The organism is Rehaibacterium terrae, from assembly GCF_014202935.1.
In the GTDB taxonomy this organism is placed as follows: Bacteria; Pseudomonadota; Gammaproteobacteria; order Xanthomonadales; family Xanthomonadaceae; genus Rehaibacterium; species Rehaibacterium terrae.
In genome coordinates this window covers 1-114,117 of the sequence record NZ_JACHHX010000003.1, presented here as the reverse complement: position 1 = coordinate 114,117, position 114,117 = coordinate 1, and the positions used below count along the sequence as shown (strand labels likewise).

Genomic DNA, 114,117 nt, shown 5'->3' with positions numbered 1-114,117 from the left:
CGAATCGCACATCAACCCGTTTTTCCTGAGCATGCTCGGCTCGATCACCCGCGCCTGCGCCCGCCACGGCTACGACCTGCTGGTGAGCTTCCAGCAGTTCTCCGACGACTGGCATGCCGACTACGAAGACAGCCGCAAGGCCGACGGCCTGATCCTGCTCGGCTACGGCGACTACATGCCCTACTGCAGCAAGCTGGAGAAGCTGGTCGCGCAGGGCACGCACTTCGTGCGCTGGGGACCGGTGCTGCCGGACCAGCCCGGCATCTCGATTGGCTGCGACAACCACGATGGCGGCAAGGCGATGGGCGCGCACCTGGTCGCCCAGGGCCGCCGCCGCATCGCCTTCCTCGGCACCATCACGCCGGACTGCCCGGAATTCCTCGCCCGCTACCGCGGCCACGCCGAGGCGCTGGCCGCCGCCGGCCTGTCCGCCCCGGCGGCGCTGCAGGTCGACGCCATCAGTACCGAGGAAGCCGGCTACGCCGCCGCCTGCACGCTGCTGGCGCGGCGGCAGCCGTTCGACGCCATCTTCGCCGCCAGCGACCTGATCGCGATGGGCGCCATGCAGGCACTGGCCGACCACGGCCTGCGCGTGCCGGAGGACGTGGCGGTGACCGGCTTCGACGACATCCCGATGGCGCGCTTCGCGCAGCCGCCGCTGACCACCGTGCTGCAGGACACCCAGCGCGCCGGCGAACTGCTGGTCGAGACGCTGCTCCGGCTGATCCGCAACGAGCCTGCCGAGAGCCGGCTGCTCCCGGCGCGACTGGTCATCCGCCGCTCGTGCGGCGCAGGCGGTTCGCCATCAGCTCGGCAAGGCGCGCGCGCAGCGTCGGCTCGCTCACCGGCGCATCCAGGAAAAACACCTCGACGCCGTGCGCCGGCACGGTCGCCGTCAGCGCCTCGCCCGCGGACACGTTGACGGTTTCGCCGCCGAAGGCGGCGCGCCACTCGCCCGCCTGCAGGTAGTCGCGCACCGCGAACTCCGCCGCCTCGTCGCCCTTGTTGAGCAGCACCAGCGCGATCTGGTGGACGCCCTCGTGCTGGAACACGCGGTAGAACGCGGCGCGGTGCCCGGCCAGCTCGACATTGAGCTGCAGGCCCTTCTGCAGTGCCGGCGACTGCGCGCGCAGCGTGGCGATGCGCTTGAGGTGTTCGCGGATCGGATGGCCGACGGCGGCGTCGATGCGTGCCTGGCCGAAGTAGTTGCGGTTGCCGGCGTGCTCGCCGCGGCCGCGCATGAAACCGACCTCCGAACCGTAATAGACGACCGGGATGCCGCGCGCGGTAAACAGCCAGTTGTGCGCGTCGATGAAGCCCTCGTCGCTGGCGTTCATGCGCGGCGTGTCGTGGTTGTCGTAGAAGGTCGCCAGCTCGTAGGGGTTGTGATAGGGGCCGTGCTCCAGATGCAGGGCCTCGGCCACGCGCGCGTAGTCGCTGTCCGGCTGCTCGAAGATTTCGGCCAGCGCGCCCTTGAGCGGAAAGTCGAGCACGCTGATGCCGCCGTTCTCCGGCCAGGTGTAGCTGGCGATGGCGTCGGCGTCGTAGTCCCAGGCCTCGCCGAACATGAACAGCCCCGGATGCTCGGCGCGGACACGCTCGGCGAATTCCTTCCAGAACGCGTGCGGCACGTGCTTGAGCGTGTCCAGCCGCAACGCGTCCACGCCCTGCGCGATCCAGAACAGATGGGCGTCGATCAGGTACTCGCGCACCTGCGGATTGTCGTGGTCGAAGTCGGCCAGTTCGGCGACGTCGGGCTCGGTGCGGAAGAAGCGGTGCAGCGGGTTGTTGACGGGGTCGAGCCGGCTCGGGTGCAGGTTCTGGTGATCGGCCAGCAGCTCGCCGTCGCGGCCATAGAGCTTGCCGAACTCCGGCTGCGGCTCCGGCATGCTGAAGGCCGGCGAGCCGTGGTTGACCACGGCGTCGAGCACGGTCTTGAGCCCATGCGCGCGCAGCGCGGCGGTGAAGCCGGCGAAGTCCAGACCCGGGCTGGGCAGGTGCTCGTCGAGCCTGTAGAAGTTCACGCCCCAGTAGCCGTGGTAGCCGGTCTTGCCCTGGTCGGTCCAGGCGCTGCCCCAGCTGGCCGGCCTGCCGCCACTGAACGCGGCGTCGGGGTTGTCGACCACCGGCGTGATCCATACCGCAGTGAAGCCCATGTCGCGGATGTAGCCGGCGTTGTCGACGATGCCCTTGAAGTCGCCGCCGAGGTAGCCGATGTTCGCCGACTCGCCGTCGGGGCCGGGAATCGGCCGGTCGAAGGTCGGGAACGCGCCGCCCTGGTCGCGCTGGTCGTTGTCCGGGTCGCCGTTGACGAAACGGTCGGTGACGACGAAGTACACCGCCTCGCTCGCGAACGGCTCCAGTGTGCCGTAGAACGACTCCGGCGCTTGCGGTGCCGCCCCCTGCCTGCAAGCGGCCAGCAGCAGTGTTGCGAGCAGTGCCGCGGTCTTGCGCATCGGCACCCTCACTTGGCCACGGCCGCCAGCGGCACCACGTCCACGCCTGGCTCGCGCACCCGCAGCACGCACAACCCGGCCACGAACAGACTCGCGCCGCCGATCGCCAGCGCGTAGATCGGCTCGTTGCCGAACAAGGTCTTGAGCAGGAAACCCAGCACCGCCGCCGCCAGCAGCTGCGGAATCACGATGAAGAAATTGAAGATGCCCATGTACACGCCCATCTTCTCGGTCGGCAGGTTGTCCGACAGCAGGGCGTAGGGAATCGACAGGATCGAGGCCCAGGCGAAGCCCACCCCGACCATCGACAGCAGCAGCCACTGCGGGTCGCGGATGAACAGGAACGACAGCAGGCCGGCGCCACCCAGCCAGACGTTGACCAGGTGGCTCAGGCGCAGGCCGAGGCGGCGGGTCATCCAGGCGATGACGAGGGCCGCCAGCGCGGCGAAGCCGTTGTAGGCGCCGAACAACACGCCGACCCAGTTGGCGCCCTCGTTGTAGGCGGCCGACGCGGTATCGGTGGTGCCGTAGTGCACCTGGGTCACCGCCGCGGTGGTGTAGATCCACATCGCGAACAGCGCGAACCAGGAGAAGAACTGCACGACCGCGAGCCGGCGCATCGCATCGGGCATCGCGTGCAGGTCCGCCATGATCGTGCTGAACATGCCCCCCTGGCCGCCGCGGCTGAGCCACAGCAGGGCGAGGCCGTAGACGGTCAGGCCGGCGGCCAGGATGTACAGCTGCGGGTCGAGCCCGAAACCGGCGATCGCCGCCAGGCCGGCGCCACCGGCGCCGAGCCAGAGCAGGCCGTTGCGGCGCGTCGCGGCGAGGTCGAGCGGGGCATGCTCGACCGGCCGTGCGTCGTCGAAGGCGGCCAGCGCCTCGGGCGGATACTCGCGCGTGCTCAGCACGGTCCAGCCGACCGCGAGGAACAGCACGACGCCACCGCAATAGAACGCGTACTTGACCGTGTCGGGAATCACCCCGGGCTCGGCGACGTTGCTCACGCCGAAGTGTGCGAACAGCCACGGCAGCATGCTCGCCGCCACCGCGCCGGTGCCGATGAAGAAGCTCTGCATCGCATAGCCGGTCGGGCGCTGCTTCGGCGGCAGCTGGTCGGCGACGAAGGCGCGGAACGGCTCCATCGAGACGTTGATCGAAGCATCCATGATCCACAGCAGGCCGGCGGCGACCCAGAGCGTCGGCGAGTTCGGCATGAACAGCAGCGCCAGTGAGGTGCACAGTGCGCCGTAGAGGAAGTACGGCCGGCGGCGACCGAGCCGGGTCCAGGTACGGTCCGACCAGTAGCCGACGATCGGCTGCACGATCAGGCCGGTCAGCGGCGCGGCGATCCACAACAGCGGAATCGTGTCGATCTCCGCACCCAGCGTCTGGAAGATGCGGCTGACGTTGGCGTTCTGCAGGGCAAAACCGACCTGGATGCCCAGGAAGCCGAAGCACATGTTCCAGATCTGCCAGAACGACAGTGCGGGTTTGACGTTCATCGATCCCTCCCAGGACCCCGATGCGGTGGCGGTCGCGTCCGGCATCGCCCGGCAGGCGGACGCGCGGCGCGTTTTTTTCTTGGGTGTGCGCCGGATGGTAGGTGGCCCCATCCGGCGCGGACAGCCGCTGCATACGTATTCAGACGCACAGGACGCCATCCCGCGCCCGCCACCTGCCATCGTCGCACCGATCCGCCGCCGAGTCCGCCCATGAGCACGATCGAAACCCTGCTGATCGCGATGACCCTGATCCTGGCGCTGCCCTACGCCATCTGGCGACTCGGCCGGACCGACTACTGGGCGCCGCTGGTGGTGGTGCAGATCCTCACCGGCATTGCGCTCGGACCGGGCGTGCTCGGCGCGGTCTTTCCCGGTTACCACGCCTTCGTCTTCAACCCCGAGGTGATCCTCGCCCTCGACGGCATCGCCGCCTGGGCGGTGATGCTGTTCGTCTGGCTGGCCGGGCTCGAACTGGACCTGCGCGAAGCCTGGACCGAGCGCCGCGAGAGCGCGATCACCGCCGGCCTGGCGCTGGGCGCACCGCTGCTGGCCGGCGCCGGCGCGGCGCTGGTGCTGCTCGCCCACGACCCCGGCTGGATGGGCGCCGCCGCCGCGCCGTGGCAATTCGTCGCCGGCATCGGCATGGCCTGCGCGGTGACCGCGCTGCCGATCCTGATCCTGCTGATGGAGAAGCTGGACATCCTGCGCCGCCCGCTCGGCCAGCGCGTGCTGCGCTACGCCAGCCTCGACGACATCGCCATCTGGGCCGTGCTGGCGCTGATCCTGCTCGACTTCGAGCGGCTCGGCCGGCAGGCCGGCTTCTTGGTCGGTTTCGCGGCAGCCACGTGGCTGGTGCGGCGCGCACTGCCGCGCCTGCCCGAAGCCGACCGCTGGTTCGTCGGCGTGATCTGGCTGGCCGCCTGCGGCTTCGCCAGCGACTGGGCCGGGCTGCACTACATGGTCGGCGCCTTCCTCGCCGGCGCGGTGCTCGACGGCCGCTGGTTCGGCCGCGACCGGCTCGACCTGCTGCGCCACCACCTGCTGCTGATCGCGATGCCGGTGTTCTTCCTCTCCACCGGCCTGCGCACCGAATGGTCGCTGGGCGGGCCGGCGATCTTCGCCGCGGCGGCGCTGCTGCTGGCGGCCTGCGTCGGCGGCAAGCTCGCCGGCGTGCACCTGGCCGGCCGGCTGCTCGGCTGGCGTCGCGGCGAGGCCGCGCTGATCGGCTGGCTGCTGCAGACCAAGGCGCTGATCATGATCGTGTTCGCCAACATCCTGCTCGACCGCGGCGTAATCGGCGGCCAGACCTTCACCGCCCTGCTGCTGATGGCGGTAGCCAGCACGATGCTGGCGATCCCGATGGCAGCGCCGCGGCTGGCCCGATTGTCCGGCGTGCCCACCGGCGCGCACACGGCGCCGGCGACCGCCGAGCGGTAACGCCCCCGGCCCCTCGAAGCGGACGGAAGCGATGCCGTGCAGCGTGCGCTTTGCGCACGACTGCTGTGGCGGTGTCCCACCCGTGAGGATGGCGCACACCCTGCGCCGGCCGACGGCTGCGACTTCAAGCCCTCCCCTTCAAGGGGAGGGAGAAGAGCGCGCCTCCGCTGTCGCCCACGCCTGCCGTGTAGCCTGCGCTCTGCGCACGACGGCCGCGGCGGTGTCCCGCTCGCGCCGCTGGCGCGCCGCCGCCCACGGACGAAAAAAAACCCGCCGGCGTCGCCGCCGGCGGGTGGTTCCACTTCCCGACTTGGTGCTCAGAACTTGTAGTTCACGCCCACCAGCAGGGTGCGCCCGTACTCGACGAACTTGCGCGGCCGGTCCACCACGCCCGGATCGCGGAAGAACTCGCGGTACTCCTCGTTGGTGAGGTTGTTCACCTGCAGCAGCACGGTCATGCCCGTGAGCGCGCTGCCCTCGGCGAAGCTGTAGCCGATCTGGAAATCGACGATCGCCTCGCCGCGGATGAACTGCGTCTCGCGGTCGGCGCCGAAACCCTGGATCTCGCCGCGGAAGTCCGAGCGCGCGCGCCGGCTGACGCGGGTGGAGAAGCCGCCGCGCTCGTAATAGGCGGTGACGTTGCTCACGTAGCGCGACAGGCCCGGCAGGGTTTGGGTGGTGCCCGGCCCGTTCGGCTGGATCGAGCTGCGGGTGTCGGAGTAGTTGGCGATCAGGCCGAAGCCCTGCAGCGGCGCGACCCACTCGCCGATCGGCAGCGAAGCGGCGAACTCCCAACCGTTGATGCTGCCGCCCTCGCCGTTCACCTGCTGGCGGAACTCGCCGATCGTCGAGGCCGGCCGGTTCGGTCCGGTGAACGCCGACAGGTCGAAGATGCTGAAGTCGAACTGCGTGTTGACCGCCTCGTAGATGTAGGTCTTGAGGTCCTTGTGGAACACGGCGGCGCTGACGTAGCCGGTGTAGCCGAAATACTTCTCGTACGACAGGTCGAAGCTGTCCGACTGCCACGGCCGCAGGCGCGCGTTGCCACCGCTGCCGCTCCAGATGCCCTTGGTGGTGTCGATGCCGTAGTCGGCGAACATGCGCATGTGGTCCATGCGCGGCCGGGCGAGCTGGCGGGCGGCGCCGAAGCGGATGAACTGGTCGTGCGGCAGCGTGAAGGCCAGGTTCAGGCTGGGCAGGACGTTGCTGTATTTGTCGCCGTCGTGGGTGACCGTGGTGCGGCTGCCATCGCCGCCGATCACCCCCAAGCCGGTCGACTCCTGGTCGACATCGACGTACTGCAGGCCGAAGTTGCCGCGCACCGGCACCGAGCCGATCGCGGTGTCGATGTTGAACTGCACGTACGGCGTGACGATCTCCTCTTCCACCGTCCAGTTCTTGGCCGCGCAGTCGCGGCACAGATTGGGCCGGAAATTGTGGAAGCGGGCGACCACCGCGCGGGTGTCGTAAGCGATGATGTTGGTGTTGGCGAAGGCCGCACGGGTCGGACGGCCCAGCAGCTCGGGCGGGATCGCCACGAAGTCGGCATCCTTGAGATCGAGGAAGAACTCGTCCGACTCGCGGCTCTTCTCGCGATTGGAATAGTGCACACCGGCCTCGATGCCGCTCAGGTGGCCGTCCACGAAGCTGCGCTCGACCGCCAGCCGCGCCGAACGCAGCTTGTCGTCGATGTTCGGGTACTTCACATAGCCGTCCTGGCCCCAGCCGCCCGGATCGGTCAGGCCGATCCGCGCCGGGTCGCCGTAGTCGAAGCCGAACTGGTACCGCGCCGGTCCGTTGCGCGGGTCGAGCGTGAACTGCGCGTTGTCCCCGGTCGGCGCACCGGCGTAGACCTCCAGGATCTCCTGGTTGCGGTCGGCGCGTGACAGGCTGAAGTCGGCGATGCCGCGCCAGTCGTCGTTGAACTTGAACTGGTTGTTGAAGCCGATCGCGAACAGCTTGTCGTCGAACTCGCTGAGGTCGGTGCGCACCACCGGCCGCACGCCGGCCCAGCTGCCGCCGACCACGATGCCGTTCTCGACCTGCGGATTGCTCAGCGTCGCGCCCGACCAGCCCAGGCCGAACTCCAGCCAGCGCGTGGTTTCAGCACGCTCGAACTTGGAGTAGTAGACGTCGATCGCGCCGCGGTAGACGTCGTTGGGCTCGAACTCGAGCACCGCCATCACGCCGGTGCGCACGTTGTCGACCGAGCCGGCCTTGATCTTGTTGCCGCCCAGCACCAGCGCCTCGCTGCCGTTGATGGTGGCGGTCGGGAAGCCCCAGGCCTCCCATTCCCTGAACTGGCCCGGCGAATCCAGCCGGGCGATGCCGATGGCCAGGCCGACCCGGCCGTCGGCGAAGCCGTTGTCGATGTAGGTGGCGGACAGGCGGTTGCCGCGGTCGCCGAAGCCGTCGTTGAGCTCGCCCAGGGAGTTCTGTTCCAGCCGCGCGTTCACCGAGAAGCGCGGGCCGACGTAGCTCAACGGGCGCACCGTGCGCAGATCGACGGTGCCGGAGATGCCCTGCGCGGGCAGGGTGGCGTCGGGCGTCTTGTAGACGAGCACGCCGGAGATCAGCTCGGACGGATACTGGTCGAACTCGACGCCGCGGTTGTCGCCGGCGCTGACCTGCTCGCGGCCGTTGAGCAGGGTGGTGGAGAAGTCGCCCGCCAGGCCGCGGATGTTGATGGTGGAGGCGCGGCCGGCGACGCGCTGCGCGGTCAGGCCGGGCAGGCGCGAGATCGAGTCGGCGATGCTGATGTCGGGCAGCTTGCCGATGTCCTCGGCCGAGATCGCCTCGACGATCGAGTTCGACTCCTGCTTGATCAGCACCGCCTTCTCGATGCTGCGCATGAAGCCGGTGACCTCGTACGAGTCGAGCTTGACTGCTTCGCCCTCGCCCTGCTTGCGCCGCTTCGCCGCCTCGTCGGCCGCGGTTTCGTCGGCCGCCGGCTGCGTGTCGTCCTGCGCCTGGACGCCGGCCGCCATGGTCAGCAAGGCCGACGCCAACGCCATGCTCAGCATGTTGCGCTTGAGCTTCACTGTTTCCCCTCCCCACTTCGTGTTGTCTAAGGCGGGCTCGGATCGGCCCGGCACGCCGGAAACCGAACGGTCCACCGGACGCAGGCGATGGTAGCCGTGGCGCTTTCGGCATGGCGGAGACTGCATACGTATTCAGCCGGACGCCGCTCACCCCGGCGCACGCCGCGCCCGCATTCGCGGCTTTAATGGGACGCATTGCTGCTTCCGATCCGCGCGGCCGACGCCCGCCGTCGCGCCGGCACCGACCGAGGCGATCCCGGCATGCGCCATCCGACTACCGGCCTCCCCGCGCCGCGCCCGCTCCACGCCCTGTTGCTCGCCCCCTGCCTGGCGTGGGTCGCGGGCGCATCGGCCACGCCGATGCTCCACGTCCCCTCGCCCGACTGGCGCGACCAGATCGTCTACTTCGCGCTGATCGACCGCTTCGACGACGGCGACCCGTCCAACAACGACCAGGGCGCCGGCGAATACGACCCCGCCGACCACCGCAAGTACAGCGGCGGCGACCTGCGCGGCCTCGCCCGCCGCATCGACTACCTCCGCGGCCTCGGCGCGACCGCGCTGTGGATCACCCCGCCGGTCGCCAACCAGTGGTGGGACGGCGCCCTGGGCTACGGCGGCTATCACGGCTACTGGGCCGAGCACTTCATGAAGGTCGACGCCCACTACGGCACGCTCGACGACTACCGCGCGCTGTCGCATGCGCTGCACGCGTCCGGCATGTACCTGATCCAGGACGTGGTGGTGAACCACACCGGCAATTTCTTCAGCTACCGAGACGGCTGGGAGCGCGCCGACCCCGCCCGCCACTACGCGCCCAATCCCGACGCGCGCCCGGTGCCGGCGCCGACGCAATGGCCGTTCTCGCTGAGCGACGCGCGCGACCCTGCGCACCGCGCCGCCGGCGTCTACCACTGGACGCCGCCGATCGCCGACTTCGCCGATCGCGAGCAGGAGCTGACCTTCGCGCTCGCCGACCTCGACGACCTCGCCACCGGCAACCCGCTGGTGCGCCGCGCGCTGCGCGAAAGCTACGGCCACTGGATCCGCGAAGTCGGCGTCGACGCCTTCCGCGTCGATACCGCGTACCACGTCGAGCCGGACTTCTTCCACGACTTCATGCATGCCGGCGACGCCGAGCATCCGGGCATGCTGGAAGTCGCGCGGCAGACCGGGCGCACCGGCTTCATCGCCTTCGGCGAAGGCTTCGGCGTCGACCGCGCCTACGACGACGCCAACGCGCGCAAGCTGGAAACCTACGTGCGTGACGCCGACGGTCGGCCGCTGCTGTCGTCGATGATCAACTTCCCGCTCTACGGCAGCGCACTCGACGTGTTCGCGCGCGGCCGCCCGCCCGCCGAACTGGCCCACCGCATCGACAGCATGATGCGCGTGCACGCCGACCCGCACCGCATGCCGAGCTTCATCGACAACCACGACGTCGACCGCTTCCTCGCCGGCGGCAGCGAGGCCGGGCTGAAGCAGGGCCTGCTGATGCTGATGACCCTGCCCGGCATCCCGACGATCTACTACGGCACCGAGCAGGGCTTCACCGAACCGCGCCGTGCCATGTTCGCCGGCGGCCACGCCTCCGGCGGCCGCGACCATTTCGACACCGACGCGCCGCTGTATCGTTACCTGCAGCGCGCCACCGCCCTGCGCCGCGCGCACCGCGTGTTTTCGCGCGGCACGCCGACCGTGCTCGCCGCCAGTGCCGCCGCCGCGGGCGCGCTCGCCTGGCGCATGGACCACGCCGGCGACACCGCACTGGTCGTCTTCAACAGCGCCGACACCGACACCCTGCTCGCCAACCTCGCCACCGGCCTGCCCGCCGGCACCCGGCTTGCGCCGCTGTTCGCCATCGACGGCGAGGCCGCGCCGCTCATCGTCGGCGCCGACGGCCGCCTGACGCTGCGCCTGCCGCCGCGTGCGGGCCTGGTCTGGCGCGTCGACGGCCGTGGCGAAATCCCGCCGCCGTCCACCGCCCGGCTCACGCTCGATCCAATCCCGCCATTCCAGCCAAAGCCCCTCTCCCCCCGGGAGAGGGGTTGGGGTGAGGGCACGGCGAAGCGACGCACACCCCCGACCGCATCGACCGAACCGCCCCCGCCGGCCTCGCCCGGCATCCGCGCACGAGCACCGTCTGCCCACGCCACGCCGGACGACAGCGACGCCACGCCCATCATCGCCACCGACCTCACCGTCACCGGCACCGCGACCGGCCTCGACCGCTTCCACCTCGTCGTCGACGGCGACCTCGCCAACGCGCAAACCGTACGCCCCGACCGCCACGGCCGCTGGCAGGCGACCATCGCCACCGCAAGCATGATCGACCCGGCGATCGAACACAGCCTCGTCGCCTGGTCCGGGCAGCCGGCGGCCGTCTCCGCCATCCGCCGCTTCCGCGTGCAGCGCGAATGGACCGTCGTCGCCGACATCGAAGACCCGGCCGGCGACGACAGCGGCCCGCGCGGCGACTACCGCTACCCCACCGACCCGAGCTGGGGCGACGCGCGCCAGCTCGACCTGCGCGGCGCACTCGCGGCCACCTCCGGCGGCTCGCTGCGGCTCGACCTGCGCATGCATCGCCTCACCGCCAGCTGGAACCCGCCGCACGGCTTCGACCACGTCGCCTTCACCGTCTTCATCGAACTGCCCGACCGCGACGGCGGCGCCACCGTCATGCCGCTGCAGAACGCCGAGCTGCCCGCCGGCATGCGCTGGCACTACCGCCTGCGCGTCGGCGGCTGGAGCAACGCCCTGTTCGCCGCCGAAGGCGCCAGCGCCGAACACGAAGGCAGCCCCGTCGCCGTCGGCGCCCGCATCGACATCGACCGCGACGCCGACACCCTGCGCCTCACCCTCCCCGCCGCCGCCCTCGGCCACCCGCCCACGCTCGCCGGCGCGCGCATCCACATCACCACCTGGGACTACGACGGCCGCTACCGCCCCCTGCACGACGAACCCGGCCCGCACGCCTTCGGCGGCGGCGACGGCAACCGCGACCCGCTGGTGATGGACGACCTGCAGCTCGTCATTCCCCGCGAATAGACACATCGCCCGAATGAAGGCCGGCCGGAATCCGGGGCGCGCAACGGCCGCACTCCCGGATTCCGCCGCGCATCATCCGGGCCACCTCGGCCCCGCAGGGAAAGCATGCCGGCGCACCCGCCCGCCCCCGCCAACGAAGCGCAATACGCCCGCGCAGACCCGATTGCCGACCCATCCGGCGCGTTGTAGGGTGCCATCAGCGCCTCGCCGACAGGGGAAACCGATGGCAATCCCAAGCCTCAGGATTACGCGTCATGATCGGCAGCATGTCGCTGACCGGGGCAGGAAATTTCCTGCGCGCGGGCGTGAGGGCACGGCGTTGCACGTCAGTGCTACACGTCACTTTGACGTCGAAAACTAGTTAGCGCTCAAGGGCAAGATCATGGCAGACGTCAGGTTCAACCGCTGGCAAGGCCTCGCAATCACGCAGCTATCGGTTGCTGTCACTCTCGTATCTGGCCTTTCCGTTGCTGGCTTGGGTGCGGGCCTGGCGTTGTTGCAGAGGCCCGAGTTCGCTATTGCCGGCTTCTTCCGGTGGGCTTTCGCTGCGTCTCTACTGCTTCTCGTTGTTGCAGCCTTCTGCAGTTGCGCCACTGTGCTCAGCAGACTCATCGACTTTCGGCTTACTGCCCGCAAAGTGCGGGGCAAGCCTCCGCTCAAGCTGTTTGGCTGTAATCCGGATCCTTTCAGTGCTTGCACTTGGCGCTTGTTCTGGACAAGCTGCGTTTGCTTCTTCATTGGCGCATCACTGCTCGTCGTGTCGGTAGGCTCTGCTTATGCACATCTGCTTGCTTAGCGGGCTGAGCGCTAACAATTCATTCAAGCCGACGCCGCTTCGCGGCGCGGCTTAATTCAGGCGTTGGGCGCCACCCAATCGAGACTCCGCGCGATGAAAAACTTTCTCCCAACACCTGAGCAGGCCAAGAGGCTCATCATCATCGGTGGTGTCTTTCTCTTGGCTTCGATGGTCCTACGCGAGAGCCTTTCGGAGATCGCGGCTGGTGTCGGCGTCGTACTTCTTCTGCTCGGCGTGCTGTGCAATGGCTTCGCGGAGCTGCTTGGCGTGTCGCGCAAGACCGAGGGCAGCGGCGATGATCAGGCGCCTAACAGTTCATGTATGGACTCCTCCCGCAAGTAGCGGTCGCGAGCACCTGACGCAGGCAAACCGGATCGGTTGCAGTCGTGTATCCGACCCTGGGGTGGGCGCGCTGGCCCGGGTGATCATGAAATCCGCCGAAGCAGAGCCCGTCGTTCAAGCGGCCGCGGTCGGCCGGAAGCGTCATCGGCTTGATTGCTTCGGGGACCGTCATGTTTGCCATGCGTCGCGTGCTGCGTTGCGACGCGGTGCGGTGTCAAGGCGCGGATGGCGGAAGGGATGCGATGGCTGATGTGATTGGCGTCGAAGGCGACGCGGTGGTGTTCGGCGGCCACCTTGGCGGGGACAGCCGATTCATTCGGCGTCGGGTTGGCGGATGGCGACCACTGCCGCCTCGCCGTGCCAGTCGAAGCTCGCCCGCAGTTCGCGGCGTCGGGCGTCGTAGCGCAGGTCGGCATCGGCCAGCGGCCGGCCGTCGAGCTGCACGCGCTGCGGCGCCTGCGCCCAGCCGTGCACCACCAGCGTGATGCGGCGCGTGTCGGGGCGGCCGGGGTAGTGGCCGCCTTCGCGGCGCAGGCGCACGGTGAGGGTTTGTGCGCCATGCTCGGCGGCGAAGTGCAGCAGTTCGTGGGCGTCGCTGTCGTGGGCGCCGAAGCTGTGGCCGTCGTCTTCGTACATCCGGCCTTCGGCGGCCGGGGTGCCGGCATCGGCCCAGTAGTGCAGTTCGAGCCGGTCGCTGCGGTAGTCGCGGGTGGTGGCGACCGGTTCGATCATCGGCACGAAGGCGCCGGCGCGGACCAGCACCGGGATCGCTTCGCGCCGCACCGGCAGCCGCTGCCGTCGGCCACCCTCGTAGCGGCAGCCGCCGTGGAAGTCGAACCACACGCCGCGCGGCAGTTCGACATCGAGCACGCTCACGCGCGGGCGGACCACGGGGAAGACCAGGAAGGCGTCGCCCCACAGGTAGCCGTCGTGGCGATCGATCAGGGCGGGGTCGGATTCGTCCTCGAAGAACAGCGGGCGCATCGGCGGCAGGCCGGTGCGGGCGTGCTGCCAGGCCAGGGTGTAGTGGTAGGGCAGCAGGCGGTAGCGCAGGCGCACGGCCTCGCGGGCGAGGGCGCGGGTGCGGCGGTCGTGGAAGACCGGCTCGGGCGCGATGTGCTCCTGGGCGTGCGGGCGGAACACCGGCTGGAACACGCCGTACTGCAGCCAGCGCAGGTACAGATCGCGGTCGAAGCGCTCGCCGCCGGCGAAGCCGCCGAGGTCGGAATGGATCCAGCCGAAGCCGAACAGGCCCATCTGCAGCGCCAGTTCGACCTGTGCGCCCAGGCCATCCCAGCTGCGCTCGACGTCGCCGGTCCACGGCACCATGCCGTAGCGCTGCGAGCCGGGCGCGCCGGCGCGCATCATCACGAACGGGCGGCGCGCGGGGAAGTCGGCGCGCATGCCTTCGTAGACCAGCCGCGCCCATTCGTGGCCGTAGGCGTTGTGTACTTCGTCGGCGCTGCCGATGGCGTGGAGGGTGTCGTGCGGATGCACTTCGGGTTCGCCGAGGTCGCCCCACCAGCCAGCGACGCCCTGCGCGGTCAGCCCGCGGTAGATGGCCCAGAACCAGTCGGCGGCGCGGCGATCGAACACGTCGATCAGGCCGGTGTGGCCGAAGTAGAAGTCGAAGGTTTTCGGTTTGCCGGCGAGATCGCGCGCGAGCACGCCGGCCTGCACGGCCTCGTCCCAGCGGGTGGAGGTGGTGAGGACGAAAGGCTCGGTGACCAGGATGGTCTGCACACCGTCGGCGGCGAAGTCGCGCAGCATGCCTTCGGGGTCCGGAAACGCTTCGCGGTCCCAGTCGAGCTTGCCCATGTGGCCCTGGATGTCGGGGCCGAACCAGTACAGGTCGAGCACCAGCGCGTCGAGCGGGATGTCGTGCGCGCGGAACAGGCGCACGACCTCGCGCGCCTGCGCCTCGGAGCGGTAGCCGAAGCGCGAGGCGTAGTTGCCGAGCGTCCAGCGTGCCGGCAGCGGTGGGCGGCCGGTGACGGCGACGTAGTTCTCGATGATCCGCGGATAACTGTCGCCGGCGACGACGAGGTAGCCGGTGCGGCCGGCGACCGCCTCGAACTGCAGCACGTCGGGCTCGGTCTTGCCGAGGTCGATGTGGCCGCGCGCGCTGTTGTCGAACAGCAGCAGGTATTTGCGGCTGGACAGCACCGCCGGCAGGCTGAAGTACATCTGTTCGGAGCGGCTGCCGTAACCGTAGTGGGGCCGGTTGTAGAGCGGCAGGCGGTGGCCGCGGCGGTCCATGCCGAGCACGCGCTGGCCGGCGCCGAGCAGCTTCTCGTCGGGCGCGAGCCGGAAGCGGAAGCCGCGCAGCGTCTCGTGGTGGAACAGGCCGGCCTCCTCGGCCAGCAGCGGCGTGTCGCCGCGCAGGTATTCGATGCGCAACGGGCGTTTGTGGACGACGGCGCGCAGGCGGCCGCTGTCGTAGACCAGCCGGTCGTCGCGCACGTCGAGCGTCGCCGGCACCGGCGCGGTGTCGATCAGGCTGAACGAGGGCAGCTGTTTGCGGCCTTCGGGCCGGTAGTGCGCCTCGATCGCCTCGGCGCCGCGGAAGCTCAGGCGCAGCGCGCCGTCGCTGGTTTCGATGTGCAGGCTGTCGTCGCGCAGGGCGTGGGCGACGTAATCGGCCGCCCACGCGGGTGCGGCGAGGACGAGGGTGAACGGAAGCAGCAGGCGGAGCCGTAACCTCATGGGGCGATCTCGATCAGCTGGGCGGCGTGCGGCGGCAGCCGCAGCGACAGCCGCGCCCGGCCGTCCTCGACCACGAGCGCGCTGTCGAGTGGCGCGCCGAGCAGGTCGTGGACGGCATGGCGGCCGTCGCCGAGCCGCCAGGCGGCGACGAGGGCGGGCGGCAGGGCGAGGTCGATGGCGTAGTCGCGCCCGGCCGAGAAATTGGCGACGGCGATCAAGCGCCGCTCGCCCTGCCAGCGCGCGAAGGCGAACAGGCGGCCGTCGTAGCCGGGCGTGTGGGCGCGGTTGTACGCGTGCAGGTCGGCGTAGTCGCCGCGCAGCGCAGGGTGTTCGGCCGACAGTCGCAACAGCCGCGCGTAGAACGCGCGCAGCCCACGCTCGGCCTCGCTCAGCGCGCCGCCGTCGAAGCGGCCGCCGTTCATCCAGCGCTGGTGCGCGGGCACGCCCCAGTAGTCGAAGATCGTGGTGCGGCTGGCCTTGCCGAAACCGGCGTCACCCGCGCCGGGCTCACCGACCTCCTGGCCGAAGTACAGCAGCGTCGCCGAGCGGCCGAGCGCCACGGTCACCAGCATCGCCGGACGCCCCATCCGCGCGTCGCCGGCGAACTCGGGGCTGGCGATGCGCTGCTCGTCGTGGTTTTCGAGGAAGCGCAGCAGCCGCGTGTCGATGTCGGCCAGCGCGTCGCGGATCGGCGGCAGGCTGTCGGTCTCGGCCTTGCCCTGCATCACCGCCTTGAGACCGTCGTAAAGATCGACCTTGTCGTAGAGGTGGTCCATCAGGCCGAGCCGCAGGTAATTTCGGTACTCAGCCGGGTTGTAGATCTCGGCAAGCAGGAAGGCGTCGGGACGGCGCTGCTTGATGTGGCTGTTGAGGTAGCTCCAGAACTCCACCGGCACCATCTCGGCCATGTCGTAGCGGAAGCCGTCGACGCCCTGGTCGAGCCAGTGGTCGACGATCTGCCGGAATTTGACCCAGCTGCCGGGCACGTCGCGGCCCTGCCAGAAGGCGTGATGGGCAGCAGCGTCCCGCTCGGCGTAGTCGGGCGGCAGGCGGTCGAAGTCGTGGCTGCCGTCGGGGCGGACGCCGAAATTGATCTTGACCGTCTCGTACCAGTCGTCGAAGTCCGGGCGGTGGCTGCGCGCGCCATTGCCGGTCCACCTGGCCGGATTCTCGTCGAACTTTCCGTCCGCCAGCGGGTGCGGCTCGCCGCCGAGCGGCAGGTAGCCCTCGGGCCAGACGGGGACTTCGAACGGCGTGCCGACGACGTAGTAGAAGTCGTTGTCGCGCGCGTACTCGACCGTGGTGTCGTCGTCCTCGCCGAAGTCGCGCACAGCCGCGGGCCGGGTCGTGGAGCGGTAGCCGCGGGCGACGTGGTTGGGGACGATGTCGACGATCACGCGCATGCCGTGCGCATGGGTGCGGGCGACCAGTGCGCGGAACTCCTCCAGCCGGCGCGCCGGATCGACGGCAAGATCGGGATTGACGCTGTAGTAGTCCTTGACCGCGTAGGGCGAGCCGGCCCGGCCCTTGACCACGTCGGGATCGTCGTCGGCGATGCCATATGCCGTGTAGTCGCGCACCAGCGCGTGGTGCGGCACGCCGGTGTACCAGAGGTGGGTGACGCCGAGTTCATGGATGCCGGCGAGCGCCGTGTCGGTGAAGTCGGCGAACTTGCCGACGCCGTTCTCCTCGATCGTGCCCCAGGGCGTGTTGGTGGTGTTGGTGTTGCCGAACAGGCGGGTCATGACCTGGTAGACCACCGGCCGCCCGCCGGTCCCTGGGGCGGCCTCGGGCACGGTCTCGGGCGCTGGCCCGCCGCGGCCGCAGGCGGCCAGCGCGACGGCCAGCAGCATCGGCAGCCATGGCCGGCGGGGCGGGGTGGCGCTCGAAACGGGAATACGGGGTGAACTCATGGCAGCGTCCTCGTCGGGCCTCCGCGGCGCGATGCCGGGACAGGCGTCGTGCGGCCAGGCCGTGCAGGCGGCGCGGCGCGGCGGATTGGTCCATGCACCCACGCCGTGGCTCACGCCGGCACCCGCTGTCCGGCCGGCTCGGCCGCGCAATGCCGGGCGATGAAGTCGGCATGCGTCGGCATCACCCCGGCGGCGTTCTCCAGCACGCGGCGCACGCCTTCGACCATGCGCTCGCACTCCTCGTCTGACAGCAGCTCGACCATCGGGTGCCAGGCCGCCGGCAGGATGCCCTGGCCGACCATCACCTGCAGCCAGCTGACCTCGGTGAACAGTTCCTCGCGCTCGCGAAGGATGCGGCCGCCGCTGCGGAACAGCTCGATCTTGTCGGCCAGCGTCTCGGGGATCTGCATCCCGCGGCAACGGCGCCAGAACTCGGAGTCGTCGCGCTCGGTGGCCTTGTAGTGCAGCACCAGGAAGTCGCGGCTGCGCTCGAACTCGAACCGGGTGAGGCGGTTGTAGGCATCGATGTCGGCCGGCGCGAAGCGACGGTCCGGGAAGAACTGCACCAGCTTGGCGATGCTCGACTGGATGAAGTGGATGCTGGTCGACTCCAACGGCTCCAGGAAGCCGCTGGACAGGCCGATGGCGACGCAGTTGCGGTGCCAGAACCGGCGCCGCATGCCGGTGACGAAACGCAGCGGGCGCGGGTCGGCCAACGCTTCGCCGTCGAGGTTGGCGAGCAGGACGGACGCGGCCTCGTCGTCGCCGATGTGGTCACTGCAGTAGACGTAGCCGTTGCCGATCCGGTGCTGCAGCGGGATCCGCCACTGCCAGCCGGCGGCGCGCGCGGTCGAGCGCGTGTAAGGCGTGAGCTCGCCGCCGGAGGCACAGGGCACGGCGAGCGCACGGTTGCAGGGCAGCCAGCGGCTCCAGTCCTCGTAGCCGGTCTTGAGCGCCTGCTCGATCAGCAGGCCGCGGAAGCCCGAGCAGTCGATGAACAGCTCGCCCTCGATGCGCGTGCCGTCGTCCATCGTCACCGCTTCGATGAAGCCGTCCTCGGCGCGCAGCGCCACGTCGACCACCCTGCCCTCGCACCGCCGCACGCCGCGCGCCTCGGCATGGCCGCGCAGGTAGCGCGCGTACAGTCCGGCGTCGAAGTGGAAGGCGTGGAAGACGTTCGACAGCGGCGAGTCCGACACGTCGGCGCCGCGCATGAACCTGCCGCGTCGCGCGGCGACGGCATTGAAGGTGTAGTCGTCGAGCGGGCCGGCATGGCCCCGACGATGCAGCTTGAGCCAGTAGTGGTGGAACGGCACCAGCCCGAGGTCGCGTCCGCCGACGCCGCCGAAGGCGTGCATGTAGCGATGCCCCGGGCGCAGCCAGTCGACGAACTCGATGCCGAGCTTGAAGGTGCCCTGGGTCCGGCGGACGAACTCGTTCTCATCGAGGCCGAGCATGGCGTTGTACAGGCGGATCTGCGGAATCGTCGCCTCGCCGACGCCGACCGTGCCGATCTCGTCGGATTCGATCAGCACGATCTCCAACTGCCGTTCGAACAGCCGCGAGAGCGCCGCCGCGGTCATCCAGCCGGCAGTGCCGCCGCCAACGATGACGGTTTTCCGGATGCGTCGATCGTCCATCACTCTTCTCCGTTGGAGCCCGCCGCCTGCCCTTGCGCCCGAACCGGCGCGAGCGGGCCAACGCTACCCCGCTCTCGACCGTCCGGCAGTCATGAATACGTATGCATCCCCACAGCAGGCTCGCGGCGCAAATGCCGACGCTAAGCTGCGCGGCGTGACGGGTGCGACCGCAGCCATGCGCCGCCCGCAGAAACGGAACCGAGAGAAGGCGACATGAGCGAAAACCCGTGGTGGCGCGGCGCCGTCACCTACCAGATCTACCCGCGCAGCTTTCTCGACAGCGACGGCGACGGCGTCGGCGACCTGCCTGGCATCGAGCGCAAGCTGGACTACGTCGCCAGTCTGGGCGTGGACGCGATCTGGATCTCGCCGTTCTTCAAGTCGCCGATGGCCGACTTCGGCTACGACATCGCCGACTACCGCGCGGTCGATCCGCTGTTCGGCACGCTCGACGACTTCGACCGCGTGCTGGCCAAAGCGCACGCGCTCGGGCTGAAGGTGATGATCGACCAGGTACTCAGCCACACCTCGGTCGAGCACGACTGGTTCAAGGAAAGCCGCGAGAGCCGCGACAACCCCAAGGCCGACTGGTACGTGTGGGCCGACGCGAAGGACGACGGCAGCCCGCCCAACAACTGGCTGTCGATCTTCGGCGGCGTGGCCTGGCAGTGGGAGCCGCGCCGCGGCCAGTACTACCTGCACAACTTCCTCGCCTCGCAGCCGGACCTGAACTTCCACAATCCGCAGGTGCGCGCGGCGGTGCTCGACTGCGTGAAGTTCTGGCTCGACCGCGGCGTGGACGGACTGCGGCTGGACGCGATCAATTTCTGCTTCCACGACCGCCTGCTGCGCGACAACCCGCCCAAGCCCAAGGACAAGCGCATCGGACGCGGCTTCAGCCCGGACAACCCCTACGCCTTCCAGTACCACTGGTACAACAACACCCGGCCGGAGAACCTCGCCTTCCTGGAAGAGCTGCGCGCCCTGCTCGACCGCTACCCGGACGTGGCCGCGCTCGGCGAGATCTCCTCGGAGGATTCGCTGGCGACCATGGCCGAGTACACCTCGGGTCGGCGCCTGCACATGGGCTACAGCTTCGAGCTGCTCACCGACGACTTCTCCGTCGCGCACATCCGCCGCACGGTGGAACGACTGGAGGCCCAGGTCAGCGAGGGCTGGCCGTGCTGGTCGATCTCCAACCACGACGTCAAACGCGTGGTCAGCCGCTGGGGCGGCGCGCGGCCGCCGGCATCACTGGCCAACCAGCTCACCGCGCTGGTGTGCTCGCTGCGCGGTTCGGTCTGCGTGTACCAGGGCGAGGAGCTGGGGCTGACCGAGGCCGAGCTTCCCTTCGAAGCCCTGCGCGATCCCTACGGCATCGCCTTCTGGCCGAACTTCAAGGGCCGCGACGGCTGCCGCACGCCGATGCCGTGGGACGACAGCGAGCAGGGCGGTTTCACCGCGGGCACGCCGTGGCTGCCGCTGCCGCCGGAGCACCGCGCGCTGGCGGTGTCGCGACAGGAGGCCGATCCGCAGTCCACGCTCAACGGCTTCCGCGCCTTCCTGCGCTGGCGCCACGGCCAGCCGGCGCTGCGCTGGGGCGCGATCGGCTTCGTCGACACCGCCGAGCCGGTGCTGGCCTTCGTGCGCGAGCACGACGGCCAACGGCTGCTGGCCGCGTTCAACCTGTCAGCCGCGCCGGTGGAAGCGCGCATCGCCGGGCTCGGCAACGCCCGCGCGCTGGCCGTGCCCGGCCTGATCAACGGCCGCCTCGACGGCGATACCGCGCAGCTACCCGGTTGCGGCGTGCTGTTTGCGGCGATCTGACCGGCGCCGGGAACGGAAACGACGAAGGCCCTGCGGGGGGCCTTCGTCGTTCACGGCATCGGCCTGCGGCGCCGGATCAGGCCACGAACAGCGCGCGCATCTTCTTCAGCGCGTTGGCCTCGATCTGGCGGATGCGCTCGGCGGAAACGCCGTACTCCTCGGCCAGTTCCTGCAGGGTGGCCTTGTGGCCGTCATCCAGCCAGCGGCGGCGGATGATGTCGCGCGAGCGCGCGTCCAGCTCGGCCAGGCCGTCGCGCAGCAGTTCGAGCTGGTGCTCCTCCTCGCTGTCGCGCTCGTAGGCCAGCGACGGGTCGGCGCTGTGGTCTTCGAGGTAGGCGACCGGCGCCGGCGGGGCGTCGTCGCTCTCGTCCACCGGCGCGTCGAAGCCGATGTCGCGGCCGGACAGGCGCGACTCCATCTCCAGTACCTCGCGCTCGGAGACGTTGAGGTCGCGCGCCACCGCGCTCACTTCCTCGGCGTTCATCCAGCCCAGCCGGGTCTTGGCGCGGCGCAGGTTGAAGAACAGCTTGCGCTGGGCCTTGGTGGTGGCGATCTTGACGATGCGCCAGTTGCGCAGGATGAACTCGTGCATCTCGGCGCGGATCCAGTGCACCGCGAAGGACACCAGGCGCACGCCCTGGTCGGGGTCGAAGCGCTTGACGGCCTTCATCAGGCCGATGTTGCCCTCCTGGATCAGGTCGCCCATGCCCAGGCCGTAGCCCTGGTAGCCACGGGCGACGTGCACCACGAAGCGCAGGTGCGACAGCACAAGCTGCTTGGCGGCGTCGAGATCCTCCTCGTCGCGGTAGCGGCGGGCGAGCCGCTGCTCTTCCTCCGCGCTGAGCACGGGGATGCGGTTGACGGCGCTGATGTACGCGTCCAGCGAACCCAGCGCGCTGGGAATCGGCAGGTTGTTGGCCACCAGGGCCGTGTTCAGTACGGTCTCGGTCATGGTTCCGGAGTCTAGCACTCACCCCTGACGAGTGCTAAAGGCTTGGGCGGGCCGGTGTTTTCCATTTAAGGGACAGTCACCCGGGACGGTCACCTGGCCCTCGCCGGCGGGGTCCGGCGGACTGCGGCTTAGACCGGGCCGGCGTGCCCGGGTTCCCGCCAGACCTTTGTGGGCGCGGCCTGCGCGGCCAGCCGCTGCTCCACCTCGGCCCGCGGCGGCAGGCGCCAGTCGATCGGCGCCTGTCCACGCCCGGCCAGGTAACGGTTGGCGGCGGAGAAGTGGCCGCAGCCGAAGAAGCCGCGGTGGGCCGACAGCGGCGAGGGGTGGGGGGCGCGCAGCACGCAGTGGCGGCGGGCGTCGATGACCCGGCCCTTGGCCTGGGCGTAGCTGCCCCAGAGCATGAACACCAGCCCCTCGCGCTCACGACCCAGGGTCTCGACGATGTGGTCGGTGAAGCCCTCCCAGCCCAGGCCCTGGTGGGCGCCGGCGCGGCCTTCCTCGACCGTCAGCACGGCATTGAGCAGCAGCACGCCCTGCTCGGCCCATGACAGCAAGCAGCCGTGATCGGCCGGCTTCACGCCGACATCGGCTTCGATCTCCTTGAAAATGTTGACCAGCGACGGCGGCAGGGGCACCCCCGGCGGGACCGAGAAGCACAGCCCGTGCGCCTGCCCCGGCCCGTGGTAGGGGTCCTGGCCGAGGATCACCACCTTCACCCGCTCGAACGGGGTGGCATCCAGCGCGGCGAAGATGCGCGGGCCGGGCGGATAGATGCGCTTGCCGCGCGCCTTCTCCGCGCGCAGGAACTCGGCCAGCGCCTGCATGTCCGGGCGAAGCAGCCAGTCGCCGACCCGCGCCTTCCAGGAAGGCTCCAGCCGGATCCGGTCGTCGTTCATGCCTTGGCTCCCCCGCGACGGAAAAGCGCAAGGGTACGCAAACTTCCCCCGCCGGCGCGCAGCGGGCACCCGCTCAGCCGCCGGCGCCGGTCCCGACCCGCTCCCGCATCAGCCGGCCGACCCGCAGCTGGAACAGCAGCTTGGTGACCAGCAGGCGTTCCTCGATCGGCTTCTGCACCAGGTCGTTGGCGCCCAGCCGCAGCAGCTCGCTCTGGTTGGCGGGGTTGGCGTCGCCGGTCATCACCAGCACTGGCAGCTGGCCCTTGGCGTAGCCGTAGTCGTCGCGGATCTTCAGCAGCAGGTCCTTGCCGCTGAGGTCGCCCTTCAGGTAGATGTCGGTCAGCACCACGTCCGGACCGGGCACCCGTCCGGCCGCGCGCGCCGCCTCCAGGTGGGCCACCGCATCCTCCACGCAGGTGGCGAGGACGACACGCAGGCCGTGCTTCTCCAGCATCCGGCAGGTGGCGGCGGCGACCACCCGGCTGTCCTCGACGTAGAGCACCTCGCCGCCCGGCTCGGCCTCCGGCCGCACGTAGCCGCGGATGAAGGTGGCCAGCGCCTCGTAGCCGAGCGACTTGTCGAAGTAGTCGGTGACGTCGTCGCTGAAGCGGCGTTCGACCAGCCGCTGCTGCACGTCGCCGGAGACCACGATGATCGGAATGTAGGCCTGCGGGCTGTGCTCGCGGATGTGCCGGGCGAGGTCCAGGCCGTCCATGTCGGGCAGGCGCAGGGCGGTGATGACCAGATCGACCGCGTCGGCCTGGTCCAGCGCCGCCTTAGCTTCGGCCGCGCTGGCGCAGCCGACGAAGTGCAGCCCGGGCAACTCCTTGCGCAGTACCTGCTCGACCAGCCGGCGCACCAGCCTGGAACCGTCGACCACCATCACCCGCGGGGCGTGGGCGTCGTGGGAACCGGAAGCGGCGGCGGTCATCGCAGGGCCCATCAAAGCTCGGTCGGTCGGGTGGCGCGCAGATGGTGGCCGGTGGCGACCCAGGCGCCAAGCCAGCCCAGCGCCGTGGCGCCGGCCAGCACCTGCAGTCCGCCCAGCCAGCCAGGCCCCTGCAGGCTGAAGGTACTGCCATAGCTCGCCACCAACTGTGACAGGGGTGGCTGTAAGGCAAACCCGACGATCGCCAGCGTCAGCAGCGCCAGCAGGCCGGCCGCCAGGCCGTAGCAGGCGCCGAGATAGAGGAATGGCCGGCGCACGAAGCCATCGGTGGCGCCGAGCAGCTGCAGCACGCCGATTTCCTCGCTGCGCGACTGGATGTCCAGCCGCACCGTGTTGCCGACCACCAGCAGCGCGCCGAGGCCGAGCAGCACCGCGATCACCCAGACCACGCGCTCGCCGAAGCCGAGCCAGGCGTCGAGCCGCTCGCGCCAGAGCGCATCGTGCTGGACGATCTCGGCCTCGGGCAGCGCGCGCAGCGCGTCGGCCAGGGCGTTGCCGCCGTTGGCCGGATCGACCACCAGCACCGGCGGCAGCGGGTTGTGCTCGAGCACGTCGAGCGCGCCGGCCAGGTCGGCCATCTCGCGGAACTCGGCCAGCCCTTCCTCGGGCGTACGCACGCGCACCGCGGCCACGTCGGGGCGCCCACGCAGCTCGACAGCCAGCGCCTCGGCCCGCGCCAGCGTCACCCCGGGCTTGAGGAACACGCCGATCTCGCGCGACTCGCGCGCGCTGCCGGTGAAGCGCTCCAGATTCTGCATCGCCAGCAGCAGGCCGAGCGGCAGGGCGATAGCGATCGCCATCACCCCGACCGTGAGCAGGGTCGCCCACGGCCGCGCGACGATGCGGCCGATGCTGGACACCAGCCCGAACAGGTGCAGGTTGCCCCAGGCGCGCACGGCGCTGCCGAACCCACCCGGGCGGATGCGCTCGGCGGCGACACGCTTGTCGGCCTTCCGCTGGTTCGTCGGGGTCGCGTTCATGCCGCCAGATCCTCCGGGGCGATGTCGTCGACCAGGCGTCCGTGGTCGAGCACCAGCACGCGCCGGCGCATGCGCTTGACCAGATGCAGGTCGTGGCTGGCCACCAGCACGCTGGTGCCCTGGGCCGGCAGCGAGGCGAACAGCTGCATGATCTCGGCGGCCAGCTGCGGATCGAGATTGCCGGTGGGCTCGTCGGCCACCAGCAGCAGCGGCTGCGACACCACCGCGCGGGCGATGCCCACCCGTTGCTGCTCGCCCGAGCTGAGCTCGATCGGCCGGGCGCGCTCGCGGTCGGCGAGGCCGACCTTCTCCAGCACCACCCGCACCCGCTTGCCGATCTCGGCGCGCGGCGTGCCGGCGATCACCAACGGCAGGGCGACGTTCTCGAACACGCTGCGGTCCATCAACAGGCGGTGGTCCTGGAACACCACGCCGACCTTGCGGCGATGCAGCGGTACGCGCCGTCCGCGCACCTTGGCGAGGTTGCGCTCCTCCACCAGCACCGCGCCACGGCTGGGCCGCTCGCTGAGATGGATCAGCCGCAGCAGCGTGCTCTTGCCGGCGCCCGAGTGGCCGGTGACGAACAGCATCTCGCCGGGCTCGACCGCGAAGCTCACGTCGGTGAGCGCCTCATGGCCGCCGGGGTAGCGTTTGCTGACGTTGTCGAAGCGGAGGATGGGCATGGGCGCGGTGAGCGGTGAGCGGTGAGCGGTGAGCGGTGAGCGGTGAGCGGTGAGCGGTGAGCGGTGAGCGGTGAGCGGTGAGCGGTGAGCGGGGGGAGCGTTACGGAGTCGCCGATACGATGCAAGCCGTTTCCGGTCTCACGCGGATTCTCGCTGGCCACACGGACCCGATGGCCGTCAGACATCGAACCGGCTCCCGGCTCCCGGTTACCGGCTCCCGATGCCCGGCTTCTCATCGAATCAACTGGTTCATCTGGAAGATCGGCAAGAGTATCGCCAGCACGATGAACAGCACGAGCCCGCCGACGAACAGGATCACCGCCGGGCCGAGCGCGGCCATCGCCACCCCGAGCACGGTGTCCAGTTCGCGTTCGAGTTGGTCGGCGGCTTCATCCAGCATGGCGTCGAGCCGCCCGGCGCGCTCGCCGCTGGCGATCAGCCGCAGCGCCAGCGGCGGGAAATGCCCCGACTGCGCCAACGCCCGCGACAGCGGCGCGCCCTCGCGCACGCGCGCGGCGACGCCGTCGAGCGCCGCGCGCAGCACGCGGTTGCGCACCGTCGCCGCGGCCAGCGTCAGCGCGTCGAGCAGCGGCACCGCGCTGCCACCGAGCAAGGCCAGCGTGCGGGCGAAGCGCGCCGTCTCCAGCGCCGCCAGCAGCCGGCCGATGCCGGGCAGGCGCAGCCACAGCGCATCGCGGCGCGCGGCGAACGCCGGTCGCCGCCACAACACGGCCAGCGCCGCACCGAGCGCGATGGACAGCGGCAACAACCAGACGGCATGCGCGCGCAGCCCGTCGCTGAGCAGCAACAGCAGCCGCGTCGCCCACGGCAGCGCCTGGCCGCTGCGGGCGAACACGCCGGTGACTTCCGGCACCACGTACAGCAGCAGGCCGGTCACCACCAGCAGCGACACCGCCAGCAGCAGCGCCGGGTAGGTCAACGCGCCGATCAGCTTGCGCCGCAGTGCATCGCGCGACTCCAAGTGCGCGGCCAGCCGCAGCAGCACCGTGTCGAGCCGCCCGCTCCGCTCGCCGGCGGCGACAGTGGCGCGGTAGAGCGCATCGAAACTGCCCGGGAACTCGCCCAGCGCCTGTGCCAGCGATGCGCCTTCCATCACCCGCGCGCGCAGCGACAGCGCCACCGCGCGGGTGCGCCCCTCGGCGCCTTCGGCGACTGCGGCCAAGGCCTCGTCCAGCGGCAGACCGGCACGCACCAGGGTGGCGAGCTGGCGCGTGAACAGCACCCGCGCGCTCATCGCGAGCCGGGCGCGCTCGGCCGCCGCACCCTCGACCTCGTCCACCGCCAGTGGCGTCAGACCGCGCTCGCGCAGCGCCGCCCGTGCGGCGCGTGCGGTGTCGGCCTGCAGCACACCCTTCTCGGTGCGGCCGGCGGTGTCGAGAGCCTGGTATTCGAAGGCGGGCATGGGCAGAGTGTACGGAGTGTCGCGCGACCGGGGGCACGGGCGGGTGACCTGCCTCCACTTGGGGAGGGCCTGAACAAGTCCATCCCGGACATGGCAGCCCACGCTGCGTCCGGCGCATGTCCGGACGCGGCTACGACGAATCAGGCACTTGCGTGCTTGATTCGTGAGCCGGCCATCCCTGGCCGGCGGAGCCTCTGAATCGATCAGGGGTTCCTCAGCCGTACCACGTGAAGCCGTAAAGCCCGGCACCCCCAGAGGAAGGACACGTAGGCGGGCGTGGTGCCGGCGGATGCGGCCGGCGTCGGCAAGGACCCGTGCGGCACTGCCTGCCGCTCGACGACCGGGGCTGGCGGTGCCCGGACCGACAGGATCGGACATGGAGCGAACACGGCGAGCTGGCCCGGGTGCCCGGTTGAACGCGAGCCGTGCGCCCGTACGGCCGCGTCGCCCGCGGGCGCGGCGCGACCGCTACAATCGACCCTCTTGCGCTGCCCGACGCGCCGACTCCCCAGCTTCTCCACCGCCATGCCCGAAAAAGACCTCAAGCAAGCCGCGCTCGACTACCACCGTCAGCATCCGCCCGGGAAGATCAAGGTCACCCCGACCAAGGCGCTGGTGACCCAGCGCGACCTGGCGCTGGCCTATTCGCCGGGCGTGGCGGCGGCCTGCGAGGCGATCGTCGAGGATCCGAACCAGGCCAGCACGGTCACCGCGCGCGGCAACCTGGTGGCGGTGATCTCCAACGGCACCGCGGTGCTGGGCCTGGGCAACATCGGCCCGCTGGCGTCCAAGCCGGTGATGGAAGGCAAGGGCGTGCTGTTCCAGAAGTTCGCCGGCATCGACGTGTTCGACATCGAGGTGCAGGAGAACGACCCCGACAAGCTGGTCGACATCATCGCCGCGCTGGAGCCGACCTTCGGCGGCATCAACCTGGAAGACATCAAGGCGCCGGAGTGCTTCATCGTCGAGCGCAAGCTGCGCGAGCGGATGAAGATCCCGGTGTTCCACGACGACCAGCACGGCACCGCGATCATCGTCGGCGCCGCCGTGCTCAACGCGCTGGAGGTGGCCGGCAAGCGGATCGACCAGGTCCGGCTCGCCACCTCCGGCGCCGGCGCGGCCGGCATCGCCTGCCTGGACATGCTGGTGGCGCTCGGTATGAGGCCGGAGAACATCCTCGCGGTGGACCGCGACGGCGTGCTGCACACCGGTCGCACTGACTTGGACGAAGCCAAGCGGCGCTACGCGCGCGACACCGACTGCCGCACCCTGGCCGACATCGTGCGCGGCGCCGACGTGTTCCTGGGCCTGTCGGCCGGCGGCATCCTCACGCCGGAGATGGTCAAGACGATGGCCGAGCGGCCGATCATCCTGGCGCTGGCCAACCCCACGCCGGAGATCCTGCCCGAGGTCGCCAGGGCCGCGCGGCCGGACTGCATCGTCGCCACCGGCCGTTCGGACTACCCGAACCAGGTCAACAACGCGCTGTGCTTCCCGTACATCTTCCGCGGCGCGCTCGACGTCGGCGCCACCACCATCAACGAGGCGATGAAGCTGGCCTGCGTCAAGGCCATCGCCGCGCTGGCGCGGATGGAAGTCTCCGACCTTGGCTCGGCCTATGCCGGTGAGACGCCGAGCTTCGGCCCCGACTACCTGATCCCGCGTCCGTTCGATCCGCGCCTGCTGACCGTGCTGGCCCCGGCGGTGGCCAAGGCGGCGATGGAGTCGGGCGTCGCCACCCGGCCGATCGCCGACCTCGACGCCTACCGCGAAAAGCTCAGCGGCTTCATCTGGCGCTCCGGCCTGCTGATGAAGCCGGTGTTCGACCGCGCCCGCAGCGACCGCAAGCGCGTGGTCTACGCCGAAGGCGAGGAAGAAACCGTGCTGCGCGCCGTGCAGACGGTGGTCGACGAAGGTCTGGCCTTCCCGATCCTGATCGGCCGCCCGGCGGTGATCGAGGCGCGCATCCAGCGCCTGGGCCTGCGCATCCGCCCCGGCGTCGACTTCGAGCTGACCAACATCGACGACGATCCGCGCTTCAACGACTACTGGCAGCTCTACCACCAGATCATGGCGCGCAAGGGCATCTCGCCGGCTGCGGCCAAGGCGGTGGTGCGCTCGCGCGACACCGTGATCGCCGCGCTGATGGTCCGGCGCGGTGAGGCCGACGCCATGCTCTGCGGGCTGGTCGGGCGCTATCAGCGCAAGCTCAAGTACGTGCGCGACGTGCTCGGCCTGGAGCACGGCGTGAAGTCGCCGTCGGCGATGTCGGCCGTGCTCAACGACAAGGGCGTGATCTTCTTCACCGACACCCACGTGCAGACCGACCCGGATGCCGAACAGATCGCCGAGAGCGCGCTGCAGGCGGCGTTCCGGCTCAAACTGTTCGGCATCCAGCCGAAGGTGGCGCTGGTCAGCTACGCCAACTTCGGCAGCCACGACAGCCGCAGCACCGAGAAGCTGCGCGAGGCGCTGGCGATCATCCGCCGGCGCGCGCCGAAGCTGGAGGTCGAGGGCGAGATGCAGGTCGACGCCGCGCTCAGCGAGGAAGTCCGCCAGCGCGTCTTTCCCGGGGCCGAGCTCAGCGGCCGCGCCAACCTGCTGGTGATGCCCAACCTCGACGCCGCCAACATCGCCTACAACCTGCTGCGGGTGATGACCGATGCCGTGGGTCTGGGCCCGATCCTGATGGGTCTGGCCAGGCCCGCCCACGTGCTGACCCCGTCGGCCACCGTGCGCCGCGTGGTCAACATGACCGCCATCGCCGCCGTCGACGCGCAGATCCGGGCCGAGCGCGGGGTGTGATATCGCCGGCCGCGGCTGGCGTCGCCCGTGTCTCCTACAGGCTCAGCACGAGGTCGTCGGCGCCGACGCGGTCCAGGCGGATGCGGTTGGCAAACAGCGAGAACGCGAGCATGCCGGCCAAGCCCTGCGCGCGCTGCACCCACGGCGGCACGTACAGCGGTTCGGCGAGCGTGCCTTCGTCGAACAGCGGCTCGAAGGCGAGCACATCCTGCAGGGTCATCTTGCCGGCGAACAGCAGGCGGGTGAGGCGGATGCGGCGGTGCTTGAGCGTCCAGCGGAAGAAGGTGTGCACGCCGATCAGGCCGGTGAGGTAGACACTGTCCTTGGTGAAGGCGGCCTTGCCGGTCAGCGGCACGCCGCGGTAGATGCGCTGCGCCGAGGCGAAGCTGTCCGAGGGCGTCTGCCCCTCGTCGAGGAAGAAGCGGAACACCTGCATGAAGTCGGCGCCGCGCAGCGCCATGTCGATGGCGAGGATGCGCAGGCTGATGCGCTTCATGCGCTCGATGTCGATGGCGCCGGTGATCAGCTCGGCGAAGGTGGCCAGCCCTTCCTGGGTGGCGGTGATGCGCGGCGAGGTGCGCGCCAGCGACTTGAGCACCGGCTGCTCGCGGCCGTTGAGCGCGGTCAGCGAATGCACGAAGGCCTCGTGTTCGAGCAGCTGGTGGCGGTCGTAGTCGCTGAAGGCGTGGCCGCCGCGCAGGCGGATGCGGGTGGGGCCGGCGGCGGCCTTGGCGATCAGCTCGGGATCCAGCTCGACGCTGAGCTTGTGATGGACGAAGAAGCGGTCCAGCTCGGCCTGCAGTTCGTCGCGCAGCGTTGCCGCCGGGATATGGAAATCGGATTCGTCCGGATGCAGGTCCTGGTCGAGCTCGTCGGCCAGGGCGATGAAGTGGCGGGCGGCGTCGAGGTTGGTCGCCTCGCCGCCGGGCAGCACGTCGCCGGGGCGGCCGTAGAGCTGCACGCTGTGGTCGGTGACGCTGGCGCTGCCGGCGCATTCCAGCAGGCGCGTGGCGGTCGCCCAGCTCTCGGCGGTGCGCTGCAGGTACTGGCCGAGCGGGTGGTCGGGGTCGGCGGCGAGGCGGATGGCGTCGAGCTCGGCGCGCACTTCGCCGAAATCGAGCGCCGGGTATTCGATCAGCGGCAGTTTGGCCTGGCCGCGCCGCCAGCCGTCGAGGAACTCCTCCTGCACGTGCGCCGGCCAGCTCACCGTCTGCAGCAGGCGGATGCCGCGCACCGCCTCGACCAGGCGCGCGTCGAGCGCGGCGTGGTGGGCGACGGCGTCGTTCATCGGCGCATGCGCCTCCTGCCGCGTCTGCGTGGCCTGGCTGTGTTCATCGGCGGCCGTACTTTTCCTTCAGACGCTTGTCGAGTGCCTTGCCCATCACTTTCGCCTCGGCCTTGTCGGCCAGGCGTGCGGCGAGCTGACCGGCGGCAGCGGCGAGTTCGTCGCGCAGCTTGAGGTAATTGGCGTAGTGATCCGCGTCGAGCGTGCCGGCCTCGAGTGCGGCGCGCACGGCGCAGCCGGGTTCGCGCCGGTGGCCGCAGTCGTTGAAACGGCAACTGGCGGCCAGCGCCTCGATGTCGGCGAAGGCGCCTGCGTCCAGCCGCTCCTCGCCGGTGAGCTTGAGTTCGCGCATGCCCGGGGTGTCGATCAGGCAGCCGCCCTGCGGCAGCGGGATCAGCGCACGCCAGGTGGTGGTGTGGCGGCCGCGCGAGTCGCGCGCGCGCACCTCGCCGGTCTTCATCTTCTCGACGCCGAGCAGGGTGTTGGTGAGCGTGGACTTGCCGGCACCGGAGCTGCCGACCAGTACCACGCTGCGGCCGGGCTGCAGGTAGCGGTCGAGCACGGCGACGCTGGCCGGATCCTTGGCATTGACCGGATGCGCCTGGACGCCGAGCGCCAGGATGTCGGCCAGCGCCTCGGTGACCGGCTCCAGGTCCTGGCACAGGTCGGCCTTGGTCAACACCAGCACCGGCGTGGCGCCGCTGCCCTGCACCAGCACCAGATAGCGCTCCAGCCGGCGCGGGTTGAAGTCGTGGTCGAGGCCGCAGACCACCAGCACGTAATCGATGTTGGCTGCGATCAGCTGCTGCCGATAGTGCTCGCCGGCGGCGCCGCGCTTGAGCAGCGAGCGGCGCGGCAGCAGGGCGAGGATCTCGTCGGCCTCGTCGTCGAGCACCACCCAGTCGCCGACGCAGGCGCGCTGCTCGGGCGGGAAACGCGGCCGCAGCCAGGCCGCCGGCGCCTGCGCCCTGAATTCCTCGCCCTCGCCCACCGACACCACATAGCCGGAGCGGTGCTGCTCGACCACCCGCGCCAGCCGCCCCCGGGGCGCGGCCCGCAGCGCCTCTTCCGCCCAGGCATCGTCGGGCCAGCCGATCGTGCGCAGGCGGACGAGGGTCAGGGGGTCGAGTCGCATGGGCCGGGTACGCAGATGGAGGTCGGAGATGGCACAAGGGTACCGCGCGGACCGGGGTCCGGTGCCGGGACCGCGGACTATTGCCGGGGCGGCCGCGCGGGACGGCGCGACCGGGCACTGACCGCCGCCGCGGTTTCGGCTAGGCTGCGCGGAATCCCGCGCCCCGCCCCCGCCGCATGAACCATCCGCCCGTCCCCACCCGCGCCCGCCTCGGCGAAGTCCGTTATGAAATCCGCGGCGAGCTGGCCCGCCGCGCCCGCGAACTGGAAGCGCAGGGCCGCCGGCTGATCAAGCTCAACATCGGCAACCCCGGCGCGTTCGGCTTCCGCGCCCCCGAGCACCTGCAACGCGCCATCGCCGAACACCTCGCCGAAAGTGATCCCTACACCCACCAGCAAGGTCTGCCGGCCGCGCGCGAGGCGATCGCCGCCCAGCACCGCGCCCGCGGCGTGCATGGCGCCACGCCGGAACGGGTCTTCGTCGGCAATGGCGTCAGCGAACTGATCGATCTGAGCCTGCGCGCCCTGCTCAATCCCGGCGACGAGGTGCTGCTGCCCAGCCCCGACTACCCGCTGTGGAGCGCCGCCACCATCCTCAACGACGGCCGGCCGGTCTACTACCGCTGTGAGGCCGGCAACGGCTTCCTGCCCGACCCGGACGAGATCGAATCGCTGGTGAGCTCGCGCACCCGCGCGCTGGTGCTGATCAACCCGAACAACCCCACCGGCGCCAGCTACCCGCGCGCACTGCTCGAACGCCTGGTCGCCATCGCGGCGAAGCACGACCTGCTGCTGATGGCCGACGAGATCTACGACGGCATCCTCTACGACGGTGCCGCCTTCCAGCCGCTGGCGCCGCTGGCCGACGACCTGCCCTGCCTGAGCTTCGGCGGGCTGTCGAAGGTGCACCGCGCCTGCGGCTGGCGGGTCGGCTGGGCACTGCTGTCCGGCGACCCGCTGCGGATCGGCGAATACCACCACGCGCTCGACCTGCTCGGCGCGCTGCGCCTGTGCGCCAACGTGCCCGGCCAGTTCGCCGTGGCCGCCGCGCTGACCGGCCCGGACACCATCACCGCGCTCACCGCACCCGGTGGCCGGCTGTATGAATCGCGCCGTGCGGTGATCGACAGCTGCGCCGCCAGCGACTTCCTCGCGCTGGTGCCGCCGCAGGGTGCGCTGTATGCCTTCCCGGCGGTCGACACCGAGGCGCTGCGCGGTTTCGACGACCACCGCTTCGCGGTCGAGCTGCTGGAGGAAGAAGACGTGCTGATCGTGCCCGGCTCCAGCTTCAACGTGCCCTACCGCCATCACTTCCGGGTGACGCTGTTGCCCGAGGCCGACACCGTGCGCGAAGTGTTCCGGCGCATCGAGCGCGCCCTCGCCCGTCACGCCGAACGCCAGACCGCGCGCCATGTCGCCTGATGCGGGGAGCCTGCCCGTGTTTTTTCGCCATCTGCTGCTGCTGACCATGACCACGACGCCCGCGCTCGCCGACGAGGCCATCGGCTACCTGGCCCTCGGCGACAGCTACACCATCGGCGAGGCGGTGGCCGAGGACGACCGCTGGCCGGTGCAGCTCGCCGCCGCGCTGCGCGCCGAGGGCATCGCGCTGGCGCCGCCGCGGATCATCGCCACCACCGGCTGGACCACCGACGAGCTGAGCGCGGCGATGGACGCTGCCGAGCCGATCGGCGAATACGGCTTCGTCTCGCTGCTGATCGGCGTCAACAACCAGTACCGTGGCCGCGACGTGGAGGAGTACCGCGCGCAGTTCGCCGCCCTGCTCAAGCGCGCCATCGCCTTGGCCGGCGGCCGCGCCGACCGCGTGCTGGTGCTGTCGATCCCGGACTGGGGCGCGACGCCGTTCGGCCAGGCCAGCGGCCGCGATCTGGCGCGTGTGTCGGCCGAGCTGGACGCCTACAACGCGGTCAACCGCGAGGAAAGCGAAACACGCGGCGTGGCCTGGGTGGACGTGACGCCGGTGAGCCGCGCGCGCGGCGCCGAGGCGGCGATGGTGGCCGAGGACGGCCTGCACCCGTCGGCGGCGATGTACCGCGAGTGGACGGCGCTGGCGCTGCCGGTCGCACGGCGATTGCTGTCGCGGCGCTGAGCCTCGGAAATCGGACACCGGAAATGGGCCGCGCGCTGCGCGTGCTCGGTCGGAACACCCCACGCCCCGCTCTTCCGGTTTCCGGTTCCCGCCCTGCTACCAGACGAAGTTGAGCGAAATCACGTCCGGCCTGGCCTGCCCCGGCGTGAAGCGGGCCTTGCACTCCAGGGTCTGCCGCTGCTCGTGGGTCATGCCCGGGTCGAGCACGACCTCGCCGCTCAGGACCAGCACGTTTTCGCCCTCCTCGCGGGCGCTGGCCCGGATGGCCTTGGGATCGAGCCGGTAGGTCTTGCCGGCCAGGCGCTCGGCGATGGCGGCCTCGCACACCGCCCAAGCGTCGGCGCTGCGGCCTCCACAGCCGGCCAGCAGCGCGGCCAGCAGCAACAGCAACATCGTGCGCATCGTGCCCCTCACCTCGTTGGACGGTCGGCACGGTACCTGCCGTGCCGATCCGTATGGCTCCGGAGACGAAGCTAGCGCAAATGCCGCGGCGACACCAAACCGCCGCCGCGCTCAGTACCGTGGCACCGACGGGTCGATGCGCTGCGACCAGGCGTCGATACCGCCCTCGACGTTGTACAGGTTGCGGAAGCCCAGCCCGCGGAAATGCTCGGCCGCCTGGCGGCTGGAATGGCCGTGATGGCAGAGGAAGGCCAGCGCGCGGTCCTTGGGCAGCGCGGCGAGACGGGCGCGGCTGTCCTCGTCCAGCACCTCGGCACCCGGGAACGGAGCCAAGGCGCGGGCCTCGGCCGGACGCACGTCGATCACGGTGATGTCGCCGGCGGCGAGACGGTCGCGCAGCGCCTCGACCTCGATCGGCTGCACCGGCGGCGGCGCGTTCGGGTTGCGGATCGACAGGCCGGCGCCGCGCATGTCCTCGACCCAGTCGATCTCGATGCCGTTGGCGCGCGGCGCGCTGGCAAGGTCCAGATGGAAGCGGATGCCGGCGGCCTCGGCGACGATCTCCTGCCCGGTCACCGGCTTGAGCTGGAACTGGGCGTTGAAGCGCGGATCGACCGACAGGTGCAGGCCCAGCCCCGGATCGCTGTTGGCCAGCGCGTTGCGGATCGCGGCGGCGGCGGCGGCGGTGACGTGCAGGGTCGGCGCGGTGCGGTCCGGCTTGGGCAGGCCGAGCAGCTCATGCAGCTCGCCGCTGTTGAGCAGCTGCTCGATGATGTCGCTGCCGCCGACCAGCTCGCGCTCGACGTACAGCTGCGGGATGGTCGGCCAGCTGCCGTAGAGCTTGATGCCCTCGCGGATCTCCGGGTCCTGCAGCACGTCGACGCTGGCGTACTCCACGCCCAGGCCATCGAGGATGCCGGCGGCCTTGGCCGAGAAACCGCAGCGCGGCGCGGACGGGTCGCCCTTCATGAACAGGACGACGCGGTGGTCGGTGAGCAGCGCGTCGATGCGGGCGCGCAGGGCGGGGTCGAGGGACATGGGGGAGCTCCTGGGGTTCGGGAATCGGGAATCGGGACGCGCCTGCACGGCATGGCGAACCCAAGACCATCCAATCGCCCATTGTACGCCCCGGCTCCCGCCCCGGCACGAGCGGCGCATGATGCGGCCGACCGCCACGGGAAGGTTGAACGCGGAAGGCCACCGCATCAGGCCTGCCACGGATGATCGCGATGCGGCGGTTTGCCGGTATCCTGCCCGCTCGCACGCCCACGACCCGCCGATGACCGCTACCGCCCTGCCCGAGCCCGATGCCGCCGCACGCGCCCACAGCGACCGCCTGGCGGCGCTGATCCGCGCCGAGATCGCCGCCGCCGGCGGCGCCATCCCGTTCTCGCGCTTCATGGAGCTGGCCCTGTACGCGCCGGGCCTGGGTTACTACAGTGCCGGCGCGACCAAGTTCGGCGAGAGCGGCGACTTCGTCACCGCGCCCGAGCTCGGCCCGACCTTCGCCGAGTGCGTGGCCGAGGCGATGGCCCCGGTGCTGCGCACGCTCGGCCCGCAGGCCGAATTCCTCGAACTGGGCGGCGGCAGCGGCGCCTTCGCCGAGGCCGCACTGCGCCGCCTGGCCGAACTCGACGCGCTGCCGGCGCGCTACGCCATCCTCGAACCCAGCGCCGACCTGCGCGCGCGCCAGCGCGAGCGCTTGACCGGATCGCTGCCGGCGGCACTGTCCGCGCGTCTGCACTGGCTCGACGGTCCGCCGCAGGCGCACTGGCGCGGCGTGCTGTTCGCCAACGAGGTGCTCGACGCGCTGCCGACACCACGCTTCAGCATCCACGGCGGCGAGGTGTATGAGGAGCATGTCGCACTCGACGAACACGGCGGCTTCATCCGCGTCGACCGTCCTGCCGACGCACTGGTGGCCGGCGCGGTCCGCCACGTCGAGGCCTATCTGGAGGCGCCGTTCGCCGAGGGCTACCGCTCGGAGATCCTGCCGCAACTGCCGTACTGGCTGCAGGCGGTGGGCGGCATGATCGAGGCCGGCGCGATGCTGTTCGTCGACTACGGCTACCCGCGCGCGGAGTACTACCTGCCCGAGCGGCGCGATGGCACGCTGGTCTGCCACTACCGCCACCGCGCCCACACCGACCCGTACCGGCTGCCCGGGCTGCAGGACCTCACCGCCTTCGTCGATTTCACCGCATTGGCCGAGGCCGGCCTCGGCGCCGGCTTCGATTTCGCCGGCTACTGCTCGCAGGCCAACTTCCTGATCGGCAACGGGCTGCAAGGCCGCATCGCCGCCATCGAGACGCTGCCCGATGAGATCGAACGCCATCGCCGCCGCCAGGAGATCAAGCGCCTGACCTTGCCTGGCGAAATGGGCGAGCGCTTCCAGGTGATGGGCTTCGTCCGTGGCGTGACGCTAGGCGCCGCGTTCGCGCTCGGCGACCTGTCGCGCCGCCTGTGATGCGCGCGCTGCGACGACCACGCCTGTGGCTGGCGCTGTGGCTGGCGATGGTCGCGACGGTGATCGTCGTCTCGCTGGCCCCGCCGCCGCCGGTGCCGCAGGCCATCCCCGGCTCCGACAAGCTCGGCCATGTGCTGGCCTATTTCCTGCTGATGGCCGGCGCGGTGCAGCTGTTCGCCTCGCGCGCCGCGCTGCTCGCCATCGCCGTATGGCTGGCCGCCCTCGGTCTCGGGCTGGAATTCGCCCAGGGCGCGCTCACCGCCAGCCGCCGGTTCGAACTGCTCGATGCGCTGGCCAACACGGCCGGCGTACTCGCCGGCCTCGCCCTCGCCCACACCCCCGCGGCGCGCTGGCTGCAGCGTTTCGATGGATGGTGGCGGTAAGGGCCGGACGCGACGCGCACCGCGGCGGAATCAGCGCCCGGTCATCGCCGCGCGGATCGCGGCGATGCGCGCTTCGCGCAGGCGTTTGCCGACTTCCGGGCCGCTGACGCCGGCGGCGACCAGCTCGCGGGCGTTCACGGCCAAGGCGGCGCGATGCAGCGCCAGCAGGCGTTCGCGCTGCGGGTACGGCTCATCGTGCTTGCTGAGGCGGCCGCGGGCGTCGGCCTCGCACACCAGCGCCAGTTGCGCGATGCGCTCGGGCCGACGGAAACCATCGCAGCGGGCGATCAGGTCGTGGACGCTGGCCGGCCGCAGCTCGTCGAGGCGGTGCAGGTTCAGATGTTCGCGACAGGCGATGCGCGCCAGCTCGCGATGATCGGCCGGCACCTTCAGCCGCGCGCAGACGGCGTCGACGGCGGCCAGGCCACGCTGCTCGTGGCCGACGTGGCGCGGCCACTCGTCGGCCGGGGTCAGCGCCTTGCCCAGGTCGTGCAGCAGGGCGGCGAAGCCGATCAGGCTGTCGCCCGGCGCGAGTTTCGCAGCCATATCCACGACCAGCCCGGTGTGCACGCCGGCGTCGATCTCGGGATGGAACTCGGCGCGCTGCGGCACGCCGTAGAGGGCATCGACCTCGGGCAGGATCCGCGCCAGTGCGCCGCAATCGCGCAGCACGGCGAGGAAGGCCGAGGGCACCGGCTCGGCCAGTGCGCGGCGCAGCTCCTGCCAGACCCGTTCGGGCACCAGGTGGTCGACCTCGCCGTCGGCGACCATCCGCGCCATCAGCGCCATCGTCTCCGGCGCCACGGTGAAGCCGAGCGGCGCCAAGCGGGCGGCGAAGCGGGCCACCCGCAGCAGCCGCACCGGGTCCTCGACGAAGGCCGGCGAGACATGGCGCAGCACGCGCGCCTGGATGTCGCGCACGCCGCCGTAAGGGTCGATCAGCGTACCGTCCTCGTCCTGCGCGATGGCGTTGATGGTCAGGTCGCGGCGGGCGAGATCCTCTTCCAGCGTCACCGCCGGATGGGCATCGACCACGAAGCCACGATAGCCGCGTCCGGATTTGCGCTCGGTGCGTGCCAGCGCGTACTCCTCGCCGGTGCGCGGATGCAGGAACACCGGAAAATCCCGCCCGACCGGCTTGAAGCCCTGCGCCAGCATCTGCTCCGGCGTGGCGCCCACCACCACCCAGTCGCGGTCGCCGCCCTCGCGCCCGAGCAGGCGGTCGCGCACGGCGCCACCGACGAGGTAGGCGCGCATGCTCACTGCCTGCGGTAGCGGTCGAGACGGCGCTGGCGGGTGTCCTCGACGCCGAGGATGCGCGGCAGCCAGTCGGCCACCCGCGCGGGCTCGATGCCGAGCCGGTGCAGGCCATCGATGCCGCCGACCGAGTCGGTCAGCAGCGAACGGAAGTTGTCGCGGCTGATCGGCTTGCCCGGCAGCCATTCGCCCACCTCCGCCTGCAGCCGGCCGAGCGCGTCGGGCAGCGGGATCACCAGCCGCTTCAGGCCCAGGGTGCGCGCGGTCATCCGCACGATCTCGGCCAGGGTGAACACATCCGGCCCGTACAGCTCATAGACCTGGCCGATGGTCTTGCGATCGCGCAGCGCGCGCCGGAACGCCTCGGCGACGTCGCCGACGAACACCGGCGCGAACTTCGCACCGCCACGGGCGATCGGCAGCACCGGCAGCAGCCTGAGCAGGCGGGCGAAACGGCAGAACAGCCCGTCGCCCTCGCCGAAGATCACGCTCGGCTGGAAGATCGTCCAGTCCAGACCGGAGGCCTTCACCCGCGCCTCGGCCTCGCCGCGCGCCTTCAGGTAATGGCTCTGGCCGCGACCGGCATTGAGCGCGCTCATCTGCAGCAAGCGGCGCACGCCGGCCTGGTGGCAGGCGGCGATCAGGGTGTCGGTGAGCTCGACGAAGACGCGCCGGAAGCCCTGGCCGGAATCGCCGCGCTCGTTGAGGATGCCGGCGAGGTTGATCGCGGCATCCGCGCCCCGCAGCGCGCGCGCCAGCGCGGCGGTGTCGTAGACGTTGCAGTCGCGCAGCGTCACTTCCGGCGGGAAGACTTCCTCGTGATGGCTGCCGCTGTTGCGGCTGAGCACGGTGACGGCGTGGCCATCGGCGACCAGGCGCCGGACCAGATGGCGGCCGACGAAGCCGGTGCCGCCGAGGACGACGATACGCTGCGAGGTCATGGGGCGATGGACTCCGTGGGCGACGGACAGACGTGGGCGCGGCGGCGGTCGGGCGGCGGGTCGCGTCCCAGCATGCGCTCGCTCACCGGCGGCGACTCCTGCCCCAGCCGCCAATCGTAGATGACGCTGAAGGCGAGCACGCGGGCGACGTAGTCGCGGGTTTCCTTGAAGGGGATGGTCTCGATCCAGAAGTCCGGGTCGAGGTCGGGCCGCTGCGCCAGCCAGCGCTGCACCGGCGCCGGGCCGGCGTTGTAGGCGGCCATGGCGAGGAAGTACTTGCCGTCGTGGCGGTCGATCATCTCGCGCAGGTAGGCGGTGCCGATGCGGATGTTGGTGACCGGTCGGTACAGGGTGTCCGGCCCGCCCCAGGCGATGCCGTGGCGGCGCGCCACCGCGGCGCCGGTGGCCGGCAGCACCTGCATCAGGCCGCGGGCGTCGGCGTGCGAACGGGCCTCGCGCATCCAGGCGCTCTCGGCGCGGATCTCGGCGGCGACCACGGCCGGGTCCAGCCCGTGCCGCTCGGCCTCGGCGCGCACCGTGCGCGGGTAGCTCAGCGGGAAGCGCAGGCGGTAGTAGCGCAGCTCGTCGGGATCCTCGCGGCCGAGGAAGAACACCGCGCGGTCATGCCAGAACTGGCGCCGCGCCAGCCGCACCGCCTCGATGCGGCGGGTGGCGTCGAAGCCGGCCACCGCCGCGCGCCATTCGCGCTCGGCCCAGCCGGGGCGATCGATCCGGCGCAGCTCGAAGGCGCGCACCAGGCCCGGGTGGCTGGCGACTTCGGCGGCGATCTCGGCCGGCGTCCGCGGCGTCTTCGGGCACAACGCGTAAGGCTGGTTCAAGCGATCGGCGGCGAGGAAGCCATGGAAGCTGGCATCGCGCGCAGCCTCGGCATACAGCGCATGCGCCAGATCCCGCTCGCCGCGGCGTTCGCGCAGGCGCGCCTCGAAGTAACGCCAGCGGGCGTCGCGGCGCTGCGCCTCGGGCATGCGTTCCAGTGCGGCGAGCGCGGCGGCATCGTCCTGGCGCGCCAGCGCCTCGCGCACCTGCCATTCGTGCAGGCGGGCGTCCCAGGCCGAGGCGGGCACGGCCGCCAGCCGACGCGCCGAAGCCTCGCCGTACGAGGCCACCGTCCACAGCGCGATCTGGTACAGCACCGGGCCGCGCTCGGCCTCGCCCAGTCCGAGCACCGGCGTGAGCGCGGCCAGTCGCGCCTCGACGCCGTCCGGATCGCGGCGCGCGGCGCGCACCAGCCCGTGCATGGCGATCCGGCGGCTGCGCGCATCGGCCGGCCAGCGCGCCGCACGCTCGTGCGGGCTCTCGACGAAGGCGGCATAGTCCTGCGCCAGCGCCGCCTCGGCCGCGGGCAGGCCGCGGGCGAGGAAGCGCATGATGCCCAGCTCGCCGGCCTCGGCGGCCAGCTCGATGCGCTGCCAGCGCAGCTCTGGCGTGAGCCGGCCGCGACGTTGCAGTTCGGCGAACGGCGCATCGCACAGGTCGGGCATCGAGCGGCCGTTGAGCCACAGCGCCTCCACGTCTTTCAGCCAGCCCTCGTCGACGGCGCCGGCGGCCAGGCGCGCCTGGGCGTGGGCGCAGCGGCGGGTCGGGTCGCTGTCGGGCCGGTACGTGGCGAGAAAGCGCGGCCAGTCCTGGCGGCGGATCAGCTCGCCCAGCCAGGCCTCGCGCAGCAGCTGCGCGGCCGGCTGGCCGTCGAAACGGCGCAGGAAGCCCTCGACGCGCCCCGGCGTGGCCGTGCCCAGATCGCGGCGCAGCCGGGCATACTCCAGCCACGGGAACAGCGGGTGGTCGGCCAGCCGTTTCGCGACGGCCTCGTACTGCGCCGGCGAGCCGCGCTCGGCGATCTGCAGCGCGTGGCGCAGTTCGTCGCGCCGCGCGGCCAGCGCGGCCTCGTCGGCGGCGCCCGCCGGTGCCAGCCACAGCAACGACAGCAAGGACAGCAACAAGGGAATCAGGGGATTGCGCATGCGCGGAAGTGTAGCCGATGGGTGCTGAGACGCCGGGGCGGGCGCGATGCTGAGCGCGCTGCTGCTGTACCTCGCGCTCGGCGCCGCGGCCGGGGTGCTGGCTGGCCTGCTCGGGGTCGGCGGCGGGCTGGTGCTGGTGGCCGCGCTGGCCTGGCTGCTGCCGACCCAGGGCATCCCGGCCGCGGCGGCGATGCACGCGGCGCTGGCCACCTCGCTGGCCAGCATCGTGATCACCGGGCTGTCCTCGACCCGCTCGCACCACCGGCGCGGCAGCGTGCGCTGGACGACCGTGCGCTGGCTGGTGCCCGGCCTGCTGCTGGGCGGCTGGCTGGGCAGCCGTGTGGCGGTCGCGCTGGACGGGCAGGTGCTGCGCTACATCGTCGCCGGCTACTGCCTGCTGGCGGCGGCGCAGATCGGCTTCGGCCGCGTCCGCGAGCGGCCGGACGGCCACGGCGACCCGCGCGGGCCGGGTCTGAGTGCGGCCGGCGTGGGCATCGGCGCGGTCTCGGCGGTGGTCGGCATCGGCGGCGGCAGCATGACCGTGCCGCTGCTGGTCTGGCTGGGCGTGCCGCCGGTGCGCGCGGTCGGCACCTCGGCCGCCTGCGGCGTGGTGATCGGCCTGGCCAGCGCCGCCGGCTATGCCGTCAACGCCCCGCCCGATGCGCTGCCGGGCCCCGCACTGGGCTATGTCTACCTGCCGGCCGCGCTGGGCGTGGCCGCGGCCTCGGTGCTGGCCGCCCCGTACGGGGTCCGGCTTGCCCACGCCATCAGCGGGCCGGCGCTGCGGCGGGTGTTCGCGGGTTTTCTGGTCCTGGTCGGCGGATCCCTGCTGGTTTAGCAAAGCTCGAATACGCCCAGCCGTTGCCAGGCCGTGAAGGTTTCGTTACAACAGGTGCGCCAGACGCGCCCGGCAGGGGCGTGCGTCGTCGGGTACCCAACCAACCTCTTAGGGGAGAACCTTCATGTCCGTCGTTCGTCGTACCCGCCTGAGCGCGGCCGTGCGCGGCGCACTGCTGTTCGCCGCACTGCCCGGCCTCGCGCTGGCCCAGCAGGAAGAGGCCCGCCAGCTCGACCGCATCGAGGTCACCGGCACCCGCATCAAGAAGGCCGAGATCGAAGGCCAGACCCCGGTGCAGGTGATCACGCGCGCACAAATCGAGCGCTCCGGCCTGACCTCGATCGGCGACGTGCTGCAGCAGATCACCGCTTCCGGCTCGGCGCTCAACACCAAGTTCAACTCCTCCGGCAACTTCGGCTTCCCGCCCGACGGCGGCGGCGTCGCGGCCGGCGCCACCACGGTGGACCTGCGCCACCTCGGTCCCAAGCGCGTGCTCGTGCTGGTCGACGGCGTGCGCTGGGTCAACGAGAGCTCCGGCTCCGGCGTCGGCGGCGTGGTCGACCTCAACACCATCCCGCTGGCCATCGTCGAGCGCATCGAGGTGCTCGAGGACGGCGCCTCGTCGATCTACGGCTCCGACGCCATCGCCGGCGTGGTCAACGTCATCACCCGCCGCAACTACGAGGGCGCCGGTCTGAGCGTGCAGTACGGCGAGTACGGCAAGGGCGATGGCGAGACCGGCAGCGTCGATGTCAGCTTCGGCGGCACCGGCGACCGCTACAGCTTCTTCCTCGGCGCCAGCTACACCGAGCAGAAGCGCGTCGCCTCCAAGGACCGCGAGCAGTCGAGCGTGCCGGTGCCCGGCACCGGCGTGGCGCTGGGCAGCTCGGCGATCCCGGCCGGCCGCTTCATCTTCCGCGATCCCAACACCGGCGCCGTGCTCGACCTGGTGCCGAACCCGGGCGTGACCAACCTGGTCTACAACCCGGCCGAGACCGGCTGCGTGCGCACCGACAGCTTCCACTGCTTCACCGCCGCCGACCGCTTCAACTACGCCGAGTACAACCTGCTGGTCACGCCGAACCGGCGCAAGAACCTGTTCGGCCAGGTCCGCTTCGACCTGACCGAGAGCACGACCTGGTACTTCAAGGCGCTGTACAACAACCGTTTCTCGATCAACCAGGCCGCGGCCGAGCCGTTCTTCCTCGGCACCGCCGTGCCGACCAACTTCTGGGCCGACAACGTCGTCATCTCGGCGAGCAACCCGTACAACCCGTTCGGCTTCGATCTGGTCGCCGGCCCGGGCGGCAACTTCATCCTCGGCGGCCGCCGCCCGCTGGAGGGCGGCCCGCGCGTGTTCGAGCAGGACGTCGACACCTTCTACGTCGCCACCGGCCTGGAAGGCAGCTTCAGCGCCGGCGACCGGCTGTTCTTCTGGGACGTCAACGCCGTGCGCAGCGCCAGCGAAGCCAACCAGACCAACTTCGGCAGCTACAACGCCCGCCGCTTCTCGGTGGCGCTGGGGCCGCTGGCCGCCTGCCAGGCCGAGCCGGGCTGCGTGCCGCTGAACATCTTCGGCGCCGGCACCATCACCCGGGCCATGCTCGACTACATCCAGCCGGTGGTGCGCGACTACAGCGACAACAAGCTGAGCCTGTTCTCGGCCAACCTGTCCGGCGACCTGTTCGACCTGCCGGCCGGTGCCATGTCGTTCGCGGCCGGCGTCGAGTACCGCGAGTACAAGGGCTCCTACCGCCCCGACACCCTCACCGTCACCGGCGAGTACAACGGCGTGCCCTCGCTGCCGACCAGCGGCAAGTACGACGTCAGCGAGTACTTCGTCGAGCTGAGCATCCCGCTGCTGGCCGACGCGGCGATCGCCGAGCGGATCGACCTGAGCCTGGCCGGCCGTTACTCCGACTACTCCACCTCCGGCGGCGAAACCACCGCCAAGGTCGGCCTGCGCTGGCAGGTCAACGACGAGTTCCTGCTGCGCGGCACCTGGGCGGAGGGCTTCCGCGCGCCGACCATCGGCGAGCTGTTCGGCGCCGCCAGCGGCTTCGACGCGGTGCTCAACGACCCCTGCTCGGCGCCGATCGCCGGCGGGCTGCAGGCCAACTGCGCCGCGCTCGGCGTGCCCCCCGGCTACGTGCAGCCGAACCCGCAGATCAGCGTGGTCACCGGCGGCAACCGCAACCTCGACCCGGAAACCGCCGACAGCGTGAGCGCCGGCTTCGTCTGGAGCCCGGCCTTCGGCGCCGGCGCCGCCTGGTCCGAGCGGCTGGACTTCGAGTTCACCTGGTACCGCCACAAGCTGGAAGGCGGCATCCAGGCGCTGGACGCGCAGACCCAGCTCAACCTGTGCGTGCAGACGCTCGACCCGGCCTTCTGCGGCGGCATCACCCGCAACCAGCTCGGCGCGATCTCCAACTTCAGCAACTTCCTGACCAACTTCGGCCGGATCGACAGCCGGGGCTGGGACTTCGACGTGTTCTGGCTGCTGCCGCAGGGCGACTGGGGCCAGTTCGGCTTCACCTGGCGCAACACCTGGGTGGACAAGTACGAGGCGGTCGGCGCCGACGGCTCGGTGCAGCCGCAGACGGTCGGCCGCGAGGTCAACAACAGCGGCATCCCGGAGTGGAGCTCCAACCTGACCGCCGAGTGGCGTCTGGGCAGCTGGTTCGCCAGCTGGACGGCCCGCCACAAGAGCGACCTGTGGGAGCTGTGCGGCAATGCGCGGACTTTCCCGGTCTGCCGCGATCCGGCCAACAATCGCAACCGTCTGGGCTCGACCACCTTCCACGACCTGCAGTTCGGCGTGAACACCGGCTGGTGGGGCAACGCCAAGTTCACCCTCGGCGTCAACAACGTGTTCCAGAAGGAGCCGCCGATCTGCCTGTCGTGCACGCTCAACGGCTACGACGCGTCGAACTACGACATTCCGGGCGGCCGCTTCTGGTACCTCCGCGCCGACTTCAAGCTGTAAGCGTCGCGCGCTGCGCAACACCGACCGGCCGGGGCGACCCGGCCGGTTTTTTTTCCCGGCCCTTCCCGCGAGCGGACGCAGCGCGCGCGCCAGGCGGCAGCCGCAGCAGCGGCGGCGGGAAGCGTCGGCGGCGGGTGTCGCGGCCATGGCCGCTGCCACGCGCCGGGAAGGTGCCGCTTCAGGCCTCGGCGCCGAGGCAGCGCTTGGGCACCTTCAGGTCGAGCGCGACCGCGAGATGGTCCGAACGCGCCGCCGGGAAGGTGCGCGGTGCCTCGGCGATCAGCGGTTCACTGGCGAGGATGTGGTCGAGCGCACGCCGCGGTGCCCAGCTCGGGAAGGTCGGAAACACCTCGCTCGGTGGCGCCAGCCGGGTGCGGCGGAACAGCAGCTGCATCTCGGGGGCGTCGGGGGCGCAGTTGAAGTCGCCCATCAGCACCGCGTGCGGTGCGTCGCTGAGCAGCTCGGCGATGAAGGCGATCTGCGCCTGGCGCGAACGGGCGCCCAGCGACAGATGCGCCACCGCCACGGTCAGCCCGTCCTCGCCATCGCCGTAGCGCGCCAGCAGCACGCCACGGCCGGGAATGCGGCCCGGCAAGGCATAGTCGAGCACTTCGTTGGGCGGCAATCGGCTGAGCAGCGCGTTGGCGCTGGAGGCGATCCCGCCGAGGGTACGGTTGGGCTGGTGGCTCCAGTAGGGGAAGTCCGCCCGCTCGGCGAGGTAGTGGGTCTGGTTCATGAAACCCGAGCGCAGGCTGCCCGGGTCGCTCTCCTGCAGGCCGACGATGTCGTAGGGCTGGACCAGCTGGGCGATGGCGTCGAGGTTGTCACGCTTGCCCGCCGGCAGCACGTGCGACCAGGCGCGGATGGCGTAGTCCCGGTAGCGCGACGTGCTCGATCCGGCCTGGATGTTGCAGCTCAGCAGGGTCAGGCGATGCTCGGGCATGAGGAAATGTGCGGCCGATGCCGGGGAAATGAGGGCCGGAGCCGTCCGTCGCAAGCCGGCAAGCGAGACGGGGCCGCAACGCGGCCCCGTCGGCATTCAGGCGCGCCAGCCGCGCAGGCGTTCAACCACCACCGGCGGCGTGCTCCCGGGCGATCAGAAAGTCGACCGTGTCGAGGATGCCCTCGAAGCCGCCACGGGCGCCGCCCAGGACGCGGTACTTGCCGGCCACCACCACGCTCGGCGTGCCCTCCACACCCCAGCGCGGCACGACCTGCTTGGCGCGGGCGATCTTGGCGCTGACCGCGAAGCTGTTCATCGTCGACAGGAAGGTGGCCTTGTCCACGCCCTGTTCGGCCACGAAGGCGGCGATGTCCTCGGCGCTGCGGAACTGGCGCTGCTGCACATGCACGGCGTCGAACAGCGCCTGGTGGGTGCGGTCGAGCACACCCATGGCCTCGGCCGCGTAGTAGGCGCGGGCATAGGCCTCGGCGACGCCGCCGAAGGCCATCGGCACCGCGACCACCTGGACATGCTCGGGCTGTCGCGCCTTCCACGCCTTCAGCACCGGCTCGAAGCGCGCGCAGTGGATGCAGGTGTAGGCGAAGACCTCGGCGACCTCGACCCTGCCGCTGGCCGGGGCGATGGTCTGGGCCGGCTCGATCACGGCATACTCGCGGCCGGCCTGCGGCGTTTCGGCGGTCTGCGCGGCAACGGCCGCGACGGGCAGCAGGGCGGCGGCGAGCAGGGCGGGAAGCAGGCGGTGCAGCATCGGGGGAGCCCTCCGGAAAATGACACCGCCCCAGACTAGGGGCGGCTCGCTGAACGTGGTTTGGCTGGACCGCCGCTGCGTGCGGAAGTTCCGGCGAAGGGCGCGGATCAGTTGGCCGCGCCGCCACCGGCCGCGTGCAGGCCTTCGATGTAGGTGGCCAGCGCCTCGATCTCTTCATCGGTGAGACGGGACGCGATGCCCGCCATCACCGCATCGGCGTTCTCGCCACGACCGAACACCGTCCCGGCGCGGAAACGGCGCAACATGTCGGCGGTGTACTGCGCGTGCTGGCCACCCAGTCGGGGATAGGCCGGGCCCGGGTTGCCGGCACCGGTCGGGCTGTGGCAGGCCGCGCAGGCCGGGATGCCGCGCTCGGCGTTGCCGCCGCGGTAGATGGCTTCGCCGACCTGGTAGAACTTCCTGCCCTGGTTCGGGCCATCGGTGATCACCGTCTCGTCGGCCACGCCCGGCAACATCGTCTGACTGGCGTAGAAAGCGCCGATGTCGCGCATGTCCTGCGGGCTGAGCAGGGCGGCGAAGCCGAGCATGATCGCGTTCTCGCGCTCGCCGCTCTTGAACAAGGCCAGGTGCCGGGCGATGTAGCGCTCGTGCTGGCCGGCCAGCTTCGGGTACTGCGGATCCTGCGCGTTGCCGTCCAGGCCGTGGCAGGCGGCGCACACGGCGGCCTTGGTCTGGCCGGCGGCGGCGTCGCCGGCCTCGGCCGGGCCATGGGCGTCGGTCAACTCGGACACCGGCGCCGGCGCGGCCTCGACGGCCGGGGCGACGATGGCGGGCTCGGACTGGGCGAGCGCCGTGGCGGCGACGAGCAGACCGGCCAGGCCCAGGGTGCGCGGGAAGGTCATGTGCGGGCTCCGAAAACGCTTGGAATATGTCGATCGACCGTCGGTCGGACCGGAGAGTGTCGGGGCCGCGGCCCGCGACGGCGGAAACCGCGGAATTATCCCAGCGCCCTGCCGGCATGGTCAACGAAGCCGCGGCCCGTCGCTGGCCTCGACGACCCGCTGCGGGCATCCTTGGCGTCCCTCCGGCGCGACCGCGGCCTGTCACCATGTCCAACCCGCTCAACGGCGCCCGCTACCTGCTGGCCGCCCACCTGCCCCGGCAATTGCCGCCCGACGACGGCCGCGAGGTGGCCTTCGCCGGCCGTTCCAACGCCGGCAAGTCGAGCGCGCTCAACGCCCTGACCGGACACAACCGGCTGGCGCGCACCTCCAAGACCCCCGGACGCACCCAGCAGTTGGTCTACTTCCAGGTCGCCGACGGCCGCCACCTGGTCGACCTGCCCGGCTACGGCTACGCCAAGGTGCCACAGGACCTGCGCTCGCACTGGCTGGACTTCATCAACGGCTATTTCCGCAACCGCCAGTCGCTGGCCGGGCTGGTGGTGGTGATGGACATCCGCCACCCGCTGCGCGAGTACGACCGGCAGATGCTGGCCTACGCCACCGATCGCGGCCTGCCCGCGCACTGCCTGCTGACCAAGGCCGACAAGCTCGGTCGCGGCCAGCAGTCGCAGGCCCTGCTGACGGTGCGCAGGCAACTGGCCGCGCAGTACGGCGACAGCGTCGGCGTGCAGCTGTTCTCGTCCGAATCGAAACAGGGCGTGGACGAGGCGCGCGCGGTCGTCGCCGGCTGGCTGGCGCTGTAGCCGTCGGCCAGTCCCGCGCGGCGGCAGACCGCGGCCACGCGCGCGGACGGGACAAACCGTGTCGACGGCGCGGCGAATCGCGCGCATCGGGCCACGGCATCCGGGCGTAAACTCGTCCGGCTTGCGATGCCGGGGCTGCGCCCCCACGTCGCTGCCTCCCGTCCCTGCGCAAGGATTCGCCCTTGTCCGGCCCCAGCCACGAGAAAGACACACCGATCGAAGACCGCCGGCAACTGGTCGAATATCTGGAATCCGGCTGCAAGCCGCGCGAGGCCTGGCGGATCGGCACCGAGCACGAGAAGTTCGGCTTCCGCCTCGACGACCTGCGGCCGCTGCCGTGGGAGGGCGAGCGCGGCATCGAGGCGGTGCTGCGCGGCTTGACGCGTTTCGCCTGGGAGCCGGTGGAGGAGAACGGCAAGCTGATCGCACTCATCCGTCCCGACGGCGCCTCGGTGACGCTGGAGCCGGCCGGCCAGCTCGAACTGTCCGGCGCGATGCTCGAAACCATCCACCAGACCTGCCGCGAGGTGACCCAGCACCTCAAGGAAGTCAAGGCGGTCGGCGACGAGCTCGGGGTCGGCTTCCTCGGCATGGGCTTCCAGCCCAAGTGGTCGCGCGAGGACATGCCGTGGATGCCCAAGGGCCGCTACAAGATCATGCGCGAGTACATGCCCAAGGTCGGCAAGCTCGGCCTGGACATGATGACCCGCACCTGCACCGTGCAGGTGAACCTGGATTTTTCCAGCGAAGCGGACATGGTGAAGAAGTTCCGCGTCTCGCTGGCGCTGCAGCCGGTCGCCACCGCGCTGTTCGCCGACTCGCCGTTCAGCGAAGGCCGGCCCAACGGCTACCTCTCCTACCGCTCGCACATCTGGACCGACACCGACCCCGACCGCACCGGCATGCTCGACTTCGTGTTCGAGGACGGCTTCGGCTTCGAGCGCTACGCCGACTACATTCTCGACGTGCCGATGTACTTCGCCTACCGCGACGGCACCTATGTCGACTGCGCCGGCCTGAGCTTCCGCGACTTCCTCGCCGGCAGGCTGGCCCCGCTGCCGGGCGAGCGGCCGACCCTGCGCGACTGGTCCGACCACCTCACCACCGCCTTCCCGGAAGTGCGGCTGAAAAAGTACCTGGAAATGCGCGGCGCCGATGGCGGCCCGTGGAACCGGCTGTGCGCGCTGCCGGCGTTCTGGACCGGCCTGCTCTACGACGACCAGGCGCTCGACGCTGCCTGGGATCTGGTCCGGGACTTCAGCCTGGAAGAGCGCCACGCCCTGCGCGACGGCGTGCCGAAATACGCGCTGAAGCTGCCGTTCCGCCGGCACACGGTGCGCGAGCTGGCGCTGGAAGCACTGAAGATTTCCGGCCAGGGCCTCAAGCGCCGCGCCCGCATCAACGCCAACGGCGCCGACGAGGCGGTGTTCCTCGAACCGCTGATCGAATTCGCGCTCGCCAACGAAACCCCGGCCGAGCGCAAACTGGCACTGTTCCACGGCCCGTGGAACGGCAGCGTCGATCCGGTGTTCCGCGAGTTTGCGTATTGATCGAGGGACGGTAGCCGGAAACCGGCAACCGGAAAAGCGCGCGAAACGGCGCTCCTGCTCTCCGGTTACCGATTACCGGCCACCGATTCCCGCCCATCAAAACCGCGCGCGCTCCAATGTGACGTCGGCCCACTGCCAGGCGCGTTCGAAGCGGGCCTGGGTGGCGTCGGCCTCGGTGGTCTTGCCCTGCGCGCGCTGGGCCTGCGCCAGGCCGAACAGCGACCAGCCGGCCTCCGGGAACACGCGCAGGTCGCGGGCGAACACGGCCTCGGCCTCGGCGGCACGGCCGGCGTCGAGCAATGCCACGCCCAGGTAGGGCCGCACCGGCAGCAGCCAGTCGGGCGGCTCGTTGTAGCCGAGCGCGTCCTCGGCGGCGACGGCGGCGGTCAGTTCGGCGATGGCGGTGTCGCGGTCGCCGGCGGCCGCGGCGATTTCGCCGCGCAGGAACGGCACCGCCACCGCCAGCACCTTGTCGGCGGCGTTGATGTCCCACAGCGGCACCTGCGCCATCGCCGGGTCGGCGGCGAGCGGTTCGAGCGCGGCCAGCTCGGCGCGGGCGCCGTCGATGTCGCCGGTGCGCGCCCGCGCCAGGCCGCGCGCGAAATGCCAGATCGCGGTCGGGTAGGGACGATCCACCGGCGGCGCCGACTGCGCCAACACCGCATCCCATCGACCGAAGCGCAACTGTGTCATCAGCGGCGCCACCGCGAACTGCTGCATGAAGCTCAGTTGGTCGATGGCGGCGACGTCGACGCGGCGCAGGCTCTGCTCGGCGGCGTTGAGTGCGACGCGGCTGGCGCCCTCCAGCCCGGCGGTCATGGTGGCGAAGTGCCAGTTGTGCGGCACGTAGCCGAGCGGATACACGCCGCTGCTGCCGCGACAGATCGACAGGAAGGCCGCATCGGCCTCGGTGGCGGCGAGGTTGGTCAGCGTGGCGTCGTGGTAACGGCCGACGCGGATGTAGGTGTGCGCCGGCATGTGCACCAGATGACCGGCGCCGGGCGAGAGCATCGCCAGCCTGTCGGCGTGCGGCTCGGCCTTGTGCGGCTCGTTGGAGGCCTCGGTGGCGTGGATGTAGTAGTGGATCGCGCCGATGTGGTCGGGGTCGCGCGCCAGCACGCCCTCCAGCGCGGCGAGGATCTCGCCGGTGTGCTCGTTGGGCTGGCCGTCCGGCCCCCAGTACGACCACGGCGAAAGATCCATCAGCGACTCGGCGAACAGCGCGGCGGCGTCGTTGTCGTCGGGAAACCGTGCCACCACCGCGCGCATCGCGTCGGCATAGGCCCGATCGAGCGCGCCGCGATCCTCCGGCGCCGGCCAGGCATAACGCGTGGCCAAGGCTTCGATCAGTGCGCGATCGGCCGGCGTCGCCTTGCCGGCCAGCGCCAGCGCCCGTTGCACATGTTCGTAGGCCGGCTGCATCGCCTCCGGCAGCATCGGCAGATTGATGTTGGGGCCGAGCACCAGCGCGCGGCCCCAGAAGCACATGGCGCAGTCGGGGTCCAGGCGCGCCGCCTCGGCGAAGGCGCGCTCGGCGGCCTGGTGGTTGAAGGCGTAGGCCAGCCGCAGCCCTTGGTCGAACCAGCGTTGCGCGTCCGGGTCGGCGGCGCCGATCGGACGGCTGAGGTGACCGAGGTTGTCGAACAGCACCGGGCGGTCGGCATCGGGCACGGCATCGGCGGCGGTCTGGCTGTCCGGCGCGCGTCCGCAGCCGGCGACGGCGAGCGCGACCGCACACGCGAGAACGGTGAGGGTTAGGCGTTTCATCGGGGGATCTTCCAGACGGCGGCCCGGGGAGGGCCAGGCAATGGGGACAACGCACGCGTGCCCGGGGGCGGCCAGCTCGTGTAGGCTGCCCCGCATGTCCGAAATCACCCTGCCCGGGCAGGCCGGTGACAGCCTGCGCGACATCGACTTCCCACCCACCGACAGGCTGCTGCGCGATGACGTGAAGCGCTTGGGTGCGCTGGTCGGCGAGATCCTCGCCGAGCAGGTCGGCGCGGACTTCCTCGCCGAGGTCGAGCGCATCCGCCGCGCCGCGATCGCACGCCGCGAAGCGGGGGCGGCGGTCGACGCACTGGCCGCCGAACTGGCCGCCGCGCCGCTGACGCACGCCGAGGCGCTGGTGCGCGCCTTCGCCACCTACTTCCAGGCGGTTAATCTCGCCGAGCGGGTGCACCGCATCCGCCGCCGCCGCGACTACCAGAAGGCCGACGCCGGCCCGCAGCCGGGCGGGCTGCATGCCGTGCTAGCCGGCCTGCACGCCGAAGGCGTGACCGCCGAGGAGGTGTTCGCGCTGCTGCCGCGGCTTTGCATCGAACCGGTGTTCACCGCCCATCCGACCGAGGCGGTGCGGCGCGCGCTGCTGGAGAAGGAACAGGCGATCGTGCGCGCGCTGGTCGAGGACATCGACCGCGGACTGACGCCGCAGGAACGCCGCGCCGGGATCGAGCGCATCCGCATGGCACTCACCGCCGCCTGGCAGACGGCGGAGACCGCGCCGGAAAAGCCCAGTGTGGCCGACGAGTTCGAGCACGTCGCGTTCTACCTCAGCGACGTGCTCTACCGTGTGCTGCCGGTGTTCCACGAAGTGTTCGCCGACGCGCTGCGCACGCAGTTCGGCGAGCCGGGCGCGCTGCCGCCACTGCTGCGCTTCGGCTCCTGGGTGGGCGGCGACATGGACGGCAACCCCAATGTCGGCGCCGACACCATCGCCGCCACCTTGGCCAGCCAGCGTGCGCTGGTATTGGCGGCTTACCGGCGCGACCTGGCCAAGCTCGGCACGCTGCTGACCCAGTCGCTTTCACGCGTCGAAGTCGCGCCGGCGCTGCTGGCGCGCATCGACGACTACCGCCGCCGGCTGCCGAAGGCCGCGGCCCGGCTCAAGCCGCGCCATGCCGACATGCCGTACCGCACGCTGCTCGCGCTGATGTCGGCGCGGCTGGCGGCCACTGCGAAGGGGCGTCCGGAGGGCTACGCCGACGCCGGCGAGTTCCTCGCCGACCTGTACCTGATCCGCGACAGCCTGCACGCGCACCGCGGCGAACGCGCCGGCGAATTCGCGGTGCGGCGGGTGATCTGCCGTGCCGAGACCTTCGGCTTCCACCTGGCCACGCTCGACCTGCGCCAGGACTCGGCCGTGCATGATGCCGCACTGGCCGCGCTGCTGGCCGACCCGGACTACCCCACGCGCAGTGTGAGCGAGCGCCTGGCCCGCCTGCGGCCGCTGCTCGACGGCCGGCCCGACGTCGCCGCGCCTGCCGCGGACGACGCGGCATCGACGCTGGCGGTGTTCCGCACCGTGGCCGACGCGCTGCCGCGCTACGGCGCGCGCGCCTTCGGCCCCTACATCGTCAGCATGAGCCGCAGCGCGGCCGATGCGCTGGCGGTGCTGGCGCTGGCGCGCGTCGCCGGCTGCGTCGACGGCGACGGCCGGGTGCCGCTCGACGTCGCGCCGCTGTTCGAGACGGTGGACGACCTCGACGCCGCCGAGTCCGTGCTGCGTTCGCTGTTCGCCGACCCGCACTACCGCGCCCACCTCGCCGCCCGCGGCGACCGCCAGGTGGTGATGCTGGGCTACTCCGACAGCGCCAAGGACGGCGGCATCGTCGCCTCGCGCTGGTCGCTGCAGCGCACGCAACTGGCGCTGACCGCGCTGGCCAAGGAAGCCGGCGTGCGCATCGCCTTCTTCCACGGTCGCGGCGGCTCGGTGTCGCGCGGCGGCGGCAAGACCGAGCGCGCGGTGATCGCCGCGCCGCGCGGCTCGGTGGACGGCAGCCTGCGCGTCACCGAGCAGGGTGAGGTGATCCACCGCAAGTACGGCATCCGCGCCATCGCCCTGCGCAACCTCGAACAGACCACCGGCGCGGTGCTGCGCGCCACCCTGCGCCCGCGCCCGCCGGAGCCGCGCGAGGCGCGCTGGCGCGAGATCGTATCCTCGCTCGCCGACACCGCGCGCGCCCGCTACCGCGGCCTGGTCTACGCCACGCCCGATTTCCCCGACTATTTCCGCGCCGCCACGCCGATCGACGTGATCGAGCGCCTGCGCATCGGCTCGCGCCCGAGCAAGCGCGCCGGCCACCACGCCCCTTCGACAGAGCTCAGGACAGGCCCTTCGACAGAGCTCAGGACAGGCCCTTCGACAGAGCTCAGGACAGGCCCTTCGACAGAGCTCAGGACAGGCATCGAACGCCTGCGCGCCATCCCGTGGGTGTTTGCCTGGTCGCAGAACCGCGCCGGCTTCACCGCCTGGTACGGCGTCGGCACGGCGCTGGCCGAGGGCATCGCATGCCACGGCCGCGACACGCTGGCCGAAATGGCGCGCGACTGGCCGTTCTTCGCCGCCCTGCTCGACGACGTCGAGATGGTGCTGGCCAAGTCCGACCTGGCCATCTTCGAGCGCTACTCGCGCCTGGCCGGCCCGCTGCACGCGCGCTTCTTCCCCGACCTCGCCGACGAATTCGTCCGCACCCGCGACGCCATCCTGGCGCTCAAGGGCAGCGACGAGCTGCTCGCCCACGACCGCCGGCTGCGGCTGTCGATCCGCCTGCGCAACCCCTACGTCGATCCGATCAGCCTGCTGCAGGTCGAACTGCTGCGCCGCTGGCGCGAGGGCGGGCGCGAGGACGATTGCCTGCTGCGTGCCCTGTTCGCCACCGTCAACGGCATCGCCGCCGGCATCCAGAACACCGGCTGAGTCTGGCCTGCGGTGGAAGCGACGGGAGTCACGACCCCCATGCCATGCAGGCAAGCCGGCCGCGATGGCCGCCGCAGTCATGCCAGCCGCAGGTCGGTGTAGAGGAAGCGGCCGTCGCGCAGGACCGTTTCGCCGCCGGCCAGCCGCAGCGGCTGCGCGAACATCGGCCCGGCGTACACACAGGTGTGGAACTCGCCGCGCTCGCCGCAGGGGTCGGTGCCGGGCGGCAGTTCGTCGAGCAATGCGGCGTCGAACTCGCGGCCGGCGAAGTCGCCGTCGAGCTGCGCCGTGTCCACGCAGCACAGCCGTGCGCGCAGGCCGCCGTCGAGCATCTCCCGTGCGAGCCGTGCGGTGTCGCGGCCGAACAGCGGGTACAGCGGCGTCCAGCCGTGGCGCGCGCATAGCGCGTCGCGGAAGGCCTTGATGTCTTCCAGAAACAGATCGCCGAAGGCGATGTGCGCCAATCCGGGCCAGCGCGCGCGCGCCAGCGCCAAGGCGCTGGCGAAGGCCGCCTCGTAGCTGGCGTTGTCGGGCGATTGCGGCTGCCAGGCCTCGATCACCGGCAGGCCCACGGCCTCGGCCTGCGCCTGCAGCACCTCGCGGCGGATGCCCTGCATGGCCACCCGTTCGTAGCCCTCGGTGAAGGTGGTGAGCAGCGCCGCCGGCGCGTAGTCGCCACCCTGCCGCAGCCTGTGCAGCATCCAGGCGGCGTCCTTGCCGCCACTCCACGAGACCAGAACCGGAATCGGCATCATGCGGCTGGGGCCGGTACCAGGCCAGGGCGGCAGCCGTGACTGCCGCCCGCCGGCACCGGGACTGTATTCAATGCCTGTGCGCCACGCCCGACTTCGGGCAATGGCAGGGCGCGGTGGGCCCGTACTGGATGCCGTAGCTGCGGCCGTCGCGGTGGCGCTGCCAGTAGAACTCCGGTGCCGGCCGCTGCCGGCCGCCGATCTCGGCCATGTCGGCGTTCACGTCGAACAGGCGGCCGTTGACCATCACCAGCGCGGTGCTGGCGCTGGCGCGGATGTCCTCCAGCGGGTTGCCGTCGAGCACCACCAGGTCGGCGCGCTTGCCCGGCTCCAGCGAGCCGAGCTGGCGGCCAAGGCCGATGTAGTCGGCACCGTCGATGGTCGCCGCGCGCAGGGCCTCGAAGTTGCTGAAGCCGCCCTGGGTCAGCATCCAGATTTCCCAGTGCGGGGCGAGGCCCTGCATCTGGCCGTGGCCGCCGACCTGCACGCGCACGCCGGCGTCGCGCAGGGTCTTCTTGGCGCGGGCGACCTCGATGTGCCAGTAGTCCCAGTCGGGGGCGGTCTCGCGGCGGATGGCGCGGGCGTCGAGCGTCTCGCGCGGGAAGAAGCGGTTCAACCGCTTCTCCTCCCAGACGTTGTCGCGGGCATACCACCAGTATTCGCCGGACAGTCCGCCGTAGCTGACCACCAGGGTCGGGGTGATGCGCACGTCGGTCTGCGACCACAGCTGCACCACGTCGCGGTACAGCGGCGCAACCGGAATGTTGTGCTCGATGCCGGTGACGCCGTCCAGGATCATGGTCAGGTTGTGGAAGAAGGTCGAACCACCCTCCTCCACCACCAGCATGCCCAGCTCGCGGGCGGCGCGGTTGACCTGCTGACGCTGGTCGCGGCGCGGCTGGTTGTAGCTCTTCACCGAAAAGGCGCCGTGGCTCTTCATGCGGCGCAGGTGGGCGCGGGCGTCGTCGAGCGAGTTGATGGTGGCCTTGAAGTCGCCGTCGGCGCCATAAAGGATGGTGCCGGTGGAGTACACGCGCGGGCCGACCATCGCGCCGGCCTTGACCAGCTCGGCCTGCGAGAACACGAACTCGCTGGTGGCCGAGGGGTCGTGCATGGTGGTGATGCCGTAGGCGAGGTTGGCGTAGTAGGCCCAGTTCTGCTGCGGCACCACGCCCTGGCCGAAATGGGCCGCGTGGGCATGGGCGTCGACGATGCCGGGGATGATGGTCTTGCCGGCGGCGTCGATCACCGTCGCGCCCTCGGGAATGGCCACCTCGCCGCGGCGGCCGACCGCCGCGATGCTGTGGCCGCGCACGACCAGCACGCCGTCCTCGATCACTTCCTGGGTGCGCTCGGCGTCGCGCATGGTGACGATGCGCGCGCCGGTGAAGGCGAACACATCGCTGGGCCGGTCGGTGGGCACACTCAGGCCGACGTCGATGCCCTTGAGGCTCTCGGCCTTGGGCAGCGTCGCCGGCGCATCGGGCACGAAGGCGAAGGCGTCCTTCAGCGCGCGGGTGAAGTATTCGCGGCCGACCATCCAGTGCAGCCGTTGCGAGTCGGCCGACCAGTGCAGGTAGGAGCCGGTGTCGGCGCTGAGCTGGCTCACCGGGATGGCCTTGGTGTCGCGGCTGAGCTCGATCACGCCGCCGGTCGCCGGCATCGGCGCGACATAGGCGTTGAACAGCTCGGTGAAGGCCACCCACCGCCCGTCCGGACTGAGCTTGATGTCGGTGACGTACTTCAGGTTGAACACCTCGCGCGGCTCCTCGCCGTGCAGGCCGACGCTCATCAGCTTCTTCGAGGTGCCGCCGCCGGTCAGGTAGAAGACCCTGCTGCCGTCGGCGGAGAACTGCGGATCGCGGCCGTTGCGGCTGATCCGGCGCGGCTCGCCGCCGGCGGCCGGCATCACGAAGATGCCGGTCTCGCGCGACCACAGGCTGCCGGTCAGGCCGCCGCCGCCCTGCCGTGACCACACGATCATGCGGCCGTCGCGCGAATACTGCGGGCCGTAGTAGAAGCCCTTCTCGCGGGTGAGCGTACGGCGCTCGCCGCTGGCGAGGTCGAGCTCGTGAACCGCACCCATGTCGGCGTCCGACCAGGTGGTGTAGAGCAGCCTGCGGCCGTCCGGGCTGAAGCTCGGCTGGTACTCGAAGTGTGTCTGGTCGCCGGTCAGGCGCTCGGGACGGCCGTCGGGCAAGGTCTTCTTCCACAGTTTGCCGACCGCGTGGAAGACCAGGGTGCGGCCATCCGGGCTGGTGGTGACGTCGCGGATCATGTGCGGCTGGAAGCTGTCGCCTTCGATCTGCTGCTCGAAGCGCAGCGGCTGCGCGACGGCCTGCTCGACCTGCGCGCGGAACGGGATGTTGGCCGCCTCGCCACTGGTCATGTCCACGCGCCAGAGCTTGCCCTGGGCCCAGACCACCACCGCCTTCGCATCCGGTGTCCAGGCGAAATTGGTGTAAGGGCCGAAGATCGCCCAGGCCTCCTGTTGATCGTGCGAGAGACCGTCCCACACCGGCCGCACCACGCCCGAGTCCAGATCCATCACGTGCAGCACCGACTTGTCGCGCACGCGCTTGACGAAGGCGAGCGACTTGCCGTCCGGCGAGGGCTGCGGCCGCACCGCGCCGCCCGGGGTCTGCACCAGGGTCTGGATCTCGCCGGTTTCGCGGTCCAGCCGCTTGATCGCGTAGATCACCCCGTGCGGGTTCTTGTTGTACTGGAAGGTCGGACCGGGACTGACGTCCTCCGAGAAGTACACCCAGCGGCCATCGGGCGACACCGCCGGCTCGCCGAGGTCCTGCTGGTCGTTTTTCTGCTTGGTGAGCTGCAGGCCGGCGCCGCCGCCGCGGTGGTACAGCCACAGCTCGCCCGCGCCCAGCGAGCGCTGGCCGGTGAAGTGCTTGCGGCCGATCAGGTACTGCCCGTCCGGCGTCCAGGCCGGGTTGTTGAGCAGGCGGAAGTCCTCCTTCGTCACCTGCTGCGGGTTCTTGCCGTCGACGCCGATGCGCCAGAGGTTGTTGCCACCGCCGCGGTCGGAAGTGAAGGCGATCTCGCGGCCGTCCGGCGAGAAGCGCGGCTGCACGTCGAAGGCGCGACCGGAGGTCAGGCGCTGCGCGACGCCGCCCTCGATCGGCAGCAGATACAGGTCGCCGAGCAGGTCGAACACGATCGTGCGGCCGTCCGGCGACACGTCCAGATTCATCCAGGTGCCCTCGTCGGTGACGAAGCGGACGGTCTTGGTGGCCGGCAGGCTGGTTTCGACATCCCACTTGGCCGCCTCGCCTGGCCTGCTCTGGCTGAGGGCGGGCCCGCTCAGGGCGAGGCTGAGGGCGAGGACGAGGGTGCGGCGAAGCATCGGGCGGCCTCCGAAGGTACAGGGAAGCCGTCAGGCTAGCCGAATCCGGCCGGCGTGGCGTGGGACGGAAGTCCCGCCCGCGGCTGCCACGCCCCGCCCGGACTGACGCGATACGTCAGCCGAAGGACGCGATACGTCACAAATTCGCCAAAAACCCGGCGGACACGCCCAGATGCGCGCACCCCGTCACAAAACCCGCCGCCGGTTTTCCGGACCCTGCGCAGCGCCGCCGCCCACCCCGGTGAGGACGGCCCGGCCCGATACCGAAGCAGGGAAGCTCGCGCGCCTACGGCGCATCCATGGCTCCGCCAGGGGCAGGAGCCGTCCGCGGCGGGTTTCCGGGCCCGCCTTGTACTTCCCAACGCACGGTCCGACATCCGAATGAACTTCACCCCACGCACACCCGCGCCGCGCCCGACCGCGCTCACCGGCGCCTCCCTTTCGCTCGCCTTCCCGCTCGCCCTTGCCCTCGCCTTCGCCGCCGCGCCGTCGTCCGTGCAGGCACACGGCAACCACGCGCTGCCGCCGCAGGCCTCCGAGCGCGCCCGCCCTGACACCCCGGAGATCCGCGTCGAGGGCGAGATCGAGGTGCTGGTCGAGGATTACGCCGAACATGCGGAGACCCGCTACTTCCTGCGCGCCAACGGCCGCCCGGTCGAGCTGCACTTCCGCGGCCGTCCGCCGCAGCTGCTGACCGGCACCCGCGCCACCGTGCGCGGCCGCCCCTTCAGCGCCGACCTGGAAGCGCTGTACGTCGAGAGCGGCGACAGCGTCAGCACCCAGAGCACCGTCGCCAGCAGCGGCACCCTGCCAAACACCCTCGGCGAGCAGCGCACGCTGGTGATGCTGGTCAACTTCCAGGACGACACCAGCCAGCCGATGAGCCGCGCCAGCGCGCACAGCCTGGTGTTCGGCACCGTCGGCGACTACTTCCGCGAAAACTCCGCCGGGCAGACCTGGCTCGCCGGCGACACCGTCGGCTGGTACACCATTCCGGTCAGCTCGACCTCCTGCAACAGCGGGCAGATCGCCAGCGAGGCCGAGAAGCGCGCCACCCAGGCCGGCGTCAAGGTGAGCGACTACAGCCGCCGCGTCTACATGTTCCCCAGGAACGCCTGCGGCTGGGCCGGACTGGCCACGGTCGGCGGCAATCCCTCGCAGGCCTGGATCAACGGCGTGTTCACCGTGCAGAACATCAGCCACGAGCTCGGCCACAACTTCGGCCTGCGCCACGCCAAGGCGCTGAGCTGTGACGACAGCACCAGCCTGAACTGCGTGGTGCTGACCTACGGCGACCCGGCCGACAGCATGGGCAACCGCCGCGCCGCCCACTTCGGCGCCTTCAACAAGATGCTGCTGGGCTGGCTGGGCACCGAGCATTCGCCGCAGGTGCTCGCCGCCACCCGCAGCGAGCGCTATTACATCGACGCCTACTCGGCCGGCGACAACGCCCCCAAGGCGCTGCGGGTGCCGGCCGGCAAGGATGCCGGCGGCCGCCAGCAGTACTACTTCGTCGAATACCGTCGCCCGGCCGGCTACGACGGCAGCCTGGGCAGCGTCGGCAATCTCACCTCCGGCGTGATCGTCCGCCGCGCCACCGAAGGCGACAGCGACAGCAGCTTCTTCCTCGACATGACCCCCAAGAGCAGCTCCATGCGCACCTGGGACATGGAGGACGGCGCCCTGGTACCCGGCGCGACCTTCGTCGACGCCGCCAACGACCTGCGCCTGACCCTGGCCTGGGCCGACGGCACCACCGCCGCGGTCGACGTCGCCTTCGGCGGCAGCGGGCCGGCCCCGTCCTGTTCGGCCGCCACGCCCACGCTCAGCCTGAGCGGCGGCGCCGCCGAAGTGCTGGCCGGCCAAGGCACCAGCTACACCGTCAGCCTGAAGAACAACGACAGCTCGGCCTGCGCCAGCGCGACCTTCGACCTGACCCGCGCCCTGCCCAGCGGCTGGAGCGGCAGCTTCGCCGCCAGCAAACTCTCGGTGAGCCCGGGGGCTACCGCCAGCACCACCCTGTCGGTGACCACCACCGAGAACACCGCCAGCGGCACCTACACGGTCTCGGCCAGCGCCACCCGCAGCAGTGGCGGCAACGCCTCGGCCTCGACCAGCCTGAAGGTCACCGCGCCGGTCAGCGACACCGTGGCCAGGGTCGGCACGATCACGCTGAGCAGCAGCAGCCGCGGCAAGAACGTCAGCACCACCGCCATCGCCAGCATCGTCGACCAGCACGGCAGGCCGCTCACCGGCGCCAGCGTCACCGGCTGCTTCTCCGGCGCCACCAGCGGTTGCTCGACCGCCACCACCGACGGTGTCGGCCAGGTCAGCTTCGGCAGCGGCAACTACCGCGGCGGCGGCATCACCTTCTGCGTGACCGCGGTCAGCGGCAGCCACGTCGGCAGTTTCGACGCCAGCAACAGCTGCCGAAGCAACTGAACCCCTTCCCCTGGCGAGCTTGCCAACGCGCCCCGGTTCGCCGGGGCGTTTTTTCATCCGCCGCGCACGGCCGCCATCGGCAGCGCCGTCACACGGCGGAACTCGGGATCGTCGAGCAGCGACGGGTCGGCCAGCACGGCCTCGGCGAAGTCGTGCGCGTCCTCGCCCCAGAACAGTTCGCCGCCGACCGCCAAGGTCGGCACGCCGAACACGCCGTCGGCGACGGCGGCCTCGAAGTTCTCGCGCAGCCGCGCCTTCACCGCCGGCGCGGCGATGGCGGCGGCGATGTCGTCGATACCCAGCCGTGCGGCGACCGGCGCCAGCGCCTGCGGGCTGTCGCCGGCGCGGCCTTCGCGCCAATCTGCACCCGCCAGGCCAGGCAGCCCATGCTACCGGCTGGCGCAGTGTCTGGACACCGACCGGGTGTTCCAGCGCGGTACCGGTGAAGGCTGGTCAAACGACGGCGACGTCTGACACGCCGCACACAACGGGCCCAGCGGCCGGGTTATGCTCGGGCACAACTGGAACCATGGGAGCCGTGCATGGCCACACGCCTTCGCGCCGCGCTGCTTGCCGGCCTGCTCGTCCTCGCGGCCCTCCCTGCCGCCGCCGTGGAGGTACGCGTCCTCAGCGAGGGCCGCCCGGTCGCCAACGCCGTCGTCACCCTGAGCCCGGTCGGCCGCGCCGCCACCGTCACCCCGATGGAAGCGGTGATGGACCAGGTGAACAGCGAGTTCGAACCGCGCGTGCTGGTGGTGACCAAGGGCTCGCGGGTGCATTTCCCCAACCGCGACCGCATCCGCCACCAGGTCTATTCCTTCTCGCCGGCCAAGCGCTTCGAGCTGCCGCTCTATACAGGCACACCGCCCGAGCCGGTGCTGTTCGACCGCACCGGTGTGGTGACTTTGGGCTGCAATATCCACGACTGGATGAAGGGCTATATCGTGGTGGTGGACACCCCGCATTTCGCCCTCAGTGATGCCGAGGGCCGGGTCCGGCTGGAGGCACCGCCAGGCGAGTACCTGCTCACTGCCTGGCACGAACGCCTGCCGTCGATCGATGCGGCGCCGAAGCGCCGCCTCACCCTGCCGGTCGCCGCCGCCGAAGTGCTCGAACTTCCCCTCGCCCCGCCGCCCCCGCCTCGCGGCGATGAGCGCCTGCGCGCCCTGCAGGAACGCCTGCGCACCCCGTCACGCCCCTGAGCCATGGACGAGGCGGCGGCTCTTCGGCGACGCGGCCTGCGCTTCGGCACCAAGCTGGTGCTGCTGCTGGCCGGCCTGGTGGTGGGCCTGCAGGTCGCCGGCTGGCTCACGGTGCGGGTGGCGGTGGAACGCAGCATCAAGCAGCAGCTCGAGGCCCAGCTGCGGGTGGGCGAGAAGGTCTGGAACCGGCTGCACGAGACGAAGCTGAGGCAATTGCTGGAGCGGGTCTCGGTGCTGGCCGAAGACTTTGGTTTCCGGGAGGCCATCGCGCTGCAGGATGGTCCCACCCTGGAATCCGTACTGGAAAGTGCCCACCAACGCATCGGAACGCCTTTCGGGGCGGTACTCGCTCCGGATGCCCACGTGTTGGCAACGCGCCTGCACGCCGGGGTCGCGCTGCCGGAGTCCGCCTTGCGCGGCCTGGTGGCGGAAGCCCGGAAAGACGGTTTTTCAGCCGGCATCGTCGCCCTTTCCGGCCAGCCGGTGAGCTATGCCCTGGTGCCGGTGTTCGCCCCCGATCTCGTCGGCTGGCTGGCCCTGGGCCAACCCTTCGGCACCGGGGAAACGGACGAGCTGGCCGAAATCACCGGTCTCGCGCCGAACGTGGTGCTGCGCGACATGGACCACTGGCGCACGGTGCAGGGCGTCGAGGTGGGCAGCGCCGACCTGGCAGCGCTGGACACCGGCGCGTTGCGCATCGCGCTGGAGCCGGAGGACGGTGGCGGCCCGCGGCTGGCGCTGCGGCTCTCTGCCGAATCCCTTACCCCGGTCTACCTCGTCATCGAAGCAGACCGCGGGCTGGCGATGGCGCCCTATGCCGGGCTGCAGGCCCAGGTCCTGGTGCTGTCGCTCGCCGCCGCCGCGCTGGCGATGCTGGCCGCCGCCCTCATCGGCCGGCGCGTCAGCGGCCCAGTGAGTGAGCTGGCACGGGCCGCATCGCGCATCCGCCGTGGCGAGTACGGCGCCACGCTGCCGGTCGAGGGCAGCGACGAATTCGCCCTCCTCGCCGAAGCCTTCAATGCCATGCAGCAGGGCATCGCCGAGCGCGAGCAGCGCATTCTCCACCAGGCCGGGCACGACGCCCTCACCGGCCTGCCCAACCGGGAGCGGGCCCTGAACCTGCTCAGCGAACGCCTGGCCGACCCCGCACTCCGCCAGGGCACCCTTGCGATGATCGACCTGCGCCATTTCCATGAGGTCAATGACCAGCTCGGGTATGTCCATGGTGATCTCGCCCTGATCGAGGTGGCCAACCGCCTGCGCGCCGCCGTGCGCGGCGACGATCTGCTAGCCCGCCTGGGGGGTGACGAGTTCCTGGTTGCTCTCTGGACCATGGACGCCGAGCAGGCCCACACCCGTTTCGAGGCACTGGCCGAACTATTGGCCGCCCCCATGGACGTGCAGGGTGTACCGCTGCGGCTGGAGGTGGATCTCGGCCTGGTGCCTTTCGCGCGGCTGCAGGACGGCAGCCTGCCCGATGCCCGCACGCTGCTGCGCCGGGTGGAGATCGCCAACCAGTGCGCCAAACGTGAAGGACGACGGATCGGTCTCTATCGCGAGGGCATGGATGAGCGGCATCTGCGCCAGCTGGCCATCGTTGGTGAATTGCGTAACGCCATCGAGGGCGATCAGTTCAGCCTTCACTATCAACCCAAGGTCGATCTCCGTACCCGCCGGGTTCGTCATGTCGAAGCCCTGCTGCGCTGGACCCATCCCCAGCTGGGCCGGATTGGTCCTGACGAGTTCATCCCCTTGGCCGAACGCGCAGGACTCATCGGTGCCCTGACCCACTGGGTCATCGATCACGCCTTCGCCGAGCTCGCCGCATGGCGGACGGCTGGCTTCGATCACGGGGTGGCGATCAACCTCTCCGCCATCGACCTGGCCGATCCAAATCTCGCCTCGACGGTACTCGACCGGTTGCAACATCACCGGGTGACCGCCGGCGACATCATTCTCGAGGTGACCGAGAGCGCCGTCCTGGCCGATATGGAGCGCGCCGTACAGACTCTGAAGCGCCTGCGTTCGGAGGGATTCCGGGTTTCCGTGGATGATTTCGGGACCGGACAAAGCTCGCTGGCCCAGCTCAAGCGTCTGCCAGCCGATGAGCTGAAGATCGACAAGAGCTTCGTGCTGCAGCTGGCACCCGGCACCGATGATGAACGCATCGTGCAGTCTATCGTGCAGCTCGGCCATGCCCTTGGCATCAAGGTGGTCGCAGAAGGCCTGGAAAACGAAATCGGTCTCGAAGTCCTGCTCCGTCTGGGCTGTGATGTGGCGCAGGGCTACCATTTCAGCCGCCCGCTTCCCTGCGAAGCCCTGCTCGACTGGCTGCGTCGTCGTCAGGAGCAGATGGAGGACCACGCCGCATGAGATACCCCAGCCTCCTCCTTGCCGCCGCACTACTGGGCAGCCCGGAAATCCTTGCCAGAGACATCGCCACCCCTGCCGCAAAGGGCTACGCTGGCCGCCTGCTCGCCACCGGCGGCGCCAGCAGCATCGAAGGCAGCGCCGGAGGCGGTGTCGTGCCTTGGGCGGTGATCGCCGGCTACGGCACCGACGAGCAATGGGGCGGCGCGGCCTTCGCCACCCGCGTCGACAGCGGCGATTACACACTGACCAGCCGCGGCATCGCGCTGGGCTGGCGCAACCGCGTGGAGATCGGCCTGGCACGCCAGGACTTCGGCCTGCCCACCCTGGCCGACGCGCTGGCCCTGCCAACCCGCCACTTCCGCCAGGACATCGCCCACGCCAAGCTTCGCCTCGCCGGCGACCTCGTCTACAGCCCGTGGCCGCAACTCAGCCTTGGCCTGCAGCACAAGCGCCAACGTGATTTCCTCGTGCCCTCGCTGGTGGGAGCAGTGGATGATTCCGGCAACGATGTCTACCTCGCCGCGACCAAGCTGTTCCTCGGTGGCGCTGGCGGCCGGAACCTGCTCCTCAATGGCGTGCTCCGCAGCAGCAATGCCAACCAGACCGGCCTGCTCGGCTTCGGCGGCGATGCACGGCGTGGCCGCTCCCTGCTCGGTGAGGCCAGCGTGGCGGTACTGCTCGACCCGCGCTGGGCGGTGGGCGTGGAGTACCGGCAGAAGCCCGACAACCTCGGCTTCGCCCGCGAGCACGACTGGAAGGACGTGTTCGTGGGCTGGTTCCCCAACAAGCGCGTGGCGGTGGTCGCGGCCTACGCCGACCTCGGCAGCATTGCCACCCTCGACCGACAGGAGGCCTGGTATGTCTCGGTGCAGATCAGCCACTGAGCGCGGCCTGTGCGCCGCGCTGCTCGCCCTGTTGCTGGCCGGTTGCGCCAGTAGCGGTACCCCGAAGGTCAGCCTCTACGAGCGCCTCGGTGGCAGCGAGGGCATCGATGCCATCACCTTCGACCTGCTGGCCCGCAGCGTCGCCGACCCGCGCATCGCCGACGATTTCGCCGAAGCCGACCTGGTGAACCTGCACGAACGCCTGGTCGAGCAGCTCTGCGCACTGTCAGGCGGCCCCTGCACCTACACCGGCCGCGACATGCGCGCCGCGCATGCTGGGCTTGGCCTGACCGAGGCCGACTTCAACGCCCTCGTGGAACACCTCGTGGACGCGATGCGTGCGCGCGGCGTGCCGCTGTCGGCCCAGAACGAGCTGCTGGCGATCCTGGCACCGATGCAGCGTGAGGTGATCCGGCAGTAGGCCTGCACCCCACGCCACGATCAACGCACAAGCCTCATCGCTTCATTTGCCGATGCAGAAACTGGCGAAGATCCGCCCGAGCAGGGCATCGGCACTGACTGCGCCGGTGATCTCGCCGTAAGCGTTCTGGGCCAGTCCTCCGCCCCTCGATTTCCTTGGACACGCTCTTGCGAAACCCCTCTTCAAGAGGAGAGTCCGGGATGAGGCCGGGGAAGATCGAGCGGGTGAAGGGGCACGGCAGCCGGTCGGCGAAGTCCAGGCGTGATGCGCTGCTCAGGCTGCTGCACAATGAGGGCTTGGACACGGTGTCGCGTGAGTTGAAGGTCACGGCAGCGAAGCTGATTGCGTGGCGCGAGGCGTTTGTCGCTTCGGGCGTGGCGGCCCTGAAGGCACGCGAGGCCGACGCACGGGACGAAGCAATCGAGAGGCTCAAGGCGATGCTGGACAAGATGACGATGCACTGCGAGCTGCGGCGCGACGCGATCCGGAGCCTGAAGCCGGCCTCACGCTGGGCAGAACGCGGCTGCCGAAATGAACGCAGCGACGTCGGAGGGGACGGGCCGGGTGTACAGGATCAGGCGCGTTTTCCCAGCGCGTGAAATCGCCCGCTCGACGTGGCATGCCCGGACCGCGGCCACACGGACGGGCCGTGAGCCGCCGGCCAGGCGCGGCGCGAAGGTGGCGCTCACTTCTTCGGCGTCGCGCCGCGTCCACCGCGATGATGGCGACCGGCACGCTCGATGCGTGCCGCCAATCGCTCGCGCCCTTCGGCATCGAGCCGGTCGGCCAGATCGAGCAGCATGGCGTGGGTGACGGCGGCGGCCTCGCCGTCGCGCGCGCGCAGTTCGGCGAAGGCGGCCGCCAGCGCGTCGCGGTCGTAGGGTTCGCTGCGCAGGACGGCGGCGACCGCGCGGCGCGCGGCGCGCGCGGCTTCGGCGTGCTCGCGCATCGGCGCTCGGTGGCGCGCGAAGGTTTCGCGCATCAGCGCGCGCTGCTCCGGCGCGAGCTCACGACCAAGCCGGCCCGGCGACGGCGTGCGCGCGTCCTCGCTGCGCTCGCTGCTCGCCACATCGCCGGTGTCGCCGGCCGAACGCAGCCACAGCGCGCCGAGCACGCCGGCCAGCGCGGCGTTGAGCAGCAGCGAGGCCAGCAGGGCGAGACGGAACGGGCGGGTCAGGGCGTCGCTCATGGCGTGTATTCCTCGTAGGGGTCGTCGAGCTGGGCCAGCGACAGCCATTCGGCCAGCAAGTCGTCGCCGGCCTCCATCGCCGGCAGCAACACGCCGATGGCGATGCCCAACGCCAGCGCGCCGGCCAGTGCCGGCGCGGCCAGCCGCCAACCGCCGAGCTCGCGCCACAGCCGATGCAGCAGCGATTCGGCACGCTGCGGCAGCGGCATGGCGTGCAGGAGGCGCAAACGCAGGTCGGGCGAGGGGGCGGGCGGTTGCCAGGCATCGAGCAGGGCGTCGAGTCGCGCGGCCTCATGCTGCTGGCGACGCGCCTCGGGCGAGGCCGCCAGCAAGGCGAGCGCTGCGGCGCGCTCGGCCTGCGGCCAGCGGCGCGGGTCGGCGCCGTGGGCCGCGAGCAGGTCGGCGAAGCGTTGCGGCGACAGGGGCGTGGTCATGGCAGGTCTCCGGTGAGATGCGGGCGCTCGTCCAGCAGCCGTTGGCGCAGCCCGCGTCGGCCGCGCGCCAACAGCGACTCCAGCGCATCGACCGACACGCCGAGCACGACCGCGGCCTCGGCCTGCGGCAGCTCGTGGAAGTGGCACAGAACCAGCGCCTCGCGCTGGCGTTCGGGCAGTTCGCTCATGGCATCGCGCACCCGTGCCGACACGCTGGCCTCCTGCATGCGCCACTCCGGCGACTGCTCGGGCGAGGCCGCCGCGCCTTCGTCCAGTGGCAGCAGCTCGCGACGGCGGCGCAGGCGGTCGCGGCAGGCGTTGAGCGCGACCTGGTACAGCCAGGTCGAGAAGCGCGCGCCTTGCGGCCGCCAGCGCGCGGCATGCTCCCAGACGCGCAGGAACACGTCCTGCGCGACCTCTTCGGCATCGGCGGGATCGCCGAGCACGCGCGCGGCGAAGGCGTGGATGCGCGACAGGTAGCGGTCGACCAGCGCCGCGCAGGCGGCGCGGTCGCCCGCTCCGATCCGGCGCACCAGCGCCTGGTCGTCGTCACTGTCGGCATCCGACGGCCGCATCCGGGGGAGGTTCATCGACTGGCGCCGGGATTGGCGCCCCTCGCATCATCGCTCAGCGCCTGTGAAAAAATGCACGTCCTGTGCATTTTTTCAGTCGTGAGTCCGGTACATGCCCGAACTCACTCCCGCGGCTCAAGCACTTACGTGCTCGATCCGCGCCCGGCCATCCATGGCCGGGGGCTGAGAGCTTGAAAAAAATTCACAAGCTCTCAGCGGTCGCGCCGGTGCATGCGGCCATGCTTGCCGCGGTACGCGCGGAACTCCTCCCTGGTGACGATGCCGTCGCCGTCGGCATCCATGCGTGCGACGCGCTCGCGATGACGGGCTTCGAACTCGGCCACCGACACGCGGCCGTCGCCATCGGTGTCGAGCCTGGCGAAACGTTCGCGCATGCGCTGTTCGCGCTGCGCCTCGCGCCAGGCGCGCAGTTCCTCGAAGCTGATGTAGCCGTCGCCGTCGGCGTCGATCTCGGCGCTGCGCGCGGCCAGGCGCTCTTCCAGCTCGGCCACGCCGATCGGCAGTCCGGGATGCGGCTTGGCGCTGCGTTCACCCTGCGCGTGGACCGCACCGGCGGCGAACAGGGCGCCGACGGCGCAGGCGAGCAGCAGGCGGGAATGGCGGATGGTCATGGGCGGATCCTCGTTGGGGAAGGACGAGGCCGTGGCGGGCCTCGTCACTTTCAACGCGGGGTCCGGCGCTTTCCGTCGCCACCCGGGCAGCGGCTTCAGCAACGGTCCAGCCGGCGTAGCGGCAAGGCCCGGCCTGCCCACGGGACAACCCGGGAAGGCGGCAGCCATTGGCTGCGCAGAATGGCGCGATGCGGAGAAGCGCCCGGGGCGGCCGCTGGCCGCCCCGGGCGGGGCTCAGCGGGCCGGGTAGGCGCGCGGCAGCGGGCCGGGGGCGCGCAGGTAGCGGTCGCGCAGCTCGGTCTGGCGCGAACGCATCGGGATCGCCCGGCCGTCGATCCAGACCTGCTCGGCGGCATGGGCGACGTCGAGCGGGTCGCCACTCCACAGCACCAGGTCGGCGCGCTTGCCGACCTCGATGCTGCCGAGCCGGTCGGCCAGCCCGAAGGCCTCGGCCGGCACGCGGGTCAGGCCGGCCAGGCCCGCTTCCCACGGCAGGCCATGCGCCACCGCGTTGCCGGCCAGCTGGCGCACCTTGCGGGCGTTGTGGCTGGCATCGCCCCCCTGGGTGAAGCTCACCGGCACGCCGGCGGCATGGAGGCGGGCAGCGTTCTCGAGGGTGGCGGCCAGGCTGTCGAAACTCGTTGGCAGGTTGGCCAGGCCGTCGACGAACACCGGCACCTTCGCCGCCGCCAGCTCGCGTGCGACCCGCCAGCCCTCGGCGGCTCCGGTCAGTACCAGGTCGAGCTTCTCGCGCTCGGCGAGTTTCAGCACCTGGCGGATGTCGGCCTCGCGGTCGACGGTGATCACCACCTTGCCGCGCCGGTCGAGGTAGCCGGCGAGCGTGCTGCGGCCGGCGGGCGTCAGCAACGCGCCCTGGCTGCCGGCCGGCAGGCCGCGGCCGCGCGCCTCGTCGATGGCCTGCTGCAGCAGCAGGTACTGGCCGGCGCGCGAATTGCCGGTCAGCGCGGCGAGGGCGCCGCCCAGGTTGACGAACAGCGCGCGCCGGCCCGCATAGGGCACCTCGTAGCCGCCATCCAGCCGCACCGCGCCGCCCTGGCCGGCGATGATCGAACCGCCCGGCGCGGTGCCGGCCGCCAGCACGGTGTAGGTCAGGCCCTCGATGCGGGTCACCGGTACCAGGGTGCTGCGCGGGTTGTAGGCCAGGGTGACGTCGAACTCCGGGCGGGTCTGGGCGACGATGCCCGGCGCCGGCGCGCCGAGCACCACGGTGGTGTCGTTGGTGGGCTGCTCGGCGGAGACTTCCTCCAGACCGATGCCGGTCAGGCCGGCGAACAGCCCGGGCGTGAGCGGGCGGCCGCGGGCATCGACGACCGCCACGCCGGCCGGCGCGGACAGGCCGGGCCCGACGGCGCGGATCACGCCGCCCTGCACCAGCACGTCGGCATCGCGCAGCGTGCCCTGCGGGCCGGCGGTGTGAACGGTGGCGCCGCGGATCAGCAGGTCCTGCGCGGACGCGCCCAGGCTGGCGGCGGCCAGTGCGAGGGAAAGGGCGATGCGCTTCATTCCGCCACCTCCTGGCCGAGCATGAAGTCGGACACCGGCTGCAGGGCCGGATCGTTGCGGTCGTAGAGCCGGGCGCCGTCGATCCAGACCTGCTCGGCCTTGGCGTAGACGCTGAAGGGGTTGCCGTTCCACAGCACCACGTCGGCCATCTTGCCGGCCTCCAGCGTGCCGGTGACCTCGGCGATGCCCAGCGAGCGGGCGGCGTTGCTGGTCAGCCAGCGGATCGCGCGCTCGGGCGGGATGTCGATGCCGGCCTGGCGCGCCTTGGCGATCACCTTGGCGGCCTCCTGGTTGAGCCGCTGGATGCCCTCGGCCGAGTCGGAGTGGACGATGGCGCAGCCGCCCTCGGGACGGTCGACCAGGGCGATGTTCTCCTGGATGCCGTCGTAGGCCTCCATCTTGAAGCCCCACCAGTCGGCCCACAGCGCGCCGCAGACGCCCTCCTCGGCCAGCCGGTCGGCCAGTTTGTAGGCCTCCACACCATGGTGGAAGGCGGCGATCCTGAACCCGAACTCCCTGGCCAGATCGAGCATCAGCGCCATCTCGTCGGCGCGGTAGCAATGGATATGCACCATGATCTCGCCGCTGATCGCGCCGGCCAGCGTCTCCAGCCGCAGATCCTGCTTGGGCGGCTTGCCGTTGCCGGCCGACTTGCCCCTGCCCTTGCCGTCGCCCTGCGCGGCGCGCTGCTGCTGCAGGTACTCGCGGGCGTCGATGAAGGCGGCGCGATAGCCGGCCATGTTGCCCATGCGGGTCATCGGCGACTGGCCCTTGCCGCCATAAAAGCGCTTGGGGTTCTCGCCGCAGGCCATCTTCAGGCCGTGCGGCGCACCGGGGAATTTCATCGCCTGCACGCTGTCGGCATAGACGTTCTTGAGCGTCACGCCGCGCCCGCCGATCAGGTTGCCGGACCCGGGCAGCACCATCAGCGTGGTGACGCCGCCGGCCAAGGCGGTGGCGAAACCCGGATCCTGCGTCCACACGCCGTGCTCGGCCCAGACATGGGGCGTGACCGGCTGGGTCATCTCGTTGCCATCGCTGTGCGCGCTCACGCCGGGGCTCGGGTACACGCCCAGGTGCGAGTGCACGTCGATGATGCCGGGCGTCACCCACTTGCCGCTGCCGTCGACCACCTGGGCGCCGGCCGGCGCCTGCAGGCCGTGGCCGACCCCGGCGATCTTTCCGTCGGCCATCAGCACATCGGCGCCGTCCAGGCGCTCGCCGGTGCCGGTCAGCACGGTGGCGTTGCGGATCAGTACCGGCGCCGCGGGCACGGCGCGGTAGGTGCTCGCATAGGGACCGGGCGCCGGGTCGGCGGCCGACGCCGGCCCGCCCATGGCCAGCAGGGCGGCGGCCAGCCCGGTCAGGGCAAGCTTGCGCATGGAGACTCCTCATCGTGTTGTGGAGCAGGTGGCCCCCGACCCTAGCCGGCTTCGCCATGTGCCGCCAGTGGGCCGAAAGTCATGCCTGCCTCGCCCGGCGTCTAGAATGGCAGGGAAAAGGAGACCACAACGGATGAAGGACAAGCACGAGATCGTCACCAACTGGCTGCCGCGCTACACCGGCATGCCGGTCGAAAGCTTCGGCCAGCACGTGCTGCTGACCAACTTCGGCGGCTACCTGGACACCTTCGCGCGCCTGACCGGCGCGCAGGTGGTGGGCCGCGACCGGCCGATGCCCAGCGCCACCGCCGACGGCATCACCATGATCAACTTCGGCATGGGCAGCGCCAACGCCGCCACGGTAATGGACCTGCTCAGCGCGTACGGCCCCAAGGCAGTGCTGTTCCTCGGCAAGTGCGGCGGACTGAAGAAGAAGAACCAGCTCGGCGACCTGATCCTGCCGATCGCCGCCATCCGCGGCGAGGGCACATCCAACGACTACCTGCCGCCCGAGGTCCCGGCGCTGCCGGCTTTCGCCTTGCAGCGCGCGGTGTCGACCATGATCCGCGACCTCGGCCACGACTACTGGACCGGCACCGTCTACACCACCAACCGCCGGGTCTGGGAGCATGACGGGGAGTTCAAGGCCTACCTGCGCAAACTGCGCTGCATGGCGATCGACATGGAGACGGCCACGGTCTTCTCCGCCGGCTTCGCCAACGGCATTCCGTCCGGCGCGCTGCTGCTGGTGTCGGACCAGCCGATGATCCCCGAGGGCGTGAAGACCGAGGCCAGCGACCGGGTGGTGACACAGAACTTCGTCGAGGCGCACATCCAGATCGGCATCGAGGCGCTGAAACTGATCCGGCGCCACGGCAAGTCGGTCAAGCACCTGCGCTTCGACGAGTGAGCCGGCGATGAGCATAGAGGCCCACTTCATCGTCGTCGCCCTGCTGGCGATCGCCTGGATGCTGTTCGACAACCACCTGTACTACCGCTATGTGCTGCCGGTGCTGCGCGAGGTGAACGGCGAATCGGCCGCCCGCCCGCAGCTGCTGCCATGGCGCCGTCACGAACAGGTCGAGGCGTTCCTCGGCCTGCTCGACGAGATCGACCGCCGCCCCTGGTTCGCCTGGCCGCTGCGGCACCGCCGCTTCATCGCCCTGATGGGCGTGCCGCTGGCGATGACGGTGCTGCTGCGGATGTGGGTGCAGCTGCAGTGAGCGGCGCCGACGCGCGCTTCACCGGCCGCGGCGATACTGCCGCGCACCCTTCCCGCCGGAGCCCCCGATGAGCCCCGCCCGCCCCGTCGTCCTGGTCACCGGCGCTGCCAAGCGCATCGGCGCCGCCATCTCCCGTCACCTGCACGCCGCCGGCTGCGACCTCGCCCTGCACTACCGCCATTCGGCCGGGGAAATGCAGGCGCTGGTGGACGCGCTCGAAGCCGAGCGTCCGGGCAGCACCCTCGCCCTGCAGGCCGACCTGGCCGACACCGCCGCGCTGCCCGGGCTCATCGAGCGCACGGCCGCCCATTTCGGCCGGCTCGACGGGCTGGTCAACAACGCCTCGACCTTCTACGCCACGCCACTGGGCACGATCACCGAGGCGCAGTGGGACGAACTGTTCGCTTCCAACGCCAAGGCGCCGCTGTTTCTCGCCCAGGCCGCCGCCCCGCACCTGCGCGCCGCGCGCGGGGCGATCGTCAACATTCTCGATATCTATGCCGAGCGGCCGTTGGCCGAGCTCGCGGCCTATGCAGGCTCGAAGGCGGCACTGACGGCCCTGACCAAGGCACTGGCGCTCTCGCTGGCACCGGAAGTACGCGTGAACGGCATTGCACCCGGCGCCGTCATCTGGCCCGAAACAGGCAAAAGCGTGGACGACATCCGGCACATCATCGACCGCACCCCGCTCGGTCGCGCCGGCTCGCCAGACGAAATCGCCGACGCCGTCCAGTGGCTACTCTTCCAGGCCGGCTTCATGACCGGTGAAGTACTCCGCCTCGACGGCGGCAGATGCCTTACGCTCTGACCGGAACCCACAATCCATGGACCTCAAGCAACTCCGACTCGGACAGACGCCACGCCTGACCAAGGCCGTCGTGTTCCTGCTGCTCGCATTGCAGGTGGCGATCGGACTTTTCTGCGCCTACCTGTTCGTGCACTCGCCGAACACCGAGCATTCGGCCTTGATCCAGGCGGCCGCCTATTCGCTCGGCGCCGGCGTCCCTCTGTTCGCGCTGGCTCTGCTGGTGGTCACGGCACGCTCGGGCATCCGGGCCGTGGAAGCGCGCAAGACGGCGCTTTTCCTCGACATCGTTCCCCGCGCGCTGAGCCACGTGGATCTTGCACCGCAGGATCCATCGCTGGGCATGGTCGCTTATCGCGGCAAACGCTTGCGTGCGGCGCGCGTGCGCCCCGAGCGCCCGCCAGTACAGCTGGAAGTCGGCTTGACCCGCGACGCATCGACGGCGAGCTACCGCCTGGAAGCGGCGCACCACGGCATGCCGGTGGTCCTTTGGCTCAGCATCGACCTCAAAATCGACCAGGCCACCGTCTGCCTGCGTGCGCCGGAAGCAGCCATCCCTCCGGGTACCAAGCTTGCGGATCACTGCCCGTCGACACTGCACGGCGCCACCGTCAGCGGCGGCTACAAAATCGACCCGGTCGAGCGCGCCGACCGCATCGCCGGGCGCTCCTATCGGACATTGATCCTCCGCCGCAGCTTCGTCGGCGACGAGTTCCTGTGGGACCCAGCCAACACCTTCTTCTTCGTCGAGGATCTGGGCCTGATGGTGGCCTCGTTCATGCGCGAATGTTCGGCTCTCCTGGCGCCACCGACATCGGACCCGGAGCCCGACCGCGCCGTCGAGCCGGCCGTAACGGCCTGAGCCGGCAGCTCAGCCGCCAGACCCACGCCACCATTCGCCCGTCGCAAATGGATTCATCCTGCAAGCCTCCGGGTTTGCGGCGCATAGCGCCGACAGGGAGCGGCCAACCACGGGGTGCAGTACGTCGGGAGCAATGTCGGCCATCGGCCGCAGCACGAAGGGCTGGGTGAGCAGCTCCGGACGCGGGAGCTCGAGGTTGCCTTTGCCGCGATAGACCAGGTCGTCGTAAAGCACCAGATCGATGTCGAGCGTGCGACTGGAGAACCGCGGCACGTCGCGACGACGGCCTTGCGCGTCTTCCAGGGCGTGAAGCCAGTCGTCGAGTGCATCTGGCGACAGCCCGGTCTCGATCCGGGCCGCTGCGTTGAGAAAATCGTCCCCTTCGAATCCGACGGCAGGTGTCCGATACAGGGGCGACAGCTCGACCCGGCCGAATCGCTTTTCCAATGCGGCAGCCGCCGCGCACAGATTGCGCTGCGGATCGACGTTGCTGCCCAGACTCAGATACGCCGTCGGCATGAGCATGTTCACCGGCCTGCGCCGTCCGGCCACACGCCGCGCTCGATGATCACGCCGACCGCGCGCGAGCCGGTCACCGCACCTGGCTTGCTCAGCTTCAACCGCAGCCAGGGCACACCGAACTCCTCGCGCAGGATCTGCGCGCAGCGTTCGGCAAGCGTTTCTACCAGTTCGAAGTGACTGCTCTCGACGAAAGCGATCAGCCGCTTGGCGACGGCCTTGTAGTCGAGCGTGTCCGCGATCGCATCGCTGGCAGCGGGCACCGCGTTGTCGAAGGCCATCTCGATATCGAACGCGACGGTCTGGCGGATCTTGCGCTCCCAGTCGTAGATGCCGATGACGGTCTCGATCCTGAGATCCTCGATGAATACGACGTCCAAATCCTTCTCCTCTCGGGAAATTCAGCCGTGCCTCACGGGGCGACCGGCGACAAACTCGCCATGTCCCAGCGCGGCTGCACGGCCACCGTGGCCGCCTCGCGCTGGCCGGCGGCCAACCGCAGCGCGCCGGCAAAGGCGATCATCGCGCCGTTGTCGGTGCAGAACGCCGGCCGCGGGAAGCACACGCGCAGGCCACGACGCCGGGCCAGCGCGTCGAGCTTCTCGCGCAGGCGGCGGTTGGCACCGACGCCGCCGGCGACGATCAGCGTACGGTGGCCAGTCTGCTCCAGCGCGCGCTGGCACTTGATCGCCAGCGTGTCGACCACCGCCTCCTCGAAGCCGCGGGCGATGTCGGCGCGGGTCTGCGCGCTGCGGTCGGACTTCTGCCAGGCCAGCAGCACCTGGGTCTTGAGCCCGGAAAAGCTGAAGTCCAGCCCCGGCCGGTCGGTCATCGGCCGCGCGAAGGTGTAGACGTCCGGCCGCCCCTGCCCGGCCAGTTTCGCCAGCTCGGGGCCACCCGGATACGGCAGACCCATCAGCTTGGCGGTCTTGTCGAAAGCCTCGCCGGCGGCATCGTCGAGCGACTCGCCAAGCAGGCGGTAGTCGCCGATGCCCTCCACCGCCACCAGTTGGGTGTGGCCGCCGGACACCAGCAGGGCCACGAACGGCGGCTGCGGTGGATCGTCCTCCAGCAGCGGGGCCAGCAGGTGGCCTTCCATGTGATGCACGCCGATGGCGGGGATCTCCCGCGCCCAGGCCAGCGCCCGCGCCACCCCGGCACCGACCAGCAGGGCGCCGATCAGGCCGGGGCCGGCGGTGTAGGCCACACCGTCGAGGTCGTCGATGGTCAGCCCGGCCTCGGCCAGCGTCTGCCGGATCAGCGGCAGCAGCTTGCGCACGTGGTCACGGCTGGCCAGCTCCGGCACCACCCCGCCGTACTCGGCATGCAGCGCCACCTGGCTGTACAGCGCATGCGCGCGCAGGCCGGCGGCTGTGTCGTAGACGGCCACGCCGGTTTCGTCGCAGGAGGTTTCGATGCCGAGGACGCGCATGGGGGTCGAGATGGGGGGCGGGGACCGGAAATCCAGCCGCGGGCCGCCATTTGGGCCGGATTTCAGGCACTTGGCTTGCACGCGGCGGTTTCAGGGGCGTATCATACGCGGCTCGCCCGACTCGTCGGGCCAAAACCCGAACCGAGATTACCCCATGCCCAACGTCAAAGTCCGCGAGAACGAGCCGTTCGAGTTCGCGCTGCGTCGCTTCAAGCGCACCTGCGAGAAGGCCGGCATCCTGGCCGAGACCCGCAAGCGCGAGTTCTACGAGAAGCCGACCCAGGAGCGCAAGCGCAAGCGTGCCGCCGCGGTGAAGCGCCATCTGCGTCGCGTCGGCCGCGACGTGACCAAGCGCCAGCGCCTGTACTGAGCCGCTGCGCCCCGCGAGAAGCCGGCCGCGCCCTGCGCCGCCGGCTTCTTGCGTTTCTGCGCCCCGATTTCCACCGCCTGCCGGAGTAGCCGCGATGAGCCTCAAGGCCCGCCTGACCGATGACATGAAGGCCGCCATGAAGGGCGGCGACAAGGAGCGCCTGCAGGTGATCCGGCTGATCCAGGCCGCGGTCAAGCAGCGCGAGGTCGACGAACGCGTCGAGCTCGACGACGCCCAGGTCCTGGCGGTGCTGGAGAAGATGCTCAAGCAGCGCAAGGACTCGGTGAGCCAGTACCAGGCCGCCGGCCGCGAGGACCTGGCCGCGCAGGAGCGCTACGAGATCGACGTGATCCAGGCCTACCTGCCGGCGCAGATGGATGCCGCCGAGCTGGAGGCCGCCGTGCGCGCCGCCATCGCCGAGGCCGGCGCCGCCGGCCCGCAGGACATGGGCAAGGCGATGGCCGTGCTCAAGCCGCGCATCGCCGGCCGCGCCGACATGGGCCAGGCCTCGGCGCTGGTGAGGCGACTGCTGGCCGGCTGAGCGTCGCCAGCCCGATCCGGGCCCGGCCGGGCATGGCATCCTAGCCGCCTATGGGCCGCATCCCCGATGCCTTCATCGACGACCTGCTCGCGCGCACCGACATCGTCGAGGTGATCGCCGCGCGCGTGCCGCTCAAGCGGCAGGGACGCGAATACACGGCGCGCTGCCCGTTCCACGACGAGCGTTCGCCCAGCTTCACCGTCTCGCCGACCAAGCAGTTCTACCACTGCTTCGGCTGCGGCGCGCACGGCACGGCGATCAAGTTCCTGATGGAATACGACCGGCTGGAGTTCCTCGACGCGGTCGAGGAACTGGCCAGGCGTGCCGGCGTCGAGGTGCCGCGCGAGACGCGCCAGCAGCACCAGCGCGGCGACTTCAGCGAGCTTTACGCCGCCTGCGAGGCAGCGGCGAGGTTCTTCCAGCAGCAGCTCGCGGCCAGCGCGAAGGCGCAGGCCTACCTCGACAAGCGCGGCGTCGACGCCGACAACCGCGCCCGCTTCGGCATCGGTTACGCGCCCGATGCCTGGGACGCGCTCAAGGCCGCGCTCGGCACCGACGAGCGCCGGCTCGCCCTGCTCGACAAGGTCGGCCTGCTCTCGAAGAGCGACTCCAACCGCGTCTACGACAAGTTCCGCGACCGGGTGATCTTCCCGATCCACGACCGCCGCGGCCGGGTGATCGCCTTCGGCGGCCGCGTCCTCGACAAGGACGACAGCCCGAAATACCTCAACTCGCCCGAGACCCCGCTGTTCCACAAGGGCCGCGAGCTGTACGGCCTGTGGCAGGTGCGGCAGGCGCATTCGAAGATCCCGCGGCTGATCGTGGTCGAGGGTTACATGGACGTGGTGGCGCTGTTCCAGTACGGCGTCAACACCGCCGTCGCCACGCTCGGCACCGCCACCACGCCCGACCACGCCGAGCTGCTGTTCCGCAATGCCGGCGACGTGTATTTCTGCTTCGACGGCGACCGCGCCGGCCGCGGTGCGGCGTGGAAGGCGCTCGAGTCGGTGCTGCCGCGGATGCGCGACGGCCGCCAGGCGTTCTTCCTGTTCCTGCCCGAGGGCGAGGATCCGGACACCATCGTCCGCAGCGAGGGCGCGCACGGCTTCGACGCGCGGCTGCGCGCGGCCACGCCGCTGTCGGAGTTCTTCTACGCCGAGCTGTCGCGCGACGTGAACCTGGGCACACTCGACGGCAAGGCACGGCTGGCCGAGCGCGCCAAACCGATGCTGGCGCAGATCCCCGACGGCGCCTTCCGCGACCTGATGCAGCAGCGGCTGACCGAACTCACCGGCGTCGGCCGCGCCGCCGCCGTCGAAGTGCAATCACCACCACGCCTGCCGCGCCGTGGCGCGACCACACCGGCGCCCAAGCGCAGCCTGGTGCGCAGCGCCATCGCCCTGCTGCTGCATCAGCCGGCGCTGGCCGAGGCGGCCACGCCGCCTTACCGCTTCGTCGCCCTGCGCCAACCGGGCATCCCCCTGCTGGTCGAACTGATCGAGCTGGCACGCGCGCGCCCCGGCATCAGCACCGGCGCCATCCTCGAACACTTCGCCGAGCGCGAGGAGGCCGAGGCGCTGCACAAGCTCGCCGTCGTCGACCTCCCCGGTGACCCGGAGGGCTGGCGCAACGAGTTCGCAGACGCCCTCGCCCGTCTAGAAGAACAGACCCATGCGCAACGCCGCACTGAGCTGCTGCAGCGCCAGCGCGAAACCGGCCTCAGCGACGCCGAGAAGGACGAACTGCGCGCCCTGCTCGCGCTGAGGCTGCGTTGACCGCCACGCGGGACGGACACCGGCCGTGCCGCGCACTGCTGCGGACATCGCTTCGGTCGCAACGATCGTGACTTATGGGCTACGGCCCGCATGCCTGGGGCCGTTACCCTCGGGCATTCGCTTCCCATGAGAGAGGAACGCCCGAGCATGCGTGCATCCCTGCTGACCCTCGCGCTGGCCTTCGCCGCCACACCCGCTTTCGCCGCCGATGCGCCCGACGTGCAGCGCGTCGAGGTCGGCAACCGCATCAGCGAGAACATCCCGGCGATTCCCGAGACGCTGGCCGAGCGCCTGGCGCAATACCAGAACACCCGCGGCGCCAGTGCCGCCGGCTGGCTGGCCGACGGCAGCCTGCTGATCACCACCCGCTTCGGCGAGACCAACCAGGCACACCGCCTGCGCATGGCCGGCGGCGCACGCGAGCAGCTGACCTTCTTCAAGGAGCCGATCAACAGCCTGCGCCCGGCGCCGGCCGGCGGTGCCAACGGCTTCGTGTTCGGCAAGGATGTGGGCGGCTCGGAGTTCTGGCAGCTGTTCTACTTCGACTTGGACACCCGCACGGCGCGGATGCTCACCGACGGCCGCAGCCGCAACCAGGGGCCGGTGTGGTCGCGCCGGGGCGACCGCATCGCCTACGGCACCACCCGCCGCAACGGCCGCGACACCGATGTGCACATCGTCGATCTGGACGGCCGTTCGGTGCCGGTGGTCGAGCGCGAGGGCGCCTGGTTCGTCGCCGGCTGGTCGCCGGACGACAGCCAGCTGCTGGTCTCGCAGTACATCTCGATCAACGAGTCGCGGCCCTACCTGGTCGACCTCGCCAGCGGCAGGATGACGCCGCTGTACGACCGCCGCCGTCCCGCCGCCTACTTCGGCCTGGCCTTCGCCGCCGACGGCCGGGGCCTGTACTACGTCTCCGACGAGACCGGCGAGTTCCGCGAGCTGCGCTACCGCGAGCTGGCCACTGGCCGCACCCGCAGCCTGAGCGCGCACATTCCCTGGGACGTCACCCAATTCGCGCTCTCCGACGACGGCGCCTACCTCGCCTTCGTCAGCAACGAGGACGGCATCGACAAGGTCCACCTGCTCGACCTGCGCAACGGTGGCGAGATCGCGCTGCCCGAACTGCCGGTCGGCCTGGTCGGCCTCGGCGGCTTCTCGGCCGACAGCCGGCGTCTCGCCCTGACGCTGAACTCGGCCACCTCGCCAAGCGATGTCTACGTGATCGACCTGGACGCGGCCAGGCTGACGCGCTGGACCGAAAGCGAAGTCGGCGGCCTCGACGCCAGCCGTTTCGTCGCCCCGACCCTGATCCGCTACCCGACCTTCGACCAGGTCGATGGCCGGCCGCGCACCATCCCGGCCTTCTACTACCGCCCGGCCGGCGAGGGCCCGTTCCCGGTAGTGATCAACATCCACGGCGGCCCGGAGGCGCAGGCACGCCCTGGCTTCAACCCGACCGCGCAGTTCCTGGTCAATGAGCTGAAGGTGGCGGTGCTGGTGCCGAACGTGCGCGGCTCGTCCGGCTACGGCAAGACCTACCTGCAGCTCGACAATGGCTACAAGCGCGAGGACGCGGTCAAGGACATCGGCGCGCTGCTGGACTGGATCGCGCAGCAGCCCGAGCTGGACGCCGGCCGCGTCGGCGTGCAGGGCGGAAGCTACGGCGGCTACATGGTGCTGGCCTCCATGGTCCACTACAACGACCGCCTGCGTGCGGGCATCAACGTGGTCGGCATCTCCAACTTCGTGACCTTCCTGGAGAACACCGAGAGCTACCGCCGCGACCTGCGCCGCGCCGAGTACGGCGACGAGCGCGACCCGAAGATGCGCGCCTTCCTGGAGCGGATCTCGCCGCTGAACAACGCCGACCGCATCAGCCGGCCGCTGTTCGTCGCCCAGGGTGCCAACGACCCGCGCGTGCCGGCCTCCGAGGCCGAACAGATCGTCCGCGCGGTGCGCGGCAACGGCGGCGAAGTGTGGTACCTGCTGTTCAAGGACGAAGGTCACGGCTTCGCCAAGAAGAGCAACGCCGACTACTACAACGCCGCCTCGATGCTGTTCTGGCAGACGCATCTGCTCGGCGACTGATCCGTAGCAGGGAAGCCGGAACGGCCCGTCACGCGGGCCGTTCCGTTCGTGGCGTCAGGGACTTCAGCCCACCGGCTCGAACGGGATCGCGGGCACCAGTTCCGGCGGCGGCAGCAGCCAGTGGTCGGCGAGCAGGAAGGCGAACAGCGCCATCAGGTAGACCACCGAGTAGTTGAACACCTGCATGGCGAACAGCTCGTTCGGCGGGTTCATCAGGCGGATGGCGTAGTAGAGGAACACCGCGCCGAGCACCAGCGCGCCGCCGAGGTAAAACAGCCCGCTCATGCCGGTGGCCCAGGGCAGCACGCTCACCACCACCAGCAGCACGGTGTAGAACAGGATCTGCCAGCGCGTGTAGGGCACGCCGTGGGTGACCGGCAGCATCGGGATCATCGCGCGGGCGTAGTCGTCGCGACGGAAGATCGCCAGCGCCCAGAAGTGCGGCGGGGTCCAGACGAAGATGATCAGCACCAGCAAAAGCGCGTGCGGGTGCAGTTCGCCGGTGACCGCCGCCCAGCCCAGCGCCGGCGGCGCGGCGCCGGCGATGCCGCCGATGACGATGTTCTGCGGCGTGGCGCGCTTGAGCCAGCCGGTGTAGACGACGGCGTAGCCGATCAGCGAGGCGAAGGTCAGCCAGGCGGTCAGCGCATTGACCTGCCACACCAGCAGCCCCATCGACAGCGCGCCGAGCAGCAGCGCGAAGGCCAGCACCTGCCAGGAGCGCAGCGAGCCGGTCGGCAGTGGGCGGTGCGCGGTGCGCGCCATCAGCGCGTCGATGCGCTGGTCGAGCAGGTGGTTGATCGCCGCCGCCGAGGACGCCGCCAGCCAGATGCCGAGGCTGCCGAACACCAGCGCACGCCACGGCGGCAGGCCGGGCACGGCCAGGAACATGCCCACCAGCGCGGTGAACACGATCAGGGCGACGACGCGGGGCTTGGTCAGCGCCCAGTACTGGCTGGCGGTCGAAGGCATGGCGGGGCGTAGGGTGGCCGTTGTGGGGAGCGATGACAAGTGAGCGGTCGGCAGTGTGCGGTGAGCGCAGGCTCCCGCTCAGCGCACACTGCCCGGCTGCCCCCTCCTATGCCGGCCGCAGGCGCGCCAGCAGCGAGACCAGGATGAACAACAGCACGACCGCGCCGGCATTGTGCGCGGTGGCCATCCACAACGGCAGGCCGTGGACGACGTTGCCGATCCCCAGCGCCACCTGCGTGCCGAGCGCGATGCCCAGCGCCCAGCCCCAGCGCCCCAGCCCCGGCGTGCGGCGCAGGCGCAGGGCGAGGAACAGCAGATGGCCGAACACCAGCAGCGCCATGATCCGGTGGCTCATCTGGATGGCGACACGCGCCGGCCCATCCAGCACGCCGCCCTCGTAGTCCACGCCGATGCCACGCCACAGCACGAAGCCCTCACGGAAATCGGTCTGCGGCCACCACTGGCCCAGACAGGTCGGGAAATCGGTGCCGCAGGCAAGCGCCGCATAGTTCGCCGAGGTCCAGCCGCCGAGCGCGATCTGGATGCCGAGCAGCACCAGGCCAACGACCAGCATGGGGCGCAGGCGCGCACTGTCGGGGCGCGCGATCCTCGCCTCCGGCGTGCTGCGCCAGGCCAGCCAGACCAGCAGCGAGAAGGTGGTCAGGCCACCGAGCAGGTGTGCCATCACCACCGCCGGCTTGAGCAGCCAGGTCACCGTCCACATGCCGAGCATGGCCTGGACGATGATCACCGCCAGCGTCACCGTCGCCAGCCGCGAGAAGTCCGGCTGGGTGCTGCGGAAGGCGAACACCAGCAGCCAGGCCTGCGCGACCGCCACCAGCACGCTCGACGTCACGTACCGCTCGGCCATGTAGAGCGGGATGGCGATCGCCACCAGCGCGCTGGCGCCGAACACCGTGGCCAGGCCGAAGCGGCGCCGGCGCGCGGCCAGTGCCGCCAGCCCCAGCACCATCAGCCCGAGCAGGGCGGCGATGTGGCGATGGAACTGCTCGCGCCAGGCCTTGTGCACCTCCACCGGACGCTCGAAGCGTTCGTTGGCGGCGGCGATCTGCGCCTCGTGCCTGGGCCAGGTGGCCTGGCCGTAACAGGTCGGCCAGTCCGGGCAACTCAGGCCGGCGTCGGAGAGGCGCACGAAGGCGCCGAACACGATCACGCAGACGGCCAGCAGCACGGCGGCCCAGGCGAGGCGATGGAAATGGCGGTGTGGGGACATCGGCGTCTTCACCGTGGTTGATGTTCGAGGAGTGGCGGCAACCGGTCGCGGAGACCCATCACTTCAGCAGCCGCGCCAGATCCCGGCGCAGCCCCCCGGGGTCGAAGCCCGGCGTGTAGCGCATCACAAGGAAGCCGGATGGATCGACCAGATACACGGGGATCGCGCCCGGCGCCGACGCATCCGGCAGACGCGCCAGCAGCTCCCGGTCGCGCTGCATCGGATAGAGGGCGCGGAAGATCGGTGCGTCAGCCGGGATCTCGCCGAACCACAGCACGTGCACGCGCTCGGCGTGACGGCCTTCGCCGATCCAGACGCGGCGCAGCAGGTCGATCATCTGCGTGCAAGACGCATCGCAGTCCGTCGGCGCCACCGCCACCACGCGCCACAGGCGCCGCTCCGGCTGCCACGGGTAAGGCTCACCATCGGCATGACGCAACGTGAGGTCGCGCAGGTCGATCACCGGATCGAGCAGCTCGCCGGCGTTGCGCGTGACCTCCGGCTCCCAGCCGCTCATGCGCAGGAAGAACGCCACGCCGAACGACACGAAGAACATCGCGAAGATCAGCAGCAGCACGAGGCGGGAACGGGTCTTGGGAGTCATGCCTTTCTCCGGCGGACGCCGAGCAGCAGGGCGATCACCGCCACCGCGGCGGCCAGGCCCCACCACTGCAGCGCGTAGCCACGGTGTTTTTCCGGGGGAAGCGTATTGGGCAGCAGGTCGAGATCGCGTGCGTAACCCAGCGGCAGCGCCGGATCCAGGCGCAGCACACGGGTGGCGAGCGGACGCTGCAGCTCGTTCGCCAGCTCGGTGGTGTCCAGGTACAGCAGCAAGCGGGTGCCATCGGCTTGAACGCCGGCCGTCGCCAGCCGCAGACCGATCGCCGGCGGCGGCGCCAGCAGGCCGCGCACACGCTGCACACCTTCCGGACGCGCAATCGCCGGCAAGGCGCGATCCGGCGGCAACGGCAGCCAACCCAGGTCGACCAGCACTTCGTGGTCGCCGTCGAGCGGCCGGAACAGGCGATAGGCCTTCACCCCGACCCGCCCGCCGCGCTGCTGGTTGTCGAGCAGAATCGCTGGCGCATCGACGAATACGCCCTCACCCTCGACCCACCGCAGGCCACCATCGCCATCGGCCAGCGCACGCGCCAGCGGAAGCGGCACGGGTTCGGCCAGCGCCTGCGCCTGGGCGGCGAGCAGCGCCTCCTTCTCCAGCGCGCGCGCCCACTGCCAGCGCCCGAGCGCGACGAACAGCAGGCAGACGGCCAGAGCCAGCACCCAGAGCAGGATCCGGCTCACTGGGCTGCGCCCCGCGTCACTGCGGGCGCCGCGGCGAACTGGGATAATGTGCGTCTCATCTCGCTCTCGGCCCGTCCCATGCTGCAGAAACTGCTGATCGTCGGTTTCCTCGTCCTGATCGTCTACAACCTGGGGGCGGGGCTCTACTACATGCTCGTCGACAAGGGTGGCAGCAGGCGCATGGTCAACTCGCTGACCTGGCGCATCGGCCTGTCCGTGGTACTGATCGTGCTGGTCGTCCTCGGCATCTGGACCGGGATCATCCAGCCGCACGGCGTCCAGCCGTAAGGTTCTTGCGGAACTCCAGACACGACGAAGGCCGGCAGCGCCGGCCCTCGCGCGGGATCGCCCGTCCGTCCCGGCTCAGAGCACGTAAACGAACAGGAACAGGGCCAGCCAGACCACGTCGACGAAGTGCCAGTACCAGGCCACCGCCTCGAAGCCGAAATGGTCGTCCTTGCTGAAGTGGCCCTTGGCGCAGCGGAACCAGATCACCACCAGCATGATCGCGCCGAGCGTCACGTGCAGGCCGTGGAAGCCGGTCAGCATGAAGAAGGTCGAGCCGTAGATGCCCGAGCCCAGGGTCAGGTTCAGGTCGCGGTAGGCGTGGATGTACTCCTCCGCCTGATAGAACAGGAACACCGCACCCAGCAGCACCGTCGCCGCCAGCCAGATCAGCAGCTGGGTGCGGTTGCCGGCCTTCAGCGCATGGTGGGCGATGGTGATGGTGATGCCCGAGGTCAGCAGGATCAGGGTGTTGAGCAGCGGGATGCCCCAGGCCGGGATGGTCTCGAACTCGCCACCGAGGGCGGCCGGTCCGTTGGTTGGCCAGGCCGCCTCGAAGCCACTCCACAGCAGGGCGTTGGTCAACGCGCCGCTGCCCTCGCCGCCCAACCACGGCACCGACAGCACGCGGGCGTAGAACAGCGCGCCGAAAAAGGCGGCGAAGAACATCACTTCCGAGAAGATGAACCAGATCATCCCCATCCGGAAGGACATGTCGACCTGCTTGTTGTAGTAGCCGGACACCGACTCGTGCACGACCTCGGCCAGCCAGCCCGAGATCATGCCCAGCACGATCGCCAGGCCGCCGAAGAACACCCACATGCCCCAGCCGACGCCATTCATCCAGTTGGCGACACCGAACATGGTGATGAACAGGCCGATGGCGCCGATGATCGGCCACTTGCTGTCGTGCGGGACGTAATAGACGTTGGCGTCGTGGGTGTGGGCCATGGCGGTTCCCTGGGACTCCGGAAGTTCTCGATCAGGGCGCGGCGCGCGCGCCGGCCTGTGCCTGCGCCGCCACCCGGGCGGTCGCCTGCTCGTTGTTGAAGAAAGTGTAGGACAGCGTCACCGTGCGCACACCGGCCGGCAGCGCCGGATCGACGATGAAGCGCACCGGCATCTCGCGCTCCTCGCCAGGCTGCAGCAGCTGCTCGGTGAAGCAGAAGCACTCGGTCTTGCTGAAGAAAGCCGAGGCCGACGACGGCGCCACCGAAGGCACCGCGTTGCCGACGATCGGCCGGTCGGACTCGTTGCGGGCGAAGTAGGTCGCCTCGTACAGCTCGCCGGGGCGCACCCGCATCGTCAGCTGCGCGGCACGGAAGCTCCACGGCAGCCGCGAATTGACGGTGGCGTCGAACTGCACGGTGATCTCGCGCGACTCGTCGACCTGCATGCCGGCCACCCGCTGCGCGCCGGCCGGCCCCTGTTCCAGGGTGATGCCAAACACCTTTTCACAGGCGATGCGGTAGAGCGGCACCAGCGAGAACGCGAACACGAACGAACCCACCGCAACCAGTGCGATGTTGCGCAGCACCCGACGGTTGTCGGCGTGTCCGCTCATCGCCCGATCAACCCTGCCAGGAAGGCGACGTAGATCGCCAGTGCGATCGCACCCACGATCAGCGCCGTGCGCACGACCCCGCCACGGCGCTCGGCCGGATCGAAGCTGGGCTTGTCGCTGTGCGTGTTCATCGTCGCTCCGTTCGGCTGCCGCCGGCATCCCGCCGCAGGCCCGGCTTCGGGCCGCGGCGGGCGTCGGTTCAATGCGTCACGTGGCCGTGGGCCAGGTCCTCGTCGCGGATCTCAGGCGGGGTGGTAAAGGTATGGTGCGGCGCCGGGCTCGGCACGGTCCACTCCAGGCCCTTGGCGCCTTCCCACGAACGCGCCTCGGCCTTGGCACCCTTCTCCAGCAGGCAGCACTTGATCAGGATCCAGACGAAGATCAGCTGGCTCAGGCCGAAGCCGAAACCGCCGATCGAGGACAACATGTTGAAGTCGGCGAAGGCGACGTTGTAGTCCGGAATGCGGCGCGGCATGCCGGCCAAGCCGAGGAAGTGCTGCGGGAAGAACAGCAGGTTGACGAAGATCGTGCTCAGCCAGAAGTGCCACTTGCCCAGACGCTCGTCGTACATGCGGCCGGTCCACTTCGGCAGCCAGTAGTACACGGCCGCCATGATCGAGTAGACCGCACCGGTCACCAGCACGTAGTGGAAGTGGGCGACCACGAAGTAGGTGTCGTGGTACTGGAAGTCGGCCGGCACGATCGCCAGCATCAGGCCGGAGAAACCGCCGATGGTGAACATGATGACGAAGCCGAGCGCGAACAGCATCGGCGTCTCGAAGGTCATCGAGCCCTCCCACATGGTCGAGACCCAGTTGAACACCTTCACGCCGGTCGGCACCGCGATCAGCATGGTCGCGTACATGAAGAACAGCTCGCCACCCAGCGGCATGCCCACGGTGAACATATGGTGGGCCCAGACGATGAACGACAGGAAGGCGATCGAGGCGGTGGCGTACACCATGGCGGTGTAGCCGAACAGCGGCTTGCGCGCGAAGGTCGGGATGATCTCGCTGATCACGCCAAAGGCGGGCAGGATCATGATGTAGACCTCGGGATGGCCGAAGAACCAGAAGATGTGCTGGAACAGCACCGGGTCGCCGCCGCCGGCCGCGTTGAAGAAGCTGGTGGCGAAGAACTTGTCGGTCAGCAGCATGGTGACCGCGCCGGCCAGCACCGGCATCACCGCGATCAGCAGGAAGGCGGTGATCAGCCAGGCCCAGACGAAGATCGGCATCTTCAGCAGGGTCATGCCCGGCGCGCGCAGGTTCAGGATGGTGGCGATGATGTTGATCGCACCCATGATCGAGCTCAGGCCCATCAGGTGGATCGCGAAGATCACGAAGGCCACGTTGTAGCCGCCCTGCAGCGACAGCGGCGGATACAGCGTCCAGCCCGCGGCCGGACCGCCGCCGGGCATGAACAGCGTCATCAGCAGCAGCGCGAAGGCGAACGGCATGATCCAGAAGGACCAGTTGTTCATGCGCGGCAGCGCCATGTCCGGCGCACCGATCATCAGCGGGATCATCCAGTTGGCCAGGCCGACGAAGGCCGGCATGACCGCGCCGAAGATCATGACCAGCGCATGCACGGTGGTCATCTGGTTGAAGAACTCCGGGTGCACGAACTGCAAGCCCGGCTGGAACAGCTCGGCGCGGATCACCAGCGCCATCGCGCCGCCGATCAGGAACATGATCAGCGAGAACACCAGGTACAGGGTACCGATGTCCTTGTGGCTGGTCGTGTAGACCCAGCGGTTGAGGAAGCCCTGCGGCTTGTGGTCGTGGTCGTCGTGGTGGACGGCGGTGTTGCCCATGGTCCCTTGATCCTCTCGTGATCCGGTCAGCCCTCGTCGGCCGCGCTGGCGGCGACGGCGACGGTGCGGGCGGCCTCGCCCGCATCGCCCTTCTGGGCGGCGAGCCAGCTCTCGAATTCAGCCTTCGGCACGGCGCGGACGACGATCGGCATGAAGCCGTGGTCCTTGCCGCACAGCTCGGCGCACTGGCCGCGATAGGTGCCGGGCACCTTGATCTCGGTCCATGCCTCATTGACGATCCCGGGGATCGCGTCCTGCTTCCAGCCCAAGGCCGGCACCCACCAGGCGTGGATGACGTCGTCGGCGGTGATGACGAAGCGGATCTTGGTGTCGGTCGGCAGCACCAGCGGGTTGTCGACGTTCAGCAGGTAGCTGTTGAAACCCTCATTGTCGACCACCGCGCGCGGATCGAGGCCCGAGCGGAGCATGCGGGTGGCCTCGCTGTCGCGGTCCAGGCGGCTGGTGAAGCCGACGTCCTCGCCGAGGTACTCGTAGCGCCACATCCACTGGTAGCCGGTGATCTTGACGGTCATCTCGGCATCGGAGGTGTCGTACATCTGGATCAGGTAGCGGGTGGCCGGCAGCGCCATCACCACCAGCAGCAGCACCGGAATCACCGTCCAGATCACCTCGGCGGTGGTGTTGTGACTCCACTTGGCCGGCACCGCGCCCTTCGACTTGCGGAATCGGAACATGGCGTAAGCCATGGCCCCGAACACGATCAGGCCGATCGCCACGCAGATCCACAGCGCCAGCATGTGCGCGTTGTAGGCGTTCTGCGCGATCGTGGTGACGCCCAGCGACATGTTGAGCTGCCAGCGCTCCGGGTTGGCGAGCGCCGCACCGCTGCCGGCGAGGGCCGCCAGTCCGAGTCCGATCCGCAGCATATGACCTGCTTTCATGGGTCTACCCCGATGTCATCCAACTTTTCCGAGGCCGCGACCGGAGGCCGCCGCCAACAATCCGTCCAGGCGCTGCGCGAGGCAGCGGCGCTCGTCCTGAGCGAGGAAGCTCCCCACCTCCACCCGGCGCCCGGAAACGCCAAGCAGCACGCGTGTCTCCCCCCGGCGCTCGTCGACCGACAGCCGCACCCAGCAGGGATGCGCGCTGAATGCCGGCACCGGCTCCGTCGAGCGGCGCACCTCGACGGCGCGCTCGCTGACGGCGATCTCCTCGCGGCGATCGCCCCGCCGCCAGGCCAGGCGCAGGGCCAGACCGACGAAAGCGGCATGGAGCAACGCGAACGCGGGCGCGTAGGCGTTGCCCTGCGAGTAGCTGAAGAGGGCGATTGCGCACATCGAGAAGGCCAGCACCCCGAATACCGACGTCAGCTGCCGCGCCGTCAGCGCGCGGTTCGGCCGGAGCACCAGACGGGTCTCCGGACTTGCCGCGACCGCGGGCGGGAACTCCTCGATCATTCGGAAAGACTCGGCCTCCCCGCAGGCGGGGAAACCCGCGAATGGTACCGCTCCGCCTTGATCCCGATCAAGCAAACGCGCGATCGCGCCGCGTCGGTAATGTGAAGACGGCCGCCTTTCTCGGCGACCCGCCGGGCACTAAACTTGGCCGCCTCGGGCGACCCTGCGCCCCGCTCACCAGGATTTCCGTGACCGCCATCCTCTCCCCCGAGTTGCCCGCGGGCACCGACCCGTTGCGAACCCGCATCACCGAGGCCTGGCTGCGCGACGAAACGCAGCACCTGGACGAACTGCTGCGCGACGCCACCCTGCCGCCCGATACCGCCGCCAGGGTGCAACGCACCGCCGTGACACTGGTGGAGCGGGTGCGCGCCAAGGCCGACCGGCAGGGCGTGATCGAGGCCTTCATGCGCGAGTACGACCTGTCCAGCGAGGAGGGCGTACTGCTGATGTGCGTGGCCGAAGCGCTGCTGCGCATCCCCGACCAGGCCACCGCCGACCGGCTGATCCGCGACAAGCTCGGCGACGCCGACTGGGAGGCGCACCTGGGCCGCAGCGACTCGGCGCTGGTCAACGCCTCCACCTGGGGCCTGATGCTGACCGGCAAGCTGGTCACGCTCAGCGAGGAGACCCACCGCAACGTCGCCGGCGCCTTCCGCCGGCTGATCGGACGCGCCGGCGAGCCGGTGATCCGGCTGGCGGTGCGCCAGGCGATGCGGATCATGGGCCACCAGTTCGTGATGGGCCGCAGCATCGAGGAGGCGCTCCGGCGCAGCCGCAAGGGCGACAACGCCGATTACCGCTACTCCTTCGACATGCTCGGCGAGGCGGCCTTCACCGCCAGGGACGCCGCCCGCTACCTGGAGGCCTACCGCAAGGCGATCCTCGCGATCGGTGCCGGCGGCCCCTACCCGGACGTGTTCGCCGCCCCGAGCATCTCGGTCAAGCTCTCGGCCCTGCACCCGCGCTACGAGCACGCCAAGCGCGCCCGCGTGCGGGCCGAGCTGACCCCGCGCGTGCTCGCGCTGGCGCAACTGGCCAAGGCGCAGGGCATCGGCTTCACCATCGACGCCGAGGAGGCCGACCGGCTGGAGCTGAGCCTGGACGTGATCCTCGACGCCTTCGCCGACCCCAGCCTGGCCGGCTGGAACGGCTACGGCCTGGCGGTGCAGGCCTACCAGAAGCGCGCGCCGTTCGTGCTCGACGCCCTGGCCGCCGCCGCCCGCGCCGCCGGCCGGCGCATGCCGGTGCGGCTGGTCAAGGGCGCCTACTGGGATTCGGAAATCAAGCGTGCCCAGGTCGACGGCCTGGCCGGCTACCCGGTGTTCACCCGCAAGCCGAACACCGACGTCAGCTACCTGGCCTGCGCACGGCGCATGTTCGCCGCACCCGACGCCTTCTATCCGATGTTCGCCACCCACAACGCGCACACCATCGCCGCCATCCACGCGATGAGCCAGGGCCGCGACTTCGAGTACCAGCGCCTGCACGGCATGGGCGCCGACCTCTACGGCGAGGTGATCGGCAAGGACGGGCTCGATGCGCCCTGCCGCGTCTACGCGCCGGTCGGCAGCCATGAGGACCTGCTGCCCTACCTGGTGCGCCGGTTGCTGGAGAACGGCGCCAACACCAGCTTCGTCAACCGCATCACCGACCCCGCCGTCTCCGCAGCCGACCTGGTCGCCGACCCGGTGGCCACGGTCGCCGCGTTCGACGCCAAGCCGCACCCGAAGATTCCGCTGCCGGTCGACCTGTACCGCAGCCAGGGCCACGAAAGGACCAATTCCATGGGCGTCAATCTCGCCAACGATCTCGAACTCAAGGCGCTGGCCGACCGGATCAACGCCGCCATCCAGCCCTGGCAGGCCCGGCCACTGGTACCCGGCGCCGTGCCGGCCGGCGAGACGGTTCCGGTGCACTTCCCCGCCGACCGGCGGGTCAGGGTCGGCGAATGGCAGGCCGCCGACGCCGCCACCGTCGACAAGGCGCTGGCGAATGCCGTCGCCGCCCAGCCGGCCTGGGACGCGGTGCCGGCCGCCGGCCGCGCCAGGATCCTCGAACACGCCGCCGACCTGCTGCAGGCGCGCATGGCCGAATTCATGGCCCTGTGCACCCGCGAGGCCGGCAAGACCCTGCCCGACGGCGTGGCCGAGGTGCGCGAGGCGATCGATTTCCTGCGCTACTACGCCCTGCAGGCGCGCCGCCTGTTCGGCCAGCCCGAGAAGCTGCCGGGGCCGACCGGCGAGTCCAACGAGTTGCGCCTGCACGGCCGCGGCGTGTTCGTCTGCATCAGTCCGTGGAACTTCCCGCTGGCGATCTTCATCGGCCAGGTCGCCGCGGCACTGGCCGCCGGCAACAGCGTGATCGCCAAACCGGCCGAGCAGACCACGCTGACCGGTTTCCACGCGGTCAGGCTGCTGCATGAGGCCGGCGTCCCCGAGGACGTGCTTCAGTTCCTGCCCGGCGACGGCGCCACGGTCGGCGCCGCGCTGACCCGCGACCCGCGCGTTGCCGGCGTGGCCTTCACCGGCTCGACCGAGACCGCCCGCGCCATCAACCGCGCGCTGGCCGCGCGCGATGCCGCTCCAATCGGGATCCTGATCGCCGAAACCGGCGGCCAGAACGCGATGATCGCCGACTCCTCGGCGCTGCCCGAGCAGCTGGTCAAGGACACCATGAGCTCGGCCTTCGGCTCGGCCGGCCAGCGCTGCTCGGCGGCGCGCGTGCTGTTCGTGCAGTCGGACATCGCCGACAAGGTGATCGACATGCTCGCCGGCGCGATGGACGAGCTGAGCGTCGGTGACCCGGGGCTGCTGTCCACCGACGTCGGCCCGGTGATCGACGCCGACGCGCTGGCGACCCTGCAGGCCCACGCCGAGCGCATGAACCGCGAGGCCCGGCTGATCCGGGAGGTGCCACTGGCGGACCACTGCGCACACGGCACCTTCTTCGCCCCGCGTGCCTACGAGCTCAAATCGCTCGACCAGCTCGAGCGCGAGGTGTTCGGCCCGGTGCTGCACGTGATCCGCTACGACGCGGCGGACCTGGACCGGGTCATCGACCAGATCAACGCCACCGGCTACGGCCTCACCCTCGGCATCCACAGCCGCATCGACGACACCGTGGCCAGGATCGCCAGCCGGGTGAAGGCCGGCAACTGCTACGTCAACCGCAACATGATCGGCGCAGTGGTCGGCGTGCAGCCGTTCGGCGGCGAGGGCCTGTCCGGCACCGGCCCCAAGGCCGGCGGCCCGCACTACCTGGCCCGCTTCGCCACCGAACGCACGCTCACCATCAACACCACCGCCGCCGGCGGCAACGCCAGTCTGCTCACGCTGGGCGACTGATCCCCGGCTGCCGTCGCGCCGCCCCGCCTGTGGGGCGGCGCGCCCCTACCCTCCTCCAGGGGCTTGCAGTAGCATCGTTCGCAGGACCGGCCCGTCCGGTCGCCGCTTCAATGGCTTTGACCTCGTTCGCAGGAGGTCGACGGCCCGCCTCGGGCCCGCCGCACCTCCTTGGACTTCACCGCCAGCCGGGCTGGCGCACACGGTGATATTCGGAGAGGGGAGGCAGTCATGAAGATGACGCGGCATTTTTTCATCAGCACCGATCTCGACGACCTCGAACGCCTGGAGCAGGACCTCGAGCAGGCCGGCATCGTCACCCCGCAGATCCATCTGCTGACGCTGGACGACACCCACGCCGACCAGCACACGCACCTTCACAAGGTGACCTCGCTGATGAAGCAGGACATCGTCCACTCCACGCTGATCGGTGCCGCCGTCGGCCTGGTCGCTGCCGTGCTGGTGCTGGCGGTCGCGTACACCGCCAGCTGGACCCAGAGCCCGGCCGGCTGGCTGCCCTTCATCTTTCTGGCGATCATCGCGCTCGGCTTCTTCGCCTGGGAAGGCGGGCTGTGGGGCATACAGACCCCGAACGTCCGCTTCCGCCGCTTCGAGCAGGCGCTGCGGGAGGGCAAGCACGTGTTCTTCGTCGATCTGGAGCCCGGCCAGTCGAAGATCCTCGAAGAGACCGTGCGCCGCCATCCCGGCGTCGTCCCGGCCGGCACCGACATCGGCGCCCCGCACTGGATCGTGATGTGGCAGTACCGCCTGAAGCGGTTCTTCACCCAGACCTTCCCCTGACCGGACCCGCCACGGAAACGGCGACGCCCCGGCCGACCGGGCCGGGGCGTCGGTGTTCGCGCGTCCGCCGGTCTCAGCCGGAGAAGAACCGCAACCGCATCGACAGCGTGTAGTCGGCTTCCAGCGCCATCAGCAGCATCAGGAACACCAGCACGCCGGGCGGGACCAGCACCGCGCAGACGATCGCCAGCCGCTCCCACACCATGTGCATGAACACCGCCACGATCAGGCCGGCCTTGAGCAGCATGAACAAGGTGATCAGCGACCATTTGAGCAGGCCTTCGAAGCCGACGTAGTCGACCATGTACGAAAACACGCTCAACAGGAACAACAGGAACCAGACCCACAGGTAGGTGCTCAGGGGATGCTGCTGCGCATGGTCCTGCGACATGGCCGCCTCCTCACCACAGGTAGAAGAACGCGAAGATGAACACCCACACCAGATCGACGAAGTGCCAGTACAGGCCCAGCGTCTCGACCATCTCGTAGCGACCGCGCCGTCCGGTGAGGAAGCCCGGCCGCTGGTCGTCCAGCGCGCCGCGCAACACCTTCACCGTCATGATGATCAGGAAGATCACGCCGATGGTGACGTGGGTGCCGTGGAAACCGGTGATCAGGAAGAAGGTCGCACCGAACTGCGCCGCGCCCCACGGGTTCTCCCACGGCCGCACGCCCTCGGAAATCAGCACGCTCCACTCGAAGGCCTGCATGCCGACGAAGGTCAGGCCGAGCGCGGCGGTGAGCAGCAGCAGGATCGCGGTCCGCTTGCGGTCCCTGGCGTAGCCGTACTTCACCGCCAGCGCCATCGTCCCGCTGCTGCTGATCAGGATGAAGGTCATGATCGCGATCAGCAGCAGCGGCACCGACTCGCCGGCCACGGTGAGCGCGAACACCTGGCTGGCGTCGGGCCACGGCTCGGGGGTCGAGATGCGCACCGTCATGTAGCCGATCAGGAAGCAGGCGAACACGAAGGTGTCGCTGAGCAGGAAGATCCACATCATCGCCTTGCCCCAGGTGACGCCCTTGAACGCCCGCTGGTCGGACGCCCAGTCGCTGAGCATCCCCTTGAGGCCGGGGGCCAGCGTGGGCCCCGAGGTTGCCGGTTGCGTCATCGCACGATCCTCCCGCCAGGTTCGTCGCCGGGCGCCGGCGCGCGTCGCCGCGCGTCGTTCAGACCCGACACAGTTCGTACAGCGGCCCCGCCCCCACGAACAGCACGGTGAACAGCACGCCCCAGACCAGCAGCAGGTAGTGCCAGTAGACCGCGCACAAGGCCACGGTTTCGCGCAGCCGCGCCATCGGTTCGCCCCGCCAGGCCCGCCGCAGCGTGCGCCACAGCACCCACAGCCCGCCGGCCAGATGCAGTGCGTGCAGTGCCGACATCAGCACGAAGAAGGCCGCGGCCGGATGCGACGCCAGCGCATAACCGGCGCTGGCGAGCTCACGCCAGAGCAGATACTGGCCGATGAAGAAGGCCAGCGTGCACGCCGCGCCGGCAGCCAGGGCCGGCCGCAGCCGTGCCGGCTTGCCGGCGCGCGCGGCGTTCCACGCCAGCTGCAGCGCGATGCTGCCCAGCACCAGCCAGCCGGTGTTGATCCACGCCAGCGCCGGCTGCGGCAGCAGCTCCCATTCCGGGCTGACCGCCATCCGCATCACGTAGGCGCTGATGGTCAGCGAAAAGATCGACGTGGCCACCGCGATGAACGCGCCCAGACCGAGCCGCGTCGCGGTGCAGCGGCGCGGCAGTGCCGGCCCGGCGACGGCACCGGCGACCCACGGCAGCCCGGCGAAGGACTGCCGTACCAGCCAGGTGACCAGCGCCGCCATCAGCAGCACCAGGACCAGCAGACTGACGGTCATGCGCGCACCCCTCCGGTCGCCGGCTCGGCACGCTCGACCGCTTCGGGCGGCACGTTCTGCGGGATGAAGTCCTCCTTCGCGCCCGGCACGCTGTAGTCGTACGCCCAGCGGTAGACCACCGGCAGCTCGGGGCCGAAGTTGCCGTGCCGCGGCGGCGTGTGCTCGGTCTGCCACTCCAGCGTGGTCGCCCGCCACGGATTGGGTCCGGCCTCCTCACCGTGGAACCAGCTCCACACGAGGTTGAACAGGAACAGCAGCTGGGCGGCGGCGACCACCAGTGCGGCGATGGTGATCGCCACGTTCACGTCCTGCACCGACTCGGAGATGAAGGCGGTCTCGCCGTAGGCGTAATAGCGCCGCGGCACGCCCTGCAGGCCGAGGAAGTGCATCGGGTAGTAGATCGCGTAGGTGCCGAGAAAGGTCACCCAGAAGTGGATCTTGCCGCCGAGCTCGTTGAGCATCCGGCCGGTGATCTTCGGATACCAGTGGTAGATCGCGCCGAAGATGACCAGGATCGGTGCCACTGCCATCACCATGTGGAAATGGCCGACCACGAAGTAGGTGTCCGACAGCGGCACGTCGACGGTGACGTTGCCGAGGAACAGGCCGGACAAGCCGCCGTTTACGAAGGTGAAGATGAAGCCGATCGCGAACAGCATCGGCACCGTGAGGCGGATATTGCCGCGCCAGAGCGTCAGCACCCAGTTGTACACCTTGATCGCGGTCGGCACCGCGATGATCAGGGTGGTGGTGGCGAACAGGAAGCCGAAATACGGATTCATCCCGCTGACGTACATGTGGTGGGCCCAGACCACGAAACTGAGCGCACCAATGGCGACGATGGCCCACACCATCATCCGGTAGCCGAAGATGTTCTTGCGCGCGTGCACCGCGATCAGGTCGGAGACGATGCCGAACGCCGGCAGCGCGACGATGTAGACCTCCGGGTGGCCGAAGAACCAGAACAGGTGCTGGAAAAGCAGCGGACTGCCGCCCTCGTGGCCGCTCATGCCGAGCATCTCCGGCATGAAGAAACTGGTGCCGAGCAGCCGGTCGAAGAGCATCATCAGCGCCGCCACGAACAGCGCCGGGAAGGCCAGCATTGCCAGCACCGTGGCCATGAAGATGCCCCAGATCGTCAGCGGCAGCCTCATCAGCGTCATGCCGCGGGCGCGCGCCTGCAGCACGGTGACGATGTAGTTCAGGCCGCCCATGGTGAAGCCGGCGATGAACAGCGCCAGCGACACCAGCATGAGCACGATGCCGCCGTCGATGCCGGGCGTTCCCGGGCTGATCGCCTGCGGCGGGTACAGCGTCCAGCCGGCGCCGGTCGGGCCACCCGGAACGAAGAAGCTCGCCACCAGCACCAGCACCGCCAGCAGGTAGAACCAGTAGCTGAGCATGTTCAGGTACGGGAACACCATGTCGCGGGTGCCGCACATCAGCGGTATCAGATAGTTGCCGAAGCCGCCCAGGAACAGCGCGGTCAGCAGGTACACCACCATGATCATCCCGTGCATGGTCACGTACTGCAGGTAGTTGCCCGGGTCGATCAGCTCGAAGCTGTCGGGAAAGGCCAGCTGCAGGCGGATCAGCAGCGACAGCACCAGCGCCACCAGGCCGATCGCCACCGCGGTGATCGAATACTGGATCGCGATGACCTTGGCGTCCTGGCTGAAGATGTATTTCGTGACGAAGCTGTGCGCATGCGGGAGCTCCATCTCCTCCACTTCGGCCGGCGGCGCATAGGAAACGGCATCGTGTCCGAGCTGGGCCATCGGTCAGTCCTCCCCTTGGGCATTGGCCTCGCTGGCGGCGCCGGCGACGCCGAGCGTGGCGATATAGGCGACCACGTTCCTGACCGCCTGCTCGCTGGCCAGCACCCGCGACATCTCGGCCATCTGCCAGCCGTAGTGGTCGTCGGGATGGCGGCCGCGGATGCCCTGCCGGAAATTCAGCAGCTGGCGCTCCAGGTACCAGTCGTCGAGGCCGGCCAGGCGTGGCGCACGCACCGCGCGGATGCCCTGGGCGTCGTTGCCGTGGCAGGCCGCGCAGGTGCGGTACAGGCGCTCGCCGCGACGCAGGTCGCCGTGCACCGTGTTGCGCGGCCGCGGCGCGTCGAGCGTGGCGAGATGGGCCGCGACGTCGGCGATGGCGCGATCGTCGGCCAGCACGGCGGCGAACGCGCGCATCTGCGCGCCATGGGTGTCGTCCGGATGGGCGCCACGCGCGCCATCGCGGAAGTAGCGCAGCTGGCGACGTGCGTACCACGGTTCCATGCCGGCCAGCCGCGGCGCGTTCAGCGCCAGGCTGCCCTCGCCGCGCGGGCCGTGGCAGGCTGCGCAGACGGCGTACAGCGCCGCGCCGCTGGCGGGATCGCCCGCCGGCGCCGCCAGTTGCTCGGCCCAGGTCGGCTGCCGCGCGAGCCAGGCATCGAAATCGGCCGCCTCCATCACCTCGACCCGGCCGCGCATCGCGAAATGCCCGAGGCCGCACAGCTCGGCGCAGAGGATCTCGAACTCGCCGGTGCGCGTGGGCGTCAGCCAGAGATAGGACACCTGCCCCGGCACCATGTCCATCTTGGCGCGGAACTGCGCGACCTGGAAATTGTGGATGACGTCCTTGGAGCGCAGCAGCAGCTTGACCGGCCGGTCCAGCGGCAGCACCAGCCGCGGGCTGTGGACGAGCACATCGTCACGACCGTGCGGATCGTCCGGACGCATGCCGAACGGGTTGTCGTCGTCGATCAGGCTGGTGTGAACGGCGCCGAGTTTTCCATCGGCACCGGGATAGCGGAAACTCCAGTGCCACTGCTGGCCGACCACCTCGACCTCGTGGGCGTCGTCCGGAGGACTCACGTACTGCGCCCACACCCACAGGCCCGGCGCCAGCAGCGCGGCGATGCCGAGCGTGGTGACCACGGTCAGCCACGCCTCCAGCTTCCTGTTCTCCGGCTCGTAGCTGGCGCGCCGCCGGCGGTCGTAACGGTAGCGGATGATCGCCCAGGCCAGGAACAGATTGACCAGAACGAACACCACCCCGGTGACCCAGAAGGTGATGCCGATGGTCGCGTCGATCGCCCCCCAGTTCGACGCCAGTGGCGTCAGGTGCCACGGACTCAGGAAATAGAACACCACCGAGGCCAGCACCAGAACGATCACCGCGATCGCGATTGCCATCCCGCTTCCTCCCCTGTCGTGCCGTCACCGTGCGTCGCGTCAGCCAGCGTTCCCCAGGCACTGCCCGACCCGGCCGGGCGGGGGAGGCATCGACGTCGACAGCAGGTCGCGTCGCGGCCGCGCGGGCGGCCACGACGCATCGGGCGAAAGCGGTATCGGTAGCCGGCGGGGTAGCCGGCGGGCGGGCGCACGCAGTCCCCCTGCCGGAGGCCGCGCGGCGGTGGCGCGGGCCTTCCAGTGACTGCACTGCGGCAGCGATGGCACAGGCTTCGAACCGGTCACGAGAACCCTCGCCCCCGAAGCTTCGGCACGCCGGAAGGGTGCGCCCGTGCCGGCCCGCCGTCAAGTTGTCGCCGGCGGGCCGTTGCTCGCTGCGCATTTCGTGGCAGGCTAGAGGCCCCCGACGGACACGCCGCCTGCATGTATCTCGAGTACTACGGCCTCAGGGAGCCGCCGTTCTCGATCACCCCGGACCCGCGCTTCGTCTACCTGTCGGAGCGTCACCGGGATGCGCTGGCGCACCTGTTGTTCGGCATCGGCCAGGGCGGCAGCGGCGGCTTCGTCCAGCTCACCGGCGAGGTCGGCACCGGCAAGACCACGCTGTGCCGGCTGCTGCTGGAGCAACTGCCGGAAAATACCCGCGTCGCGCTGGTGCTCAATCCCCAGGTCACGCCGCTGGAGCTGCTGGAGGCCATCTGCCAGGAGCTGCACATCGACCTGCGCCACCGCGTCTACAGCCGCAAGGCGCTGGTCGACGCACTCAACGACTACCTGCTCGACGCCTACGCCAAAGGCCTGCGGGTGGTGCTGATCATCGACGAGGCACAGGAACTCTCGCGCGACGCGCTCGAGCAGGTGCGTCTGCTGACCAACCTGGAAACCCCGACCCAGAAGCTGCTGCAGATCATCCTGCTCGGCCAGCCCGAGCTGCGCGAGGTGCTGGCCAGTCCGGACCTGCGCCAGCTCGCCCAGCGCATCACCGCGCGCTACCACCTGATGCCGCTGGACGAGGAGGAGACCGAAGCTTACGTGCGTCACCGCCTGGCCGTCGCCGGCTGCCCGCGCTTTCCGTTCAGCAAGCTGGCGCTGCGCAAGCTGCACCAGCATTCCGGCGGCATACCGCGACTGATCAATGTGATCGCCGAACGCGCACTGCTGGCCGGCTACGCCCGTGATCTGCCGCAGATCAACGAGCGCCTGGTCGAGCGCGCCGCCCGCGAGACGCTCGCGCCTCCGCTCCGGCGCATACGCCCGCCACGGCTGCCCGTGGTGGTGGCGATCGGGCTGGTGGCCGTGCTGCTGGCGTTCTGGTACTGGCCGCACACGGCCGAGACCGAGCCCACCACCGCCGAGCCGGCGCCCGCTCCCGCGCCTCGCAGCGTGCCGCCGCCGGCGGTCACCTACCTCGACGGCGAGAGTTTCGTGCTGCGTGTGCTCGGCGCCGGCGAACACTCGCACCTGCCGGCCTGGAACCGCCTGCTCGCGCTGTGGCTGCTGCGCGCCGACCAGGTCGACGTCGACAGCGCGATGCGTTGCCCGCCGCAAGTCGCCGCCGGCGTGTTCTGCCTGCGTTCGCGCGGCAACCTGACCAAGTTGGCCGCACTCGGGCGGCCGGCGATCCTGCGTCTGAGCTACGAGGGGCGCGAGGCCTGGGCGCTGCTGCTGGGCCTGGACGCGGTGCGGGTGCGGCTGGCATTGTCGGGCGAAACCTTCGACGTCGACCGCACCCAGCTCGAGCGGCTGTGGAACGGCGAGTTCCACACCTTGTGGCGCGCACCGGACTTCATCACCCTGCCGCTGCGCCGCGGCGAAACCGGCCCGGCGGCGGACTGGCTGCGCGACCGGCTGCTCGCCGAACCACAGCGCCTGCTTGCCGTCGGCCCGGCGCTGTTCGACCCGGACACCGAGGCCGAGGTACGCCGGCTGCAGACCGCCCGCGGCCTGATCCCGGACGGCATCGTCGGGCTGGAGACGCTGCTCGCCCTGACCGCCGACAACGGCAGCGGCCCGGAACTGCGTCGCAGTCTGCTGTGAGGCCCGCATGTCGCTGATCCTCGAAGCCCTGCGCAAGTCCGAAGCCGAGCGCCGCCTCGGCCAGGTCCCGGACCTGCTCGCCCCGCTGCCCGCCCAAGCCGTGCCACCGCGCCGCCGCGCCCGGCGCGGGCTGCTGTTCGCCGGGGCGCTGATCGCGGTGGCGGCGGGTGCCTGGTGGCTCGGCCAGCGCCAGGCCACCCTGCCGGGCGCGGCCTATCCGCCGGTCGCGTCACCCGACACACCGCCGGTCGTAGCGCCGACCGCCTCGCCGACGCCGGCTGCGGCTCCGCCCGCCGACATGGAAAGCCCCCTGCCGGCGCCGGCCACACCGGGCGCAACGACAAGCACGGCAAGCGTCGCGCCGACACCCGCCATGCCGCGGCCCGCGCCGCCCGCTGCAACGCCCCCCGTATCCGGCGGGTCCGAAGCGGCCGCGGCGGCCAATGCCCGCAGTGGCCCGGCCAGCGACGCCGAACTGGCCGCCCTGCGCGCCCGCCTCGAGGCGGCCGCGACAGCCGCAGCGCCGCCGCGCGCGCCGGCCGCCGCACTCCCGGCAGCGGCCGACGCGACGGACGCCCCGCTGCCGATCGACCTGCTTTCCGCCGCCGAGCGCAGTGCGCTGCCGCCGCTGCGGCTGACCATGCACGTGTACACCGAGGATCCGGCACAACGCTTCGTCATCCTCGACGGCCAGCGCCGCACCGAGGGCACCCTGCTCGGCGATTCACTGCGACTCGAGGCGATCCGTCGCGACGGCGTCGTCCTCGACCTCGGCGGCCGTCGCGTGCTGCTGCCGCGCCCGTAGACACGCCGCCGGCCACCGGATGTTCCTCAAGGTTCCCTCCCGCAGACCGCCGCCGCCACGCTGGGCCAGCCCGCTGCTGGTGCTGCTGTGCATGGCCGGCTTCTTCTGGCTGGTCAGCCTCGACGGCGAGGCCGCGCGCCGCGCCATGCTGTTGCGCTGGGGCGCGGTGTCCGGCGCGCTGCCGGCGACGCCGGCCGAGTGGTGGGAGGCGCTGACCGGCGGCCGGCTGCTGAGCCTGCTCACCGCGCTGTTCGTGCATGCCGACTGGAGCCACCTGCTCGGCAACATGCTGTTCCTGGTGATCTTCGGCCTGCCGGCCGAGCGCGCCACCGGGCCGTGGCGCTTCCTGCTGCTGTACCTGCTCGGCGGCGCGCTGGCGAACCTCGCCGCCGCCGCGCTGATGGACGCGCCGAACCGGGTGATCGTCGGCGCCAGCGGCGCGGTGTCCGCGGTGATCGGCGCCTATCTGGCACTGTTCCCGCGCGCGCGGCTGGGCATCGTGGTGCCGCTGGGCCTGTTCCTCGAGTTCGTGCGCGCGCCGGCCTCGCTGCTGATCGGCATCTGGGCGCTGCTGCAGCTGCTGTTCACCTTCGTCGGTCCGGCCTTCGGTGCGGTGGCCTGGTGGGCGCATCTGGCCGGCTTCATCTTCGGCGTGATCTTCGCCATGCTCTCGCGCCCGGCGATCGCCAGACGGCTGCGGGCACACTGAAGGGGCGCCCTATAATCGCGTCATGTCCGCGAAGAAACTCTACAAGGTCACCTTCCTCAACCACGGCAAGGTCTACGAGCTGTACGCCCGGCACGTCGCCGGCAGCGCGCTGTGGGGCTTCACCGAAGTCGGCGAGCTGGTCTTCGACCTGGGCGAGTCGGTGGTGATCGACCCCACCGAAGAGCGCCTGCGCGACGAATTCGCCGCGACCAGGATGCTGCACCTGCCGATGCAGAGCATCGTCCGCATCGAGGAAGTCGAGCGCAAGGGTCAGCTCACCATCCGCGATGCCGCCACCGGCGAGAGGGTCGTCACGCCGTTCCCGCTGCCGTCCAGGCCGAAGAGCTAGCGTCCCATTGGTAAACGCACATCCCGTGTGTCTGTCGGGTCACGCGTGCGTCGCATGCCCGGACGTGTGCGGCCGCTTCGCGGCCGCGCCTGGCTTCAATTGAGCCCGAGCGACCAATCGCTTGCAGCGATCGATCCGCAATGCGAGCCGCCCAGGGCCCGCCAGGCAGGCTGTTTTTTCGACCGCCTGCCTGCCGGTGTCGCGTGACGGGTGCACGACGCGCCAGGCTTCGACACGCCGACCCGTCGCCTGCCGTCTCGCTCCCGACAACGCGCGCCCCGCTACTCGGACGCCCACCACATCCAGAACTCGTCCATCAGCCGGCGGAAGAACCCGCCCTCGGGCACGGCCTCGAGTGCGACCAGCGGCTGCTCGACCACGAGACGGTCGTCGAGCCTCAGGCGCAGGGTGCCGATCGGCTGCCCGGCCGCGATCGGTGCGACCAGGGTGGTCGGGACGTCCATCTCGGCCCTGACCTGCTCGTAGCGGCCGCGCGGCACGGTCGCCAGCACCGGCTGGGCGACGCCCAGGCGCACCTGGTCGGTCGCGCCCTTCCACACCTTGTACTCGGCGACCTGCGCGCCGGCTGCGTAGACCTGGTGGGTCTCGAAGAAGCGGAAGCCCCAGTTGAGCAGCGCCTGGCTGTCGTCGGCGCGCTGCTTCTCGCTGGTCGAGCCCATCACCACCGCGATCAGCCGCTGATCGCCGCGCTTGGCCGAGCTGAGCAGACAGTAGCCAGCGCGCGAGGTATGGCCGGTCTTGATGCCGTCGACGCTGTCGTCGCGCCACAGCAGGGTGTTGCGGTTGTGCTGGCGGATGTTGTTGAAGGTGAATTCCTTCACCTTGTGATAGGCGTAGGCCTCGGGGAAGTCGCGGATCATCGCCTGCGCCATCAGCGCGATGTCGTGGGCGGTGGTGTAGTGGTCGTCGTGCGGCAGGCCGTGGGCGTTGACGAAGTGGGTGCCGTTCATGCCCAGCTTGCGCGCGTACTCGTTCATCAGCGCGGCGAAGGCCTCGTGGCTGCCGGCGACGTGCTCGGCCAGCGCGATCGAGGCATCGTTGCCGGACTGCACGATCATGCCGTGCAGCAGGTCCTGCAGCCGGACACGGCTGCCCAGCGGCAGGAAGCTGGTCGAGCCGTCGGTGCCGGCGCCACCGCCACGCCAGGCGTTCTCGCTGATCTGGACCTGGTCGTCGGCGCCGACCTTGCCGGCCGCCATTTCGGCGGCGACCACATAGGAGGTCATCACCTTGGTGATGCTGGCCGGTTCGACGCGGGCGTGGATGTTCTCCCCGGCCAGGATCTGGCCGCTGGCGTAGTCCATCAGCAGCCAGGCGGTGCCGGTGACGCTCGGCGGCGGCGGTACCGGTGCCGGCCCGGGTGCGGTGGCCGGCGCGGCGGGACTTGGCACGGGCTGAGGAGTCGGCTGCGCGAACGCAGTCAGGGTGAGGGCGGCCAGCCAGGCGGCGAGGAAAAGTCGGCGATACATCATTGCGGTTTCCGGTTTCGCTGGAGCCGGCCGTGCGGACCGGCGGATGGAAGGGAACTCATTCGCTGAGCAGGCGCGGGCTGCCCATGCCAAGATCACGCAATCGGGCACCGAGCGCCTCGGCTTCGGCGGCGCTGACCGGGCCGACACGCACGCGCCAGACGCGGCGGCCATCGACCTCGGCGGGACGCAGCTCGACCGGCCCGATGCCGGCCGACTCCAGCCGTGCCGCCAGCCGCTGGGCATTGTCGCGCTCGCCGAAGCTGCCGACCTGCAGCCAGCGCGACGCGGCGACCGTCTCCGACCCGCGCGTCGCGCGCTCGCGCACCACGCGCCGTGTGCTGCTCCGCGCGGGCCTGGCCTTCACCGACGCCGCGCTCGCGGCCACGTCGTCCGGATCGATCGCGCGCACCTCCACCGGCGCGGTGCCCTTGGCATGTACGCCGAGCTTGAGCGCGGCGACATAGCTCAGGTCGATGATCCGCCCCTCGTGGAACGGCCCGCGATCGTTCACCCGCACGATGATGCTGCGCCCGTTCTCCAGATTGGTGACGCGCACATAACTGGGCAGCGGCAGGGTCTTGTGCGCGGCGGTGAACTGGCACATGTCGTAGGGCTCCAGGCTCGACGTCGGCCGGCCGTGGAACTTCTGCCCGTACCAGGAGGCGATGCCGCGCTCGACGTAGCCGCGCGCATCCTCCATGACGTGGTAGGTCTTGCCGAGCACGGTGTAGGGCGAGCGGTTGCCGTAGCGGGCGCGCGGCTCGGCGCGCGGCACCGGCTCGGGAATGCGGCTGAGGTCCGGCGGCCGGGCCGGGCCGCTGTCGCGCTGGCCGGGACGGTACAGCCCGCCCGGCGTGTAATCGGCCTCGCTGTGCTCGTAGATCACCGCGCAGGGATCGTCGCCGCTGGCCTCGCCCAGCGGCGTGGCGAGCGGCGCGGACGCGACGGGTGGCGCGGACGGTTTCTTAGGCGCACGCGCGCAGGCGGCCAGCAGCAGGCTCAGCGCGATCAGCGCCAGACGCGCGCTCATGGCGCCGGGCGGCCACCTTCGCCGGCGGCGATCGCCTCGGCCAGCTGATGCACCGCCATCGCGTACAGCGGCGAGCGGTTGTAGCGGGTGATGACGTAGAAATTGCGGAAGCCGATCCAGTGCTCGGGACCGGCATCACCTTCCAGCGTCACCAGGGTGGCGCGTTTGTCGTGCCCGATGCCGCCCTCGGGGACGTAGCCCTTGCGGCTGAGTTCGGCGACCTCGAACTTGGGCTCCAGCGTGCCGGCGACGAAGCTCTCGGCGTCGGCGGCAACCTGCGCGCGCACGGCCACCGGCTGACCCGGCTCCCAGCCGTGGGCGACGAAGTAGTTGGCCACCGAGGCGAACACGTCCGGCAACGAGCCGAACAGGTCGCGGCGGCCGTCGCCGTCGCCGTCCTTCGCGTAGGCGCGGTAACTGGAGGGCATGAACTGGCCCCAACCCATCGCGCCGGCGTAGCTGCCCATGAGCGAGGGAATGTCCAGCCCCTCCTCGTTGGCGAGCGCGAACAGATGCGCCAGCTCGCTGCGGAAGAAACTCTGACGTGGCGGGTAGTGGAAGCCCAGCGTGTACAGCGCGTCGATCACACGGTGGCTGCCGGTGATGCGGCCATAACTGGTTTCGACGCCGAGGATGGCCACGATCAACGCGGCCGGCACGCCGGTCTCGGCCTCGACCCTGGCCAGTGCCTCGCGATGCTCGGCCAGGAAGGCGCGGCCGTCGGCGATGCGGCGGTCGGTCAGGAAGATCGGCCGGTAGGCCTTCCACGGCCTGGCCTCGGCCGGCCGGGTGATGGCGTCGATGATGCTCTGACGGTACCTGGCCTCGCCCAGCATCGCCTCGACCTTGGCACGCTCCACCCCGTGCGTCCTGACCACCTCGTCGATGAAGGCACGGCGGGCCTCGTCGGCGGCGGCCGGCAGGGCGAGACACAGGGCGAAGACAGGCAGCAGGCGCAGGGGATTCATCACGGTCTCGATGGCGTATTCGCGGGAAATTTACCACGCGGGCCGCGCCCGCCCCAGCGCGGCCGCACCGGCGCGCGGCCGCGATTCACCACCAGCTCAGGCGCCCGGCTCAGGCGCCCATGAAACGCTTGTGCGCGCGCACCGCCATCACGATGCCGAAACCGGCCAGCAGCGTGACCGCCGAGGTGCCGCCGTAGCTGAGCAGTGGCATCGGCACGCCCACCACCGGCAGCAGGCCGGAAATCATCCCGCCGTTCACGAACACGTAGACGAAGAACGCCAGCCCGAGCGCGCCGGCCAGCAATCGCGAGTAGGTATCGCGGGCTTCGGCCGCGATCCACAGGCAGCGTCCGACCACGAACAGGTACAACCCGAGGGTGACCACCACGCCGACCCAGCCGAACTCCTCGGCCAGCACGGCGAAGATGAAGTCGGTGGTCTGCTCGGGCAGGAAGTCCAGATGCGCCTGGGTACCCTGCCCCCAGCCCTTGCCGGTCAGTCCGCCGGAGCCGACCGCGATCTTGGACTGGATGATGTTCCAGCCGGTGCCGAGCGGATCGCTCTCCGGGTCGAGAAAAGTGAGGATGCGGTGACGCTGGTAGTCCTGCAGGAACTGCCAGGCGACCGGCAACGCGGCCAGTCCCAGGCCGGCGAGCAGACCGATGCGCCACCAGTGCATGCCGGCGAGGAACACCACGAATGCGCCACTGGCCGCGACCAGCACGCCGGTGCCCAGATCGGGCTGCAGCATGATCAGGCCGAACGGCAGGCCGATGATGGCCGCGCAGGCCGCCAGCGCGCCCCAGCCCGGCGGCAGCGGCTGCCGGTGCAGCAACCAGGCGGTCATCATCGGCACGGTCAGCTTCATCAGCTCGGCCGGTTGCAGGTAGACCACGCCGAGATTGAGCCAGTGGCGTCCGCTGCGGCCGGTGCCGAACACCGGCACCAGCGCCAGCAGCAGCACGGTGGCGAGGAACAGCCACGGCGTCCACAGCCGCAGCTTGGCGGGCGGCACCTGCGCCAGCAGCAGCAACGCGCCGAGGCCGACGGCGAAACGCATCGCCTGCGGATAGAGCAGCGCGACCTGCTCGCCACCGGCGCTGTGCAGCACCGCCAGGCCGATACCGAGCAGGGCCAGCAGCGCCAGCAGCAACGGCAGGTCGATGGCGGCGAGGAAGCGGCCGGCCAAGTCACGAAGCAGGCAGGTCAACGGGTTCATTCGCGCCGCTCCCGCAGCAGCCAGGCGTCGAATATGCGCCGTGCCACCGGCGCGGCCGCGCGCGAACCGGAGCCGCCGCTCTCGACCACCAGCGCCAGCGCGACCTGCGGATCGTCGGCCGGCGCAAAAGCGATGAACAGCGCGCGGTGACGCAGGTGGAACGGCAGCTCGTCCAGGTTCAGGCTGGCGTCACCGCGGCGGGTGACACGCTGCGCGGTGCCGGTCTTGCCGGCGATCAGGTAGTCCAGACCGGTCGCCTCGGCACGTGCGGTGCCGGTTGGGCCGTGCATCACCGCGACCAGACCGTCACGCACGGCCTCGATGTGACGGACATTCGCCGTCACCCGCTCCGGCGCCGGCTGCGGCTCGGGCACCGGCTCGGTGCCGAAACCGCGCTGGGTCGCCCGCAGCAGGTGCGGCCGGTGACGCCATCCGCCGGCGGCGAGGATGCTGGTGGCCTGCGCCAGCTGCAGCGTGGTCGTCACCCAATAGCCCTGGCCGATGCCGGCGATCACCGTCTCGCCCGGGAACCAGGGCTGGTTGCGCGCGCTGCGCTTCCACTCGCGCGAAGGCAGGATGCCGCTGGCCTCGCCGCTGAGATCGATGCCGGTTGCCCGGCCGAAGCCGAATTTCGCCATCTCCGCGCTCAGGCGGTCGATGCCGATGTCCAGGGCCAACTGGTAGTAGTAGGTGTTGACCGACTGCGCCAGCGATTCGCGCAGATCGACCCAGCCGTGACCGCCACGCCGCCAGTCGCGGTACTCGCGATCCTGACCGGGCAGGCGGAATGCGCCGTCGGAAAACGTCCTGTCTTCCGGTCGGCGCAGGCCGAGCTCGAGGCCGACCAGCCCGATGAACGGCTTGATCGTCGAGCCGGGCTCGTAGCCGCCGAGCACGGCGCGGTTGAACAGCGGTCGCGAGGGCGAATCGACCAGCGCGCGATAGTCGGCATGCGAGATGCCGTTGACGAACAGGTTGGGGTCGAAGGCGGGCAGACTGACCAGGGCGAGTACTTCGCCATTGCGCGGGTCCATCACCACCGCCGCGCCGTGCTGGCCGGCGAAGGCCTCGACCACCGCCGCCTGCAGCTCGGCGTCGATGGTCAGGAACAGGTCGTGGCCGGGCCGTGCCGGAATGCGGTTGAGCACGCGGATGTCGCGGCCACGCGCGTTCTGCTCGACCTGTGCGTAGCCAATCTCGCCGCGCAGCCGATCCTCGTAGTAGCGCTCGATGCCGGACTTGCCGACATGGCTGAAGGCGGCCAGGCGGCTGTCGCCGAGCCGCTGCAGGTCGTCGGCGTCCATCCGGCCGACGTAGCCGACCACGTGCGCGAACAACTCGCCGTGTGGGTAGCGGCGGGTCAGGTAGGGCACCGCATCCACCCCGGGGAAGCGGTGGCGGTTGACCGCGAAGCGCGCCACTTCCGCCTCGCTCAGGCGCAGCTTGAGCGGCACCGGGTGGAAGCTGCGGGTAGCGCGTCGCGCGGCCTGGAAGCGCTCGATCTCGTCCTGGCTCAACGGCAGGATCCCGGCCAGGCCCTCCAGCGTCGCTGCCATGTCGCGCACCTGCTCGGGCACCACCTCCAGGCGGTAGGCGGGCACGTTGTCGGCCAGCAGCCGGCCATTGCGGTCGTAGATCAGCCCCCGTGCCGGCACCACCGGGCGCGGCTTGATGCGATTGGCCTCCGAGCGCGTGCGGTACTCCTCGTGCATCGTCACCTGCAGGCGGAAGTACCAGCCGGCCAGCAGCATCAGCCCGAGCGTCACCAGCACGAAGCTGACCAGCGCGCGCCGCCGGAACGCCGCCGCCTCGGCGTAGGCATCCTTGAGCGGTCGACGGCGGAGGCGCTTCATGACTCGCGGGCCCGGCCGCGCAGACGCAACTCATCCAGCAGCAGGAACAACCACGGCCACAGCAGCAGCGCCGTCAACGGGCTCAGCCAGAACGCCAGCGGCGGCAGCGTCTCGCCACTGAACAGCCTCACCGCCGCCGCAATGACACGGTCGTTGAGCAGGAGCGCGAACACGGCCGATGCCTGCTGCCACAACGGGAAGAAGCGCAACCGCGGCCGGAACCGCTGCACGATGAAGGCCAGCATCACCAGCCGCAGCGCCTGCTCACCAAACAGCGTCCCGAAGACGAGATCGGCCACCAGCCCGATGCCGAAGGCCATCCCCAACCCGGCACGCTCCGGCGCCTCCAGCAGCCAATAGATCAGCACCAGGCCCAGCCAGTACGGCTTGAACGGGGCCAGCAGCTCGGGCATGGGCATCAGGCCGAGCAGCACGGCCAGCCCGAGGCTGCCGTAGAACAGGATCCCGCTGCCGCGCAGGCGACTCATGGCCGGTGCTCCGCCGTGCCGGGAGGACCGACCTCGGTCTCCGCCGGCACGTTCCACACCAGCAGCACCTCGCCGCGGCGGTCGAGCGCCGCCGCCGGCCGCACCTCGGCGACGGCGAACAGCCGGGTCTCGTCGGGCTCGACCCGCAGCACCTCCCCCACCGCGAATCCGGCCGGATAATTGCCGCCGATGCCCGAGGTCACCAGCCGGTCGCCCGGACGGATGTCGCCGCTCTGCGGGATATTCGGCACGCGCAGACGGTCGCGCTCGCCGGTGCCGTAGGCGATCAGCCGCAGGCCGCTGCGCACCACCTGCACCGGTACCGCGTGGTCGGGATCGGTGATCAGCAGCGCGATCGAGCGCCGGCCGGTGAACTCGACGATCTGGCCGACCACCCCGTCGGCATCGATCAGCGCCTGACCCGGACTGACCCCGTCGCGACTGCCGACATCGAGCACGACGCGGTGGCGGAACGGATCGAGATCGACGTCGAGAATCGTCGCCAGCTGCACGCTGACAAGGTAACCGCGCTTGCCGTCGAGCAGCTCGCGCAGACGGTGGTTCTCCTGCGCCACCGCCTCCAGCCGACTCAGACGCGCGTTGGCCAGCAGCAATTGCTCGCGCAGACGGGCATTCTCGTCGACCAGTGCAGCGCGGCTGACCAGCCCTGCCCGCGCGGCATGCGCGATGCGGGCCGGCGCCGCCGCCATCCAGTACAGCGGCTCGACCAGCAGCCCCGCGTGCTGACGCACCGAGGTCAGCCAGCCGCCACGATGATCGGCCACCATCAGCAGCAGCGCAGCCGCGAGATAGCCCAGCAGACGCAGCGTACCTGCTGCGCCCTCGCCGAACCGTGCGTTGCTCGAACTCGCGTAGGCCAAGGCGACCGATCACCCGGGCACGCGCGCGGCATGCCTCTGTCCTGTCTCGAAATGGAAGCGCTGGCGCGTCGCCATCACTCCGGCGCGAAGAATTCGTTGCCGTGCATGTCGACCAGCTCCAGCGCCCGACCGCCTCCCCGGGCGACGCAGGTGAGCGGATCGTCGGCGACATGCACGTGCAGACCGGTCTCCTCGGAGATCAGCTTGTCCAGATCGCGCAGCAGCGCGCCGCCGCCAGTCAGCACGATGCCGCGCTCGGCCACGTCGGCGCACAGCTCCGGCGGGGTCTGTTCCAGCGCCTGCTTGACCGCGCTGACGATGCCGGACAGCGGCTCGTGCAACGCCTCCAGCACCTCGTTGGCGTTGATCGTGATCATGCGCGGCACACCCTCGGCGAGATTGCGGCCGGAGACCTCGATCTCCTTCACCTCGGTCTGCGGGAAGGCACAGCCGATCTCGATCTTGATGCGCTCGGCGGTAGCCTCGCCGATCAGCGTACCGTGGCTGCGGCGCACGTAGTTGATGATCGCCTCGTCGAAACGGTCGCCGCCGATCCGCACCGACTGCGAGTAGACGATGCCGTTGAGCGAGATCACCGCGACCTCCGAGGTGCCGCCGCCGATGTCGATCACCATCGAGCCGCGCGCCTCGTGCACCGGGATGCCGGCGCCGATCGCCGCGGCCATCGGCTCCTCGATCAGATACACCTCGCGCGCGCCGGCCTCCTCGGCCGACTCCTTGATTGCCCGCCGCTCGACCTGGGTCGAACCGCAGGGCACGCAGATCAGCACCCGCGGGCTGGGCCGCAGGAAACGCGACTTGTGCACCTTGCGGATGAAGTGCTTGAGCATCTCCTCGGTGGTGGTGAAATCGGCGATCACGCCGTCCTTCATCGGCCGGATGGTGACGATGTTCCCCGGCGTGCGGCCCAGCATCTGCTTGGCCTCCGCGCCCACCGCCGCCACCGACTTCGGCGACCCCGGGCTGCGGTCCTGCCTGATCGCCACCACCGACGGTTCATTCAGGACGATGCCCTGGCCACGCACATAGATCAGCGTGTTCGCCGTGCCGAGGTCGATGGAGAGGTCGTTGGAGAACCAGCCGCGAAAGGTCTTGAGCATGTGGGAATCGTCGCTGAAAAGAGCGCTCAGGAAGGTCGGCTAGCCTAACAACGCCCCCTTGACCCGGCAAGGAAAAATCTCGTGAATCCGGTGCCTGGGCGCGTTCTGCGCGGTACCATGTCGCCCGCCGCCGTCCCGCGCGGCATCCCCCACCACGGAGCCTTTCCGCCCGATGTCTGCCCTGATCTGCGGCTCGCTCGCCTACGACACCATCATGGTGTTCCAGGACCAGTTCAAGAACCACATCCTGCCGGACAAGGTCCACATCCTGAACGTCTCCTTCCTGGTGCCGCGGATGCGGCGGGAGTTCGGCGGCTGCGCCGGCAACATCGCCTACAACCTCAAGCTGCTCGGCGGCGATCCGATCCCGATGGCCACCGTCGGGCAGGACTTCGGCCCGTATCGCGAACACTTCGAGGCCTGCGGGATCACCCTGGACCATGTCAAGGAAATCCCGGACCTGTACACCGCCCAGGCCTTCATCACCACCGACCTGGACGACAACCAGATCACTGCCTTCCATCCCGGCGCGATGATGCGTTCGTACGAGAATCACGTCCGCGACGTGCCTGGCGTGAAGTTCGGCATCGTCGGCCCGGACGGTTACGAGGCCATGCTGCAGAACAGCCGCGAATTCGCCGAGTTGGGCATCCCGTTCATCTTCGATCCCGGCCAGGCCATGCCGCTGTTCAACGGCAAGGAGCTGACCACGATGATCGAGCAGGCCACCTATGTGACCGTGAACGACTACGAATCGAGCCTGCTGCAGGAGCGTACCGGCCTGAGCACCCGCCAGATCGCCGAGCGTGTGAAGGGCTACATCATCACCCGCGGCCCGAAGGGCTCCGAAATCCACAGCCGGGACGGCGAGCTGCACATTCCCCCGGCCAACGCCATGCGCGTGGTCGACCCGACCGGCTGCGGCGACGCCTATCGCGCCGGGCTGATCTTCGGGCTCATGAACGGCATGGACATGGCCACCACCGGTCGCATCGCCTCGTTGATGGGCGCTCTCAAGATCGAGCACCTCGGCCCGCAGAACCAGCGGTTCGATTACGAAGAATTCGCCGAACAGTTCCGTCAGCAGTTCGGCTACGCCTTGCGTTGACCACTCGCTGCCGCCACCGCAAGCGCAAGTTCCACAGCTAATCGCGTAGGGCATTGATTTGCCTGACAGCAGGCAGGCAAAAATGACGCCACAGGGACGTCAGGCGGGCCGCCACCCCCCAGACCCCGGACAAGCCCCTGGCGATGACCTGTTGCGGGTCGCGCTGCGCGCAAAAGTTAAAGGGGCCAACCCTTTGGGATCGGCCCCTTTGGGGTAAAGCCCCTGGCGATGACCTGTTGCGGGTCGCGCTGCGCGCCAAAAGCGAAACCCCCAGCGGGTGGCTGGGGGTTTCAGGGTAAAGCCCCTGGCGATGACCTACTCTTGCATGGCTTGGGCCACACTACCATCGGCGCGTGTGCGTTTCACTTCCGAGTTCGGGATGGGATCGGGTGGTTCCACACAGCTATTGTCACCAGGGAGAGGGTGGAGGGTCGCGGTCTGCGCGCAGGGATCTGCAGGCGGTCGCGCCACACTCGCATGGGGACTTGGGACGTAGCAAGGTTTTCGACAACGGTCGACGTGGTCGCCGAGGTCAAGGCGGCTTCTGTGGAAAGTCCGGCCGGGGATGGCCGGGCTGTTGCGGAGGGGTCCGCATCGAAGCCACTTGAGGTTATATGGTCAAGCCGCACGGATCATTAGTACTGGTTAGCTCAACGCATTGCTGCGCTTACACACCCAGCCTAT

94 protein-coding genes, 1 rRNA gene and 1 pseudogene (1 of these 96 only partly in view) are annotated in these 114,117 nt (G+C 70.3%); 37 read left to right on the top strand and 59 right to left on the bottom strand.

Annotation, left to right across the window (positions count from 1 at the left end):
• A protein-coding gene (locus HNQ58_RS03005) for a LacI family DNA-binding transcriptional regulator (protein WP_246416900.1) crosses the window boundary here: on the top strand, positions 1–922 show its 3' portion. 227 nt of this gene lie to the left of the window's left edge; only the last 922 of its 1,149 coding nucleotides appear in the window; its start codon lies beyond the left edge, outside the window; the stop codon is at positions 920–922.
• 325 nt (positions 923–1,247) lie between these two features.
• Here the strand turns inward: HNQ58_RS03005 and HNQ58_RS03000 are convergent.
• Positions 1,248–2,456 (bottom strand): annotated as a pseudogene (locus HNQ58_RS03000) (alpha-amylase family glycosyl hydrolase); the annotation flags it as partial.
• An 8-nt stretch (positions 2,457–2,464) separates the two neighbouring features.
• The gene (locus tag HNQ58_RS02995; RefSeq protein ID WP_183947305.1) at positions 2,465–3,961 is read right to left on the bottom strand and encodes an MFS transporter; all 1,497 of its coding nucleotides are present in this window, start codon (positions 3,959–3,961) and stop codon (positions 2,465–2,467) included.
• 210 nt (positions 3,962–4,171) lie between these two features.
• Here HNQ58_RS02995 and HNQ58_RS02990 point away from each other — a divergent pair, with 210 nt between their 5' ends.
• The gene (locus tag HNQ58_RS02990; protein ID WP_183947304.1) at positions 4,172–5,398 is read left to right on the top strand and encodes a cation:proton antiporter; all 1,227 of its coding nucleotides are present in this window, start codon (positions 4,172–4,174) and stop codon (positions 5,396–5,398) included.
• A 317-nt stretch (positions 5,399–5,715) separates the two neighbouring features.
• On the opposite strand, the gene HNQ58_RS02985 is transcribed toward HNQ58_RS02990, so the two are convergent.
• Complete coding sequence (locus HNQ58_RS02985; protein WP_183947303.1) at positions 5,716–8,439, bottom strand: TonB-dependent receptor; 2,724 nt, start codon at positions 8,437–8,439, stop codon at positions 5,716–5,718.
• A gap of 360 nt (positions 8,440–8,799) precedes the next feature.
• Here HNQ58_RS02985 and HNQ58_RS02980 point away from each other — a divergent pair, with 360 nt between their 5' ends.
• Both HNQ58_RS02980 and HNQ58_RS02975 read left to right on the top strand, forming a co-directional pair.
• A complete protein-coding gene (locus HNQ58_RS02980; protein ID WP_183947302.1) occupies positions 8,800–11,490 on the top strand; it encodes an alpha-amylase family glycosyl hydrolase in 2,691 nt (896 codons plus the stop codon).
• Between the two features lie 889 nt (positions 11,491–12,379).
• Complete coding sequence (locus HNQ58_RS02975) at positions 12,380–12,628, top strand: hypothetical protein (protein WP_183947301.1); 249 nt, start codon at positions 12,380–12,382, stop codon at positions 12,626–12,628.
• Positions 12,629–12,940: 312 nt separating this feature from the next.
• Here HNQ58_RS02975 and HNQ58_RS02970 read toward each other — a convergent pair whose 3' ends face one another.
• The 3 genes from HNQ58_RS02970 to HNQ58_RS02960 form a co-directional block, all read right to left on the bottom strand.
• On the bottom strand, positions 12,941–15,334 hold the full coding sequence (locus HNQ58_RS02970) for a glycoside hydrolase family 31 protein (RefSeq protein ID WP_183947300.1): 2,394 nt from the start codon (positions 15,332–15,334) through the stop codon (positions 12,941–12,943).
• Positions 15,331–17,247 (bottom strand): alpha-amylase family protein, encoded by a 1,917-nt coding sequence (locus HNQ58_RS02965; RefSeq protein WP_221301123.1) that lies wholly within the window; start codon positions 17,245–17,247, stop codon positions 15,331–15,333. Before HNQ58_RS02965 ends, HNQ58_RS02970 begins: the two co-directional genes overlap by 4 nt.
• A gap of 110 nt (positions 17,248–17,357) precedes the next feature.
• Positions 17,358–18,887 carry a tryptophan halogenase family protein gene (locus HNQ58_RS02960; protein WP_183947299.1) on the bottom strand — a complete coding sequence of 510 codons (1,530 nt, stop codon included), beginning with the start codon at positions 18,885–18,887 and terminating at the stop codon, positions 17,358–17,360.
• Between the two features lie 213 nt (positions 18,888–19,100).
• Here HNQ58_RS02960 and HNQ58_RS02955 point away from each other — a divergent pair, with 213 nt between their 5' ends.
• The gene (locus tag HNQ58_RS02955) at positions 19,101–20,714 is read left to right on the top strand and encodes an alpha-glucosidase (RefSeq protein ID WP_183947298.1); all 1,614 of its coding nucleotides are present in this window, start codon (positions 19,101–19,103) and stop codon (positions 20,712–20,714) included.
• A gap of 76 nt (positions 20,715–20,790) precedes the next feature.
• Here the strand turns inward: HNQ58_RS02955 and rpoH are convergent, their stop codons facing one another.
• From rpoH to gspF, 6 genes are all read right to left on the bottom strand, one after another.
• Complete coding sequence (gene rpoH, locus HNQ58_RS02950) at positions 20,791–21,666, bottom strand: RNA polymerase sigma factor RpoH (protein ID WP_183947297.1); 876 nt, start codon at positions 21,664–21,666, stop codon at positions 20,791–20,793.
• 128 nt (positions 21,667–21,794) lie between these two features.
• Complete coding sequence (ung, locus tag HNQ58_RS02945; protein ID WP_183947296.1) at positions 21,795–22,562, bottom strand: uracil-DNA glycosylase; 768 nt, start codon at positions 22,560–22,562, stop codon at positions 21,795–21,797.
• A 73-nt stretch (positions 22,563–22,635) separates the two neighbouring features.
• Positions 22,636–23,493, bottom strand: a complete 858-nt coding sequence (locus HNQ58_RS02940) for a response regulator (protein WP_183947403.1) — start codon at positions 23,491–23,493, stop codon at positions 22,636–22,638.
• A gap of 11 nt (positions 23,494–23,504) precedes the next feature.
• Positions 23,505–24,491 carry a permease-like cell division protein FtsX gene (gene ftsX / locus HNQ58_RS02935; protein WP_183947295.1) on the bottom strand — a complete coding sequence of 329 codons (987 nt, stop codon included), beginning with the start codon at positions 24,489–24,491 and terminating at the stop codon, positions 23,505–23,507.
• Positions 24,488–25,174, bottom strand: a complete 687-nt coding sequence (gene ftsE / locus HNQ58_RS02930; RefSeq protein ID WP_183947294.1) for a cell division ATP-binding protein FtsE — start codon at positions 25,172–25,174, stop codon at positions 24,488–24,490. The genes ftsX and ftsE overlap by 4 nt, the downstream gene beginning before the upstream one ends.
• A 232-nt stretch (positions 25,175–25,406) precedes the next feature.
• Positions 25,407–26,597, bottom strand: a complete 1,191-nt coding sequence (gspF, locus tag HNQ58_RS02925; protein WP_183947293.1) for a type II secretion system inner membrane protein GspF — start codon at positions 26,595–26,597, stop codon at positions 25,407–25,409.
• A gap of 525 nt (positions 26,598–27,122) precedes the next feature.
• Here gspF and HNQ58_RS02920 point away from each other — a divergent pair.
• Positions 27,123–29,402, top strand: a complete 2,280-nt coding sequence (locus HNQ58_RS02920; RefSeq protein WP_183947292.1) for an NADP-dependent malic enzyme — start codon at positions 27,123–27,125, stop codon at positions 29,400–29,402.
• A 34-nt stretch (positions 29,403–29,436) separates the two neighbouring features.
• Here the strand turns inward: HNQ58_RS02920 and HNQ58_RS02915 are convergent, their stop codons facing one another.
• Both HNQ58_RS02915 and rsgA read right to left on the bottom strand, forming a co-directional pair.
• Entirely contained in the window at positions 29,437–30,690 is a 1,254-nt protein-coding gene (locus tag HNQ58_RS02915) for a peptidase MATCAP family protein (protein ID WP_183947291.1), read from the bottom strand.
• A gap of 43 nt (positions 30,691–30,733) precedes the next feature.
• Positions 30,734–31,822 carry a ribosome small subunit-dependent GTPase A gene (gene rsgA / locus HNQ58_RS02910; RefSeq protein WP_183947290.1) on the bottom strand — a complete coding sequence of 363 codons (1,089 nt, stop codon included), beginning with the start codon at positions 31,820–31,822 and terminating at the stop codon, positions 30,734–30,736.
• A 176-nt stretch (positions 31,823–31,998) separates the two neighbouring features.
• On the opposite strand from rsgA, the gene HNQ58_RS02905 reads away from it, so the two are divergent.
• Both HNQ58_RS02905 and HNQ58_RS02900 read left to right on the top strand, forming a co-directional pair.
• Positions 31,999–33,243 (top strand): pyridoxal phosphate-dependent aminotransferase, encoded by a 1,245-nt coding sequence (locus HNQ58_RS02905; RefSeq protein ID WP_183947289.1) that lies wholly within the window; start codon positions 31,999–32,001, stop codon positions 33,241–33,243.
• Positions 33,244–33,289: 46 nt separating this feature from the next.
• Positions 33,290–33,931: an SGNH/GDSL hydrolase family protein gene (locus tag HNQ58_RS02900; RefSeq protein ID WP_183947402.1), complete on the top strand. Its 642-nt coding sequence runs from the start codon at positions 33,290–33,292 to the stop codon at positions 33,929–33,931.
• Positions 33,932–34,027: 96 nt separating this feature from the next.
• Here the strand turns inward: HNQ58_RS02900 and HNQ58_RS02895 are convergent, their stop codons facing one another.
• Positions 34,028–34,333, bottom strand: a complete 306-nt coding sequence (locus HNQ58_RS02895; protein WP_183947288.1) for a hypothetical protein — start codon at positions 34,331–34,333, stop codon at positions 34,028–34,030.
• A 111-nt stretch (positions 34,334–34,444) separates the two neighbouring features.
• Positions 34,445–35,371, bottom strand: coding sequence for a Grx4 family monothiol glutaredoxin (gene grxD, locus HNQ58_RS02890; protein WP_183947287.1), 927 nt, complete (start codon positions 35,369–35,371; stop codon positions 34,445–34,447).
• A 241-nt stretch (positions 35,372–35,612) separates the two neighbouring features.
• Here grxD and HNQ58_RS02885 point away from each other — a divergent pair, with 241 nt between their 5' ends.
• Both HNQ58_RS02885 and HNQ58_RS02880 read left to right on the top strand, forming a co-directional pair.
• Positions 35,613–36,800, top strand: a complete 1,188-nt coding sequence (locus HNQ58_RS02885) for a class I SAM-dependent methyltransferase (protein WP_183947286.1) — start codon at positions 35,613–35,615, stop codon at positions 36,798–36,800.
• The gene (locus HNQ58_RS02880) at positions 36,800–37,183 is read left to right on the top strand and encodes a VanZ family protein (RefSeq protein WP_183947285.1); all 384 of its coding nucleotides are present in this window, start codon (positions 36,800–36,802) and stop codon (positions 37,181–37,183) included. Before HNQ58_RS02885 ends, HNQ58_RS02880 begins: the two co-directional genes overlap by 1 nt.
• 30 nt (positions 37,184–37,213) lie before the next feature.
• On the opposite strand, the gene HNQ58_RS02875 is transcribed toward HNQ58_RS02880, so the two are convergent.
• From HNQ58_RS02875 to HNQ58_RS02865, 3 genes are read right to left on the bottom strand one after another with little or no spacing between them, the layout of a single operon-like run.
• Positions 37,214–38,440 (bottom strand): multifunctional CCA addition/repair protein, encoded by a 1,227-nt coding sequence (locus tag HNQ58_RS02875; protein ID WP_183947284.1) that lies wholly within the window; start codon positions 38,438–38,440, stop codon positions 37,214–37,216.
• A 2-nt stretch (positions 38,441–38,442) separates the two neighbouring features.
• Positions 38,443–39,381 (bottom strand): complex I NDUFA9 subunit family protein, encoded by a 939-nt coding sequence (locus HNQ58_RS02870; protein ID WP_183947283.1) that lies wholly within the window; start codon positions 39,379–39,381, stop codon positions 38,443–38,445.
• Positions 39,378–41,363: a transglycosylase SLT domain-containing protein gene (locus HNQ58_RS02865; RefSeq protein ID WP_221301122.1), complete on the bottom strand. Its 1,986-nt coding sequence runs from the start codon at positions 41,361–41,363 to the stop codon at positions 39,378–39,380. The genes HNQ58_RS02870 and HNQ58_RS02865 overlap by 4 nt, the downstream gene beginning before the upstream one ends.
• 46 nt (positions 41,364–41,409) lie before the next feature.
• Between HNQ58_RS02865 and HNQ58_RS02860 the strand changes: the two genes are divergently transcribed.
• Positions 41,410–42,201 carry a sulfite exporter TauE/SafE family protein gene (locus HNQ58_RS02860; RefSeq protein WP_183947282.1) on the top strand — a complete coding sequence of 264 codons (792 nt, stop codon included), beginning with the start codon at positions 41,410–41,412 and terminating at the stop codon, positions 42,199–42,201.
• A 124-nt stretch (positions 42,202–42,325) separates the two neighbouring features.
• Positions 42,326–45,187: a TonB-dependent receptor plug domain-containing protein gene (locus HNQ58_RS02855; RefSeq protein WP_183947281.1), complete on the top strand. Its 2,862-nt coding sequence runs from the start codon at positions 42,326–42,328 to the stop codon at positions 45,185–45,187.
• A 178-nt stretch (positions 45,188–45,365) separates the two neighbouring features.
• Here the strand turns inward: HNQ58_RS02855 and HNQ58_RS02850 are convergent, their stop codons facing one another.
• The 3 genes from HNQ58_RS02850 to HNQ58_RS02840 form a co-directional block, all read right to left on the bottom strand.
• Complete coding sequence (locus tag HNQ58_RS02850; RefSeq protein ID WP_183947400.1) at positions 45,366–46,109, bottom strand: endonuclease/exonuclease/phosphatase family protein; 744 nt, start codon at positions 46,107–46,109, stop codon at positions 45,366–45,368.
• A 142-nt stretch (positions 46,110–46,251) separates the two neighbouring features.
• Entirely contained in the window at positions 46,252–46,899 is a 648-nt protein-coding gene (locus tag HNQ58_RS02845) for a thiol:disulfide interchange protein DsbA/DsbL (protein WP_183947280.1), read from the bottom strand.
• A 107-nt stretch (positions 46,900–47,006) separates the two neighbouring features.
• Complete coding sequence (locus tag HNQ58_RS02840) at positions 47,007–47,762, bottom strand: c-type cytochrome (RefSeq protein ID WP_183947279.1); 756 nt, start codon at positions 47,760–47,762, stop codon at positions 47,007–47,009.
• A gap of 206 nt (positions 47,763–47,968) precedes the next feature.
• Here HNQ58_RS02840 and yihA point away from each other — a divergent pair, with 206 nt between their 5' ends.
• On the top strand, positions 47,969–48,568 hold the full coding sequence (yihA, locus tag HNQ58_RS02835; protein ID WP_183947278.1) for a ribosome biogenesis GTP-binding protein YihA/YsxC: 600 nt from the start codon (positions 47,969–47,971) through the stop codon (positions 48,566–48,568).
• 182 nt (positions 48,569–48,750) lie between these two features.
• The gene (locus HNQ58_RS02830; RefSeq protein WP_183947277.1) at positions 48,751–50,118 is read left to right on the top strand and encodes a glutamate--cysteine ligase; all 1,368 of its coding nucleotides are present in this window, start codon (positions 48,751–48,753) and stop codon (positions 50,116–50,118) included.
• A 96-nt stretch (positions 50,119–50,214) separates the two neighbouring features.
• On the opposite strand, the gene HNQ58_RS02825 is transcribed toward HNQ58_RS02830, so the two are convergent.
• On the bottom strand, positions 50,215–51,885 hold the full coding sequence (locus HNQ58_RS02825; RefSeq protein ID WP_183947276.1) for a hypothetical protein: 1,671 nt from the start codon (positions 51,883–51,885) through the stop codon (positions 50,215–50,217).
• A gap of 94 nt (positions 51,886–51,979) precedes the next feature.
• Here HNQ58_RS02825 and HNQ58_RS02820 point away from each other — a divergent pair, with 94 nt between their 5' ends.
• Positions 51,980–54,814 carry a phosphoenolpyruvate carboxylase gene (locus HNQ58_RS02820; protein ID WP_183947275.1) on the top strand — a complete coding sequence of 945 codons (2,835 nt, stop codon included), beginning with the start codon at positions 51,980–51,982 and terminating at the stop codon, positions 54,812–54,814.
• 77 nt (positions 54,815–54,891) lie between these two features.
• On the opposite strand, the gene HNQ58_RS02815 is transcribed toward HNQ58_RS02820, so the two are convergent.
• Both HNQ58_RS02815 and HNQ58_RS02810 read right to left on the bottom strand, forming a co-directional pair.
• Positions 54,892–55,566 carry a Dph6-related ATP pyrophosphatase gene (locus HNQ58_RS02815; protein ID WP_183947274.1) on the bottom strand — a complete coding sequence of 225 codons (675 nt, stop codon included), beginning with the start codon at positions 55,564–55,566 and terminating at the stop codon, positions 54,892–54,894.
• 70 nt (positions 55,567–55,636) lie between these two features.
• On the bottom strand, positions 55,637–58,927 hold the full coding sequence (locus HNQ58_RS02810) for an amidohydrolase family protein (protein ID WP_183947273.1): 3,291 nt from the start codon (positions 58,925–58,927) through the stop codon (positions 55,637–55,639).
• A 381-nt stretch (positions 58,928–59,308) separates the two neighbouring features.
• Here HNQ58_RS02810 and HNQ58_RS02805 point away from each other — a divergent pair, with 381 nt between their 5' ends.
• Positions 59,309–61,369, top strand: a complete 2,061-nt coding sequence (locus HNQ58_RS02805) for an NEW3 domain-containing protein (protein ID WP_183947272.1) — start codon at positions 59,309–59,311, stop codon at positions 61,367–61,369.
• A 53-nt stretch (positions 61,370–61,422) separates the two neighbouring features.
• On the opposite strand, the gene HNQ58_RS02800 is transcribed toward HNQ58_RS02805, so the two are convergent.
• The gene (locus HNQ58_RS02800; RefSeq protein ID WP_281379547.1) at positions 61,423–61,743 is read right to left on the bottom strand and encodes a DsbA family protein; all 321 of its coding nucleotides are present in this window, start codon (positions 61,741–61,743) and stop codon (positions 61,423–61,425) included.
• 168 nt (positions 61,744–61,911) lie between these two features.
• On the opposite strand from HNQ58_RS02800, the gene HNQ58_RS13585 reads away from it, so the two are divergent.
• The 5 genes from HNQ58_RS13585 (at position 61,912) to HNQ58_RS02775 (ending at position 66,848) form a co-directional block, all read left to right on the top strand.
• Entirely contained in the window at positions 61,912–62,571 is a 660-nt protein-coding gene (locus HNQ58_RS13585; RefSeq protein ID WP_183947271.1) for a cupredoxin domain-containing protein, read from the top strand.
• 3 nt (positions 62,572–62,574) lie between these two features.
• The gene (locus tag HNQ58_RS02790) at positions 62,575–64,944 is read left to right on the top strand and encodes a putative bifunctional diguanylate cyclase/phosphodiesterase (RefSeq protein WP_183947270.1); all 2,370 of its coding nucleotides are present in this window, start codon (positions 62,575–62,577) and stop codon (positions 64,942–64,944) included.
• Entirely contained in the window at positions 64,941–65,828 is an 888-nt protein-coding gene (locus tag HNQ58_RS02785; protein ID WP_183947269.1) for a DUF3034 family protein, read from the top strand. Before HNQ58_RS02790 ends, HNQ58_RS02785 begins: the two co-directional genes overlap by 4 nt.
• Entirely contained in the window at positions 65,803–66,249 is a 447-nt protein-coding gene (locus HNQ58_RS02780; protein ID WP_183947268.1) for a group I truncated hemoglobin, read from the top strand. The genes HNQ58_RS02785 and HNQ58_RS02780 overlap by 26 nt, the downstream gene beginning before the upstream one ends.
• A 200-nt stretch (positions 66,250–66,449) precedes the next feature.
• Entirely contained in the window at positions 66,450–66,848 is a 399-nt protein-coding gene (locus HNQ58_RS02775; protein ID WP_183947267.1) for a hypothetical protein, read from the top strand.
• 86 nt (positions 66,849–66,934) lie between these two features.
• Here the strand turns inward: HNQ58_RS02775 and HNQ58_RS02770 are convergent, their stop codons facing one another.
• The 6 genes from HNQ58_RS02770 to HNQ58_RS02745 all read right to left on the bottom strand — a co-directional run bounded on the left by HNQ58_RS02770 (position 66,935) and on the right by HNQ58_RS02745 (position 71,982).
• Entirely contained in the window at positions 66,935–67,438 is a 504-nt protein-coding gene (locus HNQ58_RS02770; protein ID WP_183947266.1) for a periplasmic heavy metal sensor, read from the bottom strand.
• The gene (locus HNQ58_RS02765) at positions 67,435–67,872 is read right to left on the bottom strand and encodes a hypothetical protein (protein WP_183947265.1); all 438 of its coding nucleotides are present in this window, start codon (positions 67,870–67,872) and stop codon (positions 67,435–67,437) included. The genes HNQ58_RS02770 and HNQ58_RS02765 overlap by 4 nt, the downstream gene beginning before the upstream one ends.
• Entirely contained in the window at positions 67,869–68,462 is a 594-nt protein-coding gene (locus tag HNQ58_RS02760; RefSeq protein ID WP_183947264.1) for an RNA polymerase sigma factor, read from the bottom strand. Before HNQ58_RS02760 ends, HNQ58_RS02765 begins: the two co-directional genes overlap by 4 nt.
• 194 nt (positions 68,463–68,656) lie before the next feature.
• Entirely contained in the window at positions 68,657–69,076 is a 420-nt protein-coding gene (locus tag HNQ58_RS02755; RefSeq protein ID WP_183947263.1) for an EF-hand domain-containing protein, read from the bottom strand.
• Between the two features lie 234 nt (positions 69,077–69,310).
• Positions 69,311–70,600, bottom strand: coding sequence for an amidohydrolase family protein (locus HNQ58_RS02750; protein WP_183947262.1), 1,290 nt, complete (start codon positions 70,598–70,600; stop codon positions 69,311–69,313).
• The gene (locus HNQ58_RS02745) at positions 70,597–71,982 is read right to left on the bottom strand and encodes an amidohydrolase (protein WP_183947261.1); all 1,386 of its coding nucleotides are present in this window, start codon (positions 71,980–71,982) and stop codon (positions 70,597–70,599) included. Before HNQ58_RS02745 ends, HNQ58_RS02750 begins: the two co-directional genes overlap by 4 nt.
• Positions 71,983–72,115: 133 nt before the next feature.
• Between HNQ58_RS02745 and HNQ58_RS02740 the strand changes: the two genes are divergently transcribed.
• The 4 genes from HNQ58_RS02740 to HNQ58_RS02725 all read left to right on the top strand — a co-directional run bounded on the left by HNQ58_RS02740 (position 72,116) and on the right by HNQ58_RS02725 (position 74,872).
• Positions 72,116–72,892: an AMP nucleosidase gene (locus tag HNQ58_RS02740; RefSeq protein ID WP_183947260.1), complete on the top strand. Its 777-nt coding sequence runs from the start codon at positions 72,116–72,118 to the stop codon at positions 72,890–72,892.
• 7 nt (positions 72,893–72,899) lie between these two features.
• Positions 72,900–73,205, top strand: a complete 306-nt coding sequence (locus tag HNQ58_RS02735) for a hypothetical protein (protein WP_183947259.1) — start codon at positions 72,900–72,902, stop codon at positions 73,203–73,205.
• Positions 73,206–73,272: 67 nt separating this feature from the next.
• The gene (locus HNQ58_RS02730) at positions 73,273–74,013 is read left to right on the top strand and encodes a pteridine reductase (protein WP_183947258.1); all 741 of its coding nucleotides are present in this window, start codon (positions 73,273–73,275) and stop codon (positions 74,011–74,013) included.
• Positions 74,014–74,029: 16 nt separating this feature from the next.
• Positions 74,030–74,872 carry a hypothetical protein gene (locus tag HNQ58_RS02725; RefSeq protein ID WP_183947257.1) on the top strand — a complete coding sequence of 281 codons (843 nt, stop codon included), beginning with the start codon at positions 74,030–74,032 and terminating at the stop codon, positions 74,870–74,872.
• Between the two features lie 9 nt (positions 74,873–74,881).
• On the opposite strand, the gene folK is transcribed toward HNQ58_RS02725, so the two are convergent.
• From folK to tsaD, 3 genes are read right to left on the bottom strand one after another with little or no spacing between them, the layout of a single operon-like run.
• Positions 74,882–75,397 (bottom strand): 2-amino-4-hydroxy-6-hydroxymethyldihydropteridine diphosphokinase, encoded by a 516-nt coding sequence (gene folK / locus HNQ58_RS02720; RefSeq protein ID WP_343057164.1) that lies wholly within the window; start codon positions 75,395–75,397, stop codon positions 74,882–74,884.
• Positions 75,398–75,399: 2 nt separating this feature from the next.
• Positions 75,400–75,771 carry a dihydroneopterin aldolase gene (gene folB / locus HNQ58_RS02715; protein WP_183947256.1) on the bottom strand — a complete coding sequence of 124 codons (372 nt, stop codon included), beginning with the start codon at positions 75,769–75,771 and terminating at the stop codon, positions 75,400–75,402.
• A 32-nt stretch (positions 75,772–75,803) separates the two neighbouring features.
• Positions 75,804–76,823: a tRNA (adenosine(37)-N6)-threonylcarbamoyltransferase complex transferase subunit TsaD gene (tsaD, locus tag HNQ58_RS02710; protein ID WP_183947255.1), complete on the bottom strand. Its 1,020-nt coding sequence runs from the start codon at positions 76,821–76,823 to the stop codon at positions 75,804–75,806.
• Between the two features lie 154 nt (positions 76,824–76,977).
• Between tsaD and rpsU the strand changes: the two genes are divergently transcribed.
• The 4 genes from rpsU (at position 76,978) to HNQ58_RS02690 (ending at position 81,600) form a co-directional block, all read left to right on the top strand.
• A complete protein-coding gene (rpsU, locus tag HNQ58_RS02705; protein WP_183947254.1) occupies positions 76,978–77,193 on the top strand; it encodes a 30S ribosomal protein S21 in 216 nt (71 codons plus the stop codon).
• A 94-nt stretch (positions 77,194–77,287) separates the two neighbouring features.
• Positions 77,288–77,734, top strand: coding sequence for a GatB/YqeY domain-containing protein (locus HNQ58_RS02700; protein ID WP_183947253.1), 447 nt, complete (start codon positions 77,288–77,290; stop codon positions 77,732–77,734).
• 50 nt (positions 77,735–77,784) lie between these two features.
• Positions 77,785–79,509, top strand: coding sequence for a DNA primase (gene dnaG / locus HNQ58_RS02695; RefSeq protein WP_183947252.1), 1,725 nt, complete (start codon positions 77,785–77,787; stop codon positions 79,507–79,509).
• Positions 79,510–79,656: 147 nt separating this feature from the next.
• A complete protein-coding gene (locus HNQ58_RS02690; RefSeq protein ID WP_183947251.1) occupies positions 79,657–81,600 on the top strand; it encodes a S9 family peptidase in 1,944 nt (647 codons plus the stop codon).
• Positions 81,601–81,663: 63 nt separating this feature from the next.
• On the opposite strand, the gene cyoE is transcribed toward HNQ58_RS02690, so the two are convergent.
• From cyoE to HNQ58_RS02670, 4 genes are all read right to left on the bottom strand, one after another.
• On the bottom strand, positions 81,664–82,572 hold the full coding sequence (gene cyoE / locus HNQ58_RS02685; RefSeq protein ID WP_183947250.1) for a heme o synthase: 909 nt from the start codon (positions 82,570–82,572) through the stop codon (positions 81,664–81,666).
• A 106-nt stretch (positions 82,573–82,678) separates the two neighbouring features.
• Entirely contained in the window at positions 82,679–83,806 is a 1,128-nt protein-coding gene (locus HNQ58_RS02680) for a COX15/CtaA family protein (RefSeq protein ID WP_183947249.1), read from the bottom strand.
• 58 nt (positions 83,807–83,864) lie between these two features.
• The gene (locus tag HNQ58_RS02675; protein ID WP_183947248.1) at positions 83,865–84,410 is read right to left on the bottom strand and encodes a hypothetical protein; all 546 of its coding nucleotides are present in this window, start codon (positions 84,408–84,410) and stop codon (positions 83,865–83,867) included.
• Positions 84,407–85,108, bottom strand: coding sequence for an SURF1 family cytochrome oxidase biogenesis protein (locus HNQ58_RS02670; RefSeq protein WP_183947247.1), 702 nt, complete (start codon positions 85,106–85,108; stop codon positions 84,407–84,409). Before HNQ58_RS02670 ends, HNQ58_RS02675 begins: the two co-directional genes overlap by 4 nt.
• Positions 85,109–85,186: 78 nt before the next feature.
• On the opposite strand from HNQ58_RS02670, the gene HNQ58_RS02665 reads away from it, so the two are divergent.
• Entirely contained in the window at positions 85,187–85,396 is a 210-nt protein-coding gene (locus tag HNQ58_RS02665; protein WP_183947246.1) for a twin transmembrane helix small protein, read from the top strand.
• A 75-nt stretch (positions 85,397–85,471) separates the two neighbouring features.
• Here the strand turns inward: HNQ58_RS02665 and HNQ58_RS02660 are convergent, their stop codons facing one another.
• The 6 genes from HNQ58_RS02660 to HNQ58_RS02640 form a co-directional block, all read right to left on the bottom strand.
• Positions 85,472–86,344, bottom strand: coding sequence for a cytochrome c oxidase subunit 3 (locus HNQ58_RS02660; protein ID WP_183947245.1), 873 nt, complete (start codon positions 86,342–86,344; stop codon positions 85,472–85,474).
• Between the two features lie 31 nt (positions 86,345–86,375).
• Complete coding sequence (locus tag HNQ58_RS02655; RefSeq protein WP_183947244.1) at positions 86,376–86,957, bottom strand: cytochrome c oxidase assembly protein; 582 nt, start codon at positions 86,955–86,957, stop codon at positions 86,376–86,378.
• The gene (locus HNQ58_RS13520; RefSeq protein WP_281379542.1) at positions 86,954–87,088 is read right to left on the bottom strand and encodes a hypothetical protein; all 135 of its coding nucleotides are present in this window, start codon (positions 87,086–87,088) and stop codon (positions 86,954–86,956) included. The genes HNQ58_RS02655 and HNQ58_RS13520 overlap by 4 nt, the downstream gene beginning before the upstream one ends.
• A gap of 68 nt (positions 87,089–87,156) precedes the next feature.
• Positions 87,157–88,773, bottom strand: a complete 1,617-nt coding sequence (gene ctaD, locus HNQ58_RS02650) for a cytochrome c oxidase subunit I (protein WP_183947243.1) — start codon at positions 88,771–88,773, stop codon at positions 87,157–87,159.
• Positions 88,774–88,799: 26 nt separating this feature from the next.
• The gene (coxB, locus tag HNQ58_RS02645; protein ID WP_183947242.1) at positions 88,800–89,675 is read right to left on the bottom strand and encodes a cytochrome c oxidase subunit II; all 876 of its coding nucleotides are present in this window, start codon (positions 89,673–89,675) and stop codon (positions 88,800–88,802) included.
• 15 nt (positions 89,676–89,690) lie between these two features.
• Complete coding sequence (locus HNQ58_RS02640) at positions 89,691–90,191, bottom strand: DUF2244 domain-containing protein (protein WP_183947241.1); 501 nt, start codon at positions 90,189–90,191, stop codon at positions 89,691–89,693.
• A 197-nt stretch (positions 90,192–90,388) separates the two neighbouring features.
• Between HNQ58_RS02640 and putA the strand changes: the two genes are divergently transcribed.
• Both putA and HNQ58_RS02630 read left to right on the top strand, forming a co-directional pair.
• Positions 90,389–93,538 carry a bifunctional proline dehydrogenase/L-glutamate gamma-semialdehyde dehydrogenase PutA gene (putA, locus tag HNQ58_RS02635; RefSeq protein ID WP_343057163.1) on the top strand — a complete coding sequence of 1,050 codons (3,150 nt, stop codon included), beginning with the start codon at positions 90,389–90,391 and terminating at the stop codon, positions 93,536–93,538.
• A 228-nt stretch (positions 93,539–93,766) separates the two neighbouring features.
• Complete coding sequence (locus HNQ58_RS02630; protein WP_221301120.1) at positions 93,767–94,336, top strand: hypothetical protein; 570 nt, start codon at positions 93,767–93,769, stop codon at positions 94,334–94,336.
• 73 nt (positions 94,337–94,409) lie between these two features.
• Here the strand turns inward: HNQ58_RS02630 and HNQ58_RS02625 are convergent, their stop codons facing one another.
• Genes HNQ58_RS02625 through coxB (HNQ58_RS02605) form a run of 5 tightly spaced genes read right to left on the bottom strand, consistent with a single transcriptional unit; the run spans position 94,410 to position 99,375 of the window.
• A complete protein-coding gene (locus tag HNQ58_RS02625) occupies positions 94,410–94,727 on the bottom strand; it encodes a cytochrome C oxidase subunit IV family protein (protein ID WP_183947239.1) in 318 nt (105 codons plus the stop codon).
• A 10-nt stretch (positions 94,728–94,737) separates the two neighbouring features.
• Positions 94,738–95,448 carry a cytochrome c oxidase subunit 3 gene (locus HNQ58_RS02620; protein WP_183947238.1) on the bottom strand — a complete coding sequence of 237 codons (711 nt, stop codon included), beginning with the start codon at positions 95,446–95,448 and terminating at the stop codon, positions 94,738–94,740.
• Between the two features lie 58 nt (positions 95,449–95,506).
• Entirely contained in the window at positions 95,507–96,196 is a 690-nt protein-coding gene (locus tag HNQ58_RS02615) for a cytochrome c oxidase subunit 3 (protein WP_183947237.1), read from the bottom strand.
• Positions 96,193–97,974: a cytochrome c oxidase subunit I gene (locus HNQ58_RS02610; protein WP_183947236.1), complete on the bottom strand. Its 1,782-nt coding sequence runs from the start codon at positions 97,972–97,974 to the stop codon at positions 96,193–96,195. The genes HNQ58_RS02615 and HNQ58_RS02610 overlap by 4 nt, the downstream gene beginning before the upstream one ends.
• A 3-nt stretch (positions 97,975–97,977) precedes the next feature.
• Entirely contained in the window at positions 97,978–99,375 is a 1,398-nt protein-coding gene (coxB, locus tag HNQ58_RS02605; RefSeq protein WP_183947235.1) for a cytochrome c oxidase subunit II, read from the bottom strand.
• A 420-nt stretch (positions 99,376–99,795) separates the two neighbouring features.
• Here coxB (HNQ58_RS02605) and HNQ58_RS02600 point away from each other — a divergent pair, with 420 nt between their 5' ends.
• Genes HNQ58_RS02600 through HNQ58_RS02585 form a run of 4 tightly spaced genes read left to right on the top strand, consistent with a single transcriptional unit; the run spans position 99,796 to position 103,272 of the window.
• A complete protein-coding gene (locus HNQ58_RS02600; protein WP_183947234.1) occupies positions 99,796–101,409 on the top strand; it encodes an ExeA family protein in 1,614 nt (537 codons plus the stop codon).
• A 7-nt stretch (positions 101,410–101,416) separates the two neighbouring features.
• The gene (locus HNQ58_RS02595) at positions 101,417–102,214 is read left to right on the top strand and encodes a general secretion pathway protein GspB (RefSeq protein ID WP_183947233.1); all 798 of its coding nucleotides are present in this window, start codon (positions 101,417–101,419) and stop codon (positions 102,212–102,214) included.
• A 19-nt stretch (positions 102,215–102,233) separates the two neighbouring features.
• Positions 102,234–102,923, top strand: a complete 690-nt coding sequence (locus HNQ58_RS02590; RefSeq protein WP_183947232.1) for a rhomboid family intramembrane serine protease — start codon at positions 102,234–102,236, stop codon at positions 102,921–102,923.
• Positions 102,924–102,945: 22 nt separating this feature from the next.
• Positions 102,946–103,272: a DUF1820 family protein gene (locus HNQ58_RS02585; protein WP_183947231.1), complete on the top strand. Its 327-nt coding sequence runs from the start codon at positions 102,946–102,948 to the stop codon at positions 103,270–103,272.
• A 281-nt stretch (positions 103,273–103,553) separates the two neighbouring features.
• On the opposite strand, the gene HNQ58_RS02580 is transcribed toward HNQ58_RS02585, so the two are convergent.
• The 8 genes from HNQ58_RS02580 to HNQ58_RS02545 all read right to left on the bottom strand — a co-directional run bounded on the left by HNQ58_RS02580 (position 103,554) and on the right by HNQ58_RS02545 (position 112,325).
• Positions 103,554–104,762: a D-alanyl-D-alanine carboxypeptidase family protein gene (locus HNQ58_RS02580; RefSeq protein WP_425504137.1), complete on the bottom strand. Its 1,209-nt coding sequence runs from the start codon at positions 104,760–104,762 to the stop codon at positions 103,554–103,556.
• 58 nt (positions 104,763–104,820) lie between these two features.
• Entirely contained in the window at positions 104,821–105,795 is a 975-nt protein-coding gene (locus HNQ58_RS02575) for a septal ring lytic transglycosylase RlpA family protein (protein WP_183947229.1), read from the bottom strand.
• Positions 105,792–106,763, bottom strand: a complete 972-nt coding sequence (mltB, locus tag HNQ58_RS02570) for a lytic murein transglycosylase B (protein ID WP_183947228.1) — start codon at positions 106,761–106,763, stop codon at positions 105,792–105,794. Before mltB ends, HNQ58_RS02575 begins: the two co-directional genes overlap by 4 nt.
• Before the next feature lie 109 nt (positions 106,764–106,872).
• Complete coding sequence (gene rodA / locus HNQ58_RS02565) at positions 106,873–107,982, bottom strand: rod shape-determining protein RodA (protein ID WP_183947227.1); 1,110 nt, start codon at positions 107,980–107,982, stop codon at positions 106,873–106,875.
• Complete coding sequence (gene mrdA, locus HNQ58_RS02560; RefSeq protein WP_183947226.1) at positions 107,979–109,835, bottom strand: penicillin-binding protein 2; 1,857 nt, start codon at positions 109,833–109,835, stop codon at positions 107,979–107,981. Before mrdA ends, rodA begins: the two co-directional genes overlap by 4 nt.
• On the bottom strand, positions 109,832–110,323 hold the full coding sequence (gene mreD / locus HNQ58_RS02555; RefSeq protein ID WP_183947225.1) for a rod shape-determining protein MreD: 492 nt from the start codon (positions 110,321–110,323) through the stop codon (positions 109,832–109,834). Before mreD ends, mrdA begins: the two co-directional genes overlap by 4 nt.
• Positions 110,320–111,204: a rod shape-determining protein MreC gene (gene mreC / locus HNQ58_RS02550; RefSeq protein WP_183947224.1), complete on the bottom strand. Its 885-nt coding sequence runs from the start codon at positions 111,202–111,204 to the stop codon at positions 110,320–110,322. Before mreC ends, mreD begins: the two co-directional genes overlap by 4 nt.
• Positions 111,205–111,278: 74 nt before the next feature.
• The gene (locus HNQ58_RS02545) at positions 111,279–112,325 is read right to left on the bottom strand and encodes a rod shape-determining protein (protein ID WP_183947223.1); all 1,047 of its coding nucleotides are present in this window, start codon (positions 112,323–112,325) and stop codon (positions 111,279–111,281) included.
• A 172-nt stretch (positions 112,326–112,497) separates the two neighbouring features.
• Here HNQ58_RS02545 and HNQ58_RS02540 point away from each other — a divergent pair, with 172 nt between their 5' ends.
• Entirely contained in the window at positions 112,498–113,433 is a 936-nt protein-coding gene (locus HNQ58_RS02540) for a carbohydrate kinase family protein (RefSeq protein ID WP_183947222.1), read from the top strand.
• A gap of 302 nt (positions 113,434–113,735) precedes the next feature.
• On the opposite strand, the gene rrf is transcribed toward HNQ58_RS02540, so the two are convergent.
• Positions 113,736–113,850, bottom strand: a 5S ribosomal RNA gene (gene rrf / locus HNQ58_RS02535).
• Between the last annotated feature and the right edge of the window lie 267 nt (positions 113,851–114,117).

Bases quoted from the DNA above. Each gene is read 5' to 3' on its own strand.
- HNQ58_RS02995 (WP_183947305.1), bottom strand. From the start codon at position 3,961: ATGAACGTCAAACCCGCACTGTCGTTCTGGCAGATCTGGAACATGTGC.
- HNQ58_RS02990 (WP_183947304.1), top strand. From the start codon at position 4,172: ATGAGCACGATCGAAACCCTGCTGATCGCGATGACCCTGATCCTGGCG.
- HNQ58_RS02980 (WP_183947302.1), top strand. From the start codon at position 8,800: ATGCTCCACGTCCCCTCGCCCGACTGGCGCGACCAGATCGTCTACTTC.
- HNQ58_RS02975 (WP_183947301.1), top strand. From the start codon at position 12,380: ATGAAAAACTTTCTCCCAACACCTGAGCAGGCCAAGAGGCTCATCATC.
- HNQ58_RS02970 (WP_183947300.1), bottom strand. From the start codon at position 15,334: ATGAGGTTACGGCTCCGCCTGCTGCTTCCGTTCACCCTCGTCCTCGCC.
- HNQ58_RS02965 (WP_221301123.1), bottom strand. From the start codon at position 17,247: ATGAGTTCACCCCGTATTCCCGTTTCGAGCGCCACCCCGCCCCGCCGG.
- HNQ58_RS02960 (WP_183947299.1), bottom strand. From the start codon at position 18,887: ATGGACGATCGACGCATCCGGAAAACCGTCATCGTTGGCGGCGGCACT.
- HNQ58_RS02955 (WP_183947298.1), top strand. From the start codon at position 19,101: ATGAGCGAAAACCCGTGGTGGCGCGGCGCCGTCACCTACCAGATCTAC.
- rpoH (WP_183947297.1), bottom strand. From the start codon at position 21,666: ATGACCGAGACCGTACTGAACACGGCCCTGGTGGCCAACAACCTGCCG.
- ung (WP_183947296.1), bottom strand. From the start codon at position 22,562: ATGAACGACGACCGGATCCGGCTGGAGCCTTCCTGGAAGGCGCGGGTC.
- HNQ58_RS02940 (WP_183947403.1), bottom strand. From the start codon at position 23,493: ATGACCGCCGCCGCTTCCGGTTCCCACGACGCCCACGCCCCGCGGGTG.
- ftsX (WP_183947295.1), bottom strand. From the start codon at position 24,491: ATGAACGCGACCCCGACGAACCAGCGGAAGGCCGACAAGCGTGTCGCC.
- ftsE (WP_183947294.1), bottom strand. From the start codon at position 25,174: ATGCCCATCCTCCGCTTCGACAACGTCAGCAAACGCTACCCCGGCGGC.
- gspF (WP_183947293.1), bottom strand. From the start codon at position 26,597: ATGCCCGCCTTCGAATACCAGGCTCTCGACACCGCCGGCCGCACCGAG.
- HNQ58_RS02920 (WP_183947292.1), top strand. From the start codon at position 27,123: ATGCCCGAAAAAGACCTCAAGCAAGCCGCGCTCGACTACCACCGTCAG.
- HNQ58_RS02915 (WP_183947291.1), bottom strand. From the start codon at position 30,690: ATGAACGACGCCGTCGCCCACCACGCCGCGCTCGACGCGCGCCTGGTC.
- rsgA (WP_183947290.1), bottom strand. From the start codon at position 31,822: ATGCGACTCGACCCCCTGACCCTCGTCCGCCTGCGCACGATCGGCTGG.
- HNQ58_RS02905 (WP_183947289.1), top strand. From the start codon at position 31,999: ATGAACCATCCGCCCGTCCCCACCCGCGCCCGCCTCGGCGAAGTCCGT.
- HNQ58_RS02900 (WP_183947402.1), top strand. From the start codon at position 33,290: ATGACCACGACGCCCGCGCTCGCCGACGAGGCCATCGGCTACCTGGCC.
- HNQ58_RS02895 (WP_183947288.1), bottom strand. From the start codon at position 34,333: ATGCGCACGATGTTGCTGTTGCTGCTGGCCGCGCTGCTGGCCGGCTGT.
- grxD (WP_183947287.1), bottom strand. From the start codon at position 35,371: ATGTCCCTCGACCCCGCCCTGCGCGCCCGCATCGACGCGCTGCTCACC.
- HNQ58_RS02885 (WP_183947286.1), top strand. From the start codon at position 35,613: ATGACCGCTACCGCCCTGCCCGAGCCCGATGCCGCCGCACGCGCCCAC.
- HNQ58_RS02880 (WP_183947285.1), top strand. From the start codon at position 36,800: ATGCGCGCGCTGCGACGACCACGCCTGTGGCTGGCGCTGTGGCTGGCG.
- HNQ58_RS02875 (WP_183947284.1), bottom strand. From the start codon at position 38,440: ATGCGCGCCTACCTCGTCGGTGGCGCCGTGCGCGACCGCCTGCTCGGG.
- HNQ58_RS02870 (WP_183947283.1), bottom strand. From the start codon at position 39,381: ATGACCTCGCAGCGTATCGTCGTCCTCGGCGGCACCGGCTTCGTCGGC.
- HNQ58_RS02865 (WP_221301122.1), bottom strand. From the start codon at position 41,363: ATGCGCAATCCCCTGATTCCCTTGTTGCTGTCCTTGCTGTCGTTGCTG.
- HNQ58_RS02860 (WP_183947282.1), top strand. From the start codon at position 41,410: ATGCTGAGCGCGCTGCTGCTGTACCTCGCGCTCGGCGCCGCGGCCGGG.
- HNQ58_RS02855 (WP_183947281.1), top strand. From the start codon at position 42,326: ATGTCCGTCGTTCGTCGTACCCGCCTGAGCGCGGCCGTGCGCGGCGCA.
- HNQ58_RS02845 (WP_183947280.1), bottom strand. From the start codon at position 46,899: ATGCTGCACCGCCTGCTTCCCGCCCTGCTCGCCGCCGCCCTGCTGCCC.
- HNQ58_RS02840 (WP_183947279.1), bottom strand. From the start codon at position 47,762: ATGACCTTCCCGCGCACCCTGGGCCTGGCCGGTCTGCTCGTCGCCGCC.
- yihA (WP_183947278.1), top strand. From the start codon at position 47,969: ATGTCCAACCCGCTCAACGGCGCCCGCTACCTGCTGGCCGCCCACCTG.
- HNQ58_RS02825 (WP_183947276.1), bottom strand. From the start codon at position 51,885: ATGAAACGCCTAACCCTCACCGTTCTCGCGTGTGCGGTCGCGCTCGCC.
- HNQ58_RS02820 (WP_183947275.1), top strand. From the start codon at position 51,980: ATGTCCGAAATCACCCTGCCCGGGCAGGCCGGTGACAGCCTGCGCGAC.
- HNQ58_RS02815 (WP_183947274.1), bottom strand. From the start codon at position 55,566: ATGCCGATTCCGGTTCTGGTCTCGTGGAGTGGCGGCAAGGACGCCGCC.
- HNQ58_RS02810 (WP_183947273.1), bottom strand. From the start codon at position 58,927: ATGCTTCGCCGCACCCTCGTCCTCGCCCTCAGCCTCGCCCTGAGCGGG.
- HNQ58_RS02805 (WP_183947272.1), top strand. From the start codon at position 59,309: ATGAACTTCACCCCACGCACACCCGCGCCGCGCCCGACCGCGCTCACC.
- HNQ58_RS13585 (WP_183947271.1), top strand. From the start codon at position 61,912: ATGGCCACACGCCTTCGCGCCGCGCTGCTTGCCGGCCTGCTCGTCCTC.
- HNQ58_RS02790 (WP_183947270.1), top strand. From the start codon at position 62,575: ATGGACGAGGCGGCGGCTCTTCGGCGACGCGGCCTGCGCTTCGGCACC.
- HNQ58_RS02785 (WP_183947269.1), top strand. From the start codon at position 64,941: ATGAGATACCCCAGCCTCCTCCTTGCCGCCGCACTACTGGGCAGCCCG.
- HNQ58_RS02780 (WP_183947268.1), top strand. From the start codon at position 65,803: ATGTCTCGGTGCAGATCAGCCACTGAGCGCGGCCTGTGCGCCGCGCTG.
- HNQ58_RS02775 (WP_183947267.1), top strand. From the start codon at position 66,450: ATGAGGCCGGGGAAGATCGAGCGGGTGAAGGGGCACGGCAGCCGGTCG.
- HNQ58_RS02770 (WP_183947266.1), bottom strand. From the start codon at position 67,438: ATGAGCGACGCCCTGACCCGCCCGTTCCGTCTCGCCCTGCTGGCCTCG.
- HNQ58_RS02765 (WP_183947265.1), bottom strand. From the start codon at position 67,872: ATGACCACGCCCCTGTCGCCGCAACGCTTCGCCGACCTGCTCGCGGCC.
- HNQ58_RS02760 (WP_183947264.1), bottom strand. From the start codon at position 68,462: ATGAACCTCCCCCGGATGCGGCCGTCGGATGCCGACAGTGACGACGAC.
- HNQ58_RS02755 (WP_183947263.1), bottom strand. From the start codon at position 69,076: ATGACCATCCGCCATTCCCGCCTGCTGCTCGCCTGCGCCGTCGGCGCC.
- HNQ58_RS02750 (WP_183947262.1), bottom strand. From the start codon at position 70,600: ATGAAGCGCATCGCCCTTTCCCTCGCACTGGCCGCCGCCAGCCTGGGC.
- HNQ58_RS02745 (WP_183947261.1), bottom strand. From the start codon at position 71,982: ATGCGCAAGCTTGCCCTGACCGGGCTGGCCGCCGCCCTGCTGGCCATG.
- HNQ58_RS02740 (WP_183947260.1), top strand. From the start codon at position 72,116: ATGAAGGACAAGCACGAGATCGTCACCAACTGGCTGCCGCGCTACACC.
- HNQ58_RS02735 (WP_183947259.1), top strand. From the start codon at position 72,900: ATGAGCATAGAGGCCCACTTCATCGTCGTCGCCCTGCTGGCGATCGCC.
- HNQ58_RS02730 (WP_183947258.1), top strand. From the start codon at position 73,273: ATGAGCCCCGCCCGCCCCGTCGTCCTGGTCACCGGCGCTGCCAAGCGC.
- HNQ58_RS02725 (WP_183947257.1), top strand. From the start codon at position 74,030: ATGGACCTCAAGCAACTCCGACTCGGACAGACGCCACGCCTGACCAAG.
- folK (WP_343057164.1), bottom strand. From the start codon at position 75,397: ATGCTCATGCCGACGGCGTATCTGAGTCTGGGCAGCAACGTCGATCCG.
- tsaD (WP_183947255.1), bottom strand. From the start codon at position 76,823: ATGCGCGTCCTCGGCATCGAAACCTCCTGCGACGAAACCGGCGTGGCC.
- rpsU (WP_183947254.1), top strand. From the start codon at position 76,978: ATGCCCAACGTCAAAGTCCGCGAGAACGAGCCGTTCGAGTTCGCGCTG.
- HNQ58_RS02700 (WP_183947253.1), top strand. From the start codon at position 77,288: ATGAGCCTCAAGGCCCGCCTGACCGATGACATGAAGGCCGCCATGAAG.
- dnaG (WP_183947252.1), top strand. From the start codon at position 77,785: ATGGGCCGCATCCCCGATGCCTTCATCGACGACCTGCTCGCGCGCACC.
- HNQ58_RS02690 (WP_183947251.1), top strand. From the start codon at position 79,657: ATGCGTGCATCCCTGCTGACCCTCGCGCTGGCCTTCGCCGCCACACCC.
- cyoE (WP_183947250.1), bottom strand. From the start codon at position 82,572: ATGCCTTCGACCGCCAGCCAGTACTGGGCGCTGACCAAGCCCCGCGTC.
- HNQ58_RS02680 (WP_183947249.1), bottom strand. From the start codon at position 83,806: ATGTCCCCACACCGCCATTTCCATCGCCTCGCCTGGGCCGCCGTGCTG.
- HNQ58_RS02675 (WP_183947248.1), bottom strand. From the start codon at position 84,410: ATGACTCCCAAGACCCGTTCCCGCCTCGTGCTGCTGCTGATCTTCGCG.
- HNQ58_RS02665 (WP_183947246.1), top strand. From the start codon at position 85,187: ATGCTGCAGAAACTGCTGATCGTCGGTTTCCTCGTCCTGATCGTCTAC.
- HNQ58_RS02660 (WP_183947245.1), bottom strand. From the start codon at position 86,344: ATGGCCCACACCCACGACGCCAACGTCTATTACGTCCCGCACGACAGC.
- HNQ58_RS02655 (WP_183947244.1), bottom strand. From the start codon at position 86,957: ATGAGCGGACACGCCGACAACCGTCGGGTGCTGCGCAACATCGCACTG.
- HNQ58_RS13520 (WP_281379542.1), bottom strand. From the start codon at position 87,088: ATGAACACGCACAGCGACAAGCCCAGCTTCGATCCGGCCGAGCGCCGT.
- ctaD (WP_183947243.1), bottom strand. From the start codon at position 88,773: ATGGGCAACACCGCCGTCCACCACGACGACCACGACCACAAGCCGCAG.
- coxB (WP_183947242.1), bottom strand. From the start codon at position 89,675: ATGAAAGCAGGTCATATGCTGCGGATCGGACTCGGACTGGCGGCCCTC.
- HNQ58_RS02640 (WP_183947241.1), bottom strand. From the start codon at position 90,191: ATGATCGAGGAGTTCCCGCCCGCGGTCGCGGCAAGTCCGGAGACCCGT.
- HNQ58_RS02630 (WP_221301120.1), top strand. From the start codon at position 93,767: ATGAAGATGACGCGGCATTTTTTCATCAGCACCGATCTCGACGACCTC.
- HNQ58_RS02625 (WP_183947239.1), bottom strand. From the start codon at position 94,727: ATGTCGCAGGACCATGCGCAGCAGCATCCCCTGAGCACCTACCTGTGG.
- HNQ58_RS02620 (WP_183947238.1), bottom strand. From the start codon at position 95,448: ATGACGCAACCGGCAACCTCGGGGCCCACGCTGGCCCCCGGCCTCAAG.
- HNQ58_RS02615 (WP_183947237.1), bottom strand. From the start codon at position 96,196: ATGACCGTCAGTCTGCTGGTCCTGGTGCTGCTGATGGCGGCGCTGGTC.
- HNQ58_RS02610 (WP_183947236.1), bottom strand. From the start codon at position 97,974: ATGGCCCAGCTCGGACACGATGCCGTTTCCTATGCGCCGCCGGCCGAA.
- coxB (WP_183947235.1), bottom strand. From the start codon at position 99,375: ATGGCAATCGCGATCGCGGTGATCGTTCTGGTGCTGGCCTCGGTGGTG.
- HNQ58_RS02600 (WP_183947234.1), top strand. From the start codon at position 99,796: ATGTATCTCGAGTACTACGGCCTCAGGGAGCCGCCGTTCTCGATCACC.
- HNQ58_RS02595 (WP_183947233.1), top strand. From the start codon at position 101,417: ATGTCGCTGATCCTCGAAGCCCTGCGCAAGTCCGAAGCCGAGCGCCGC.
- HNQ58_RS02590 (WP_183947232.1), top strand. From the start codon at position 102,234: ATGTTCCTCAAGGTTCCCTCCCGCAGACCGCCGCCGCCACGCTGGGCC.
- HNQ58_RS02585 (WP_183947231.1), top strand. From the start codon at position 102,946: ATGTCCGCGAAGAAACTCTACAAGGTCACCTTCCTCAACCACGGCAAG.
- HNQ58_RS02580 (WP_425504137.1), bottom strand. From the start codon at position 104,762: ATGTATCGCCGACTTTTCCTCGCCGCCTGGCTGGCCGCCCTCACCCTG.
- HNQ58_RS02575 (WP_183947229.1), bottom strand. From the start codon at position 105,795: ATGAGCGCGCGTCTGGCGCTGATCGCGCTGAGCCTGCTGCTGGCCGCC.
- mltB (WP_183947228.1), bottom strand. From the start codon at position 106,763: ATGAATCCCCTGCGCCTGCTGCCTGTCTTCGCCCTGTGTCTCGCCCTG.
- rodA (WP_183947227.1), bottom strand. From the start codon at position 107,982: ATGAACCCGTTGACCTGCCTGCTTCGTGACTTGGCCGGCCGCTTCCTC.
- mrdA (WP_183947226.1), bottom strand. From the start codon at position 109,835: ATGAAGCGCCTCCGCCGTCGACCGCTCAAGGATGCCTACGCCGAGGCG.
- mreD (WP_183947225.1), bottom strand. From the start codon at position 110,323: ATGAGTCGCCTGCGCGGCAGCGGGATCCTGTTCTACGGCAGCCTCGGG.
- HNQ58_RS02545 (WP_183947223.1), bottom strand. From the start codon at position 112,325: ATGCTCAAGACCTTTCGCGGCTGGTTCTCCAACGACCTCTCCATCGAC.
- HNQ58_RS02540 (WP_183947222.1), top strand. From the start codon at position 112,498: ATGTCTGCCCTGATCTGCGGCTCGCTCGCCTACGACACCATCATGGTG.